This is a genomic window from Glutamicibacter mishrai (assembly GCF_012221945.1).
Lineage (GTDB): Bacteria > Actinomycetota > Actinomycetes > Actinomycetales > Micrococcaceae > Glutamicibacter > Glutamicibacter mishrai.
In genome coordinates, this window is sequence record NZ_CP032549.1 from 1,148,222 (window position 1) to 1,263,564 (window position 115,343).

102 protein-coding genes (2 of these 102 running past the window's edge) are annotated in these 115,343 nt (G+C 59.9%); 46 read left to right on the plus strand and 56 right to left on the minus strand.

Going from position 1 to position 115,343, the window contains the following annotated elements; all coding sequences use genetic code 11:
* The 3 genes in view from D3791_RS05450 to D3791_RS05460 are tightly spaced (at most 52 nt apart) and all read right to left on the minus strand, a layout consistent with a single transcriptional unit that may run on beyond the window.
* Nucleotides 1-472 carry the 5' portion of an ABC transporter permease gene (locus D3791_RS05450; RefSeq protein ID WP_022876152.1) on the minus strand. The gene continues 257 nt to the left of window position 1, outside the view, so only the first 472 of its 729 coding nucleotides appear in the window; the start codon lies at nucleotides 470-472; its stop codon lies beyond the left edge, outside the window.
* On the minus strand, nucleotides 469-1,671 hold the full coding sequence (locus D3791_RS05455) for an ABC transporter ATP-binding protein (protein WP_052165289.1): 1,203 nt from the start codon (nucleotides 1,669-1,671) through the stop codon (nucleotides 469-471). Before D3791_RS05455 ends, D3791_RS05450 begins: the two co-directional genes overlap by 4 nt.
* A gap of 52 nt (nucleotides 1,672-1,723) precedes the next feature.
* A complete protein-coding gene (locus D3791_RS05460; RefSeq protein ID WP_022876154.1) occupies nucleotides 1,724-2,365 on the minus strand; it encodes an ABC transporter permease in 642 nt (213 codons plus the stop codon).
* Nucleotides 2,366-2,580: 215 nt separating this feature from the next.
* On the opposite strand from D3791_RS05460, the gene D3791_RS05465 reads away from it, so the two are divergent.
* The 4 genes from D3791_RS05465 (at nucleotide 2,581) to D3791_RS05480 (ending at nucleotide 6,406) form a co-directional block, all read left to right on the plus strand.
* A complete protein-coding gene (locus D3791_RS05465; RefSeq protein ID WP_022876155.1) occupies nucleotides 2,581-3,438 on the plus strand; it encodes a fumarylacetoacetate hydrolase family protein in 858 nt (285 codons plus the stop codon).
* Between the two features lie 114 nt (nucleotides 3,439-3,552).
* Nucleotides 3,553-4,629 (plus strand): GTP-binding protein, encoded by a 1,077-nt coding sequence (locus D3791_RS05470; RefSeq protein WP_172511520.1) that lies wholly within the window; start codon nucleotides 3,553-3,555, stop codon nucleotides 4,627-4,629.
* A 1-nt stretch (nucleotide 4,630) separates the two neighbouring features.
* Nucleotides 4,631-4,753, plus strand: coding sequence for a type B 50S ribosomal protein L36 (gene ykgO / locus D3791_RS05475; RefSeq protein WP_022876157.1), 123 nt, complete (start codon nucleotides 4,631-4,633; stop codon nucleotides 4,751-4,753).
* A 177-nt stretch (nucleotides 4,754-4,930) separates the two neighbouring features.
* Nucleotides 4,931-6,406 carry an alanine/glycine:cation symporter family protein gene (locus tag D3791_RS05480; RefSeq protein WP_022876158.1) on the plus strand — a complete coding sequence of 492 codons (1,476 nt, stop codon included), beginning with the start codon at nucleotides 4,931-4,933 and terminating at the stop codon, nucleotides 6,404-6,406.
* A gap of 103 nt (nucleotides 6,407-6,509) precedes the next feature.
* Here the strand turns inward: D3791_RS05480 and D3791_RS05485 are convergent, their stop codons facing one another.
* A complete protein-coding gene (locus tag D3791_RS05485; protein WP_022876159.1) occupies nucleotides 6,510-7,355 on the minus strand; it encodes an HpcH/HpaI aldolase/citrate lyase family protein in 846 nt (281 codons plus the stop codon).
* 207 nt (nucleotides 7,356-7,562) lie between these two features.
* Between D3791_RS05485 and D3791_RS05490 the strand changes: the two genes are divergently transcribed.
* Complete coding sequence (locus D3791_RS05490) at nucleotides 7,563-9,038, plus strand: amino acid permease (RefSeq protein ID WP_022876160.1); 1,476 nt, start codon at nucleotides 7,563-7,565, stop codon at nucleotides 9,036-9,038.
* Nucleotides 9,039-9,119: 81 nt separating this feature from the next.
* On the opposite strand, the gene D3791_RS05495 is transcribed toward D3791_RS05490, so the two are convergent.
* From D3791_RS05495 to D3791_RS05505, 3 genes are all read right to left on the minus strand, one after another.
* Entirely contained in the window at nucleotides 9,120-9,575 is a 456-nt protein-coding gene (locus D3791_RS05495) for a DUF4262 domain-containing protein (RefSeq protein ID WP_172511521.1), read from the minus strand.
* Between the two features lie 12 nt (nucleotides 9,576-9,587).
* The gene (locus D3791_RS05500; RefSeq protein WP_172511522.1) at nucleotides 9,588-10,094 is read right to left on the minus strand and encodes a hypothetical protein; all 507 of its coding nucleotides are present in this window, start codon (nucleotides 10,092-10,094) and stop codon (nucleotides 9,588-9,590) included.
* A gap of 162 nt (nucleotides 10,095-10,256) precedes the next feature.
* Nucleotides 10,257-11,432, minus strand: a complete 1,176-nt coding sequence (locus D3791_RS05505) for an NAD(P)-dependent malic enzyme (RefSeq protein ID WP_022876163.1) — start codon at nucleotides 11,430-11,432, stop codon at nucleotides 10,257-10,259.
* Between the two features lie 380 nt (nucleotides 11,433-11,812).
* Here D3791_RS05505 and D3791_RS05510 point away from each other — a divergent pair, with 380 nt between their 5' ends.
* The 3 genes from D3791_RS05510 (at nucleotide 11,813) to D3791_RS05520 (ending at nucleotide 14,452) form a co-directional block, all read left to right on the plus strand.
* Nucleotides 11,813-12,199: a helix-turn-helix domain-containing protein gene (locus D3791_RS05510; RefSeq protein WP_022876164.1), complete on the plus strand. Its 387-nt coding sequence runs from the start codon at nucleotides 11,813-11,815 to the stop codon at nucleotides 12,197-12,199.
* A gap of 12 nt (nucleotides 12,200-12,211) precedes the next feature.
* On the plus strand, nucleotides 12,212-13,069 hold the full coding sequence (locus D3791_RS05515; protein WP_172511523.1) for a hypothetical protein: 858 nt from the start codon (nucleotides 12,212-12,214) through the stop codon (nucleotides 13,067-13,069).
* Between the two features lie 141 nt (nucleotides 13,070-13,210).
* A complete protein-coding gene (locus D3791_RS05520) occupies nucleotides 13,211-14,452 on the plus strand; it encodes an aminotransferase-like domain-containing protein (protein ID WP_172511524.1) in 1,242 nt (413 codons plus the stop codon).
* Nucleotides 14,453-14,467: 15 nt separating this feature from the next.
* On the opposite strand, the gene D3791_RS05525 is transcribed toward D3791_RS05520, so the two are convergent.
* From D3791_RS05525 to D3791_RS05535, 3 genes are read right to left on the minus strand one after another with little or no spacing between them, the layout of a single operon-like run.
* Nucleotides 14,468-15,238, minus strand: a complete 771-nt coding sequence (locus tag D3791_RS05525; RefSeq protein WP_022876167.1) for an IclR family transcriptional regulator domain-containing protein — start codon at nucleotides 15,236-15,238, stop codon at nucleotides 14,468-14,470.
* Nucleotides 15,239-15,255: 17 nt separating this feature from the next.
* Nucleotides 15,256-17,109, minus strand: coding sequence for a bifunctional sugar phosphate isomerase/epimerase/4-hydroxyphenylpyruvate dioxygenase family protein (locus tag D3791_RS05530; RefSeq protein WP_172511525.1), 1,854 nt, complete (start codon nucleotides 17,107-17,109; stop codon nucleotides 15,256-15,258).
* A complete protein-coding gene (locus D3791_RS05535; RefSeq protein WP_022876169.1) occupies nucleotides 17,109-17,981 on the minus strand; it encodes a shikimate dehydrogenase in 873 nt (290 codons plus the stop codon). Before D3791_RS05535 ends, D3791_RS05530 begins: the two co-directional genes overlap by 1 nt.
* A gap of 155 nt (nucleotides 17,982-18,136) precedes the next feature.
* Between D3791_RS05535 and D3791_RS05540 the strand changes: the two genes are divergently transcribed.
* Entirely contained in the window at nucleotides 18,137-19,477 is a 1,341-nt protein-coding gene (locus tag D3791_RS05540; RefSeq protein WP_022876170.1) for an MFS transporter, read from the plus strand.
* A gap of 83 nt (nucleotides 19,478-19,560) precedes the next feature.
* Here the strand turns inward: D3791_RS05540 and D3791_RS05545 are convergent, their stop codons facing one another.
* Nucleotides 19,561-20,481, minus strand: coding sequence for a LysR family transcriptional regulator (locus D3791_RS05545; protein ID WP_172511526.1), 921 nt, complete (start codon nucleotides 20,479-20,481; stop codon nucleotides 19,561-19,563).
* 72 nt (nucleotides 20,482-20,553) lie between these two features.
* Here D3791_RS05545 and D3791_RS05550 point away from each other — a divergent pair, with 72 nt between their 5' ends.
* The gene (locus D3791_RS05550; protein ID WP_172511527.1) at nucleotides 20,554-21,615 is read left to right on the plus strand and encodes a YeiH family protein; all 1,062 of its coding nucleotides are present in this window, start codon (nucleotides 20,554-20,556) and stop codon (nucleotides 21,613-21,615) included.
* Nucleotides 21,616-21,963: 348 nt separating this feature from the next.
* Here D3791_RS05550 and D3791_RS05555 read toward each other — a convergent pair whose 3' ends face one another.
* From D3791_RS05555 to D3791_RS05590, 8 genes are all read right to left on the minus strand, one after another.
* Nucleotides 21,964-22,188, minus strand: coding sequence for a hypothetical protein (locus tag D3791_RS05555; protein WP_131089201.1), 225 nt, complete (start codon nucleotides 22,186-22,188; stop codon nucleotides 21,964-21,966).
* 76 nt (nucleotides 22,189-22,264) lie between these two features.
* Nucleotides 22,265-23,269, minus strand: coding sequence for a sugar phosphate isomerase/epimerase family protein (locus tag D3791_RS05560; protein ID WP_172511528.1), 1,005 nt, complete (start codon nucleotides 23,267-23,269; stop codon nucleotides 22,265-22,267).
* A complete protein-coding gene (locus tag D3791_RS05565) occupies nucleotides 23,266-24,405 on the minus strand; it encodes a Gfo/Idh/MocA family protein (RefSeq protein ID WP_172511529.1) in 1,140 nt (379 codons plus the stop codon). Before D3791_RS05565 ends, D3791_RS05560 begins: the two co-directional genes overlap by 4 nt.
* 78 nt (nucleotides 24,406-24,483) lie before the next feature.
* Nucleotides 24,484-25,446: a 5-dehydro-2-deoxygluconokinase gene (gene iolC / locus D3791_RS05570; protein WP_172511530.1), complete on the minus strand. Its 963-nt coding sequence runs from the start codon at nucleotides 25,444-25,446 to the stop codon at nucleotides 24,484-24,486.
* 8 nt (nucleotides 25,447-25,454) lie between these two features.
* Nucleotides 25,455-26,366 (minus strand): hypothetical protein, encoded by a 912-nt coding sequence (locus D3791_RS05575; protein ID WP_172511531.1) that lies wholly within the window; start codon nucleotides 26,364-26,366, stop codon nucleotides 25,455-25,457.
* Nucleotides 26,363-27,331 (minus strand): cyclase family protein, encoded by a 969-nt coding sequence (locus D3791_RS05580; protein WP_172511532.1) that lies wholly within the window; start codon nucleotides 27,329-27,331, stop codon nucleotides 26,363-26,365. Before D3791_RS05580 ends, D3791_RS05575 begins: the two co-directional genes overlap by 4 nt.
* A 95-nt stretch (nucleotides 27,332-27,426) precedes the next feature.
* Complete coding sequence (locus D3791_RS05585) at nucleotides 27,427-28,302, minus strand: Gfo/Idh/MocA family protein (RefSeq protein WP_172511533.1); 876 nt, start codon at nucleotides 28,300-28,302, stop codon at nucleotides 27,427-27,429.
* Nucleotides 28,303-28,420: 118 nt separating this feature from the next.
* Nucleotides 28,421-29,890 carry an APC family permease gene (locus D3791_RS05590; protein ID WP_172511534.1) on the minus strand — a complete coding sequence of 490 codons (1,470 nt, stop codon included), beginning with the start codon at nucleotides 29,888-29,890 and terminating at the stop codon, nucleotides 28,421-28,423.
* A gap of 256 nt (nucleotides 29,891-30,146) precedes the next feature.
* Here D3791_RS05590 and D3791_RS05595 point away from each other — a divergent pair, with 256 nt between their 5' ends.
* The 5 genes from D3791_RS05595 (at nucleotide 30,147) to D3791_RS05615 (ending at nucleotide 36,127) form a co-directional block, all read left to right on the plus strand.
* Nucleotides 30,147-31,436: an FAD-dependent oxidoreductase gene (locus D3791_RS05595; RefSeq protein ID WP_172511535.1), complete on the plus strand. Its 1,290-nt coding sequence runs from the start codon at nucleotides 30,147-30,149 to the stop codon at nucleotides 31,434-31,436.
* Nucleotides 31,437-31,493: 57 nt separating this feature from the next.
* Nucleotides 31,494-33,152: a cytochrome P450 gene (locus D3791_RS05600; RefSeq protein ID WP_172511536.1), complete on the plus strand. Its 1,659-nt coding sequence runs from the start codon at nucleotides 31,494-31,496 to the stop codon at nucleotides 33,150-33,152.
* 265 nt (nucleotides 33,153-33,417) lie between these two features.
* Nucleotides 33,418-34,128, plus strand: coding sequence for a TetR/AcrR family transcriptional regulator (locus D3791_RS05605; RefSeq protein WP_172511537.1), 711 nt, complete (start codon nucleotides 33,418-33,420; stop codon nucleotides 34,126-34,128).
* 133 nt (nucleotides 34,129-34,261) lie between these two features.
* A complete protein-coding gene (locus tag D3791_RS05610) occupies nucleotides 34,262-34,780 on the plus strand; it encodes a VOC family protein (protein WP_172511538.1) in 519 nt (172 codons plus the stop codon).
* A gap of 192 nt (nucleotides 34,781-34,972) precedes the next feature.
* The gene (locus D3791_RS05615; protein ID WP_216847363.1) at nucleotides 34,973-36,127 is read left to right on the plus strand and encodes an MFS transporter; all 1,155 of its coding nucleotides are present in this window, start codon (nucleotides 34,973-34,975) and stop codon (nucleotides 36,125-36,127) included.
* A gap of 42 nt (nucleotides 36,128-36,169) precedes the next feature.
* Here the strand turns inward: D3791_RS05615 and D3791_RS05620 are convergent, their stop codons facing one another.
* Nucleotides 36,170-36,949: a 3-hydroxybutyrate dehydrogenase gene (locus D3791_RS05620; protein WP_172511540.1), complete on the minus strand. Its 780-nt coding sequence runs from the start codon at nucleotides 36,947-36,949 to the stop codon at nucleotides 36,170-36,172.
* A 257-nt stretch (nucleotides 36,950-37,206) separates the two neighbouring features.
* On the opposite strand from D3791_RS05620, the gene D3791_RS05625 reads away from it, so the two are divergent.
* The gene (locus D3791_RS05625; RefSeq protein WP_172511541.1) at nucleotides 37,207-37,914 is read left to right on the plus strand and encodes an NUDIX hydrolase; all 708 of its coding nucleotides are present in this window, start codon (nucleotides 37,207-37,209) and stop codon (nucleotides 37,912-37,914) included.
* Nucleotides 37,915-37,921: 7 nt separating this feature from the next.
* On the opposite strand, the gene D3791_RS05630 is transcribed toward D3791_RS05625, so the two are convergent.
* Both D3791_RS05630 and D3791_RS05635 read right to left on the minus strand, forming a co-directional pair.
* Nucleotides 37,922-39,058: an acyl-CoA dehydrogenase family protein gene (locus D3791_RS05630; RefSeq protein WP_022876175.1), complete on the minus strand. Its 1,137-nt coding sequence runs from the start codon at nucleotides 39,056-39,058 to the stop codon at nucleotides 37,922-37,924.
* A gap of 74 nt (nucleotides 39,059-39,132) precedes the next feature.
* The gene (locus D3791_RS05635; RefSeq protein ID WP_425483146.1) at nucleotides 39,133-39,459 is read right to left on the minus strand and encodes a winged helix-turn-helix transcriptional regulator; all 327 of its coding nucleotides are present in this window, start codon (nucleotides 39,457-39,459) and stop codon (nucleotides 39,133-39,135) included.
* Between D3791_RS05635 and D3791_RS16895 the strand changes: the two genes are divergently transcribed.
* The 6 genes from D3791_RS16895 to D3791_RS05665 all read left to right on the plus strand — a co-directional run bounded on the left by D3791_RS16895 (nucleotide 39,371) and on the right by D3791_RS05665 (nucleotide 45,326).
* The gene (locus D3791_RS16895; protein WP_349930584.1) at nucleotides 39,371-39,643 is read left to right on the plus strand and encodes a DUF3019 domain-containing protein; all 273 of its coding nucleotides are present in this window, start codon (nucleotides 39,371-39,373) and stop codon (nucleotides 39,641-39,643) included. The two genes, D3791_RS05635 and D3791_RS16895, sit on opposite strands and share 89 nt — an antisense overlap.
* The gene (locus D3791_RS05645; RefSeq protein ID WP_022876177.1) at nucleotides 39,600-40,208 is read left to right on the plus strand and encodes an NAD(P)-dependent oxidoreductase; all 609 of its coding nucleotides are present in this window, start codon (nucleotides 39,600-39,602) and stop codon (nucleotides 40,206-40,208) included. Before D3791_RS16895 ends, D3791_RS05645 begins: the two co-directional genes overlap by 44 nt.
* Nucleotides 40,209-40,339: 131 nt before the next feature.
* The gene (locus D3791_RS05650; RefSeq protein ID WP_172511542.1) at nucleotides 40,340-42,001 is read left to right on the plus strand and encodes an ABC transporter substrate-binding protein; all 1,662 of its coding nucleotides are present in this window, start codon (nucleotides 40,340-40,342) and stop codon (nucleotides 41,999-42,001) included.
* Between the two features lie 6 nt (nucleotides 42,002-42,007).
* A complete protein-coding gene (locus tag D3791_RS05655; protein ID WP_172511543.1) occupies nucleotides 42,008-42,940 on the plus strand; it encodes an ABC transporter permease in 933 nt (310 codons plus the stop codon).
* Nucleotides 42,937-43,734: an ABC transporter permease gene (locus D3791_RS05660; protein WP_022876180.1), complete on the plus strand. Its 798-nt coding sequence runs from the start codon at nucleotides 42,937-42,939 to the stop codon at nucleotides 43,732-43,734. Before D3791_RS05655 ends, D3791_RS05660 begins: the two co-directional genes overlap by 4 nt.
* Nucleotides 43,731-45,326 carry a dipeptide ABC transporter ATP-binding protein gene (locus D3791_RS05665; RefSeq protein WP_172511544.1) on the plus strand — a complete coding sequence of 532 codons (1,596 nt, stop codon included), beginning with the start codon at nucleotides 43,731-43,733 and terminating at the stop codon, nucleotides 45,324-45,326. The genes D3791_RS05660 and D3791_RS05665 overlap by 4 nt, the downstream gene beginning before the upstream one ends.
* A gap of 68 nt (nucleotides 45,327-45,394) precedes the next feature.
* Here the strand turns inward: D3791_RS05665 and D3791_RS16900 are convergent, their stop codons facing one another.
* Together D3791_RS16900 and D3791_RS05675 are read right to left on the minus strand one after the other, a co-directional pair.
* Complete coding sequence (locus D3791_RS16900) at nucleotides 45,395-45,712, minus strand: helix-turn-helix transcriptional regulator (protein ID WP_172511545.1); 318 nt, start codon at nucleotides 45,710-45,712, stop codon at nucleotides 45,395-45,397.
* 234 nt (nucleotides 45,713-45,946) lie between these two features.
* A complete protein-coding gene (locus D3791_RS05675) occupies nucleotides 45,947-47,635 on the minus strand; it encodes a long-chain-fatty-acid--CoA ligase (protein ID WP_022876183.1) in 1,689 nt (562 codons plus the stop codon).
* A 151-nt stretch (nucleotides 47,636-47,786) separates the two neighbouring features.
* Between D3791_RS05675 and D3791_RS05680 the strand changes: the two genes are divergently transcribed.
* Nucleotides 47,787-49,487: a nuclease-related domain-containing DEAD/DEAH box helicase gene (locus tag D3791_RS05680; protein WP_172511546.1), complete on the plus strand. Its 1,701-nt coding sequence runs from the start codon at nucleotides 47,787-47,789 to the stop codon at nucleotides 49,485-49,487.
* Here the strand turns inward: D3791_RS05680 and D3791_RS05685 are convergent.
* Both D3791_RS05685 and D3791_RS05690 read right to left on the minus strand, forming a co-directional pair.
* Nucleotides 49,484-50,584, minus strand: a complete 1,101-nt coding sequence (locus D3791_RS05685; protein WP_022876185.1) for an alanine racemase — start codon at nucleotides 50,582-50,584, stop codon at nucleotides 49,484-49,486. The two genes, D3791_RS05680 and D3791_RS05685, sit on opposite strands and share 4 nt — an antisense overlap.
* A gap of 107 nt (nucleotides 50,585-50,691) precedes the next feature.
* Nucleotides 50,692-51,483, minus strand: a complete 792-nt coding sequence (locus D3791_RS05690; RefSeq protein WP_172511547.1) for an IclR family transcriptional regulator — start codon at nucleotides 51,481-51,483, stop codon at nucleotides 50,692-50,694.
* Nucleotides 51,484-51,550: 67 nt separating this feature from the next.
* Here D3791_RS05690 and D3791_RS05695 point away from each other — a divergent pair, with 67 nt between their 5' ends.
* From D3791_RS05695 to D3791_RS05715, 5 genes are all read left to right on the plus strand, one after another.
* Nucleotides 51,551-52,006 carry a VOC family protein gene (locus D3791_RS05695; RefSeq protein WP_022876187.1) on the plus strand — a complete coding sequence of 152 codons (456 nt, stop codon included), beginning with the start codon at nucleotides 51,551-51,553 and terminating at the stop codon, nucleotides 52,004-52,006.
* A gap of 164 nt (nucleotides 52,007-52,170) precedes the next feature.
* Entirely contained in the window at nucleotides 52,171-52,875 is a 705-nt protein-coding gene (locus tag D3791_RS05700) for a CoA transferase subunit A (protein WP_172511548.1), read from the plus strand.
* Nucleotides 52,876-52,877: 2 nt separating this feature from the next.
* Nucleotides 52,878-53,528, plus strand: coding sequence for a CoA transferase subunit B (locus D3791_RS05705; protein WP_172511549.1), 651 nt, complete (start codon nucleotides 52,878-52,880; stop codon nucleotides 53,526-53,528).
* Nucleotides 53,525-54,694, plus strand: a complete 1,170-nt coding sequence (locus D3791_RS05710; protein WP_172511550.1) for an acetyl-CoA C-acyltransferase — start codon at nucleotides 53,525-53,527, stop codon at nucleotides 54,692-54,694. The genes D3791_RS05705 and D3791_RS05710 overlap by 4 nt, the downstream gene beginning before the upstream one ends.
* A gap of 344 nt (nucleotides 54,695-55,038) precedes the next feature.
* Nucleotides 55,039-57,471, plus strand: a complete 2,433-nt coding sequence (locus D3791_RS05715) for a hypothetical protein (protein WP_172511551.1) — start codon at nucleotides 55,039-55,041, stop codon at nucleotides 57,469-57,471.
* Between the two features lie 101 nt (nucleotides 57,472-57,572).
* On the opposite strand, the gene D3791_RS05720 is transcribed toward D3791_RS05715, so the two are convergent.
* Together D3791_RS05720 and D3791_RS05725 are read right to left on the minus strand one after the other, a co-directional pair.
* Entirely contained in the window at nucleotides 57,573-58,133 is a 561-nt protein-coding gene (locus D3791_RS05720; RefSeq protein WP_172511552.1) for a histidine phosphatase family protein, read from the minus strand.
* A gap of 67 nt (nucleotides 58,134-58,200) precedes the next feature.
* Nucleotides 58,201-59,031 carry a metallophosphoesterase gene (locus D3791_RS05725; protein WP_022876193.1) on the minus strand — a complete coding sequence of 277 codons (831 nt, stop codon included), beginning with the start codon at nucleotides 59,029-59,031 and terminating at the stop codon, nucleotides 58,201-58,203.
* A 248-nt stretch (nucleotides 59,032-59,279) separates the two neighbouring features.
* On the opposite strand from D3791_RS05725, the gene D3791_RS05730 reads away from it, so the two are divergent.
* The 8 genes from D3791_RS05730 to D3791_RS05765 all read left to right on the plus strand — a co-directional run bounded on the left by D3791_RS05730 (nucleotide 59,280) and on the right by D3791_RS05765 (nucleotide 66,926).
* Nucleotides 59,280-60,230 carry a beta-ketoacyl-ACP synthase III gene (locus tag D3791_RS05730; RefSeq protein ID WP_172511553.1) on the plus strand — a complete coding sequence of 317 codons (951 nt, stop codon included), beginning with the start codon at nucleotides 59,280-59,282 and terminating at the stop codon, nucleotides 60,228-60,230.
* Between the two features lie 138 nt (nucleotides 60,231-60,368).
* The gene (locus D3791_RS05735; RefSeq protein ID WP_172511554.1) at nucleotides 60,369-60,716 is read left to right on the plus strand and encodes an ArsR/SmtB family transcription factor; all 348 of its coding nucleotides are present in this window, start codon (nucleotides 60,369-60,371) and stop codon (nucleotides 60,714-60,716) included.
* Nucleotides 60,713-61,693: a TIGR03086 family metal-binding protein gene (locus D3791_RS05740; protein ID WP_172511555.1), complete on the plus strand. Its 981-nt coding sequence runs from the start codon at nucleotides 60,713-60,715 to the stop codon at nucleotides 61,691-61,693. Before D3791_RS05735 ends, D3791_RS05740 begins: the two co-directional genes overlap by 4 nt.
* Before the next feature lie 9 nt (nucleotides 61,694-61,702).
* The gene (locus D3791_RS05745) at nucleotides 61,703-62,140 is read left to right on the plus strand and encodes an SRPBCC family protein (RefSeq protein WP_022876195.1); all 438 of its coding nucleotides are present in this window, start codon (nucleotides 61,703-61,705) and stop codon (nucleotides 62,138-62,140) included.
* Between the two features lie 136 nt (nucleotides 62,141-62,276).
* A complete protein-coding gene (locus tag D3791_RS05750) occupies nucleotides 62,277-62,981 on the plus strand; it encodes a FadR/GntR family transcriptional regulator (protein WP_172511556.1) in 705 nt (234 codons plus the stop codon).
* Entirely contained in the window at nucleotides 62,978-63,973 is a 996-nt protein-coding gene (locus D3791_RS05755) for an asparaginase (protein WP_022876197.1), read from the plus strand. The genes D3791_RS05750 and D3791_RS05755 overlap by 4 nt, the downstream gene beginning before the upstream one ends.
* Before the next feature lie 44 nt (nucleotides 63,974-64,017).
* Nucleotides 64,018-65,433 (plus strand): aspartate ammonia-lyase, encoded by a 1,416-nt coding sequence (locus D3791_RS05760; RefSeq protein ID WP_022876198.1) that lies wholly within the window; start codon nucleotides 64,018-64,020, stop codon nucleotides 65,431-65,433.
* A 14-nt stretch (nucleotides 65,434-65,447) separates the two neighbouring features.
* On the plus strand, nucleotides 65,448-66,926 hold the full coding sequence (locus D3791_RS05765) for an amino acid permease (RefSeq protein WP_172511557.1): 1,479 nt from the start codon (nucleotides 65,448-65,450) through the stop codon (nucleotides 66,924-66,926).
* Nucleotides 66,927-67,502: 576 nt separating this feature from the next.
* Here D3791_RS05765 and D3791_RS05770 read toward each other — a convergent pair.
* Nucleotides 67,503-68,129, minus strand: coding sequence for a hypothetical protein (locus D3791_RS05770; RefSeq protein WP_172511558.1), 627 nt, complete (start codon nucleotides 68,127-68,129; stop codon nucleotides 67,503-67,505).
* A 424-nt stretch (nucleotides 68,130-68,553) separates the two neighbouring features.
* On the opposite strand from D3791_RS05770, the gene D3791_RS05775 reads away from it, so the two are divergent.
* Nucleotides 68,554-70,620: a S9 family peptidase gene (locus D3791_RS05775; protein WP_172511559.1), complete on the plus strand. Its 2,067-nt coding sequence runs from the start codon at nucleotides 68,554-68,556 to the stop codon at nucleotides 70,618-70,620.
* Nucleotides 70,621-70,647: 27 nt separating this feature from the next.
* Here the strand turns inward: D3791_RS05775 and D3791_RS05780 are convergent, their stop codons facing one another.
* The 8 genes from D3791_RS05780 to D3791_RS05815 all read right to left on the minus strand — a co-directional run bounded on the left by D3791_RS05780 (nucleotide 70,648) and on the right by D3791_RS05815 (nucleotide 81,081).
* Nucleotides 70,648-73,224 (minus strand): hypothetical protein, encoded by a 2,577-nt coding sequence (locus tag D3791_RS05780; RefSeq protein WP_172511560.1) that lies wholly within the window; start codon nucleotides 73,222-73,224, stop codon nucleotides 70,648-70,650.
* The gene (locus tag D3791_RS05785) at nucleotides 73,224-74,726 is read right to left on the minus strand and encodes a hypothetical protein (RefSeq protein ID WP_172511561.1); all 1,503 of its coding nucleotides are present in this window, start codon (nucleotides 74,724-74,726) and stop codon (nucleotides 73,224-73,226) included. The genes D3791_RS05780 and D3791_RS05785 overlap by 1 nt, the downstream gene beginning before the upstream one ends.
* 57 nt (nucleotides 74,727-74,783) lie before the next feature.
* Nucleotides 74,784-75,680, minus strand: coding sequence for a sigma factor-like helix-turn-helix DNA-binding protein (locus tag D3791_RS05790; protein WP_172511562.1), 897 nt, complete (start codon nucleotides 75,678-75,680; stop codon nucleotides 74,784-74,786).
* 29 nt (nucleotides 75,681-75,709) lie between these two features.
* Nucleotides 75,710-76,144, minus strand: a complete 435-nt coding sequence (locus D3791_RS05795; protein WP_246242355.1) for a carboxymuconolactone decarboxylase family protein — start codon at nucleotides 76,142-76,144, stop codon at nucleotides 75,710-75,712.
* A 142-nt stretch (nucleotides 76,145-76,286) separates the two neighbouring features.
* Nucleotides 76,287-77,702 (minus strand): dihydrolipoamide acetyltransferase family protein, encoded by a 1,416-nt coding sequence (locus tag D3791_RS05800; RefSeq protein WP_172511564.1) that lies wholly within the window; start codon nucleotides 77,700-77,702, stop codon nucleotides 76,287-76,289.
* Between the two features lie 21 nt (nucleotides 77,703-77,723).
* Nucleotides 77,724-78,701 carry an alpha-ketoacid dehydrogenase subunit beta gene (locus D3791_RS05805; RefSeq protein ID WP_172511565.1) on the minus strand — a complete coding sequence of 326 codons (978 nt, stop codon included), beginning with the start codon at nucleotides 78,699-78,701 and terminating at the stop codon, nucleotides 77,724-77,726.
* Nucleotides 78,702-79,844 carry a pyruvate dehydrogenase (acetyl-transferring) E1 component subunit alpha gene (gene pdhA / locus D3791_RS05810; protein ID WP_022876207.1) on the minus strand — a complete coding sequence of 381 codons (1,143 nt, stop codon included), beginning with the start codon at nucleotides 79,842-79,844 and terminating at the stop codon, nucleotides 78,702-78,704.
* Between the two features lie 121 nt (nucleotides 79,845-79,965).
* A complete protein-coding gene (locus D3791_RS05815; protein ID WP_052165285.1) occupies nucleotides 79,966-81,081 on the minus strand; it encodes a histidinol-phosphate transaminase in 1,116 nt (371 codons plus the stop codon).
* Between the two features lie 81 nt (nucleotides 81,082-81,162).
* Here D3791_RS05815 and D3791_RS05820 point away from each other — a divergent pair, with 81 nt between their 5' ends.
* Entirely contained in the window at nucleotides 81,163-81,549 is a 387-nt protein-coding gene (locus tag D3791_RS05820; protein WP_022876209.1) for a phage holin family protein, read from the plus strand.
* 73 nt (nucleotides 81,550-81,622) lie between these two features.
* Here D3791_RS05820 and D3791_RS05825 read toward each other — a convergent pair whose 3' ends face one another.
* On the minus strand, nucleotides 81,623-82,978 hold the full coding sequence (locus D3791_RS05825; protein ID WP_172511566.1) for a hypothetical protein: 1,356 nt from the start codon (nucleotides 82,976-82,978) through the stop codon (nucleotides 81,623-81,625).
* A 2-nt stretch (nucleotides 82,979-82,980) separates the two neighbouring features.
* Entirely contained in the window at nucleotides 82,981-83,253 is a 273-nt protein-coding gene (locus D3791_RS05830) for a hypothetical protein (protein WP_152485554.1), read from the minus strand.
* A 139-nt stretch (nucleotides 83,254-83,392) separates the two neighbouring features.
* Between D3791_RS05830 and purB the strand changes: the two genes are divergently transcribed.
* Nucleotides 83,393-84,802 carry an adenylosuccinate lyase gene (gene purB, locus D3791_RS05835; protein ID WP_022876212.1) on the plus strand — a complete coding sequence of 470 codons (1,410 nt, stop codon included), beginning with the start codon at nucleotides 83,393-83,395 and terminating at the stop codon, nucleotides 84,800-84,802.
* 185 nt (nucleotides 84,803-84,987) lie between these two features.
* On the opposite strand, the gene D3791_RS05840 is transcribed toward purB, so the two are convergent.
* From D3791_RS05840 to D3791_RS16730, 3 genes are read right to left on the minus strand one after another with little or no spacing between them, the layout of a single operon-like run.
* Entirely contained in the window at nucleotides 84,988-85,230 is a 243-nt protein-coding gene (locus D3791_RS05840) for a hypothetical protein (RefSeq protein WP_022876213.1), read from the minus strand.
* Between the two features lie 52 nt (nucleotides 85,231-85,282).
* Nucleotides 85,283-85,609, minus strand: a complete 327-nt coding sequence (locus D3791_RS05845; protein ID WP_172511567.1) for a hypothetical protein — start codon at nucleotides 85,607-85,609, stop codon at nucleotides 85,283-85,285.
* Nucleotides 85,609-86,004: a hypothetical protein gene (locus tag D3791_RS16730; protein WP_246242358.1), complete on the minus strand. Its 396-nt coding sequence runs from the start codon at nucleotides 86,002-86,004 to the stop codon at nucleotides 85,609-85,611. Before D3791_RS16730 ends, D3791_RS05845 begins: the two co-directional genes overlap by 1 nt.
* Before the next feature lie 36 nt (nucleotides 86,005-86,040).
* Here D3791_RS16730 and D3791_RS05850 point away from each other — a divergent pair, with 36 nt between their 5' ends.
* Entirely contained in the window at nucleotides 86,041-87,396 is a 1,356-nt protein-coding gene (locus D3791_RS05850) for an FtsK/SpoIIIE domain-containing protein (protein ID WP_022876216.1), read from the plus strand.
* 57 nt (nucleotides 87,397-87,453) lie between these two features.
* Here the strand turns inward: D3791_RS05850 and D3791_RS05855 are convergent, their stop codons facing one another.
* Together D3791_RS05855 and D3791_RS05860 are read right to left on the minus strand one after the other, a co-directional pair.
* Nucleotides 87,454-88,146 (minus strand): hypothetical protein, encoded by a 693-nt coding sequence (locus D3791_RS05855; protein WP_172511568.1) that lies wholly within the window; start codon nucleotides 88,144-88,146, stop codon nucleotides 87,454-87,456.
* A gap of 71 nt (nucleotides 88,147-88,217) precedes the next feature.
* Nucleotides 88,218-89,666 (minus strand): amino acid permease, encoded by a 1,449-nt coding sequence (locus tag D3791_RS05860; protein WP_172511569.1) that lies wholly within the window; start codon nucleotides 89,664-89,666, stop codon nucleotides 88,218-88,220.
* 129 nt (nucleotides 89,667-89,795) lie between these two features.
* Between D3791_RS05860 and mmuM the strand changes: the two genes are divergently transcribed.
* Nucleotides 89,796-90,752, plus strand: coding sequence for a homocysteine S-methyltransferase (gene mmuM, locus D3791_RS05865; protein WP_246242362.1), 957 nt, complete (start codon nucleotides 89,796-89,798; stop codon nucleotides 90,750-90,752).
* Here the strand turns inward: mmuM and xdhC are convergent, their stop codons facing one another.
* The 5 genes from xdhC to D3791_RS05890 all read right to left on the minus strand — a co-directional run bounded on the left by xdhC (nucleotide 90,753) and on the right by D3791_RS05890 (nucleotide 97,569).
* A complete protein-coding gene (xdhC, locus tag D3791_RS05870) occupies nucleotides 90,753-91,589 on the minus strand; it encodes a xanthine dehydrogenase accessory protein XdhC (RefSeq protein WP_172511571.1) in 837 nt (278 codons plus the stop codon).
* Between the two features lie 2 nt (nucleotides 91,590-91,591).
* The gene (gene xdhB, locus D3791_RS05875; protein ID WP_172511572.1) at nucleotides 91,592-93,919 is read right to left on the minus strand and encodes a xanthine dehydrogenase molybdopterin binding subunit; all 2,328 of its coding nucleotides are present in this window, start codon (nucleotides 93,917-93,919) and stop codon (nucleotides 91,592-91,594) included.
* A complete protein-coding gene (locus D3791_RS05880) occupies nucleotides 93,916-95,412 on the minus strand; it encodes a xanthine dehydrogenase small subunit (RefSeq protein ID WP_022876222.1) in 1,497 nt (498 codons plus the stop codon). The genes xdhB and D3791_RS05880 overlap by 4 nt, the downstream gene beginning before the upstream one ends.
* A 177-nt stretch (nucleotides 95,413-95,589) precedes the next feature.
* On the minus strand, nucleotides 95,590-97,074 hold the full coding sequence (locus tag D3791_RS05885) for an NCS2 family permease (protein ID WP_172511573.1): 1,485 nt from the start codon (nucleotides 97,072-97,074) through the stop codon (nucleotides 95,590-95,592).
* A gap of 9 nt (nucleotides 97,075-97,083) precedes the next feature.
* On the minus strand, nucleotides 97,084-97,569 hold the full coding sequence (locus D3791_RS05890) for a nucleoside deaminase (protein WP_022876225.1): 486 nt from the start codon (nucleotides 97,567-97,569) through the stop codon (nucleotides 97,084-97,086).
* 366 nt (nucleotides 97,570-97,935) lie between these two features.
* On the opposite strand from D3791_RS05890, the gene D3791_RS05895 reads away from it, so the two are divergent.
* From D3791_RS05895 to D3791_RS05905, 3 genes are read left to right on the plus strand one after another with little or no spacing between them, the layout of a single operon-like run.
* Nucleotides 97,936-99,318 carry an MFS transporter gene (locus D3791_RS05895; protein ID WP_172511574.1) on the plus strand — a complete coding sequence of 461 codons (1,383 nt, stop codon included), beginning with the start codon at nucleotides 97,936-97,938 and terminating at the stop codon, nucleotides 99,316-99,318.
* Between the two features lies 1 nt (nucleotide 99,319).
* Entirely contained in the window at nucleotides 99,320-101,434 is a 2,115-nt protein-coding gene (locus D3791_RS05900) for a molybdopterin oxidoreductase family protein (protein WP_172511575.1), read from the plus strand.
* Entirely contained in the window at nucleotides 101,431-102,897 is a 1,467-nt protein-coding gene (locus D3791_RS05905) for an FAD-dependent oxidoreductase (protein ID WP_172511576.1), read from the plus strand. The genes D3791_RS05900 and D3791_RS05905 overlap by 4 nt, the downstream gene beginning before the upstream one ends.
* Nucleotides 102,898-102,976: 79 nt before the next feature.
* On the opposite strand, the gene nirD is transcribed toward D3791_RS05905, so the two are convergent.
* A complete protein-coding gene (gene nirD, locus D3791_RS05910) occupies nucleotides 102,977-103,351 on the minus strand; it encodes a nitrite reductase small subunit NirD (protein ID WP_035762366.1) in 375 nt (124 codons plus the stop codon).
* A gap of 355 nt (nucleotides 103,352-103,706) precedes the next feature.
* Here nirD and nirB point away from each other — a divergent pair, with 355 nt between their 5' ends.
* Nucleotides 103,707-106,310, plus strand: coding sequence for a nitrite reductase large subunit NirB (gene nirB, locus D3791_RS05915; protein ID WP_172511577.1), 2,604 nt, complete (start codon nucleotides 103,707-103,709; stop codon nucleotides 106,308-106,310).
* 22 nt (nucleotides 106,311-106,332) lie between these two features.
* On the opposite strand, the gene D3791_RS05920 is transcribed toward nirB, so the two are convergent.
* Complete coding sequence (locus tag D3791_RS05920) at nucleotides 106,333-107,322, minus strand: aldo/keto reductase (RefSeq protein WP_172511578.1); 990 nt, start codon at nucleotides 107,320-107,322, stop codon at nucleotides 106,333-106,335.
* Between the two features lie 133 nt (nucleotides 107,323-107,455).
* On the opposite strand from D3791_RS05920, the gene D3791_RS05925 reads away from it, so the two are divergent.
* Nucleotides 107,456-108,337, plus strand: coding sequence for an SPFH domain-containing protein (locus D3791_RS05925; RefSeq protein WP_172511579.1), 882 nt, complete (start codon nucleotides 107,456-107,458; stop codon nucleotides 108,335-108,337).
* Between the two features lie 86 nt (nucleotides 108,338-108,423).
* Here D3791_RS05925 and D3791_RS05930 read toward each other — a convergent pair whose 3' ends face one another.
* The 5 genes from D3791_RS05930 to D3791_RS05950 all read right to left on the minus strand — a co-directional run.
* Nucleotides 108,424-109,899, minus strand: a complete 1,476-nt coding sequence (locus tag D3791_RS05930) for an HNH endonuclease (RefSeq protein WP_172511580.1) — start codon at nucleotides 109,897-109,899, stop codon at nucleotides 108,424-108,426.
* Between the two features lie 181 nt (nucleotides 109,900-110,080).
* On the minus strand, nucleotides 110,081-111,535 hold the full coding sequence (locus D3791_RS05935; protein WP_172511581.1) for a nucleobase:cation symporter-2 family protein: 1,455 nt from the start codon (nucleotides 111,533-111,535) through the stop codon (nucleotides 110,081-110,083).
* 69 nt (nucleotides 111,536-111,604) lie between these two features.
* Nucleotides 111,605-113,926 (minus strand): FdhF/YdeP family oxidoreductase, encoded by a 2,322-nt coding sequence (locus D3791_RS05940; RefSeq protein WP_172511582.1) that lies wholly within the window; start codon nucleotides 113,924-113,926, stop codon nucleotides 111,605-111,607.
* 57 nt (nucleotides 113,927-113,983) lie between these two features.
* Complete coding sequence (gene fdhD / locus D3791_RS05945) at nucleotides 113,984-114,811, minus strand: formate dehydrogenase accessory sulfurtransferase FdhD (protein ID WP_172511583.1); 828 nt, start codon at nucleotides 114,809-114,811, stop codon at nucleotides 113,984-113,986.
* A gap of 145 nt (nucleotides 114,812-114,956) precedes the next feature.
* Nucleotides 114,957-115,343, minus strand: partial view of a BCCT family transporter gene (locus tag D3791_RS05950; protein WP_246242366.1) — the 3' portion only. It continues 1,272 nt past the right edge of the window; the window shows 387 of its 1,659 coding nt (coding positions 1,273-1,659); its start codon lies off the right edge, out of view — the gene reads right to left on this strand; it ends in the stop codon at nucleotides 114,957-114,959.

Sequence of the window (115,343 nt, forward strand, 5' to 3'; positions counted from 1 at the left end):
AGAGCACGGCCATCAGGCTCATGCCGATGCCCCGCCCTGCTTCGACGATGCGCTGGTCAACCTGCTGCAAGCCCACGATGGTATTGGAAAGCACCGGAAGAATGGCATAGATGACCAAGGAGACAATCGCGGTTTTCGCTCCGAAGCCGAGCCAGAAGGCCAGCAGCACCACAACGCCGATGGCCGGTGCGGCCTGCCCGAAGTTGGCGATGGCACGCACCGCAGGGGCTGCGCGACGCAGGCTCGGACGGGTCAGCAAGATCCCCAACGGGATCGCGATGATCAATACGATCACCGTGGAAATCACGGTGAGCTTCAGGTGTTCCAAGGTGTAGCCCCAGATCGTGGCCGGGTCCAGGGTCTGGCGCTCGGTCTCGGTCAGGTCGGCGTTCAGCAGCCACACCATGAGCACCGCGAATGCCGCTAGGATGGCAACGATTTGCCAGATGAGGGTTCGTTTTTCTGTGCTCATACGGGTTCACCATCCGGCTTGGCGGCCTCGCCCTCAATGTCCACGACATTGATTGCTCCCGAGTTCAAACCAACCGGCGCCGAGTGGTCCCCGTCCTGGGCGCTGTTGGCTGCGGCGATGGCTTCCATAACGGTCTGGACTGTAATGGTGCCCAGCAGCACGTCGCGCCGGCCGGTCACCAAAGCTGATTCGGAGCTGGCAACCAGCATCGTATCCAGCGCATCGTTCAGCGTCGCCTGTTCGCCGACAACCGGCAAGTTCTGGTCGTAGGTGCCATCGATGATTTCCGCACGCGATAGCTGTCTGCGGTCCAAACGGCGCAGCGGGCGACCGCGCGAATCCAGGACCACCGCGTACTTGCGGCCCGCTCCCTGCACCTGCGAGAGCACATCGGAGGCGCGCTTTCCCGGAGTCGTGGTGATGGCTTCTTCGAGATCCACCTCGTTGACTCGGGTCAAGGTCAACTGCTTCAAGCCCGCGCCGGAGCCGATGAAGTTCTCGACGAACTCGCTGGCCGGGTTGGCCAGAATGCGTTCGGGCGAATCGTATTGTTCCAGCTGGGCGCCTTCATTGAAGATCGCGATCCAGTCCCCCAGCTTCACCGCTTCATCGAAGTCGTGGGTCACGCAGACAATGGTCTTCTGGACCTCGGACTGGATGTTCAGCAGCTCGTCCTGCAAGCGCTGGCGGGTGATCGGGTCGACTGCGCCGAAAGGCTCATCCATCAGCAGGACCGGTGGGTCGGCCGCCAAGGCGCGGGCCACGCCCACACGCTGCTGCTGGCCGCCGGAGAGCTCCTTCGGGAAGCGATCGCGGTACAGATCCGGATCCAGCGAGACGAGTTCGAGCAGTTCGTCCACGCGGGCCGCGATCTTTTCCTTGGACCAGCCCAGCATCTTGGGGACCATGGCGATGTTGGTCGCCACGGTCATATGAGGGAAGAGGCCGCCTGCCTGAATGACGTAGCCAATGCGTCGACGCAGTTCGTCGCCGTTCATGCCGGTGACGTCTTCTCCGTTGATCACGATTTTTCCACTGGTCGGCTCGATCAGGCGGTTGATCATCTTCAGGGTAGTCGTCTTGCCGCAACCCGATGGGCCAACAAACATCACGATGGATCCAGCTGGAATCTCCAAGGTGAGGCCGCCGACGGCGGATTTCTTTTGCCCCGGGTAGGTCTTGGTGACTTCTTCGAGCATGATTGACGCACCCGTGACATCCTGGGCGGTCAAAGTTTCGGAGTTCTTATTTTCAGACACGGATACCTCGCGGGGTAGTCAGTCGGCCGATGCCGAGCAGAATCAGGTCAAGAATGAGCGCCAGAATCACGACGCCGATGACGCCGGTAATGACAGATTCCAGAGAGTTAGCTCCGCCGAGGCGGGAGAGGCCTTGGAAGATGAAGCCGCCAAGGCCCGGGCCCAGCGCATAGGAGACCACAGCGGCCACGCCCATGACCATTTGGGCCGAGACGCGCACGCCGGTCAGGATGACGGGCCATGCGATGGGCAATTCGACGGAGATGAGCGTTTTCAGCCGGCTCATCCCAATGCCCTTGGCGGACTCCACAATGGACGGTTCAATGTTGTTCAAACCCACGATGGCGTTGCGCAGAATCGGCAGTGCGGCAAAGAAGGTCACCACGATCACCGCCGGTGCTACACCGAAGCCGAAGGGAACGATCAGCAAACCGATCAAGGCGAAGGACGGGATGGTCAGGCCAATCGCGCTCACAGAGTTGGCGATGCCAGAGAGGGACTTATTGCGATACACCAAAACGGCAATAAGCACAGAGATGATTGTTGCCAGTATCAGGCACTGAGCGACAAGCGAAAAGTGCTGCCACGAGGCGAAGAAAATATGGCGATATCGCTCGCCAAAATAGTCACCCACATTAAAACCTACTTCACTTTAGTTTCGTATCTAGACCGGTCTCAGGGCAGTAAAACTGCCTAGTTCTTACTTCGACCTTACCGTTCGTAACGCAGGTCACCAAGATTCACGGGCCGGAATAGCGCGCTTTTCGCCTTGTTTAGTCGGTGGCAAGAATGCTTGCGGGAAGCTGACATGAGGTGTGATTTCGAGGCGAAATGTAGTGAGATGGAGTTATGAAACTTGCTACGATCCGCCTCGCCAGCGAACCCGGCCACACCACGGCAGCCGTCATCGAAGATGGCAGGGTCTTCTACCTGGACAACCTCGACACCGTCCAGCGCTTTCTGCGCCTTGATCAGGAAACCCAGCAGGAAGTCATCGCCCGCGCCTTGGTTGGCGAGTCGATTGCAGAAGGCGAAGCCGACTACGCTCCGCTGATTCCGAACCCGTCGAAAATCTACTGCATCGGCTTGAACTACAAGTCCCATGCAGCTGAAGTCGGAGAAGAGCTGCCAAAGTACCCCACCGTTTTCGCCAAATTCGCCTCATCGCTGTGCGGCGCCAATGACGCGGTAGAAATCCCGGTTGAGGATCATCGTGTTGACTATGAAGCAGAACTGGCCATCATCATCGGTACGTCGGGACGTCGCATCAGCGAGGAAGTCGCCTCGGCGCATATTGCCGGATATGCCGTCTCCAGCGATGTATCCATGCGTGGATACCAGGGACGCACCCAGGAATGGCTGCAGGGGAAAATTTGGGATCATTCCACTCCCCTGGGCCCATGGCTGGTGACCCCGGACGAGATGGATCCGGCTGCAAAAATCACCAGCGCAGTCAACGGAACGGTGGTCCAGGAGGGCCAGATCGATGATTTGATCTTCTCCCCGCCCCAGTTGGTTTCCTACCTTTCAACTTTTAATGAGTTGCAGCCTGGCGATGTGATCCTCACAGGAACTCCCGCAGGTGTCGCATTGGGCCGCCGAGACGAAAACGGACGGCATCCTTGGCTCAAGCACGGTGATGTGCTGGAGACCCGAGTCGAGGGTCTTGGCGTTGCCAGGACAACATTCCACGCGCCGCAGAATTAGCAGATACTTCGCAACAGGCTCACCAGTTCATCGGTCGCTGGTGAGCCTGTTGCTTTTCGCATGCCCCTTCACATCGTTTGTTATTGAGAATGATTCTCATATAAGGTAACTGGTGTGAAAGTTATCGTTCTCTCTTCCCTTGATAGTTCCTGCCGCGACGCCGGACTCAAGCACCTGAATAGCCACCAGCCGGATGCCGTAGTTCTTTCCTACGATTTCATTGAAAGGAATCGTTTGGTCCGTACCGTTTCGGGGAATGCTCCCGCAGAATACGGCGAGGCAGTCCTTGAACATCCATGCATCGGCTGCGCGGTGAAATACGAGATCTTCCCTGCCATCCAACGGCTGGCCCCGCGTCGACCAGGCGCAACCTTGCTCCTCGGGCTTCCAGCCACATGGCACAGCGGATCCGTACTGGAGTCCCTCGCCGAGAAACTAGCGGCAGAGGAAATCAGCGTCAGCAGTAGCGTCCTTTCCTTTGATCCCACAGAAATGGAAGACCAGATGTGGGACCGGCATACCCTCTGGGAATCGGGTTTCAGTTCCATGGAACGGGATCAGCGAACCGCCGGAGAGTACTTCTTCACCGAGCTCATGCAGGCTGACACCCTGATTCCAGTCGAAGGGATGCAAACCCAGCTCCTTGAATCACAAGACAGCCCTCGTCGAGCCGGAGGCAAGGACTTCATGGCAGGGATAGCTTTCGCCCGGCACCTCGCCCCGCATGCCACGCTGTGCCACCACGGCAACGAGATCGGATCCTTCAACCACGAGGACGTTCAGCAACGAACCAGAGCCGGACATATCCCGGCGGTCCCCCGGCATGCACCCTCAGATAAGGCGCCGATCCACTTGTATGCTGAACGCCCCTTGCACCCGCAACGATTCCGCGAAGCCCTCTCCGAACTTGCCGTATCGTGCACCTGCCTGCGCGGACGACTTTGGGTAGCCAGCGCCCTCAGTGAGCGGGTGGCCATCGGCGGCGCCGGCCCACGCATTTGGATGGAAAACACCGGTTCTTGGTCAACCGAAATCGCCGCCTCCGAATTACTGCTCTACGGCTCGGAACATGAAGCCGAAGAGATCTCCAAGGTGTTCAAGGACTGCCAAGTCACCGAAGACGAATTTCAAGAACTGCTCACTGCCACGTCAACTTCAGCAAATAACTCTGATCACCGAGGAGGTGAATGAAATGAAGGTTCGCAATTCCCTGCGCGCCCTGAAAAACGCGCCAGGCTCCCAGGTAGTCCGGCGCCGCGGACGCGTTTATGTCATCAACAAGAAGAATCCCCGGCTCAAGGCCCGCCAGGGATAGCTGGTTGTCCTGCCGGCACCGTCTCGTAACAAGCTGGCAGGACTAGCCGTCTGACGCGTGAATCACTCCGCCCACCTGCGCATTCAGTGACATGGGTCGCACGGTGTCTTAGGATGTGACCTATGAAAGCTTAGGCTTTTGTGTCATCACTCACTCGCGCAAAGGAATTTTGGACTTATGGAAGCGCTGGGAACACTCTTCGGAGATATCTCCTCATTTATTTGGGGACCGTTTTGCCTCATCCCACTCTTGTTGGGCACCGGTCTGTACCTGACCATCCGGCTCGGCGGGCTGCAATTCGTCAAACTTGCCGCTTCTCTTCGTCTTGGACTGCTCAAGCGCAAGGACGACGGCGCCGAAGGCGACGTCTCCCAATTCCAGGCGCTAACCACCGCATTGGCAGCTACCGTGGGTACTGGCAACATCGTTGGTGTCGCCACTGCCATCGGCATCGGCGGCCCGGGCGCATTGTTCTGGATGTGGGTCACCGGCCTACTGGGCATGGCCTCAAAGTATTCAGAGGCCTTCCTCGGAGTCCGCTATCGCGGTACCGACTCTGCCGGTGAAAAATCCGGCGGCCCGCAGTACTACTTGCAACGAGGTATCCGCGGACCATTGGGCAAGTTTCTTGCCCTGTTCTTCGCTATCGCAGCCACCTTGGCCAGCTTCGGCATCGGCAACATGACCCAGGGCAACTCCATTGCAGCCAACTTGGATAACTCCTTCGGCGTCACTCCATGGGTTACCGGCGTCATCTTGACCGTCCTGTCACTGGCAGTGCTTGTCGGTGGCATCAAGTCCATCGGCAAGGTGACCGCCGGTTTCGTGCCAGTCATGATTGTCTTCTACGTCGCTGCATCCATCTATATCCTGATTGCCAACGTCGGCGGCATTCCGGCGGCCTTCGGCGAGATCTTCACCGATGCCTTCACCGGCACCTCTGCAGTGGGCGGCTTCACCGGCTCGGCGATCATCATCGCTGTTCAGTACGGTGTAGCTCGTGGCATCTTCTCCAACGAGTCGGGCATGGGTTCGGCTGCTATCGCAGCTGCCGCTGCACAGACGACCCATCCTGTTCGCCAGGGCCTGGTCTCGATGACCCAGACCTTCATTGACACCATCATCGTGGTCACCTGCACCGGTCTGGTCATCATCACCACCGGTACCTGGAACAAGATTGATGAAGCTACCGGCGAGCAGGTTTCTGCCGCGCTGATGACCGGCGAGGCCTTCACCCATGGCTTGCCTGGACAGTGGGGCCACTGGGTTGTCACCCTCGGTTTGGTGATGTTCGCCTTCTCGACCATCCTGGGCTGGTGCTACTACGGCGAGCGCAACATCGAACGCCTGATCGGCCGCAAGGCCGTTATGCCATTCCGCGTGCTGTTCTCGCTGATCGTCTACGTAGGCTGCACCACCGAGCTGACCGCAGTGTGGAACTTCTCCGACATGATGAATGGCCTGATGGCACTACCGAACTTGATTGGCTTGCTGATCATGTCCGGATTGATCGCACGCGAGACCCGTTGGTACCTGAAGAACGACCCGAAGCTGGAAGCCGGCAAGGCCCAGATCGAGGACTTCATGAAGGACCGCGATGGCTGGAGCCAGTGGAAGTCCGGCGACGTGATCGGCTCTTCCCACCAGCGATAAAGTAATAGCAGATCAACAAAAAGCTCATCTCGGCAAGGCCCTGATTCAGGGACTGCCGGGATGAGCTTTCTGTTTTACCTGCGAAGAATCTACTGCAGAACCATTACTCGTTCCACAGGCCATAGGAGTCGGCCAGGTCGGCGATCTTCTGCGCACGGGCCAAACGAGGCAAGTACGAGCCGTCACCCACCGAAGCACCAGCAGCATGTGCCTCCAGAAGCTCCATGGCCCACGACAGTTCGTCTTCGCTCGGAGCCAACGCCGCGTTGATGCCGTCAACGTGATCTGGTGACAGCGACAGCTTGCCGGTCATGCCCATGGAAGCGGTCACGCGGGTCTCTTCGGTCACCTTGGCGGCATCGGCCCCAGCCGGTGGCGGACCGTCGATGGCGCCTGGCAGCTTTCCGACACGGGAAGCGATAACCAGCTTGCCGCGGGCATAGGCCAAAGCCATCGGGTCATCGGAGACACCGGTATCCTTACGGAAATCGTTGACGCCGAAGGCCAGACGGAAGGTGCCTGGAGCCGAAGCAATAGCCGTTGCGTTCTCGATGCCCAGCGCGGTTTCGATCAGCGCCAAGACCGGGGTGCCCGCGCGCAGGCGCATAGCACTGTAGGTCACCTGCTCTGGCTGTTCGGTCATGGCGAGCATGATTCCGCGAAGGCCTGGTGCCTCGGAGAGAGCTGCAAGATCGTCAGCCCAGAAGTCGGTGTCAATGCCATTGACGCGCACCCATGCGGTCATGCCGTTGGACAGTGCGCGGACTACATTGTCGCGGGCTGCAAGCTTCTTGTCATCGGGGACGGCAGCTTCCATATCGAAGATGACCGAATCGGCTTCACATGCAAGAGCCGGAGCGAAGTCCTCCTCTTTAGCTGCGTTCACCAAAAGCCAGGAACGGGACAGTTTTGCTGGGAGAGCCGCTGCTCGACGATTTCGAAATGCCATAGTTCCCAGACTACTCACTCGTGCCATGGTGCTTCTACTAGGCATGTACACTATTTGCCTCAAATCGGCCTCTGACGCGCTCGTTGTGTGAGAGCAATTACAAGCTGGAAGAGAATTTCCGGTAATGTCACACGTTGGCGGTCTTTATATGACTTGCTGATTTCGAGTTTTACGCTTCAGTGGAAGCCGCACGACAAAGGACCCTGCGTGGCAAATAAAGAAACAACCAACCCCGCAGAGACTGGACCCGAGCTTAAAAGAGCGTTGTCCAACCGACACATTCAGCTCCTCGCCATCGGCGGTGCCATTGGCACCGGCCTGTTCATGGGCTCCGGAAAAACCATCTCTGTTGCAGGACCATCAGTCATCTTGGTCTACATGGTCATCGGGTTCATGCTCTACTTCGTAATGCGAGCTATGGGCGAATTGCTGCTCAGCCGCACCGACTACCGCAACTTCTCTGACTTCGCCGGGGACATCCTCGGCCCGTGGGCCGCCTTCTTCACCGGCTGGACCTACTGGTTCTGCTGGATTGTTACCGGCGTTGCCGACGTTATTGTTATCGCCTCGGTGTACGTCACTTACTGGCTACCGCTGATCCCCTTGTGGATCCCAGCCTTGGCAGTCATTGTTCTGCTGATCCTGTTGAATCTCCCGTCAGTACGCGGTTTTGGCGAGACCGAGTTCTGGTTCGCGCTCATCAAGATTGTCGCCATCGTGCTCTTGATAGTCATCGGCCTGATCATGATCTTCACTGGCTTTGAACACGACGGGGCCCAGGCTTCATTCCTGAACCTATTCAACATCGAGGGCGGCTTCTTCGGCGGCGGCGTCATGGGCTTTGTCATGGGCTTCCAGATTGCTGTTTTCGCTTTCGTCGGCATTGAGCTGGTCGGTACCGCCGCGGCCGAAACCAAGAACCCCGAGCACAACCTGCCGAAGGCCATCAACGCCATTCCGGTGCGTATCCTGCTGTTCTACGTCGGTTCATTGGTCATCCTGATGTCCGTCGTTCCATGGGATCGTTTCTCCGCGGATGAGTCGCCATTCGTGATGCTCTTCTCGCTGGCTGGGCTTGGAGCAGCCGCTCACTTGGTGAATGCTGTAGTACTCACCTCGGCTACTTCGTCGGCCAACTCGGGAATCTACTCGACTTCGCGCATGGTCTTCGGTCTTGCTACCGATGGCGATGCACCTAAGCTCTTCGCCAAGCTCACCAGCCGCCAGGTTCCGCGCAACGCGCTGTTCCTCTCCGGCGTGGTGCTGTTGAGCTCCATCGTCCTGCTGATCTTCGGTCTGGATAAGTCGACCGGCTTCTCGATTGTTACGACGATTTCGTCGCTGTGCTTCATGTTCGTGTGGACGATCATCCTGATCAGCTACCTGGTCTACCGCAAGCGTCGTCCGGAAGCTCATGATCTTTCGGTCTTCAAGATGCCTGGTGGCACGTTCATGCCTTACGTCGTCATGGCCTTCTTCGTGTTCTTGCTGTGGGCTTTCACCCGCGATGCGGACACTTTGGCTGGTTTGATTGCCACGCCGATTTGGTTCGTCGTGGTGGGTATTGGGTACGTGTTGCTGCGCAATAATCCTCAGCATCACAAGCTGCGCAAGGCTCATGAAGAACGTGTAGCCGAGGAGAAACGTCAGGCTGCTGCCTACGTGGCTTCCAAGCAAAGCTAAAGAGGACATTCAGTCCATCCGGAAAGCCGGAGCTATCGATCAACTCACCGATAGCTCCGGCTTTCTGCTTTCCGGATTCCCTCAATTGATTCTTCGCGACAGGCAGCTATAGGGCAGGTCCCTGCCCAGGAACAGGACTTCCAGAAGCCCCATGCTTTCCCGATAGCGGCTGTAGGCCCATGGAGCTTCGTGGCTGATGCGCGACGAGATCTTGGAGAAGTACAAGATCGTGTTCGCATCCCATCGGCAGGTCTGGCCGTGTACATACACTTCATTATGCTCAAGCACCGCGCCTGAAAGACCGTTGAGCATTTGCAGGCTGTCTTGATAGTCCAATCCCCTGACCAGCAATTCTGGATGCCCCACGAGGGTCAGGCCAATGGTGTAGGCGTAGGGCTGACTGAATCGGTCCGGTTCGACGAACAAGACCTGCCGCCCGTAATCACGGATGCATTGGTCCGTTCGCGCATCGGCTTCCTCGATGCTCATCCCATCACAGATGTCGCACATAGCATTGCTCCCCTTGTAGATTTCCAATCGCCAACGCATCTAGGCGGCTTTGAATTGGCATCGTTCATCCTCGGCGTGACTCGGGGCCAGTATTTTGGTCGGCAATGAGCAAACCAGCCAGCCAGGAAATGCACCTTCGTAGTCGTCATCGAAATCCTCAAACGGGTCCATGTCCTCAAATGGGTCGCTGTCCTCAAACGGGTCTAAGTCGAAATGTTCCTCACGGAAGACGAGCTCTCGGTAAATGCTCTTCCCGTAGGATCCCTCGGTGAGCTCTTTGCCGTGTTCCAGCACCTGCTCGGCCAGGTAGTGCAATACCCCGGATGCTTCCTCTTCCTTTTCTGGCTCGGTGGCGATGAAGATCTCGGGATGATTCACGTAGCCCAGGCCCAAAGTCGCAACGGCAATTCGCGACGACCGAGGGGCTCGGTAGGTCAGCACGCAATATCCGCGCAGTTTCAGCTCCTCCACCATAAGGATCGTTTCCTTTGTTTGCGCCGACAGGGTGCTGCGCACGGAATAGCGGCCGTATCTGAGATCTTCCACGGTGTTCCTCCTCGAGTGATTTGATGTAAATCAGCATCAGCTCGAGGAGGAAACCAGGGCTCAAGAAACAAACCGGATGTGGACAATAAAAGACGCTGCCTGCAATCAGTTGTGATTGTAGGCAGCGTCTTTGGCGCAGCGCCCTCTTAGGAGCTCAACACACTACTTGGCCGATTCAGCCTCGGCTGCCACCGCAGCGGCGACCGCTGGCATCACGCGCTCATCAAGAGCCGAAGGAACGATGTAATCCTCGGCAAGATCATCGCCGACCAGGTCGGCGATCGCGTGAGCTGCAGCGATCTTCATGCCTTCGGTGATCTTCTTGGCGCCTGAATCCAGCGCGCCACGGAAGATGCCCGGGAAGGCCAGAACGTTATTGATCTGGTTCGGGAAATCACTGCGGCCGGTAGCAACTACCGCTGCGAACTTCTTCGCATCCTCCGGCATGATTTCAGGAGTCGGGTTGGACAAAGCGAAGATGATGGCGTCCTTGTTCATCTTTGCTACGGCAGCCTCATCAAACTTCGACGAGGACAATCCAACCACCACGTCAGCCCCGTCCAGTGCTTCTGCCAGTCCACCCATGACATCTTCGCGGTTGGTCCGCCCGGCAAGTTCTGCCTTGATGGGATTCAAGTCATCGCGCTCGCGGTGGATGGTTCCCCGCGAGTCCAGCACGATCACATCGGCGACGCCGGCCTTGAGCAACAGGTTCGTTACTGCAACGCCAGCGGATCCTGCACCCGAGACAACAACCTTCAGCGAGCTGATATCACGCTGGGTCTGGCGAGCAGCGCCAATCAGCGCAGCCAGAACCACCACGGCGGTGCCGTGCTGGTCATCGTGCATCACAGGGATATCCAGTGCCTCGATCAGCTTCTTTTCGATTTCGAAGCATCGCGGTGCCGAGATGTCCTCCAGGTTGACCGCGCCGAAGCTTGGGCGCAGGCGGACGATCGTCTCAACAATTTCATCTACGTCAGTCGTGTCCAGCACCAGCGGAATGGAATCCAGCCCGCCAAACTCCTTGAACAGTGCGCTTTTGCCTTCCATCACCGGCAGCGACGCTGCTGCACCGATGTTGCCCAAGCCCAGGACTGCGGTTCCGTCTGAAACGACGGCGACCAGGCGTGATGCCCAGGTGTGGGTGGAGTGCTTGGTTGGATCATCGGCGATCGCTTGGGAAACCTTGGCTACTCCGGGAGTGTACGCAATCGACAGATCGCGTTTGGTGTTCAGGGGCATCTGCGACTGGATGGTGAGCTTGCCGCCGATGTGGGCGTCAAATACTTCTGCGTCGGTGATGGTGGACAGGTCTTTGGTGGATTCAACAGACATTGAATTGCTCTTCTTTCAAGAAAGTTCTGAATGACGTGAACGCAGTACCCACAAAGCTTGTGGCATAGCGTAGGAACGCGCATGACCATTCATCCGACCGCAACGGAGCTTGACCCACACGCAATTAAGGAGGGCATCAGGCTTCCATGTACACAGTTCCCAGATGGGCTCCGCCGGGTAAGGCTGAAGGCTCCCTCATGGTGTGCCGGAAGATGGCTGGTCAGTACTTTCTTTAGACCTACAATTTCCACCATACGGGAACCGTTTGTCGCAAATCAACCCCCTTTCACCGCTTCTCGCCAATATGACGTCCGGGAGCAATATCTCCGCGGTGCCGTCATTACGTGCAGATAATCTGCAACTCAGGCAAAATAAGTCCCATGGCATCACCAACTTCAGCTTTGGGCAGGGTCCGCACCTTCGAGGCACTCGACGATAAGACCACAGCACGGTTGCGACGCGCGTTGGATGAATCGAACGACACCACCGTCTTCGTCAACGGAACGGCGTTGCAGCTGCCCAAGGAAGCCCATCAAGCGTTGATCGAGGTGCTTTCACGCTTCGCCGATGGCGAGTCGGTCAGTATCGGCACCCCTGAATTGCTGCTTAACACCTCTCAGGCTGCGCAGATGGCTGGCATTTCCAATAGCTACCTGCGCAAGCTCGCCGATGCCGGAACCATTCCCGTGGAATACCGCGGAACGCACCGGCGCATCCGCCCCAGCGCCATTCAGGCGTGGCTCGATTCGCGAGCTGATACCAACTAAAGAGACAACACGATGAACGAGGCTGCTGGGGCGCCGCAGGAAATCGTTTGGTGGGACCGCTTGCTCATACGGTTCCCTGGCTACTCGCTGATTGCTTGGGCAGGATGCTACGGCTTCCACCAGCACGGACTGCCGATGAAGACAGCGGTGCTGGTTTTCTTCCTGGCCTGCGTCCCGCTACTGGGCGGCTGGCAAATCTTCCACGTCTGGCGCGCCCGCCAGCGCACGCGTGAGTGGCGCCAGCAACAGCAACTGACACAGGGCGAGCTAGGCGTGCCGAATGTGCCGCAGATCCGGCAGAAACTCGCTCACATTGCCGAAAAGAAAACTGATCGACCCGAGCCCCAGAAGCCGCGAATCAGCGCATGGGGAATCTTCCTGATCGCCATGGCCCTTGCAGCCGTTGCCATCGGTTTGGGGATCCTCCTAGCGAATTTGGGAGCACCGCGAATTGCCACCTTCGGCGTCATTACGCTGGTCTTAGGCGGACTGGCCCCGTTGCAATTCCTGGGTGTGCAAAATCGCGCCTACCGGGCCATCAAGACCATGCCCAAGAAACTGTCCAAGGTTCGAAACCTGGTATCCAAGGAACGCTACGCTCCGAGTTCCCAGCGTTCGACACAAGCAACGGACAGCACTTTGGATGCCGCCTTGCTCATCGTGGATCAAGCCTTGGATCTCTCCAGGGGCGGGCATCACCGGGCCGCGGTGGACTGCGTTGATCTCTTGGCCGCGCTGGCCAGGGACAGCTGGCCGGCATCATGCAAGCCGCGAGTTGTGGCAGAAAAACTTCAGCAGCGGATCAATGGCGCGTTGGCTCAGCTCAGTATCGAGGAGCGTAAAACGATGGATGGGCGCAAGAGTTTCTAGACCTAGGAAGACAAGTTCTTGCCAAGCCCTGATTTTCCTGTTGGAATACCAAAGTATTCTATTCGAAAACATGTCTTCGCGCGGAGCCAGCACGCGAGGAGCGCGCTTCGGCAATCCCCGGAGCCTTGGCCAAGGAGGACCATGACCGCCGCACCACAATCCCTCGCTACTGCCCATGAGGCGTTGCTCTCCGACCGCGCGGCCGGCATCAAGCAGTCGGCCGTCCGCGACGTCTTCGAACTGTCCCTTGACCCTTCCTTGGTGTCCCTGGCTGGCGGCAATCCTTTCCTGCAGTTACTGCCCTTGGAAAAGATCGCGCAGCTGACTTCTCGCATCATCACCGAGCAGGGTCCCGAAGCCCTGCAGTACGGTTCGGGCCTTGGCACCGCTGAACTGCGCGAGCAGATCATCGAGGTCATGGCCGCCGAAGGGATCACCAACGTCACTGTGGATGACGTAGTTGTCACCAATGGCTCCCAGTCCGCACAGGATATGGCATGCAAGGTGTTCTGCAACCCCGGAGACACCGTGCTTTGCGAAGACCCTACCTACGTTGGCGCACTGAACACCTTCGAGGCCTATCAGGTCGCCGCGCGCCCAGTGGGCACCGACGACAACGGACTCATTCCCGATGCCCTGCGCGAGCGCATCCGCGAATTGCGCGCGGCCGGCGAGCACATCAAATTCCTCTACACCATCCCGAACTTCAACAACCCCTCGGGCATCACGCTGGCAGCCGAGCGGCGCCAGGAAATCGTGGAGATCTGCCGCGAAGAAGGCATCCTCATCCTGGAGGACAATCCCTACGGAATGCTCCGCTACGAAGGCCAGGCCGCGCCGACCCTTCGCAGCCTGGATCCGGAGAACGTCATCTATATGGGCTCCTTCTCCAAGATCTTCGCCCCGGGCCTGCGCATCGGATGGGCGGCTGTCCCCACCCATCTCTTCCGCCGTTTCTACCTGGCAGGAGAAGCGGTGGCACTATGCCCGCCAACCCTGAACCAGATGATCATCAGCGCCTACCTCAATGAGCACGACTGGAAGGGCCAGATCACCAAATACAACGATCTCTACCGCTCCCGCCGTGACGCCATGCTCCAGGCCCTGGCCCAGTACCTGCCGGCGGAAGTCAGCTACACGCGTCCGGAAGGCGGATTCTTCATCTGGCTCACACTGCCACAGGGAATCGACACCTATGAGCTGCTGCAGCAGGGAGTGAAGGCAGGAGTCATCTTCATTCCCGGAGCTGCGTTCAGCCCGAGCGGCCAAGCGGATAACAAGCTGCGCCTGGCGTTCTGCTCGGTCGATGAGGCGACCATTGCCGAGGGTGTCCAGCGCTTGTCGGGATTGCTGTCCTCAGCCATCGAAGCCAATGGCCGGTAGTTTGCAGTCGGCTGCCTAGCCCAGGCGCCCGCCGAAGTCGTCAGCAATGTCGTTGGCGGCACGGCGAAGCCTGGGCAACAGCTGGTCCTGGATATATTCAGGGTTGTTCCGGCTGGTCTGCACCGAGATATTCAACGCGCCCAGCAGCTTTCCGCCGCGGATCACCGGAACGGCCAGGCCACGCAGCCCCTCATCCAGTTCTTGATTGACCAAGGACCATTCCTGCTCGCGAACCGTTGCCAGTTCCTTTTTCAAGTCCTTGATGCTCGCGACCGTGTGCTCGGTGTACTTCTGCAGCTCCACGCGCTGCAGGAATGCTTCCTGCTCCCCCGGCTCCAGATGGGCGATGAGCACACGGCCCATCGAAGTCACCCAGGCCGGCAGGCGATTGCCAATGGACACGTTCAATGCATGGAGCCGTGGTGCTGCGACGCGTTCTACATAGAGCACGTCCTGGCCTTCAAGGACACACAGAGAAGCGGTCTCCTCCAGCTCACGGGCCAGCGCCTGCAGATGGCCGACGGCGGCCTGGGGAAGGGTCAATCCGGAAAGATAAGCAGCGCCAATATCCAGAACGCGCGGGGTCATCTTAAAGGCATTGCCTTGGGCCTGCAGGTATCCAAGGTCAACCAGGGTCAGCAGGAATCGGCGGGCCGAGGCGCGGGTCTGGTCAGTAGCCGTGGCAACCTGGGAGACCGTCAGTTCAGAGTTGCCTGCCGAAAATGCCAGCAGCACGGCCAGGGTCTTTTCCGCTGACTTAACGAAATAATCCGGCCGCTCTGCCACTGTTTGGTCCCCCAGCTTTACAAGTTCCTGCTCCAGCGATTGCTCTCGAATTGAGAAGCAAGCCGGACCGGCGCATTTGGCGCTCCATACCCATCGTAGCTAGAACGCCGTTCAACTACCTCCAAGAACATGTTGCCAAGGGTCTTCGTGTAGAAGTGCAGGAATTCCCCGGCCTCATCGCGGTCATAGAGCAGGTGCAAATCCTTCAGGGTTTCCAGCAGTTGCGCATCCAGATCGAAGCGCGCGGCGAGGTCCTCGTAATAATTCGCTGGCACCTGCAAAAACTCCATGCCGCGGGCACGCGCGGTGCGGGCGACTTCGATGATGTCATCGGTGCGAAGGGCAACGTGTTCCGGGTATTCGTGGTTGCGTTCAATCACGCTTTCCAGGCCCTGCGGCACGATATTCAATGCCAGCCGGACGCTGGAATCGCCGGTCGCAAGAACCTGTGACCGCACCAGCCCCATGGGGCTTGGCACTTCCGTGCCCGGCCGCGCTTTCAGGTTCAGCACGCTGCTGTAGAACAGCACTGATTCGTCAAAGCATTGCCAAGGCTGGGCCAGGTTGATGTGGTCGATATTCAAGATGGGCCCAGTGGGCGCAGCGTTGGCCTCCGGTGCGGAATCCTCGAATTCCTGCACCCAGTTTTCGGTGTTGGCCAGCGAGCTGAAGAATACTTCGGTGCGATCCGGGGCGATGAACCCCGGCAGATCCTGCTCATTATGGGTTTGGTGGCGAGGAACCCGGGGCGCCAGCAGGGCGCCTCCGCGTTCGCCGCTGGCCACGGGGTCCGGCACCAGCACGCCGAAGCCCGAGACAGCTGCTTCCACCCCGCGGCTGCGCTGGGAATTGATGATGATCTTGGCTTCGCCCGAGCTCCAGAGCTGCACCGGCTTGCGCCGGTGCTGGCCGCGGAAGTTGAATCCGAGTTGCGAGAGCAGCCCTGCCACGCGTTCGGGGTCTTCAGTCCTGATCTCGGCGAAGTCGAATCCAGTGGCGTCTTGGATGCCGGGAAGCACCTCGAGCTCCAGCGCGTAGCTCTCCGAGTTCGAGTCCAGCAACTGGGCCGTCTTCGATCCCAACCACTGCAAGGAGCGAAGCCCATCGATGGCGGTACGCTCCACATTGGACTGGCGGAATACGTCATTGAAGATTTCCAGCGAAATGATGCCGTCGTATCCGGAGCGGACGAGCTCTGCCAGGAACTGGTCCAGCGCGAACCCGCCCTGTCCGGGGAAGAGCCGGTAGTGGCGGGACCACGAGAGGATGTCCATTGAGAGCACCGGTGCGTCGGCCAATTGCACGAAGAAGATCTTCTCGCCCGGAATGCTGGCGATGTCCGCCGGGTCATCGCCGCGCGAAAGAATATGGAAGCTGTCGATGCACAGCCCGACGTTGGCTCGATCCACGCGCTTCACGACCTCCCATGAGTGCTGGTAGGTGTCAACGTATTTGCCCCAGGCCAATGCCTCATAGGCGATGCGCACTTTGTATTTTTCAGCGAGATCGGAAAGCTGGCGGATCTGCTCGACAAACAGGTCATCGTCATTGATGGTGGCGGTGCCGACGTTGGAGCACAACAGCATCAGATCCATGCCCAGGCGTTGCATAAGCTGGAATTTCGCCTCGGCACGGTGCAGGTTGGCTTTGAGCGCCTCCTCGGTGACTCCTTCGAAGTCGCGGAAGGGCTGGAACAAGTCCAGGGTCAGTCCCAGACGGTGCGCCATGGCCTTAACTTCTTCTGGCGACATGGGGCTGACCAACAGATCCTGTTCAAAGATCTCGATTCCGTCGAACCCGGCTTTGGCGCAGGCCAGCAGCTTTTCTTCGAGGGTTCCTGAGAGGCATACCGTGGCGATCGAGGTGCGCATTACAGTCCTTTGTCCAGCAGTTCCAGCAGGTGGCTTCGGACCTGCTGCGTCTCCGGCCTGATGCCGGTGATGATTTCGAAGGCATCGACCGCTTGGCCCACGGCCATATATCCGCCATCCAGGACCTGGCATCCCAGGTCGCGGGCGGCGACAATGAGTTCGGTGTCCACCGGGCGGTAGATGCAGTCGGCAACCCAGTGGCGTTCTTCGAGCGCGGCGAGATCCAGGGGCAGCCCCGGGTGGTGGTGCATGCCGATCGGGGTCGCATTGAGCAATCCGTCCACCTGGCCCAGCAGCTGCGGGACCTGCTGCGGTGTTGCCGCATGGATTGCCGCGTGCGGGAAGTGCTTGCGCAGCTCGCGGACACGATGTTCAACGCGGTCCTCATCGAGGTCGACGATGTGCAGTTCCTCGGTGCCATCCTGCAGCAGTGCGTAGGCCACGGCCGCGCCGGCTCCGCCGGCTCCCAACTGCAGCACTTTGCGCTTTGCGACTCCGGGCAGCCCGTCGTTCAGGCCACGGATGAATCCGGAGGCATCGGTGTTATGCCCGATGAATTTGCCGTCCTGGATCACCACGGTATTGACCGCTCCGATGGCTCTGGCCGTAGGCGAGATGTCATCTAGGTGGTCGAGAACGAGTTGTTTGCAAGGATGGGTTACGTTGAAGGCGTTAAATCCCAGCTTGGCTCCCGCTTGGAGCAGCTCCCCGATATCGCTTGCCGGAAGATTGAGTTCGGTGAGGTCAATCGGCCGATACAGGTAATGCAGCCCATGGACCTGGGCAGCACGTTCGTGCATCGGTGGCGTCAGCGAAGGCATTACGCCGTCACCGATCAGACCGACCAGATAAGACTCAGCACGTGTACTCATGTTCTCCCGCAGCTCTTCTTGTTTACTTCAGGTATTGCCTGAGATGTGATTTACATCTACTGTAATCCAATGAACACATTCCGAACAAGTGTACGCATAGCGAACACTTAAAGACCATCTTCACCCTCTTTAGACACTCGACGAGGAGTCACCCGATGCCATCCCCACACGGACCCAACGCATCCGCCGACACCGGCAGCCCAGGAAGAACACCGGTCAAGGCGGCCATCGCCAGCTTCATGGGAAGCGCCGTTGAATACTACGACTTCTTCATCTTCGGCTCCGCGGCAGCTCTGATCTTCCCGCATATCTTCTTCCCTGACACCGACACCAACGCTGCGGTGATGTCGCTGGCCACCTTCGGCTTCGCCTATGTCGCACGCCCGGTGGGCGCCATCTTCGTGGGGCACTTCGGCGACCGCATCGGCCGGCAGAAAGTCCTGATGTTCACCCTGCTGCTCATGGGCGCTTCGACCTTCCTCATCGGCTGCCTGCCGACCTTCGAGCAGGTGGGCTGGCTCGCCCCGATCCTGCTGGTCTTCGCCCGGCTCTGCCAGGGGCTCTCGGCAGCTGGGGAACAGGCCGGCGCCTCATCGATGTCGCTGGAGCACGCGCCGGACCACCGCCGCAGCTTCTTCACCTCATGGACCCTCACCGGCACCCAGGGCGGCCAGATCCTCGCCGCGATGATCTTCATCCCGGTGGTCGCCCTTCCCGATGAGATCAAATTCGGCATCGGCTGGCGCATTCCGTTCTGGCTTTCGGCAGTCGTCGTGATCATCACCTTCTTCATCCGCCGCTCGCTGCATGAAACCCCGGAATTCGAAGAAGCCAAGAAGAACAACGACATCGCCAAGCTGCCTTTGGCCGTGCTGCTGCGCTTCCACTGGAAGGACGTGCTGCGCGTTGTGCTGTGCGCATTCATCGCCGCCGTGTCCACCGTGTATGGCACCCTGGCGATTTCCTACGGCAAGGTCATCGGCAATATGGACGAATCCATTACCCTGTGGCTTGTGGTCGCCGGCAATATCGGCGCGCTGATTTCGCAGCCGCTGTTCGGCATGCTGGCAGACAAGATCGGCCGCAAGCCGGTGTTCATCTACGGCGCACTGGGTTCGGCAGCCATCATGCCGTTCTACCTGCGGTCCATGGAGTCGAGCAACGCGCTGCTGCAGTTCACCCTTTCGGTGCTGGTGTTCTCCTGCGCCTATGCGGCGGCGAACGCGGTCTGGCCGAGCTTCTACGCAGAGATGTTCTCCTCGCAGGTGCGCTTCTCCGGGCTGGCTATCGGCACCCAGCTGGGCTTCCTGATGGCGGGCTTCGCGCCGTCCATCGTCGCCGCCCTGGGCGGGCTCGAAGCCAATGGCTGGGTCCAGATCAGCCTGTTCACCGCGGCGATCGCCGTCATATCCTCGCTCTCGGCGTTGACTGCACGCGAGACCTATCGGGTTCCCACCAAGCAGCTGGGCCACACCATAGAAAAGGTTGCTTCCTAGGCTCCCTCTGGTGCCCCGGATCGGACGTGGCTCCGCGCACCGCGGCCATGCTCGATCCGGGATGATGCCGTTAAGGGCCGTGTTCAGCGGGCGCTGATGGCGATCTCCAACAGGGTGCGCTCATTGGGATTCAAGACGCGTTCCTTGCGCCAAATGGCACATAATTTGCGCATCAAGGCCGGCCCGGCAAACGGAACTTCCACCAGGGTTCCCTGCTTGATCTGGCTTTCGACTGCCAGCTGGCTCAGCACCGCAGGCCCCATCCCGCCGGCCACCAGCTGGCCGATCGTGGCATTGCTGTTGAATTCCGCAATCGGCTTGGCACGTTCGGCTGTTGCCAGGGAATCCAGGAACGCCCTGGTGCCTGAACCTTCCTCGCGTTCAATCAGTGCTGTCTCTTGCAGCTCTTCGAGAGTTACCGGATGCTTCCGGGCGGCCCAAGGGTGGGAAGGGGCCACCACGATCAGCATTTCGTCGCGGAAGACTTCACGGCTTTGAAGCGCGGAGGGCAGATGGGGTGTTTCGACAAAGCCGAAGCCCAGCTGCTCCAGTTCAACCGCTTGGATCACGTCGTGGGAATTCATGATCCTCATCCGCGGGGTGACGCTGGGCAATTGCTCATGCAGCTGGCCGATCCACGAGGGCGCCAGGTACTCGGCCACGGTCATGCTGGCTGCGAATTCCAGTTCCGTCTGGCCGTGCTCGGCCAGGGAACGCACCCCGGCGGCAAAGGCATTGAGCCCGGCGAGCGCTTCACGCGCCCATTGGACGGTGAGCACGCCTTCTGCGGTCAGGGTGGACCCGCTGGTTTTCCTGGCCACCAGCGCATATCCCAGCCGGCGTTCTAGGGTTTTCAGCGCCCTGGAGGCGTTGGACTGCGCCATGCCGACCGCCCGAGCGCCGGCGCTCAGGCTCCCATGGTCCGCAATGCCCACCAGCAACTCCAATGAGGAAAGTTGCAGCCAATGGGCCATGCTCTGCCGTACCGGCACATCGCTATCCATATCATGATCATATGCCTGTGATGGCCAGAAGATGAATACCGCAGGATCGGCTTCTGGCGAAGAATAGCAGGCATGAACCCCGCCCCCGGCTCGACCAGCGCACACCCCGCTGCTGGTACCCGCCCCTCCGCCAGAATCACCGCAACCCGCCGGCTACTAGCAGGACCAGCCCCTGGAATCCTGCTCTGCCTGGTGGTCGGTGCGCTATGCATGCTGATCAGCCATTACCTCAGCTCGGTGAGCGCACTGTTGATCTCCATCGTGCTCGGTGCCCTGTGGCGCAACCTCGCGCCGGTGCCCCACGTGCTTGATGCCGGGGTGGGGCTTTCAGCGAAGAAGCTCTTGCGGATGGGCATCGTCCTCTTGGGATTCCAGCTGTCGCTGGGATCCATTCTCGCCCTGGGCCCCGGAGTGCTGCTGGTGGTACTCGCCTCGGTCACCATCACGTTTTTGCTCACCGCATGGATCGGCAAGCTGATGGGCCTGGATCTTGAACAACGGCTGTTGATCGCCATCGGTCTTTCCATTTGTGGTGCGGCTGCGGTGGCTGGCGCGGAAGGAACCATCAAAGCCAAGGAGCATCAGGTAGCCACGGCGGTAGGGCTTGTGGTGTTTTTTGGAACGCTGATGATTCCTGCGATGCCGGCACTTGGCCTGCTCTTGGGCCTGGATGATCGAGGCATCGGGATGCTCGTCGGGGCGTCCACCCACGAGGTAGCCCAGGTCGTGGCCGGTGCCGGATCGGTATCCGCCGCGGCGCTGGCTGTTGCCGTCACCGTAAAACTAGCGCGAGTCCTCTTGCTCGCCCCGGTCGTTGCCGGTGTGGGACTGTATCTGCGTCGCCAGCACAGCGTCCATGGCGATAAGAATCCGCCCTTGGTGCCGCTGTTCATCCTCGGGTTCCTGGCAACGATGCTCCTGCGAACCACCCTCGACCTGCCCGGAGCATTGCTCGACAGCGCCTCGATGGTGCAGACGCTGCTCCTATCGGCTTCGATGTTCGCACTCGGGCTCGGCGTGAACCTACGCAGCATCTTCACTACCGGGATCAAGGCGCTGCTTCTGGGCTTGATCGCAACGCTCATCATCATCATTATGGCAGCCAGCGGAACCGTGCTTTTCCCGCCGACCTAGTTTTGTAGCCAGCAGAGGACGTCGGCCACGCGAGACTTTCCTCGAAACGGGCCTTGGCCAAAAGCCAATATTGACGCGCTAGTTCTATTGGCAAATATTAAGCCAAGTTGTCTTTTAGGACCCTTCATCACGGATTGCGGGTCGCCTTCTGGGAGCGGCACGACTTTGCCTCTTGAAGTCCCCAGAGAATGCGGCAAAGGAACTTGCCTGAATTCAGAACTCGATCATCCGAAGCTCTGAATCCTGGACAAGTCCCTTTGCTGCGCACTTTAAGACCAAGGATCACGATGGCGCACCAAGCCGGTCCGCTGTAAACCTTTCCCACTAACCCTCTGGCTCCGTTGTCGTTTAGTCAGACGCTATCTCGCGATGTTGTCTCTTGAAGAACGACAAAATCCTTTCCGCAGGAGTGGCAAGGAATTCGAAATCTACATGATCTTCTCTCTCGACGACTTCTTCGTCATTTTGCCGGCTACGCCCCGCGGCTGGTATGCCTCGCTCGCCTGCAGCATTTACGCCTTGGGGATCCAAAGCACGTAATAGAGTATTGATGACTACATCTTCGTAAGCCATGGTGATGCCTCTTAACCCTTGCTCTTCAGGCACTATGAAATTACCGAACTGCCTTAAGAGACCGGAACATTAGTGATCAATTCTGGGAGAGTTCAGAATCGTAGTATTCGATTCCTTCACGAATTTCACGAATCGGATCAACAGACATATCGATTTCCGCTACACCCCAGCCAGACCACTGCTGTTCTTTCAGAGTCATGGTCCATTTGCGCCAATCAACAATTCCCTTTTCACCCATAACTCGGAACGATTTGATCATCACGTCATGTCGTTCCATCGGTGTTCCGCTCAATTTGTGCGGGGGTAAATGTGCTGCACAGTCTTTCCAATGAAGTATCGGCGCACGTAGAGCATGCTTGCGAACCACGCTCACCGCGTCGCTTCCGTCAAGAGCGATATGCCCCGCATCTATGCACAGCTTCACCAAATTCGGATCCGTAATGCTCATCAGGGTGTCTATATCCTCGACTCGTGATGCCAGTGAATAGGCGTCTGTATGAATCGCGAGATGCACTCCGCTCTCGGAAGCAATTTTCCCTGCGCCTTCCAGCACGTCAGCGATGGATCCCATAAGATCAGGATCGGCAGGCTTCGCGAATGAATCGGCCGATGCTTCGACTCCGGCCGTTTCCGAGAACTCTGCCCTGGGCACGGTGCTAGTAATCATCGTTTGGCATCCCACCTCACGAAGAAATTCGGCATGTTGCGCCGTCTCCTCATGAAGCCGGTTCAGGGCAACGGCCCTGCTCTTGGCGTCTGGGGCGTCCACGACTGCCTTGAGCGCTATCGGCAACACATAGCTCGATGAAAGTACGAGGCCGCGCCGGTCTAGCTCCTTCTTGAAAGCAGTAGCGGTCCCATAAGCACGCAACGCATTAACCCAACCACCGGGTGCTGGCGCTAATTCGATGCCGCTAAGTTGTGCTTCGGCAGCGCCGTCCAGCATTTTGTCAAAGAACCGATGAGGGTCCTCGTCAACTTTTCTTTCCCACTCGCTGTAGGCCTGCTCAGCGGGCATATCCCAATATTCAGGGTTGAAAAAAGTGACAATGTCAGTGCTCCATCTCAAGTCCAGGCTCATGCCGTCACCTCGTCTACCGCTACCCATTGGTGGTTATCAGCAGATTGCATTACAGCTTCAATGACGCGCTGAGTACGTGTCGCTTCCGCGAACCCTGGCGTACCCGGCCGTCCTTCGACGATGGCACGTACGAACTTTTGAAGCTGCAGGGATGCATCATCTGCATAACCCGTTCCCATACCGCCCAATGGGTACCAGTAATCCTGGTGATTTTCGTTCAACGTGATAGTCCGGAAGCCTTGCTTGTCTGGGTCATCGCTGACCAAGCTGAGCTTGATTTCGTCAGTGTGGTTCCAGTCAAATTCAACGGTGCCGCCCGTGCATTCAAGTTCAAAAAATAGCCGGTTCTTGCGCCCCGAGGCGTACACCGTCGCCGCGAATGAACCAATTGCGCCGTTTTCGAATTTGGTCATCCACAAAGCCGCGTCATCGAGATGGTCTCCGGCTTTCCTTTCTTCGTCCGAAAGCCAGGCAGTGTTACTTTTCGGATTCTTTGCGCCGACAATTGCGTTAACCGATTCAATGTCTCCAACGAGATACGAAGCCAAATCGATGATGTGAGAACCGATATCGCCTGTAACGCCAGATCCACCGGCAGACTTCTTGGCGCGCCACCCGCTCAAGACACGTCCGAGCGCTCCGACATCTTGCGTGTAGTGAGCACGGAATTGCAATGGATGGCCCAGGGTCCCGTCATCAAGCATGTTCTTGATCAAGGTAATTGCAGCTGCATGGCGATAGTTGAAGCCCACTTGGCTCACCGATGAGCTCTTTTCGGCCGCTGCTTGCATGATCTCTGCGTCCTGAAGCGTATTGCTGATGGGCTTCTCGACGAACACATGCTTACCGGCCTGCAGAGCTGCCACAGCGATTTCTGCATGCGACCCTGGAGGAGTCACAATATCGACAACATCAATGTCGTCCCTGGCGATAACAGCACGCCAGTCATCCGACCATTCTTCCCAATTTAGTCGTTGCGCTGCCGACTTTGCCCGTTCTTCATCGGCTTCAACAAGTACGGCCTTGCGAACGACTGCACCTGCATCGGCTGTGATGGGAGCCAATGCCCATCCAAGGCTGTGGGCATACCCCATGAAGCCACCACCACCGATAATTGCAACTCTAATCTCGTTCATTGTTTTTCCTTATGCTCGTTATTTCTGTTTTATGCAGATCAGATGGGAATGCACCTGGTAATCCTGCAGAGTCGTTCATCAGTTGGCTGGAATGCCGTGTGCCTGAACGGAAAACTCATGGAGCTCGTCCCAGCTCGGCATTGCCAATGAACATTGCGGTCTCGTCGCGACCAGAGCGCCTGCGGCATTAGCGAGGTCCAGTGTTTCCTGCAACGACATCCCTCTGAGCAGCGCATGGCACAATGCACCTCCGAATGCGTCACCTGCTCCCAGGCCGTTGATTACATCTACTGGAATCGGCTTGGACTCAACGCGTTGCGTACGGGTTCTTGCCATTACGCCTTCGGGGCCCATCTTGACGATCGCCAATTCCACGCCACGATCCAACAAGGCCTCTGTTGCCCGGTCCGGGTCAGTTTCCCCTACTGCAACTCGACACTCTTCGAGATTTCCAACTGTCACCGTGACATGGTCCAGCGCCGTGGAAACGGCTTGGTGCGCTTGGTCCTCGTCTTTCCAGAACATCGGACGATAATCCAGGTCCAAGATGGTGTTGGGCTTACGCCCGCGTTTTTCCCAGGCCATGATGTGGGCAGACTGCGTCGGTTCCTTAGACAAGCCCGTGGCGGTTGCCCAGAAAATAGGGCTCTTCGCAATGAGGTCCAAAGGCAGTTCGTCACCATTAATGTACATATCCGGAGCAGTAGGCTCGCGATAGATATACAGAGGGAAATTATCCGGTGGGAAGACTTCGCAAAAAGTCAGCACCGATTTCATTCCGGCTACGGCTGTTATCCCCGTGTTGTCTACACCAAGGCGGGCAATTTCATTTTTGGCATACTCCCCGAACGGGTCGTCACCGACGCGACTGATCAGCCGTACGGAATTTCCGAGCTGTGCTGCAGCTACCGCAACGTTCGTTGCGCTGCCTCCAATCGACTTGCTGAAGCTGGTGATTTCCTCAAGCCCGACTCCGAATTGTTCCGGATACAGGTCGATGCAAACTCGACCTATCACCACGACATCGGCTTTTTGGTCCATCCTGTTGTTCATCGTTCTTCTGTCTTTCGAATTCGCTCTGCTATTGATTGCAAGTTCTTTGGCGCATGAGAGCGCAGGTAATCGCCAGGATCTGCCGCCCTCGTTGCACGGCTCCAAACAGCCCGACCAGCCAGAAACCCGCTTGCTCCACCCGTCACTGCTGCCAAAACCGCTTCAGGAAATTCTTCGGCAGAAACGCCGGAGGAAAGAACAACCCAAGGGCAGTCAAGTTCGCGAGTGATTGATTTGGCTGTTGCTACTGCCAGTGCTCGATCTTGTTCGCCACCATAGAGGACCTCGGTCTTATATAGGTCTGGCTGCACCTTTGACAGGTCCGATGCGGCCATGATGAGCGCTTCCGAGAAGCCTTCGGCCGATTCCAGATGCCCCTCGCGTGGCCTGACAACGCCCTCGAGCACTCCCGGAATTCCAAACTCGCGGCACCGCTCCATGAAGGCATGAGCAAGCTCGACGGCTTCGGTTCTGCGGTTGGGCTGCCAGGGCAGTAGAAACTTCAAAGCCTTCGCGCCAAAAGCTTGAACAGTTTCGAGAGTCACAGAATCATCAAGTTGAGCGATGTCCATGGGATCACCAGGCTGGCTGGAGCTCAAGATATCGGCGGCCAGGATTACCGGGCACTGTGCGTTTCTCGCTGCTTCTAGCCCGTAATCTTGGTCAAGCAATAGGCCGCTTGCCTGGTCCCCGATAGCCAGAGCCAAGTCAGTCTTGAAACTGGACAATTCATCGTCCGCAATTGCAGCACCCTGCCGGCCTTCACTCAGCATGTGACGTAGCGAGCCTCGCTGATCTACTGCGACCATACTGAACATTCCGTACTCATCACGGAACACATCGATTGGGCCACGTGGGACAGGATCGACATTTGTCTCGTAGCTTGTTTCTTCGATATGAGCGCTCATCGGATCACCACCGGATTAACTGGGGCGCCGCTTGCGCCAACAATCTTGAGGGGCGCAGCAGTGTAGAGAAACTTCCACCGATTGTCTGCTGCACAGGCATCAGCCAACGAATCCAATTGGCACAGTTCAGTGAAGGCGACCCCGAGATTGCGCATCAAGGCGCAATGCAGCGGAAGCTGGAGTCCCCCGGGGTAGAAGCTCAATTCGTTCGCAATGGTGTCAGTAACCAAGTTCGGGATTTCCATTTCCTGGAACCAATCCACTAGTTCGGGACTGTAGATCAATCCTGGTTCGTTCCAATCGTCAAAGAACTCAGAGCTCTGGGTCCGATAGTACGAGCCAATCCAGCCGGTTCTAATCAGCAATATGTCGCGATTGGAAATTTCGATATTTTGAAGCTTGGCGACATCCAAAAGATCTTGCAGAGTGATGGTTTCACCGCGTTGAAGCGCATCTTTGCCGCGGGCACGCGCCACGTCGATCAGAACACCTCGGCCAACGACACCGCGTTCAGCAATTGGCAGTACCGATGCCTTGCTCAATTCGCCCACAGTGCTTTCCGCCGGATAACCATTCCAGACCTTGCCGTCGTACCAGTAGTGAGCTAGCGCGTCGTACTGCGTCGACCCCTGCGTGAACATTTCGATCTTGTCGTCCGCCCAATGATGGCCATCGGACGGTTCTTCTTCTTCACCCCTGATGAAATAACCTTCGTCCATGACTGGGGTACGTACTGCGGGCTCACGGCCGGGCCACACCGGATCAGGAAGGTCGGGGTCACCGATGGGTACCTGAAGCGTATGAACCTCACCGGACTGGACTGATGCAATTCCTTTCAGAATTTGGGCTGCATCCAAGTAATTGAGGCTGCCGACCTCATCTTGCTCGCCCCACTTGCCCCAATTCTTCGGCGCGTTCGGGCCAAGCAGTTCGTTGATAGTAGTGGCAATGACGTTCTGAGACATGTGTCCACCTTTCAAATTTGAGTGGCCATCAAGGGCCCGCGTCCAATTTTGTAAATCTTCGGATACCGCCTATGGCGCCAGGCAATCCGAATTACCTAGTTGGCGGTCTTTGCTTGTTCAAGCAATCGCTGGATATAGAGGGCTCGATTCACGTCAATCTCGTGAGAATTGCCAGACCTTACGACTTCGGCGAATTCTCGGCGAATAACGTGAGGCGTCTCAGGGTCACCGTCTTTGCCCACGAATTCGCATTCGAGTTCGCCGTCTTCGGTATACACCTTGACGCCGGCTACGTCAGCGACGACGGGGCTAGTGAGCGACAATGCGGCCTGGCTCAACACCCCGTTCTCGTGAGTAACCGACAAGATGTACCAGCGCTGCGGGTCGCCTTCACCGCGAACTTGGGTAATAGGCCCAACTGCCGCGTCCAAGGTGTCCAAAACGTGCGGCCCAAGATCGAGGAGGCCGCCTTTTTCAATTCGCCAAGGAGTTGCAAAAGTGCCACCTGGAAGTGCTGCCTGGTTGATGTAGCTTCCAACAGCGCCAATCGGCTTCTGTTTCCGCGCATCAGCCAAGAATTCACGAATGCGTGGGCTGAACCGGTTAGTGAACATGACCTGCGTAGCTACGTTGGCTTCATTCAAGGTGCGCGCTAATTGCTCAGCCTGTTCAAGATCCACACCAAGTGGTTTTTCCAACAGCATCGGTTTGCCGGCCGGTGCGGCCCTTGCCGCCAGCTCCGCCTGAATGAATGGCGGGACGGCGAAGACAATTGCATCTACGGACTCAACCAAGTCTTCGAAGGAGCCGGCGACTACGCCTCCGAACTCATCAACGATTTCCTGGGCAGCTTCTTGTCGACGAGCCCAGACAGCCGTAAGCTCCGCTTCGGGGCCTCCGGTGATCATTGGCGCATGAAAAATCTTTGCCCACGGGCCAGCACCAACGAGTCCAATTTTTACTGCAGACATTTAGTCCTACTTTCTTTTGTTGTTTCTGTTCATTGCGGAGACAGTCGACATCTTCCGCAATGCAATGAATTCCATGAACGTTTCAGCCCACTTCAAATTTCCGAGCTTGAAAGCTCCGCTAGGATCGGTCACCTTCTGCACGGCCAAGGCAGCCATACAAATTGGGATGCATACGTTTCATCCGAATCGCAACCAGACAGCCCGCGCTGATGAACAGGATCGGGATCAGCAGGAGCCAAAGCCGTTCTCCTGGCTCTCCGCCGACGAGAAGATCGAATCGAACAAGGGCAAACACCACGACTGCACAAAGAATGAATGCGGCGATCAGAGGCGCAGTTTTCACCCGCCACACTGATTCACCAGCCGGAAGGCCAGCAATAGCGAAGTATCGGACTACTGCAAAACTCACCAAGGCCATCAGGGACAAGACCCCTGCCGTTCCCAAGCCACTGCCAGTTCCGATAACTAGGTCCTCGTCGTGAATGATGAGCCCACCAAGAATGAGAAGTACGCCGACCAGAACAGAGTTTGTTACCGACGCTTTGTATGGCGACTTGTGAACCGGGTGTACAGCAGCCAAGAAGCTCGGAAGAGCATGATCTGCACCGAGGTTCTGAAGGTATCGTGCAACCACATTGTGTGTAGATAGCACTGATGCCAGCGCTGAAGTTGCTACCAAAACCAGCGTCACTGTGGCCAAGCTGCTGCTGACGTAAGTTGCCATCGCTGAATCAAACATCGTTGTTGGGTCATCAACCGCATGCGAGACCGCGCTTGGTCCATAGGCGGTAATCATTGAGTACGCAGAAATCGCGTAGAACCCGCCGATGAGGAAGACAGCCATATACGTTGCCCGAGGAATCGTCTTTCCTGGATTTCGAACTTCGTCTCGATACAGGGCAGTTGCTTCAAATCCGACGAAATTTCCGAAGGCAAACAACAATGCCATACCCGTACCGGCATTCAAGAACTTGGCTGGGTTCAGGGGCTCAACTGACAGCCCACTTTCACCGCCCTTGCTGAGAACGACGACGTTGAAAATTGCTACCAAGATAATCTCCAGGACCATGACGATGCCCAGTACCTTGGCGGAAAGTTCAATTTGGAAGTGGCCAAGGACGGTGATGACAATCCAACTGGCTGCAGTGCACACGTACCACGGGATAATTGGTCCACCTAGGGCTTCTACAGCGGAAGAAACCATTGTCCCGGTAAATGTGTAGATGCCAACCGTAATCAGCATGTAGGAAACTGTTGCTAGGTATGCTCCGCCAAGTCCAAGCGTCTTCCCGAGCCCCAGTGAAATGTAGGCGTAGAAAGCTCCTGGGCGTTTGATGTGCTTAGTCATGGTGGTATAGCCAACCGCAAAGATCGCTAGACCGATAGTCGCCACAACCCAGGCCAGAGGCGCCGTTTCGCCTACAAAGCCAATTGCGAAGGCGATATAGCCCGAAACGGTCACAATGGGAGCGGAAAAGGCGAGGACGCTCAGAACTAGCGACGTTGCCCCTAGGTTTCCTGACAATCGAGTATTTGATGACGGGAGTTGTGAAGACAACGCCGCTACATCCTTGGATGTTTTAGTCATGGTGGGTTCCTTGGAGAGAGGGAGGAAACGAACCGCACTTGCCGGTCGTGTGATGCGAAGCACCGGTGCGATGGCCACCACACTACCTAACGACCGTAAGTTAGGGAAGAGGTTGTTTGTTTTTGTTTACAAGACGTTTACGAGCCCCGAAAAATTCACCCTAGACATCCTAACGAACGTTAGGTAGCGTTGTGGTAATCAAGAATCATGTTCTACATAGATGCAAGAATTACCTGTAGTTTCATTAGGAGATATTATGTCCATTTATACAAATTATTTGTCAGGCGTCAGGCCGGACGGTGGACATCATGATGAAAAAATTTCAGCCCATGTTGCGATTGTTGGATCCGGCCCAACCGGATGTTTCGCCGCACTTGCGATGCTCAAATGTGTCCCCGAAGTACGAATTACAGTCTTCGAAGCCAGACCTACTCCATACGGACTTTTACGCTACGGAGTGGCTCCTGACCATCAAGGAATGAAAAACGTGACTCGGCAGTTTGAGCGGTTATTCGGATCGAACCAAGTCGAATTCGTAGGCAACGTTCGAATCGGGCAAGATCTCCCTTTTGAGGTCCTCCAGGAAAACTTTGATTTTGTAGTCATAGCGACAGGGCTTCCTTCTGAACGGGCACTTCCCGTGCCGGTCCACCCCGGTGCCAAGGTTTGGGGCGCCAGCCAGCTGCTTCGCTACCTCAACGCCGATCCAGACAGTGACCTGCGCACAAGAGAAACTGTGGAATTAGGCGATTCTGTTCTCATCATCGGCTCAGGAAATGTCGCAATGGATGTAGCGAGATTACTCGCCAAGTCCGATGAAGGTTTTGACGGATCGGATGTCGATGACGCGGCTCGAGAAGCGTTAGCACCGTCGAAAATTACTCGCATCACGTTGCTCTCCCGAAGCCCCTACGAACAAGTTCGTTGGGATCCGTCGATGTTCAAGGAGCTGTGCTCCATCCCCGGTGTTGAGGTCTATCTGGACGGAAGACGCTCCACGGAAGAGACTGACACATCCTCGGGGCCAACGCGCCATCAACCACTTCGCGTCGAAGTTTTTTTCAACCAGAAACTGCGCGAAATCGACCTCCAGGAAGACAATGCCTATGACAATCAACTAATTGTCAGAACGCAAAATGGAACATCTGACGCTCACCTGTCCGCCGAGTCTCCCAAAACGTCCTTTCGGGCATCGGCTGTCATTGCAGCGATTGGCTTCGAAGAGCGTCGTATCGGTTTTGGCGAAGTTCCTGCCGACAATGTACTTCGCACCGGCGGGTGTGCTACCGGCCGGCTAGGAAACCTCGCCGAAAACCGAGCGCTTGCAAAACAGACTGCGCAACTGGTCGCCGCAAAGGTGGGAAAACAATCCGAACTCACGGGTTTGGCCGGGGTTGCACCATTCCTGACTCAAACTCCGGTTTCATTTTCTGATTGGAAAGCCATTGATGAAGCTGAAATAACTAGGGCACGGCCCGGTCGCATCAGGCAAAAGTTCACATCATGGTCCGAAATGAGCGACGTAGTCGCACAGACGCGCAGCTAATAACTCTTTGCTTCACCGTACAAATCAACCGACACCTAATCACAAAAGGAAACACCGATGACTCAAGTCAACGTTTGGTATGGAACAGAATCCGGAAACGCAGAAATGGTGGGAGATGAGATCGCCGCAGCACTTTCCTCCACGAGGTTCACGAGCAATTTAAGCGAATTACCCGAGATCAGTGTTTCAGACGTTTCCAACGCAGAACTCACCATTTTCGTTACTTCCACCTACGGCGAGGGCGGGCTGCCGGCAACGACAGAACCTTTCTACGACGCGCTGTCGGCTGAACGCCCAGATCTAAGCGGGCTCAAGTTCGCCGCTTTCGGATTGGGAGATCGCACCTACGAAAACTACAACAATGCGGTAGCAACAGTATCTACGCTCTTGGTCGACCTAGGAGCTGAACAAATCGGGCCAACCGGAACGCATGACGCAGTGACCGGACTCGATCCCGCACAGGTTGCCCAAGAATGGCTCACGAACGAGATCCTGCCCATCCTCGATGCCGAAGGCGAGACCGAACAAGTGGAAAAAAGCTCACACTCTTCTGACCTGTTCCCATGGAGCAACGAAGACTTCCAGAAAAATCCTCATCCCTGGTACGACGCAGCTCGCGAACTGGGTCCCGTTCATCAGACTGACGACAGGACATTCGTCGTTCTTGGCTACGATGAGGCGATGAAATTCGTCAAAGAACCAAGCATGAGCATCCGTGAACCAGATTGGATTCAAGAAAATCCATGGAAGGCTTTTGGAAATACCGTTCTCTCTCTTGACCCGCCTAATCACACAAAGGCACGTCGATTGTTTTCTCGCTGGTTCACCCCGAAGCTGATCAAGCAGTGGGTCGGGGCGACAAAGACTTCTATGGAGGGAATTCTCGCTGGGTACAAGCCCGGACAGGTAATCGACGGCCACTTTGATTTGGGCGTTGTTCCGACTCATACAACTATGGCGCAAGTACTGGGATTCCCGGACGGCGAAGTAGAGCCTCTGTTCTGGGCGCTGTGGAATGCAATGCTGATTCAGGCAACTGATCCGGCCCCAGAAACGCGCGAACAATCCATCGAAAGCTTGGACTACATGTTCAACACTACCGCGAAGCTGCTCAAGGAAAAGGAAGAGAATCCAGGCAACGGTCTGGCAGATGAGCTCCTAGCGGCAAGCAAACGGGGTGAAATCACCGAACGAGAAGTCCTGGAAAATATGGTCCTTTTCTACATGTCAGGCGCACCGAATCCAGCGTATCTAGTGGGAGCCGGACTTGAGATCTTCGCCGAGCATCCAGAAGTCCTTCGAGAGTACCGGGATAATCCAGGAGCCCGCGAACAGATTGTCAACGAGATCGCTCGGCTAAATCCCGTCGAACTCCTGCTTACCCGATTCCCGACCCAGGATATCGAAATTGCGGGCGTCTCCATTCCGGCTGGTTCAATGGTCAAATTCCCTATCGGGGCCGTGAACCGCGATCCGAAAATTTTTGACAACCCGCACGAGTTTGATTTCACACGGCCGATCGATGCGAGCCGAAACCTTACCTTCGGTTTGGGTACACATAGTTGTGCAGGTCAGTTGATTGCCCGTGCTGAAATTGACATCATCTTCACAATGATTGCGGAGCGATTTACCGAAGTCACGATTGCTCAGGAGCCAATCCGCGTCATCACGGACCGACTAGTCGCATATGACAAGATGCCTGTCACGCTGTCGTAGCAACCCGCTTTGCTTGGTGGAGAGCTCCGCAAAGCTCTCCACCAAGCGATCTCCTCGGTCGCACCAACGCAAACTCGTCAGCTTTTGCCTCAATGAAGGTCGGATGATTTGTTCGAACTGGACTCGACTTTTGCGTAGGAAAGATCAGTGCGTCGAAAACTCGCAATCTCGTATTGAACAGCACATTCGAGCAGCAAAATCAACAGTTTTAACAGTGGAGCAGGCGAACTGCGAGCAAGTCAGGTTTGCAGGATAAACAGATAAGATGATGGTTATGACCGCTAATGGAGCAACGACAAAAAAGAAAAAGACATCGTCAGCGCCTATGGCATTACCTTTTCGCCAGCTAGCGTTGGATGAATTCGCGCGTCAGTTCGATACTGCTCATATAGAGGACATGTCTCCTGCTAAGCGTCGTGTCGTCGAAGCATTCCTAAGGCTGTGCGTAGTACACGGGATGCAGTCCGTTAGCATGCGTACGCTGGCAAAAGAACTTGATATCAAGGCACCTACAATTTATTCGCATTTCCCAGGTGGTCGGGACGAAATCATCGCAGAATCCCTGCGCTGGCACTTCCATCATTTTTGCAGCGCCCTTGTTGATGCAGTTCGCCCCGCGAAGGACGCTTCGTCCTTTCTCGACGCGATGATCCGGCTCCACTTCGTACGCCAGGTTCAATTGCCCGAAAGCAATTTGTGGGATTTGATTGTTGGTATAGACCGATCAGTGCAAATCCTTCCTGTGGACCTCAGCGTGCAAGTGGCGCATTGGGTCGATCTATACGAATCGCTGTACATTGCGGTTGCTCGTGACCTCGGACTCGAAGATGTCACGATCAAGGTGAAAATGGTCAACACACTGCTGGAGGGTTCAACCAGATGGTTCGAACCGACAAAGACAGCCAAGGGCCTGTCTCGAGGCGCTGATCAAGCCGTGGCCATTTCCCGTCAAATTCTCGGAATGGCCGCTTCCTAACTAGCCTGATCACCATCAGAACCAACGCTTAGTTGCTTTGTCCAAATCTCAACACAAATTCTTATATACACACCCGCCTACCGACCGTTAGTTAGCAGAAGATGCTTTTGCATCCGTAGACATCGAGAGACAAATGATCACAGTTAAGAGAGCATTCGACCATATCGGCATGTCTGTCCCCGATCTTGAGGAAGCAGTCGACTTTTTTGTCGATGCCCTAGGGTTCGAAGTGGTTATCAAAGCAGGGCCGTTTGATGATTTTGGATATGTCTGGCCTGGTGAGCTGGGACCCGAGCCAGGAACACTGCGACAAGCGAACCTAGTACTGGGTGATTCATTCAATATCGAGCTGCTTGAGTACACGAATCGAACTGCCGCCATTCCTGATGCAGCGCCTCGACCTGCGGATCCAGGCGGCTGGCACCTATGCCTGCATGTCGACGACATTGATAAGGCAAGCGACGAATTAGCAAGTCGTCTAGACACCACTAAGATTTCGGACATCATCCAGGAAGAACAGGATATGGAAGGACTGAGGTGGGCCTATTTCAGAACCACATGGGGGTTAGTGCTCGAACTCATTCAGTGGTCTCCTGGAATGCCTTACGAATCAACGACGCAGGCACGAATGGCATTGCCCCGCTGGGCTTGATTACCTCGAAACTGAAAACTGCTGATACTTTCCGCTGAAGGCGTCCGGTAGTTTCCGAGTTCACTGATCCACTCCCCTATAAGTTCTCAAGCGTTATGCCACACCCGGCTTCCACAATCTTCAAAGGTTAAACTTGCAATGGAAATTTCGAATTCCCCGGCACGAGGCGAACTGACTCGACGTCGGCGCGCCGTGTTCGCGGCATTTGTCGCTTTCGGTCTGGTTCTGGGGTCGTGGGCAGCTCACCTGCCAATTTTGAAATCAAATTTGCACGCAAGTACATCCGAACTAGGGATTATCCTGCTCATACTGGGCGGTGGCGCATTTTTCGGAATGCAGGCCAGCGGATATGCCGCCAACAAATTCGGGAGCGGGAAAGTCGCAGCCATCGGCTCATTGGCGCTCTCGGTAACCACCGTTCCTCCACTTTTCTGCTCGACCTGGGCATCTGCAGCGATAGCTTCTCTGGCGATGGGCATTAGCGTGGGGATCATTGAAGTAGGCGCTAATGCCGCCGCCGTAGAAGTTGAACGCGAGTACCAACGGCCCATCATGTCTTCTTTCCACGGCATGTTCTCCGTAGGCAGTGTGCTGGGTTCAGTGATCGGAGCCGGCGCATTTGCTCTCAATATCAGTTATCGGTTCACGTTGCCTACCGTTGCCTTGATGGTGCTCATTTTGCTTGTGGTCTCAGCAAAAACACTGATGACAATTCAGACAGACCCGACTCCACAGGTCGTAACCGGCTCAACTGCTACCTCAAGCAGGGTTCAACGAAGCAATCGCCAAACGATGCAGCTCATCGCTTACGGATGCTTGGCATTCCTGCTGTTACTGACCGAAGGGTCTGCCATGGATTGGAGCAGCCTTCACGCCCAGGAGCACTTGGACGCGACATCCAGCGGTGCGGCGTTGGCCTTGGCGTGTTTCGTGAGCGCAATGACAATTGGACGATTCACAATCGACCGTCTCGCGGAACGAATCGGTCCCGCGCGAATTCTCCGTTATGGCTCTGCCCTGTCGATCGCCGGACTCATAGCCGTCTTTTGCTCTCCAGTCCTTCCGCTTGCGTGCATTGGCTGGGCTGCTATGGGGCTAGGCCTCTCCGGCTGTGTCCCGCAGGTATTTACCGCAACAGGAAATCTTTCTGGTTCAAATGCCAAAGAACTAGCCCGCGTCGTAGGCGCTGGATATATTGCGGTGCTCGCCGGTCCCGCGATCATCGGTTGGCTAGCCGACCAGTTTGGAATCAACAACGCCTTCATCCTGCCAATCATTGGCATGGTCATCTGTCTGGTATCCGCCAACATACTGGAACCGAAGAAAGAGCCAGTAGCTACCCACTAAGCAAGTACGCACGGTCCTGCTTCGAGAAAGCGGCCGCTGAATCTACCGCGCGCTCCACCCGCCGTCCATGGTGTAGGAGGCACCGGTAACCATGCCTGCCATATCGGAGCTGAGCCAAGCAGCCAGGGAAGCGACTTCATCAGGCTCGACGAGCCTCTTGATTGCGGACTCGGTGAGCATGATTTTCTGGACCACTTCCGACTCCGGAATCTGATGCAGCTTGGCCTGGTCTGCGATCTGCTTTTCCACCAGGGCCGTACGGACATAGCCCGGGTTGATGCAGTTGCTGGTGATCCCGTGCTCCGCGCCTTCCAGCGCAGTGACCTTGGACAACCCTTCCAGACCGTGCTTGGCCGAAACATAGGCGCTCTTGAAAGCGCTGGCGCGCAGGCCATGAATCGATGAGATGTTGATGATCCGCCCGAAGCCGCGCTCGCGCATTCCGGGAAGCGCTGCGCGGATCAGCAGGAAGGGTGCTTCCAGCATCAGCCGGTGGATCAGCCGCCAGGCTTCGGGTTCGAATTCGTGGATCGCGGCCACTTTCTGGATGCCGGCGTTGTTGATCAAGATGTCGGTATCAATGCTGAGCTGCTCCAGTGCCGCGGTATCCGAAAGATCCACTGCCCACGCTGTTCCGCCGATCTTGCTCGCTGCCTCTTGGGCTGCTTCCTCGTTCAGGTCAGCGATTGCCACCTTGGCACTGGCTTGGGCCAAGGCCTGGGCGCAGGCGAAACCGATTCCCGAGGCTCCCCCGGTGACCAATGCGCGCCGGCCGTTCAATCCGCCCGTGGTGCTCGTTGGCAGTTCTGATTCTTGAGTCATGGCCGGTGATATCCCTTCATGCGCACCATTGCGGCAGGCACCCGAACCTCGGGTGTTTACTGCAAAGTTATGGCCAGTTCCCGACACGGGTCAACGATTCACACTGTGCAGATTCCGCAGGTCAATGTGCGTTCATGCACAAGGAAGGATCCGAGGCAGCACACAGCGGTCAACCTCCGGAGGATATGCTGAAACAAGATCACCTGCCCCTGCCTCACAAGTCAGGGCCGTACATCATTCAAAGGAATCGGCAGCCAATGACGACTTTACCGACCAACGATCCAGCGCCTGCGGTTCCAATCCGGCGCGCAGCCAGTGTCCTGATACTGCGCGAAGGCGCTGAAGGCTTTGAGGTTTTTGTCCAGCATCGCGAAGCCACCATGGATTTTGCCGCTGGCATGGTGGTTTATCCCGGGGGCAGGGTTGATCCCAAGGACAGCGAAACGGCCGGCAGCGGCCAGCTGGATCCGATGATCACCAGGACTCACGCCGAACGCTGGGCGCGTACCTCCGTGTGGGATCAGGGCGAAGCCAGCGCCCAGCAGAAGGCCGGAGAAATCCTGGCCGCCGCCCTGCGCGAGGTGTTCGAGGAAACCGGATTGGTCCTCGACCCCGGCCAGCTCTTCCCGTGGGCCAATTGGGTGACTCCCGAAGGCTTCCCGCGCCGGTTCGATACCTACTTTTTTGTCGCGGCGCTGGCTGCGGATCAGGAACCTGTGCACCAGACCACCGAAGCCGTGCGCTCTGACTGGGCCAAGCCGCAAGAGCTCTTTGCGGCGCTTGAACGCGGCGAGCTGAAGATGATGCGCCCAACCCAGCGGACCCTGCTTGATGCCATGGAGCTGGGAACAGTGCAGGCCATTATCGCCAATGATGCGGTGATCACCGCGGTGCATCCAGACCCCCGCGATTCCCATTCCGCGCACCCGGTGCGCGCCAGCGAAATCGGCACACCAGGTTCCTGATTCCTGCTCAGTTATCGAGCAGGCTGCGCCCGACAATCAGGGACATGATCTCGTTGGTTCCTTCCAGGATCTGGTGCACTCGCAGATCACGGAAGATCTTCTCCATGCCGTAGTCCGCAAGGTACCCATAGCCTCCGTGCAATTGGATGGCGCTATTGGCCACGTTGAATCCGGCATCGGTGGCAACCTTCTTGGCCATGGCGCACAGGCGGACCATATCGGGGCTTTTGGCATCCAATGCGCTGGCCGCGCGACGCAGCAGTGACCGCGCCGCTTCGAGTTCCATATCCATGTCGGCGAGCTTGAAGACCAGCGCTTCCTGCTTGGCCAGCGGGCCGCCGAAAGCCTGGCGTTCCTTGAGGTACGCGGCCGATTTTTCCAGTGCCAGCTGGCCGCCGCCCAGTGAGCAGGCGGCGATATTCAATCGCCCGCCGTTCAGGGCTTTCATGGCCATGGAGAATCCTTGGCCTTCCTCGCCCAGCAGGTTTTCGGCGGGAATGCGCACGCCTTCCATGATGACCTGGCGCGTGGGCTGCGCCTTCCAGCCCATCTTCTTCTCATTTGCACCGAAGCTCAGTCCCGGCAGATCCGCTGGAACCAGGAAGGCGCTGATGCCACGGGCGCCGGTATCCGCGGTGCGGGCCATGACGATGTAGAGTCCGGAACTTCCGGCTCCCGAGATGAATTGCTTAACACCGCTGAGCACGTATTCGTTGCCGTCTTTGCGGGCGCGGGTGCTCAGGGCCGCGGCGTCGGAGCCGATCCCCGGTTCGGTCAGGCAGTAGGAGCCGAGCTGTTCCATGCTGATCAAGTCCGGCAGCCATTTTGCGCGCTGTTCATCGTTGCCGAAGCTATCGACCATCCACACCACCATGTTGTGGATGGAAATGTAGGCGGCCAAGGTGGGGTCTGCCTTGGCCAGTTCCTCGAAGACCAGGACCGCGTCGCTGCGGGTGAGCGCCGAGCCTCCGTGCTCCTCCGAGGCATAAATGCCGCCCATGCCCAGTTGCCCGGCCTGGGCGAGGACGTCGATGGGGAAATGCTGCTCTTCATCCCATTTTTGGGCCATCGGTGCGATCTTGGTTTCCGCGAAATCATGGACCATGCCGATCAGCGATTTCTGGTCGTCGCTTATTTCAAACACCACCGGCTCCTTTGCCCGTTATTGCTCTATGTGAGCACAGTCTATGTGACTTGGACGACAACTCAAGGACGAGGTCAGCTACGGATCAGATCATCGCGGGCATCGAACTCGTCTCGCGCTTGGAGCACCTTGGATGCGTGGCTCTCGGACCACTTGCGCAGTATTTCCATCGGGCCCAAGAGGCTGTGGCCGATGTCGGTGAGCTCGTAGTCCACGCGGACCGGGACCTGCGCGTACACGGTGCGTTGCACCAGCCCGTCACGTTCAAGGGTGCGCAGGGTGCTGGTGAGCACTTTCGGGGTGACACTGCCGATGAGCTGGCGTAACCCGGAGAAACGTAACGGCCCGTCAGCTAGGGTCAGAAGCACCAGCGGTGTCCATTTATCCCCTAAGCGCTGCATAATTTCACGTGAAGGACAGTTTTGCACGAAGACGTTGAAAGTCTCATGGCTATCCATTAGGAAACCTAGTTTCGTTGTAGTAGTCAGTATCCAAAGGATATCATCGTCCTGTACGCCCACCAATCAACAGGAGAATCACCATGAAGATCGCAGTTTACGGAGCCACCGGCATGGTCGGCACTGAAGTTGTTGCAGAAGCCATTTCCCGCGGACACGAAGTCACTTCGGTAACCCGTTCGGGCACCGAGGTCGCCGGCACCACGGCCGTCAAAGCCGAACTGAATGACGCCGCGACCTACCGCGACCTGGGCAAGAACAATGACGTCATCGTCATCTCCGTTCCACCATCGCGCACCGGTGGCGACCACCAGGAATACCTGGACGCCTTCGAAGAGATCACCGAAACCCTCACCCCTGCCCGCCTGATCGTTATCGGCGGCGCCGGCGCTACCGAAGTCAACGGCGTTCGCCTGCTCGACGCCCCTGGCTTCCCAGATGCGTACCGCGCGGAAGCTGAAACCGCTGCGGCCGTCTACGACATGTTCACCTCGGTCTCCGGAATCACCTGGACCGTCGTCGCACCGGCACCGGAGATTGCACCGGGCCGCCGCACCGGAAGCTACACCCAGGGCACCGATTCGCCAGCCGGCGACTTCGTTTCCAGCCAGGACTTCGCCGTAGCGATCCTCGACGAAATCGAGACCCCGGCCCACGAAAACCGTCGCCTGACTGTAGCCAGCGAAAAGTAGAAACCCGCCGCCTGCCACAGTGCAATGCATTCGCCAGATCCGCGCCCCACGGCGCCGATCTGACGAATGCACTGTACATGGCTAAAGTTGGAGTGGTCATTCCACTAGCACACCGAGGTAAGTTACTTCCCATGCAACGCAACTCGCGCTCTTCGCGTATCCTGGCCGGCGCTCTCGCCTTGCCGATCATCGGCGCACTGATTGCCGGCTGCTCCTCAACCGGCAGCACCGATTCCACCGCGCAAAGCAAAGAACCGGTCACCGGCGGAACCATGGTCTATGCCTCGGGAGATGCTGAACCCAGCTGCCTGGACCCGCATGTGGGCGGCAACTACCCGCAAGCTCTGGTAGCCAGCCAGTACTTGGAATCGCTATTCACCAAGGATGCCAACGGTCAGATCATCCCTTGGCTGGCTGAGAGCACCGAGGTCTCCAAGGATGGGCTGACCCGCACCATCAAGCTGCGTGATGGCATCACCTTCACCGATGGCACCAAGCTCACCGCTGAAGCCATCAAGGCGAATATCAAGCACCTCAAGGATCCGAACACCGCGTCCTCCACCGGCTACCTCGCCGTAGGCAAGGTCGTGAGCATCGATGTCAAAGACGAGCTCACCGCCGTCCTGAAGCTTTCGGCTCCAGATAACGCGCTGCTCGAATCGCTGTCCATGCCATGGACCGCCATCGAATCCCCCAAGGCCCTGGAACGCGACCAGGCCACAAACTGCGCCGGCCCGGTGGGCACCGGCCCTTTTAAGGTCAAGTCGTGGGAGCACCAGAAGGCCGTGAACCTGGTACGCAACGAAGACTACGTCTTGCCGGTCGCCAATGGCGAACGCGCCAGCAGCACCGCCTACCTTGATGGCATCACCTGGCGATTCATCCCCGAAGCCGCCACCCGCTATGCAGCCCTGCAGTCCGGCGAAGTCGATGTCATCGACAACGCCCAGCCGGACACCATCTCATCGGCTGCCAACGCCGGACTGGGACACCTCGATGCCCCGCGTCCAGGCTCCTCGAACCGCATTGAGCTCAACAGCTCCAAGGTGCCGTTCAACGATGTGAAGGTGCGTGAAGCCTTCATCCGCGCTGTCGACGCCAATACCGGCGTATCCGCGCTGTTCTTCGGCACCGCCAAGCGCAGCAACTCGCTGCTCTCGTCGGTGGAGCCACTGGCCTACTCGGATGAATCGCTGTTCACCACCGACACCGCCAAGGCCAACCAGCTGCTTGATGAAGCCGGCTGGAGCGAACGCGATGCCGAGGGCTACCGCGTGAAGGACGGCAAGCGCCTGAGCCTGCGCTTCCCGGTCTCCACCAACCAGTCGGTTCCGGCTGAGCAATCGCTCTTCGAGCAGTTCCAGGCCCAAGCCAAGGCCGTAGGCTTTGAAGTGAAGATCGACCTGCTGGATCTCTCCAGCTGGTACGGCGCGCTGGCCAAGCACGAGTACAACCTGGTTTCCGCGCCATACACCAAGGTCGGGCCTTCGGTGCTGCGCGTGCTCTACCACTCCGACTCCACGGTTCCTGCACCTTCGGGCTACTTTGCCAACAACGCCCAGGTGAAGAACGAGAAGCTCGACAAGTTGCTCACCGAAGCCGAAGAGACCGAAGACGAGGCACAGCGCGCCTCGCTCTACGAGCAGGCGCAGAAGATCGTGCTGGAAGGCTACTACGTGCTGCCGCTGTACGATCAGCAGAACCACTTCCTGTACGGCAAGAATGTGCACGGCATCGGCACCACCACCGCGGTTTCCTCCCCGGTTTATTTCGATACCTTCCTGGATCAGTAGCCTTTGATGTGCACAATCGCTTGGGCTGGGCGCAAGGTCGGTGGAGCACTGGTGGTGTTATGGCTGGTGGCAACCGCCATCTTCATCGCCATCCGGCTGATTCCCGGTGACCCAGCCGAAGCGATCATGGGCGGCCCGGGCTCGCAGGCATCCGCCGAAGCCCTGGCCGCCGCCCGTGCCGAGTATGCTCTGGACCAGCCGGTCCTCGCCCAGTACGTGTTGTATCTGGGCAAGCTGATCACACTGGATTTCGGAACCTCTTATTCCCTGAAGCAGCCGGTCACCCAGGTCATGGGCGAGGTCCTGCCCAATACCTTGTGGCTCTCGCTGCTGGCTTTGGCTGCTGCCTGGCTGATGGCGCTGTGCTTTGCTGCCGCTGCCACCCGTTCCAACCGCTTTGGCAGCTGGCTGGGCAATCTCTTGGAAATCATCGCCGCCGCTGTCCCGCATTTCTGGCTCGGAGCGGTGCTGATCATGCTCTTCTCCTCGGCGCTGGGCTGGCTGCCTGCGGTAGACAACGGCTCCGCCCAAGGCTTGGTCCTTCCGGTCTTGACCCTGGCCTTGCCGCTGGCGGGATTCCTCACCCAGCTGATGCGCGATTCCCTCGCCGAGGCAATGGGAAGCCAGTTCGCCCTGGCTGCCCGGGCCCGCGGCGAGAGCCGGCTCAAGCTCTTCTGGCGCCACGGGCTGCGCCACGCGGCGCTGCCTGCCCTGAGCCTGACCGGGTGGGCCTTCTCCTCACTCCTATCCGGAGCAGTGGTCGTTGAAGCGATCTTCGCCCGCCCCGGCCTTGGCCGGTCCCTGCTCTCCGCAGTCCTGGCCCGCGACATCCCGATGGTTACCGGCATCGCCCTGTTCTCCGCACTGGTCTACATCCTGGTGATGGCCCTGGCTGAGGGGCTGGAGCGGATCATCAACCCGGCAGGTGATCAGCGATGAGCCGCACCGCAAAGATCCTCTCTGTCCTCGTGGTCGCACTGTGGCTGCTGATGGCCGTGGCTCCTTCGCTTCTGGCTCCCTCGGATCCGCTAGCCATCAATCCCACCCAGGCCTTCCAGAAGCCTGGTCTGGCGCACTTCTTCGGAACCGATGAGTCGGGGCGGGATATCTACACCCGCGTCATCCACGGCGCCGGGGACTCGTTGTCCATCGGCCTGGCCGCCACCGCCCTGGGCATGGGTCTGGCCATCATCTTGGGCACGATTGCCGCACTATCTCCCCGGTGGCTCGATGAGATCATCCTTCGCGTGCTCGAAGCGCTCTACGCGATTCCTTCGCTGCTGATGGCCTTGCTGATCATCGCTTTCACCGGTCCAGGCGTTGGCCCGGCCATTGTCGCAGTGGGGCTCTCCACGGCCCCCGGGTACGCGCGACTGGTGCGCAGCCAAATCCGCAGCCTGAAGAATTCCGAGATGCTGGAAGCTGCCACGGTGCTTGGGCGCGGCACCTGGCTCAAGGTAAAGAACCACTTGATTCCCAATGCGCTCAAGCCGCTGCTGGCACTGGTCACGTTAGGCATCGGGCAAGCCGTGATCTGGGCTGCCGCATTATCCTTCCTCGGGTTGGGAACTCCACCTCCGGCTCCGGAATGGGGTGCGATGCTCTCGGCTGGGCGCACCTACCTGCATCTGGCATGGTGGATGAGCCTGTTCCCTGGTTTGGCCATCGTGGCTGTCGCAGTCTCTGCCACCGTGATCGGCCGTGCCCTGGGCGGAAAGGTGAAGTCGCTATGAGCGAGAAGACGCTCATTACCGTTAAGGATCTTTCGGTGAGCTTCGAAGGATCGCCAGCGGTCAAGAACATTTCATTCACGCTCAGCGCCGGCCGCGTTCTGGCATTGGTGGGCGAATCCGGGTCAGGGAAATCCGTGACCGCTCGCAGCCTCCTGGGCCTGTCCGGCGGAACTGTCAACGCCAGCGAACTGGGCATTTGCGGCCAGGATGCGTTGGGCTTCAATGACCGGGCGTGGCAGAAGATCCGCGGCAATTCTATTTCCATGATTTTGCAGGATGCCTTGATGGCCCTGGATCCCCTGCGCCCGGTGGGACGAGAAATCGCTGACGGGCTCAAAGAACATAGCTTACTGTCCCGATCAGAGCGCAAGCAGCGCGTCCACGAAGTTTTGGAATCGGTGCGCATGCCCCACCCCGAACTGCGCGCCAAGCAGCGTTCCACCGAGCTGTCCGGCGGCATGCGCCAACGCGCGCTCATCGCCCAGGCCCTGGCCGGCAACCCCCAAGTGGTAATTGCCGACGAAGCGACCACGGCCTTGGACTCGCAACTCACCGCACTGGTTCTCTCGCAGCTGCGGGAGTTGAAGGATCAAGGCCGGGGCGTGCTGATGATCAGCCACGATCTGGCGCAGGTAGCCCACCTTGCCGATGACATCGCGGTAATGCGCCAGGGCGAAATCGTTGAGGCAGGTCCCGCTGCACAAGTCCTGAACCACCCGCAGCATGACTACACCCGCAAGCTCCTGAGGGCGGTGCCATCCGGCGTCCCTCGCTTTACGTCGCTCTCGGCAACGAGCTCGCCGCTGCCAGCAGCTCCAGTAACGGATCTCCCCACTGCTCCCCTGGCTCTGTCGGCTACTGGCCTGTCGAAAAGCTTCGGCAAACAGATGGCTGTGGACACGGTGAGTTTCGAGTTGCCGCAGGGAAAAACCCTGGGCATCGTGGGTGAATCCGGTTCCGGGAAGACCACTACAGCGCGCATGGTGCTCGGTTTGCAGAAACCGGATTCGGGAACCGTTGACCTGCTCGGCGAGTGCTTTACGCCCACGACCGAATCGGAGCGCCGAAAGCTGCGCGAGCAGATGGGTGCGATCTACCAGAACCCGTTGGGCTCCTTTGATCCGCGCTATTCTGTGGGACAGCTGCTGGCCGATGCCCTGAGCCGCGGCAAAACGAAGCGAGTAGAGAGTTACCGCCAGGAGGTGACGCAACTGCAGGAACAAGTGGAGCTTTCCAGTGATCTGCTTTCGTGTTCCCCGCGTGAGCTCTCTGGCGGCCAACGGCAGCGCTTGGCCATTGCACGTGCTTTGGCGCCGAAGCCTTCGGTGCTGGTTCTCGATGAGCCGGTGTCTGCTTTGGACGTCTCCATCCAGGCCACCGTGCTGGATCTCCTAGACCGGATTCAGCTGGAGACCGGCACCAGCTATCTGTTCATCAGCCATGATCTTTCGGTCATCGAGCACATGAGTGACTCCGTAGCGGTCATGCATCAGGGCAAGATCATCGAGCAGGGCGATACGGCCACTATTTTCACAGCACCCCAGCAGGAATACACGCAGCAGCTGCTCTCGGCAATGCCCAGATTGCGTTAGGTCCTGAAGTTCCAGCAGGGGCAGCTGACAATATTTGCGCGTTTCATGGGTTTGAATCACCATCGCGTTCATGGGGCAGTTGTGGCTTCATGCTGATTTTCATGCCACTCATCAATGGTCACTCTGGATTCAATTCGCGCCCCAACGGCATTGGCATACCGTCTGATCGTTTCTATTCGCGGATTTGAATCGTACTGTTCCATCCTGGACACCCGTTGGCGTGTCACTCCAAGCATTAGGGCGACATCCTCCTGCGTCATGCCACGCTCAATACGGATGCCAACCAGATCAGAAATCATCTGCCTATGAGACTGGGACAAGCTCTTCGCACGTTGTCGGATCGTTTCGGAAGTCGACAAGTGAGGCCAGCTGGTTTTGGTTGCCATGGCTGAAATGATAATTCCACTCCTTGATCTACGCAACTTTTAAGTTGCTTCTTCAGGCGAACCGGTATCTTGAGATCGCAAATTCTATTTGCTCGTCTTGATCCCGACGTGAGCCTGCCTGCGATGCATTCCCGTCGTGCCAGGTCCAAGACCGGCGGCTGAAAAAGCAACTGCCCCGACACCCTGCACAAGTTGTGCAGAATATCGGGGCTGGTGACCGGGAGGGCCTAGAGCCTAGATCTTTTCGATCAGCTCATCTTTGACCTGCTTGCGCAGGATCTTGCCGAGCAATGAACGCGGCAGTTCCTCCACCTGCACCACGCGCTTGGGCACCTTGTAGGCGGCCAGCAGTTCTCGGCAATGGGCACGCAGACCGTCTTCATTAAGCTGGACACCTGGCTCAAGCTGCACCGCGGCAACTACCATTTCGCCACCGCGGGCCAATGGCTTGCCGAAAACAGCGGCATCAACCACATCAGCATGCTGGCGCAAGGCAATTTCCACTTCGGTCGGCGAGACGTTGAAACCGCCGGTGATAATCAGTTCCTTGGCGCGATCCACCACCTGGGTGAATCCGTCTTCATCCACGGTGACCACATCGCCTGAGCGCAACCAGCCATCTTCGGTCTTGGTCTTGGCGGTCTCCTCCGGGTTGTTCCAATAGCCTTGGAACACCTGCGGGCCCTTGATCAGCAGTTCCCCGGCTTCGCCCGGCGCTACTTCCTTGGATGGGTCGTCCACCTCGACAACTTTCATCAATGTGGACGGGAAGGGAACGCCGATGGTCCCGGTGCGGCGGCTGGGATGGAATGGATTGCCCAAAGCCACTGGCGATGATTCGGTCATCCCGTAGCCTTCGACCAGCAGTCCGCCGGACATGGATTCCCACAGTTCCACGACGTGGTCCGGAAGGTTCATGGCGCCGGAAATGCAGTACTTGGCGCTCTTCAGCGACATGCCGCGTTCCTTGGCTGCCAGCGCGGTGCGTTCGTAGATCGGTGGCACGGCGCAGTACACCGTGGCCGGCGACTTCTTCCAGGCATCGAGGATCATCTCGGCATCGAATTTCGGGAAGAGCACCAGTAGCCCCTGCTTCTTCACGCCGAAAGTCAGGTACAGGGTCATGCCGAAGGCATGGAACATCGGCAGGATCGCGTAGAGGATCTCCTCGCGCTCCTTGGCGCCCAGCATCCATGCCTCGCCCTGCAACGCGTTGGAATACAGGTTGAAGTGGGTGAGCATCGCACCCTTGGGGTGGCCAGTGGTGCCCGAGGTGTACTGGATGACAGCCAGGTCATTGACTTCAGGGTGCGGGTGGCTTGCATCCAGCCGGCCGCCGGCAAGCAGTTCTTTCCACGAGGTGGTTCCCGAGGTGCGGGCGGTCAGCGAAGCCTTGGTGTCGCGCAGCTTCTTCACCGGCAGGTTCAGCGCCAGCTTTTTCAGCGGCGGGAAGGCGTCGAGCAGGTTCACCGCGACGACCTCATCGAGCTGCACGTCCTTGGGGAACTCCTGGAGCGTTCCCACGACCTTGTCCCATACGATGGCGACTCGTGCCTGGTGGTCTTCGAACTGATGGCGCAGCTCGCGGGCGGTGTACAGCGGATTGTGCTCCACCACCACGGCCCCCAGTCGCAAGACAGCGTAGAACGCTACGACATGTTGCGGGCAGTTCGGCAGGATCAGGGCCACGCGATCCCCGGCGCGCACGCCGAGCTTGCGCAGGCCTTCGGCCGCCTGCTCCACTTGCTCGCCGAGCTGCGCGTAGCTGGTGCGCCGCCCGAAGAATTCCGTGGCAGGGCTCTGGCCGGCTTCGGCCACCGAGCGGTCGAACATGCGGCTCAGTGGTTCGGTGGGCAGATTAATTTCAGCAGGGACACCTGGCTGGTAATTAGCCACCCATGCGGGCGCAGCGCTTTTCTCCATAGCTCCCATCATGCCCTACGCGCTGGTGGCAACGCGATTTTTGGTGGTCTGCTTCGACTCGCCTCGCACAGTGGCCAACGAATTGTCTGCGCCACAAACTAGACTGCGAACTAAGTAGAGTAGCGCTTGCGCCCAGGCCCCGGAGGCAACCATGGCACGCTGTTATCCGCAAGACCCAGAATTCACCGAAAAGACTGCCGCCGAGCAAAAGGTTTTCGAGATTCTCCGTCGGACCTTGCCCGAGGATGTCCTGCTCTTCCATTCGGTTCAACTGCGTAATCAGCGTGCCGAACACGAAATTGATCTTTTGGTGTTGTGGCCTCAAGTGGGTGTTGCTGTCATCGAGGTCAAAGGCGGACGGCTCACCGTCGAAGACGGTACCTGGTACCAATCCGACAGCAAGGGTAAGCACAAGATCCAAAGCCCCATGGCTCAGGTGCAAAGCGCCGCGCATGCGCTCAAGAGCGTGTTGTTCCCGCTCATGGGCACCCCGATCACCAGTCGGCTGGCCGACGTCGTGTGCTTCCCGTACACCGACTGGCCCGACCACTACAGCTCCGTCGGTGTTCCACGAGAACTCATCATCGACCGCGCCCAACTGGAAGACCTCTCACCTCTGCTTCGCAGCGCCATTGAAGAACAAGGTGGAGGCCTAGCTGGACTGAGCCCTGAGTTTGCCCAACGCATGGTCAAGCATCTCACCGGGGATACTGGGCCAATTGGCGAATCAGATGAAGCGCTTGGCACCAGCGAAGCGCTATCAAATGAGGATGTGCAGGAGACTCTCACCAGCAGGCAAACGATCTTGCTTTCCGCCACTCGCTCATTGAACCGGGTGAGTTTCATCGGTGGCGCCGGCAGCGGGAAGACTTGGATGGCTCTGGAAAAGGCGCGTCAGCTAGCAAAGGAAGGGCTCCGCGTCGGCTTGTTTTGCTACAACAAGGGACTGGGCCATTACCTTAAAGCGCAGGTAGGCCTATGGCGGCAGAACAAGCCGGGCCACACCGGTGAATTCCACGAGTTCGCGCGTTCGGTCGGTGTTCCCGATGGCAGTGGCCAAGAGTACTTCGATATCACCATGCCTCAGCTGCTGAGCGAGCTGGGCCCTTGCCTGCCTCAAGCGCAGAAGTTCGATGCCGTCATCGTTGACGAGGCCCAGGACTTTGCACCGGGCTGGTGGGAAGCATTGCTCGCGTGCACCAAGGATCCACTGAATGGAATGGTCTATGCATTTCTGGATAACCGACAAGATGTCTATCAACGCTGGAGTGGCGAAAACATCGGGGAAGGCAGCCCTCTGGTACCCATTCACGTCGATGACAATCTGCGCAACACCAAGAGGATTGCCCGCACGTTCAAAGAAATCATCGGCAACAATGTGAAGCTGCGAGGCGGAGAAGGACTACCCGTTCGTTTCGTCCAATGTTCCACGGAAGACGCCGTCGATGTCGCTTCCGATTGCGTGGATCGATTGATCGATGAAGGATGGGCCAATAATCAGATCGCTTTGCTGACAACTAACCGACGGCACCCAATCCATTTAGACCACTTTGAGAACGGCACCATCGATTCAGAGTACTGGCCAGCGTTCCATGCCCGCGAGGAAGAATTCTACGGTCACGTTCTAGGGTTCAAGGGACTAGAGCGAAGCGTGGTCATCCTTTGCGTCAACGGATTCAAGGACATGGAACGGGCCACCGAGCAGCTATATGTCGGTTTCTCCCGGGCACGCAGCCTCCTTGTGGTGGTCGGCGACCGGGAACTGATTGCTGAGGCCAGTGGTGCCAACCGGCAGATTTCGTTGCACGGCGCGACCGCTTGGAACCCAACCAACACTCAATTCAGCAGCTAGTAATTCAAACCGCGCGCAGCGACATCCCACAGCTCAGAAGTTCCATCAGCATGGACCGCAAGCACAGAATCCACCAGATTCACCGCCTGGCACACGTGATTCGGGATCACCTGAAGCTGCTGGCCGTAGTCCGGCAGGTCGAGGTTTTCCGGCCACAGCACGGTGGCATGGTGCTCCGAGAGCGCGCTGATCCGGGCATCCGGGCATTCGGCGATCCGGCCATAGCCAGTCGCCCAGCTCGGGCGGTCGCTGCCAAGGATCTTGCTCCCGGCATCCACAACGATCCGTCGGGGAATCTGCTCATCGCCTTCGTGGCGGCTGACCACTGTCGCGGCCACGGTCAAGGCAATCTCGTCAAAGCCGGTGCGTCCGAGTTCGAACTGCTGCGCGTCGCCGAAAACATACACGCCAGGGCGCACCTCGGTCAGCACCGAGTTATCGCTCAACGCAGCGGTGGGAGTCGAGCCCCCGCTGATGCGCTTGATGGCGAATCCTGCCTCGCGCAAGATCCTGGTCGCTTCGGCCAGCGCCTTGTGCTCATCATTGACTGCGCAATCGATCCCATCAGGGTTGTAGCTATGGCCCGGGAAGGTGAATACGCCGTTGACCCGCATCCCCGCGTCCCGCGCCGCCTCGGCGATGTCCAAGGCATCGCGCGGGCTGACGCCGCTGCGATGATGTCCGCTGTCGATTTCGATCATGAGGCGGATCTTCGATGCCTGTTCGCCGAGCATCCGCGCCATCTGTTCCACGGCCTGCACCGAGTCCGTTCCGATGCTCAGCTTGGCCCGCTTGATCAGTTCCAGGATCCGTTCGGCTTGGGACTGGTTGACCCACAGCGGGTAGGCGATGAAGATCTTGGCCACTCCCTGCAGGGCGAAGCTCAGCGCCTCGCCCACGGTGGCAACGGTCAGTCCCACGGCCCCGGCGTCCAGCTGCCGGCTGGCGACCTCCAGCATTTTGTGGGTCTTGGCGTGGGGACGCAATTTCAGGCCTTGGCTGGCGACCCGCTGGGCCATTTTGTCGATGTTCTTCTCCAGTTGCGCCACGTCGATGATGATCTGCGGCGTGCTGGTTCCAGCGGGGATAAGGGCCACGTCTGCCGTTCCTTAAAGCTCGTTGTGCGTCGCGGTGACGGTCCTGCCTGTGGTTAAATCCGCCGAACAGAGAGACTACCGCAGGTTCCTATCAACACGCCAAGCGCTTACTGGCGCTGGGCTGGAACCGAGCGCGAAGCGAGCTTGGTCGACAGTTCATGTGCGTGGTGCAGCAGCAGTTCTCCCAGCTCTTTTCTGCGCCCTTCTTCGAAGCGGGTATGGATGCCGGTCAGGCTCAAAGCCCAGGCCGGTTGCCCCGAACTGTCGAAGACCGCCGCGCCCATCCCCCAGCTGCCCTCCACAATGAGCCCCGGGTTCACCGAGTACCCGAGCTTTCTGGTTTCGGCGACTTTCTTGCGCAATTCCTTGGCGCTGTGGGCAGGCCCGTATTCCGCCTCCAGCGAGCTGCTGGCCAGATAGCGCTTCATGCTTTCTTCTGGCAGGAAGGCCAGGATGGCCATTCCTGCCGAGGCCACGCCGAGCGGGAAGCGTCGGCCTTCGTACAGCACAAAGGAACGGATCGGGAAGGCTCCGTCCTGCCGAAGCAGGCAGACGGTTTCATCCGAGCGCCGCGCGGAGAGGAAGGCACTCTCCCCCGTGGCTTCAGCCAACGCCGCGACGTGTTCACGGGCGAGTTCGCTGATGTCGTAGCGCTCGGCTGCCACGGCGCCCATCAGATACAGCTCAGGACCCAGAAGCCATTTGCCGGTGCGATGCTCATGGTCGCAGAATCCCTCGGTGACCAATGCCGAAAGCAGCCGATGCACCGTGGGCCTGGCCAGCGAGGTCGCGCGGGCCACCTCGGTGGTCGTGATGCCCTCGGGCATGGAAGTGCTCACAGTGCGCAGGACTGCGGCCAAGCGGCCAACAACCTGTGCTCCGGCCGGTAAATTGCTCATGGCCATATTATGGACGATGTTTGTCCATGGACCCTATATGTCGGCGCGTAGGCGCATACTGTGTGGCATGGAGAATTCATGGCAATTGGTCATCGACTGCGCCGATCCGCAAAGGATGGTGGAGTTCTGGTCCCAGGCGATGCACTACATTCCAGAGCCTCCCCCGGCCCCGCACGCAACGTGGCGCGAGCACTGGCAAGCCATGGGAGTGCCGGAAGATGAACTGGGCCCCGGCGTCGGAGACCTACCCGAATCCCTTGTCGACCCGCAAGGGCACGGGCCGCGCTGGTGGTTCCAGCAGGTTCCGGAAGCCAAAAGCATCAAGAACCGCCTGCATGTCGACCTGCTTGTCGGAGGCGGACGCAGTGTCGAATTCGAGGTGCGCAGGCAACGGGTGGACCAGGAGGCCCAACGTCTGGTTGCACTTGGCGCAACGATCCGCCAGGTCATGGACCTGCCCGAGATGGACCATTTTGCGGTGTGCATGGCTGATCCGGAAGGCAACGAATTCGATGTTGTCTGATGGGAAAATCATGCGTTCATATTATGGACATGAAGGTCTTCTTTCCTCACCATCCGACCAATAGGCAGGCAAAATCCTGATCGCTATTGAATGCTCATCTGCGACTACGTAACTTTGAAGTTAGGCACAACCGCACTCCACATAGTGGACGCAAGGGGATATCGATGACAACGAAGTTTCGAGATGACGCGGCGGCAGAACTAGCTGCAGTCGTCAAAGATGGCATGACCATCGCCGTGGGAGGCTTTGGCCTCTCAGGCATTCCCAACAGGCTGATCACGGCCTTGAGGGATTCCAAAGCAACCAACCTGACCATCGTGTCCAACAATATGGGCGTCGACGGAAAAGGGCTGGGGATCCTCTTGGAAAACCGCCAGGTCTCCAAGGTCCTGGCCTCCTATGTTGGTGAGAACAAGCTCTTCGCCCAGCAGTTCCTCGACGGGGATCTGGACGTGGAATTCTGCCCGCAGGGCACCCTCGCTGAACGCTTGCGCGCCGGCGGAGTAGGCATCCCGGCCTTCTTCACCCCGACAGGCGTCGGCACGCCGGTGGCCGAGGGCAAAGAGGTCATGGAGTTCAACGGCAAGCCAGCCATCCTGGAGCGTGGAATCTTCGCGGACATCGCACTGGTCAAGGCCTACCAAGCCGACACCGAAGGCAACCTTCGGTATCGCATGACATCCAAGAACTTCAACCCGCTGGTGGCCATGTCCGGCCGCCACACCTTCGCTGAAGCCGAGCACATCCTCGATGACTACCTGGATCCTTCGCTCGTGGAGACCCCGGGCATCTTCGTGCAGACCCTGGTGCAGGCCGATGAGGTCAAGGACATCGAACAGCGCACCCTACGCAGCCGGCAGGAGGCCTGAGCATGTGGACTCGTGATGAAATGGCGTCCATCGCCGCCAGCGAATTGACCGATGGGCAGTATGTGAATCTCGGCATCGGGATCCCGACCTTGGTAGCGAACCACTTGCCCGAGGGCGTCTCGGTGAAGCTCCAGAGCGAAAACGGACTGCTGGGCATGGGCCCCTTCCCCTATGAAGGCGAAGAGGACGCGGACCTCATCAATGCCGGCAAGCAAACGGTCACCATCCTTCCCGGCGGCAGCTTCTTCGACTCGGCTACCTCCTTTGGCATGATCCGGGGCGGGCACGTGCAAACAGCCATCCTCGGCGCGCTGCAGGTTGCCGCCAACGGCGACCTGGCCAACTGGACTATCCCCGGCAAGCTCGTCAAAGGCATGGGCGGCGCCATGGACCTGGTCGCCGGCACACCCCGTGTCATCGTCCTGACCGACCACACCGCCAAAGACGGAACCAGCAAAATCGTTGAATCCTGCGACTTGCCGCTCACCGGTGTCGGCGTTGTTGACCGCATCATTACCGACCGTGCGGTATTCGACATCGAGCAGGGGCAATTGACCTTGCGCGCCGTGGCACCGGGTGAAAGCGTAGAAACCATTAAAGAGATCACGGCAGCCGAATTCGCCGTCGACATCCTGGAGGACCTGAAAGCATGAGCGTCAAGATCGTGGGTTACGCCCGCACCCCATTCGTAAAATTCAACGGCGTCTTCGCCAGCGTTCCGGCCACCGAGCTGGGAGCGCATGCCGCCAAGGCCGCCCTGGAAAATGCAGGCGTTGCCCCCAGCGAGGTGCAGCAGGTCATTGTCGGACAAGTGCTCCAGGGCGGCGCAGGCCAGAACCCTGCCCGCCAGTCGGCCGTCGGAGCCGGAGTCCCGCTGAACGTTCCAGCCATCGCGGTCAATGCGGTGTGCCTCTCCGGTGCCGAAGCAGTGGTGGCAGGCACCCGCCTGATCAATGCCGGTGAAGCCGACATCGTTTTGGCCATCGGCCAGGAGTCGATGTCCTTGGCTCCTCACGTCCAACGCGCTCGCGCCGGAACGAAGTACGGTGCCATCGAACTGATCGATACCCTGGAATATGACGGCCTGACCGATGCCGCCGAAAAGCGATCCATGGGTGCTTCCACCGAAGAGCACAATGTCAAGCTGTCACTGACCCGCGAGGAGCAGGATCAGGTAGCAGCGGCTTCGCACCAGCGCGCAGCAGCATCGCGTGACTTCACGGCCGGGGAGATTGCCCCGTTCACCATCACCACTCGCAAGGGCGAGACGACTTATTCGGAAGATGATGGCATCCGCGACTCGACCACCGTCGAGACCCTGTCGGGTTTGCGCCCTGCCTTCTCGAAGGACGGCAGCATTACCGCTGGCAACTCATCGCAGATCACCGACGGTGCAGCTGCGCTGGTGCTTGCCAGCGATGCCGCCATCGAGCGTCTGGGCCTGAAGGCCATGGCCGAGGTTGTTTCCCATGCGTTCGTGGCAGGGCCCGACCGCACCTTGCATGAGCAGCCATCGAATGCCATCGCGGCCGCGCTGCAAAAGGCCGGAGCGAAGGCCGAAGACCTGAAAGCTGTTGAGATCAACGAAGCGTTTGCCGCAGTGGTGGTCCAGTCTTCGAAGGTCCTGGGGCTGGACGCAAAAATCGTGAACCCGCGTGGCGGCGCCACCGCATTGGGACACCCCATCGGCGCTTCCGGTGCCCGCATCATCGGCACCCTGGCCCGTCAGATGCAGGAACTGCCAGCAGGTTCGCTGGGTGCCATCGGCATCTGTGGTGGTGGGGGCCAGGGCACGTCCGTGGTGCTGCGCTCACTGTAAACACAGCATCCGGCTTATTCACCGGGATCAGTGAAGATCGTCCTTCACTGATCCCGGTTTTCTCTGTCTGTGCTGTTGCACGTAATGATTGTCATTTCACGGTCGCAGCTGGCGTCATAGTGCCTATACGGAGCTAATTTGTCCATTTTCTGTGGTATGAAATTGGTAGGCAAAAATTCAACTTGTTCGACTTTAAATAGCCAAGTTCAACGTTTCGCCTTCATCATCGCACCACGTCAGGACCTCTCTTGGATAATTTGCAACAACCAGAAGAATCAAAGGCGTCTCAAACGCCCGCGAATCTCCCGCCGGCACCATTGCCGCCGTCAGGACAGAATCCCCAGATGAAAAAGATCAAGGACGCCGTTCTTGAACTGAAATCGCGAGCCAGCCTCAAGCTGCTCGGATTCCAAGCCGGCGCCATTGCAGCCATCGGCATCGTGTTGGCGCTTTGCTACCTGATCCCGCTGGCCAGCGCAGCGAACGAATCAGGAGCCAGCGACTATTCCGATTATTCAGAAGCCGGCATGGCATCCCAGCTGAATTCGTTCAAGGCCTTTATCATGCTCTTTGGCGCGATGCTCGGCGGCGGCCTGAAAATCTCTGGTTCCGGCGGTGGCTTCGGAGTCTCTGGCGAAGCTCATCTTGCGCTTTCATTGGTTTCGATCACTGCGATCCTGGCCATCTGCGCAGTGAATTACTTCCTTGTTCAAAAACTGAACCGAGGCGTACGCAAAGGTGGTTGGAAGAGCGCAGCATTAACTTCCGGCCTGCACGCATTGGTGCTGTCCTTGCTCTTCTTGATTGTTTCCCTCTTTGGCAAGCTATCCATGGAAGCCATGGGATTCTTGACCGCGACGATCTCGCCACGGTATGCCGGTGTCTTCTTCACCATTTTGCTGACCGTTTTCTTCTCCCAATTCCTAGCCACCGCTCCAGCCCGCGGTCAGTCGGGAACCCCTTTGATGAACGGTGTCCGCGAGGCAATTACCCTGCTTGTAGCGGTATTGGTGGTCTTTGCAGTGGTTGGCATCATCGTTGCCCTCGTCAGCAAGGACGAAGACATGCCTTGGAGCACGTCTCTGCTCTTGATTCCACTGCTTGGAACTCTCGGTTCCTATCTCGGTGCCTTGGGCTTCCTAGGTGCGCTAGCTCCGAACATTTCTGGCGTGGCTTCAGCGCTGGAGGATTTCACCGGAAATGACATCCCGACATCAGTCCTCCGCATCTGGGATATTGCCGATGGAAAAGGTGCTTGGCTGATCGCGCTGACCGTCATCCTAGTTGTCGCAGTCGCTATCCGGGTGGGCGTACAGCGTACCCGTACCGCTGGAATCGACTGGCAACGAGTCTGGCAGCTGCCTGTCATATCCTTGGTTTTGTGGATGCTTCTCGCTTGGCTCACGAGCATTTCTATTGGCGGCAAAATCAGCGCAGAAGAAATGGGCGAAATGTCGGCCGATATTTCGTTTGGCATTACCTGGTACTCGGTGATTTTCCTGGCCATCGGTGCAGCTATTGTTTCGATCCTGGCCGAGCTGTTGCCGCTCCAGGTATACCGATTCGCGCCAGGCCTGCTGGGATTGCTAGCTGGCAAGGCCGCCGTGGACCGTTGGATCTCCGGCCAATCGCAGGCACCTGCGTCATCCAATCCAGCCGCCCCGGCGGCAGCTACGCCAACAACCGCAATGCCGGTAACGACTGCCGAGCCGGCCACGACCGCATTTGCTGCCGCTCCTGCTTCCGCTGCACCGGCTGCATCCGAAGCGCCTGCACTCCAGCCAGCGTCAGAATCATCCAAGAAGAAGGCCAAAGCTGTTGGCTTCAGCGTTCTCGGTGTAGCTGTTCTTGTCGGGCTCGGATTTGGCGCCGTGGCTTATCTGAATTCCCAGCGGAAGCCTGAGGCGCAAGTCCAGCAGTACCTCCAGCTACTTGCCGACGGCAAGGCAGAAAAAGCCGCAGAGATGGTTGATCCGGGCATCGATAATTCTTCGCGTGTATTGCTCACCGATGAAGCGCTGGCCAGCGCCAAGCAGCGTTTGGAAGTTGTCGACGTAAAGCAAGAGTCGAAAGGCGAGAGCAGCGCATCCATCCGGGCCACGTACTCCATCAATGGCGAACAGCACGAAAGGGTCTTCACCGTCGACCGCGGGGACAAAGAATATGGCTTGCTTGATACTTGGGACCTCAATGATCCCCTCCTGGTGCCGGTGAAAATCAGCACCGATCAGATCTCCAAGGTCACGGTCGGAAAGGCGCCTGTTGAATTGCAGCAGGATGATTCCTACTTCGGTGAATCGACGGCTGCATACAGCGGCAACTTCTACGTCTACCCGGGCATCTACAACGTCACCGCGCCAAACACCGACTACTTGCAGGTCGATGCCCAGGAACTGCGCGCCAACCATCCTGATGATCTCGAAGCGGCAGTTACGCTCAATACCCAGGTGACCGATCAGCTCAGTGATCTGGCACTCGACGCCGTGCATAAGTTCGCCACCGCCTGCGTCACGGTGCCAACAAATCTGAACGAAGGTTGCCCCAGCGAGCTGCAGGACAAGGAACTGAAGTCCTTCTCCGTCAAGACCCAAGCCGACGGGGTGACGATGGAAGGAATGGAATCGTTCAGCAGCAGCGAGACGACATTCAAATATCAGCGCAATAAGACCGAGTACATGGAATACGACGAGCAGGAGATCGACCGCAGCTTCAATGGAACCATTGAATGGATTGACGGCCAGCCGAAGGTGACCGTGACTGGATCGAGCTGGTGGTAAACCCGTGTTGAAAACACGTCGCTAGTTTCCCGATGCACGAACGAACCCGTTGCCACCCGCTTCTAACGTGGGTGGCAACGGGTTCGTGCGTTATCGGATCTCTAGTGCCACAGTGGCTCACGGGACACGTAGTTCTTCAGCAACTGAGAGTCCAGTTCCCGGTACGTGCCGTTGGCCACCCGTGGGTCTGCCTCGCCCGTCAAGGCGCTGAGCACGGAGCTGATCAATGCGCCGTGGCTGACTACCAGGACATTTTCTCCCGGGTGCTGCTGGCAGATCTTAAACAGAGCGTTGACCGCGCGCTCGACTAGATGCTGTTCGGTTTCGCCGGTGCCGATATTCAATTGGCGCTGTTCATCGGCCGGGTGCCCAACGAGCTTGCCCTCCCAGTCCCCGAAGTCCTGTTCCATGAGTTCCGGGTTCTCGTACAGGGCTCGGGTGCCAATGCCGTTGGCGATAATTTGCGCCGTCTGCAGCGCGCGGAACAGCGGGGATGAATATACCGCTGCCCAAGGGCCCTGCATGGACAGGTCCATGGCCAGTTGCTGCGCTTGGCGCACACCGGTGTCGTTCATCGGCAGGTCACTGCGCCCGTGCAGTCGGCCTGCCTTGTTCCATTCAGTCTGGCCGTGCCGGATCAATACGATTTTCTGTTCACTCATCATCTTCTTCTTTCTTGCGTGCACTCCCGGATCCTTTGCTTGTTCCGTGGTGCGAAGTTCTTCGCTCTCAGTTGGCAGCCAAGTGGCCTTCAACTGATGTTCTTTGAGCCGCATCCTGCGGTTTTGTCGTCCGTTGGTCGCTGGAGGCAGCAAACCAGTTCACTGCGTCGTTCCCCAGTTGGAGTACCGCGAATCCTGGGCCGGATTCTGCAAGTATTTCGTGAGGAGCAAACGGGTTCATGTTGTAGGAAACCGCCGGGGCCATCAACACCGGAATATTGATCAGCTGGCTTGTGGCGGCCTGGTGATAGTGCCCGCAGAGTATGGCTCGAACGTCAGTGCCAGCGGTGATGGCTGCCAGGGCCATCGGATCCTTCAACCCGCGTCCTGCTCGTACCTTGCTTGTGGCTTCCACTGGCGGGTGGTGCAACAGCAACAGCGAACCCAGTGGCGCTGGTACCGCCAGCAATGACTGCAGCCACGATAATTGCGCTTGATCCAACTCGCCTTGAGCCAGCTGGAATCCACCGCTGTCCAGCCCGATGATACGCAGTCCCAGAACTTCATGCACGGTATTTGCCTGATAGGGTCCAATCGATAACCGCTGGGTATTAAATTCCGGGCCGACGCTTCCTGCGGGGTCGTGATTACCGGGAATGGTAATCACTGGACAGCCAAATTCTTCTTGGATGTCATTGAACATGGCCGCGGCCATCGGATGGATTGGCGCACCCCGATCCGCAATATCCCCGGTCACGACAATGGCGTCGGGCGAAAAGTGTTCCGAGGCCCGCAATACCTGCCGGGTGTGTTGCCACGAATCGATGCTTCCGTGAAGCAGCTGGCCTTCAGGGCACAGATGGGTGTCGCTCAGATGAATGATTGTCAGTGGCTTCATCGATCCCTCCCCCGCGTCCTGCTGCTGTTCATTCCATTGAACTTTTCGGTTCCAACGATTAGGTGAACAAGGAGCCGACGAGAAGTGAAGTCCTAAAGAATCTCCGATTCTCGATTACCGAACGAAAATCGACGATCTCACGGGAGATTGACCGCAATACATGCATTCTGCGGTATATGAACAGCGAGTAGCACACAAAACGACTACCCTTAGAAGAGCAGATTTGAATCCACCGAGGAGTTATATCCATGACGGGCAGCAAAGTCGTCGCCTTTGGCCACTTCCAGCCAGAGCGCATCGTCCCGAATACCGAGCTGGAAAAGCTGGTGGAAACCAGCGACGAGTGGATTACCCGCCGCGTCGGCATCGAAGAACGCCGCTGGGGCACCGGTGTTGAAACCGTCGACTCCATGGCCATCAAGGCCGCAGAGATGGCTTTCGGCAATTCGGCAGACATCAAGGCAGCAGATATCGATTTGATTGTTGTCGCGACCTGCACCGCCACCGACCGCTCGCCGAATATGGCGGCCCGCGTTGCCGATGCACTGAACATGGAGCAGGGCCCTGCCACCATGGATGTCAATGTGGCCTGCTCTGGCTTCGCCCATGCAGTTGGCATCGCCCAGGGTGCCATCGCGGCAGGTTCCGCGAAAAACGCTCTGGTTATCGGCTCCGAAATGCTCACCGATTACACCGATTTCACCGATCGCACCACCTGCGTGCTCACCGCCGATGGCGCTGGCGCCTTCGTGATCACCGCTTCGGAAGACAATGGCATTTCGCCAGTCGTCTGGGGTTCGGTCCCGTCGCTGTCCGATGCCGTGCGCATCGAGGCCGAGAACGACATGAAGTTCGCGCAGAACGGCCAGAGCGTATACCGCTGGACCGTGACCCAGCTGCCGAAGATCGCTTCGCAGATTATCGAGCGTGCGGGCATGAAGCCGGAAGAGCTGGATGCCATCGTTCTGCACCAGGCCAACCTGCGCATTATCGAGCCGCTGGCTGAGAAGATTGGTGCTCCGAACGCACGCGTGGCCACCGACGTGGTCTACTCGGGCAACACTTCGGCCGCTTCGGTTCCATTGGCCCTGTCCAAGATGATGGCTTCGGATGAGCCATTGCCGTCGGGTTCCAAGGCATTGCTCTTTGCCTTTGGTGGCGGCTTGGCTTACGCCGGTCAGATCATCACGATCCCGTAAGTATTTTCACCTCTAGTGGGCGTTTTGGCATTTTGCCGGGGCGCCCACTAGTGCTTTAACAGCACTTCGTATTCCGCCACAAATTACCTCCAAGCTCCCTCTTGCCTTAATTCGTTAGCGACCGCTAACGTATCTTTCATGTTTGATCTACTGGAAGTCGCATCGGAACCAACGCGCAGGCGTTTGATTCAGTTGCTGGGTTCCGGAGAACGTACGGTGACGGAACTCGCGGCGAACTTCACGGTGAGCCGCTCCGCCATCTCACAACACCTGCTGCTGTTGACTGATGCAGGACTGCTGCAAGCGCGCAAGGATGGGCGCAGCCGTTACTACTCGCTGAAACCAGCAGGCATCGCGAAGCTCAAGGCCCTCCTTGACTCGTTTTGGAACACCGAACTCGATCTGCTCGTCGCCGAAGCCACCGAACTGGCCTCGCTCGACGCTCCCCCACACTCGCCGCAAAATCCATCAGGAGAAAAGCCATGAGCTTTGAACGAACAGTCTTGCTCCCCGTAGACGCCGACACCGCTTTCAACCTGCTTACCAATCCAGAGCGCCTGCGCCGCTGGCAGACCGTCGCCGGCCGCGTCGACTTGCAGGCCGGCGGAAGCTACCGCTTCACGATGGCGCCAGGCCATCAGGCCTCCGGCACTTTCACTGAAATCGACCCGGGCAAGCGCTTGGTCTTCACTTGGGGCTGGGAAGGTTCCGAGGCAGTTCCGCCGGGCGATTCAACCGTTTACATCACCCTGGAGCCTTGGGATGAAGGCACCGCAGTCACCTTGCGCCACGAAGGCCTGAACCCGGGGCAGTCTTCCGGCCACGCGGATGGCTGGAACCACTTCCTCGATCGACTGAAGAACTTCGCCGAGTCCGGACAAGCAGTCATCGACGAGTGGAATGCGGTTCCACAGCCCGAGGACGCGATTGTTTCCGCCGAGGGGTCTTTGGCTGCGCTTCAGTTTGTGCTCAATAACGTCTCTGCGACAGAGCTGCGTCAGGCAACGCCTTGCGCGGAGTTCACCGTCAGCCAGCTGCTGGATCACCTGGCAGGCAGTATCTCGGCGATTGGCAAGGGCCTGGGTGTCACGGTTTCCGACGACCCGGCACTGGCGCCAGAAGTTCGCATCGCCAACATCGCACAGCCAACCTTGGAGGCCTTCGCCGCCCATGGCTTGGTCGGCGAAATCGACCTCGGCTTCGCGGTCATGCCAGCGAAGGTTGTCGCCAGCATCCTGAATCTCGAATTGATGGTACACGGGTGGGACTTCGCCCAGGCTACCGGCCAGGACTTCGAAATCCACCCAGGTCATGCCGAGTACGTACTTGGCTTGGCCCGCAAGACCGTGGGACCGGAGCAGCGCGCTTCAGGTTCCTTCGCCGAGGAAACTGTCATCGCAGAATCCGCCAGTAGCCTGGATCGCTTGATCGCCTTCACCGGTCGCGTTCCGGCGGGAGCCTGAGGAATTCCCATGGTTGATGTTTCCACCAGCATCGTGATTGACCGACCGCTATCCATGGTGGCCGGTTACACGATGAACCCACTGAATGCACCGGCGTGGTATCAGAATATCCGCTCGGTGCGACGGCTGGACCAGGAGGATTTCGGGCTCGGCTCCCGCACCGCGTTTGAGGCCCGCTTCCTCGGACGGGACCTTTCCTACACCTATGAGGTCACCACGCTGCTGGAGGACAAGGAGCTGGTCATGGCCACAGCACAAGGCCCCTTTCCAATGCGCACCACCTATAAATTCGAGTCGGTAAGCCCTACAGCCACCCGGGTCGAATTGCGCAACGACGGCGAGCCACACGGCTTCAGCAAATTGCTCGCCCCGCTCATTCAAACCATGATGCGTCGCGCCAATATGGCCGATCTTCGAGCGCTGAAGAAGACCTTGGAGAACCAATAGGCGGACATTCAACCGCCGTGGCCACCGTGCTTATCGCATCGTGGCCACGGCAGTTGTGGTCTACTGACCTGCGTGTTCCCACTCACGTCAAATTTCGACTTGACGTTGGGTGCATCACACCCGCACACTGGTACACGTGAACCTGTCAGACAGCTGGACACCCGGACAGCGGCCGATCGAGCGACGCTCCGCTGCCGAGGCCGTATTCCACGCACTCCGCCTCGCCATTGAAGCCCAGGAAATCCCGCTCGGGAGCAAGCTGGGCTCCGAGGCGGCCCTCGCCGCCGACTACCAGGTCAGCCGCTCGGTCATCCGCGAAGCGCTGCGCTCCTGCGCCGCTTTGGGATTGACCCGCACCGAAACCGGGCGCGGCACCTTTGTCATCTCCCACCGGCCCACCCGCGAGCTCAAGCTCGGCTCTTTCTCCTCCGATGACCTGCTCGAAGCCCGCCCGCATATTGAAATTCCCGCAGCAACACTCGCTGCCACCCGGCGTACCACCGAAGACCTGGAACGCATCAGCGGCCTGATCGAGCAAATGGATCAGGAAGACGACGCAGCAGCCTGGGTTGAACTGGACGCCGCCTTCCACGCAGCCATTGCCCAAGCCAGCGGCAACTCCGTGTTCACCAAGGTAGTGGCCGATATCCGCGAAGCCATGGCCCGCCAGTCCGAAACCGTGAACCTCGTGGCCGGACGCCGCAATCCCTCCAAGGATGAGCACCTGGCCATCTTCCGGGCCATCGAAGCCCAAGATCCCCAGGCCGCCAACCAGGCCATGAACGATCACCTTTCCGCAGTACAACAAGCCGTGTCCACCATCGTCAGGAGCAATAAGTGATCCCCGCCCACCCGCAGTCGCAGACCGACCCGCTGGCCAACCCAGTATTGCCGCAGCACGCACCACTGGTTGCCGCCACCCGCGGCGACGCCGTGGAATCCATCCACTACGGCTCGGCCGTGCTGCTGGATGCACAGGGTGAAACCATCGTCGCCGTGGGCGAACCGCAGGCCGCCTACTACCCGCGCTCGGCACTGAAGCCGCTGTTTGCCGTGGGCATGTTGCGCGCCGGATTGCAGCTGACCGATGAGCAGCTGGCCTTGGCCTCGGCCAGCCACTCGGGCGCCCCGATCCACCAGCAGGTCGCCAGCTCAACCCTGGCCGCGGCCAACCTGGATGAAACCGCGCTGCGCAACTCCACCGATCTGCCCTACGGCGTGGCCGAACGCTCCGACTACTTGGCCCAGGGCGGCACAGCCACGCAGCTGGCACAGAACTGCTCGGGCAAACATGCCGCCCTGGCTGCGCTGAGCGAACTGAAGGGCTGGGACACCGCCAACTACCTGCAGGACGAGAACCTGCTGCAGCTGCTGGCCGACACCGTGGAAGAACTCACCGGCGAAAAGATCAGCGGCGTAAGCACCGACGGCTGCGGCACCCCGGTCTACCTGATCAGCCTGATTGGCCTGGCCCGCGGCTTCGCCCGTCTGGCCACCGCCGAAGCCGGAACCCCCGAGGCCCGCGTGGCCGCAGCCATGTCCAGCTACCCTGAACTGGTAGCTGGCGAGGGCCGCGACGTCACCGCTCTGATGCGCGCTATCCCGGGCGCCGTGGCCAAGGACGGCTTCGAAGGCATCCAGGCTGTCGCACTGCCCGATGGCACGGCACTGGCAGTGAAGATCGCCGATGGCGGGGACCGCGCCCGCATGCCGATCACCGTCAAGCTGCTCGCCAAACACCTGGGCGATACCGCTGGCGCAGCCCTGGCCGAATTGGCTTCCAGCCCTGCCTTGGGCGGTGGCGCCCCGGTGGGTGTGCTGGCAGCACTCTAGATTTCTCTTTTTCGCATAACTACCTTTTTGGAGATACATCCACCATGTCTGAAACCTTGCTCAGCGGCGAAACGCGTAGCGAGCATGATCTGATTGGCGACCTCGACATCCCTGTGGAGGCCTACTGGGGCGTGCACACCCTGCGCGCCAAGAACAACTTCAACATCACCGGCACCACCCTGGCTGGCAACCCGCACCTGATCCGCGCACTGGCGCGCGTGAAGCAGTCCGCGGCCCGCGCCAACCACGAGCTGGGACTGCTGGACGCCGACCGCGCCCGGGCCATCGACCAGGCCTGCGAGTCCATCGCCCACGGCTCGCTGCACGACCAGTTCATCCTGGATCCGATCCAGGGCGGCGCCGGCACCAGCACCAACATGAACGCCAACGAGGTCATCGCCAACCTGGCCCTGGAAATCCTGGGCCACCAAAAGGGCGAGTACCAGTACCTGCACCCGAACGACCACGTGAACCTGTCGCAGTCCACCAACGACGCGTACCCGACCGCGGTCAACATCGCCACCCACTTCGCCACCCAGCCGCTGTTGGAAGCGATGAAGACGCTGGAAGATTCCTGCAATGCCAAGGCCTCAGAATTCCGCACCGTGGTGAAGATGGGCCGCACCCAGCTGCAGGATGCCGTGCCGATGACCGTGGGCCAGGAGTTCCGCGGCTGGGCCGTGACCCTGGGCGAGGACCGGGCCCGCCTGGCCGAGTCGCTGTCCCTAGTCACCGAGATCAACTTGGGCGCTACCGCCATCGGCACCGGCTTGAACGCGCCGGCTGGCTACGCCGAGGCAGCCTGCCGCCACCTGCGCGAGCTGACCGGGCTGCCGCTGACCACCAGCCCGGACCTGATCGAAGCGACGTCCGATGTGGGCGCCTTTGTGCACCTCTCCGGCGTGCTCAAGCGCGTGGCCTTGAAGATCTCGAAGATCTGCAACGACCTGCGCCTGCTCTCCTCCGGTCCGCGCGCGGGCCTGAACGATATCCACCTGCCTGCCGTGCAGTCCGGTTCATCGATCATGCCCGGCAAGGTCAACCCGGTGATCCCGGAAGTCGTCAACCAGATCGCCTACCAGGTAGTCGGCCATGATCTGACCGTGACCATGGCAGCCGAAGGCGGCCAGCTGCAGCTGAACGCCTTCGAACCAGTAATCGTCCACTCGATCGGCCTCTCGCTCAAGCACCTGACCAATGGCTGCTTGACCCTGGCCAAAAAGTGCATCGACGGCATCACCGTTGATGAACAAGCGCTACGCCGCGAGGTGGAGAACTCCATCGGCTTGGTGACCGCGCTGAACCCACGTTTGGGCTACGCAGCCAGCACCTCGGTGGCTTTGGAAGCGTTGCACACTGGACGCGGCGTGGCAGAGCTGGTGCTCGAACGCGGGCTGCTCTCTGCACAAGACCTTAATGAGCTGCTCTCCCCAGAGCGCCTCGCAAACCTCTCCGACTAGCTTCAAGGATCCTCATGGACTCATCCACCCCGCACGCCACAGCGGCACATGTGCCTGACGCAGCGCTGACCGCCGGCGACAATGATTACCACAAGGGCCTTTCCTCCCGACAAATGCAGATGATCGCGATCGGCGGCGCCATCGGCACCGGCCTGTTCATGGGCGCCGGCGGCCGACTGGCCGATGCCGGTCCTGGCATTGTCATCAGCTACGCAGTCTGCGGCTTCTTCGCCTTCCTGATCCTGCGTGCCCTGGGTGAGCTGGTCATGCATCGCCCATCCACCGGCTCCTTCGTCTCCTACGCTCGCGAGTTCTACGGAGAGAAGGCTGCCTTCGCCACCGGTTGGCTGTACTGGCTGAACTGGGTGATGACCGCCATCGTGGACATCACTGCGGTGGCCCTGTACATGGGCTTCTTCGGCAAGTACGTGGCCTGGATCAACGCTGTGCCGCAGTGGGTCTGGGCGCTGCTGGCACTGGCCGTGGTGCTGACCATGAACCTGATTTCGGTCAAGGCCTTCGGCGAGATGGAATTCTGGTTCGCGCTGATCAAGGTGGTGGCGCTGGTCGCCTTCCTGATCATCGGCTGCTACTTTGTCATCTTCGGCACCCCGGTGGAGGGCCACGAAGTCGGCTTCTCATTGATCACCGATAACGGCGGCCTGCTGCCCAACGGCTTGATGCCGGTGCTGGTATTGATGCAGGGCGTGGTCTTCTCCTACGCTTCGATCGAGCTGATCGGCACCGCCGCAGGCGAGGCCAAGAACCCCGAGAAGGTCATGCCCAAGGCCATCAACACCGTGATCATCCGCATCGCCGTGTTCTATGTCGGTTCCCTGGTCCTGCTCTCGCTGCTGCTTCCATACAGCGCCTACAGCTCGGGCGAATCCCCGTTCGTGACCTTCTTCGGTTCCATCGGCGTGCAGGGCATGGATGTCATCATGAACCTGGTGGTGCTCACCGCGGCGCTGTCCTCGCTGAATGCAGGCCTGTACTCCACCGGCCGCATTATGCGTTCGATGTCCCTGAACGGTTCAGCTCCACGCTTTGCCGGACGCATGAACAAGGCTGGCGTGCCATACGGCGGCATTGTGATCACCGCCGTGGTGGCAGTGCTCGGTGTTGTCCTGAATGCCATCGTTCCCGCTGCGGCCTTCGAGATCGTGCTGAACTTCGCCGCCATCGGCATCATCGCTTCCTGGGGCATGATCGTGTTGTGCCAGATGGCCCTGGTGAAGTCGGCCAAGCGTGGCGAACAGGATCGTCCAAGCTTCCGCATGCCACTGGCGCCGATTTCCGGCTGGGTCACCCTGGCCTTCCTGGTCATGGTGCTGGTCATGATGGCCTTCGATAACCCGGTAGGCACCTGGACTGTCGCCTCGCTGGTCATCATCATCCCGATGATCATCGGCGGCTGGTACCTGTGCCGCGGCCGGATCAACGAACTGGCCAAGGCCCGCATGAACGCCAAGGCGCCGGCGAACGAGGTCTAAGCGACTTCGCTTTTACCGCGTAAAGAGCGGCCCGGAAAACACAGCTTCAAGCTGATTTCCCGGGCCGCTGTTTTGTTTTGAAAGACCCGCCAAGGTACTGACTCCGATAATTGCTGGTCTTGTTTTAAGCGTTGAATCCCGCGACGCATAACCCCGACTTACTGGTGCAATCGGCACAAGATGATGTTGCGCTTTGCGAAGCTATTCGAAGCGCCGCTGGTCCTCAGAGCGTTCATCGCAAGTCCAGATTTTCTTGGAACCGCTGGTCTACCAGAAGCTAGTTCGCTCCACCTGTCTGGCAAGGTCACTTGGCAGGGAAAAATTCGCTGGCTACCTATCGAAGAAGGCTGGTGTTACTTCGTCGAAAACTTCGCCATCCTTCTTCAACAGAACCTATTGCGTGGTCCTACTCCTGGCGCTGTGAATCGCGGTCCAGATGAGACGTTTCTCGAGCTGAAAAACCCACCAAAAATTGTCGAACCAAAAAGACAACGAACGTCACGATAGCAATAGCGATTATTGCAACGACAATCTGCCACGGTTGCATTTCAAATACTCTCTTTCAATATGCTTCGATCATGAACCGAACGATGAGGTGGAGCCACCACCAGTATTGACGTTTAGGATCACTCCTACATCGCGACTAGTTGGTATTCCTGCAATTTTCACGGTTTGTCGGGCCTTCAACTGAGCTTTGGCCGTCTGACTTGAGTATGCAGAGCGCTTGATGTAGCTCAACGAGCCTTTTCCCATCCCGATTCCGCCTGTTTTGGGGTTGCTAATACTTTTGATGTAATGACCGTTGCTCAGACTATAACGGAAGCTGGCCGTAAAACCTGCTGACCAAGTTACTGCTTGGTGCCACACCTGGCAACTGCTTTTATGCGTCATACCTACTTCGTACTTGGTTGTGCATCCCTTGACGCAAGCAGGCAATGCTAGCGGGAAACCACCCATTGAAGCAGCGGCAGAATTGTCAGGAAATACGGTTTCACTGATCGCCGAACCATCCTCCCAAGATTTGGTAACGGTTTGCGAACCATCAGGATTTAGTGCCTTGGTGACATTCACAGGCGATTTCATCGTCTCAGAATCCAATTTCCTTCCTGATGAAATTTTTTCGAGAAGAGCACTTTGTTTAGCAACAGGGATATTCAGCTTTTCGAATGATTTCTCGATATATTCTAGGTCGTCCGCGCCCAAGAGCGATTCCGCATCAGAGTTCCTTGTCTGCGATGACTGGACTGTTGAGGTGGCTGCCTAGGCCGGTGACATGCTGACAGCGAGACCCGCTGTTAATGCGCAACGAGCAACGGCAACTGACACTTTTTTGACTGAAATTCTCACTTATCCTCGAACTAGATTTTCTGGATACTGTAAAAATTACCGGCGGACAGCCTGGTTCCATCTGTACAAAAGTACAGAAGCCGAGAAGTTCTTAACTGTAGGTTCCTGGCCACAGGTTCTGGACAGAAATCGGGAGGTCAAGATCATTTACTCAACAACATCGGGGCAAGGCGTGGGTTACGTGAATCGTCCAGAAATCCTTCGCCTCAATCGGCTGGCACATTATCGGTTTAGCGTAACTTTGCCCCGACAGTAGTTTAGGGCTCTTATCAGTGGCAAGATGAGTGAGGTGGAACACTCTAAGCATTCATTTCATAATTTAGACAGCTACATCGGACTAGCCCGCGTCGGCGGATTGACGCTCTCCCCCGACGGAACACAATTGGTCACCACCATGAGCACTCTGTCCGAGGATGAAACTAGCTACGACAGTGCACTGTGGTCTATCGACCCCAAAGGCCAGTTGCCAGCGCGCCGGCTCACCTTCGGCGAACACGGCGAATCCCAACCTCAGTTCACCGCTAACGGCGACCTACTATTCGTGGCCAAACGTTCCAGCAAGGACGACGCCAAACCTGAAGGATGGCTACTACCAGCGGCAGGTGGTGAAGCCCGTCCGGTCATTTCTCACCCGGCCGGCGTGCAATCACTAAGCGTCTGCAGTAAGTCACCGCAAACCATCGTGTTAAAAAGCAGCGGCCACAGCCGCGCCAAAGACCTTGAAGCCGAAGAAAAACTGCGCACGGACCGCAAAGACAAAAAGGTCTCCGCCATTTTGCACACCGGATACCCGGTGCGTTACTGGGACCATGATCTGGGTCCAGCAACTGCCCACTTCTATTCGGGCAACCTTCCTGAAGTCCAAGATTCTAAGCGCGCAGAACTCACCGATCTGACACCAGGCATCGGTGCCAACCTGCAAGAAACAGCCTTCGATGTTGCCTCGAACGGTGATTTTTTGATCACCGAATGGCAAGTTCCTGAAGGTCGAGCTTCCAGTGCCCCGGGTCTGATGCGTATCGATCTACATACCGGCGCACAAGAAATGTTGTTGAGCCCGGATGACACCTACGAATACACCATTGGCAAGATCAGCCCAGACTCCAAGGAGCTGGCCTACGCACGCTGGCACCGTTCCACTGCGCAGACCGCCCCGGTCTTCGAACTGTGGCTGATGCATTTGGCCGATGGTTCAACCCACCAGATCGCCGATGGCTGGGACCGCTGGGTCAACGACATCCAGTGGGTGCCCAATGGGCGTTCGCTGCTGCTCACCGCGGATGACAACGGGCACAGCCCGATCTTCCACCTGAGCCTGTACAACGACAAGATCACCCGGCTCACCGATGACGGCAGCTTCACCGACGTCACCATCAGCAGCGATTCACGCACCGCCTACGCGCTGCGTTCCAGCTACCTCTACCCGGCAGAGCCGGTGGCCGTGGACCTGACCCACGTCCACGAGCTCGAAGCCGGCGACTTCGCCGAAGCCACGCTACTGAACTCCCCCGCCGAGCGCCCCGCGCTTCCCGGCACCCTGACCGAGGTCAGCACCACGGCCGAGGATGGTTCCACCGTCCGCGCCTGGCTGGCCCTGCCGGAGACGGCCTCGGCACAGAACAAGGCGCCACTGCTGCTCTGGATCCACGGCGGTCCGCTGGGTTCGTGGAATGCTTGGAGCTGGCGTTGGAGCCCCTGGCTGCTGGTGGCCCAAGGCTACGCGGTATTGCTGCCGGACCCCGCCCTGTCCACCGGCTACGGCCAGGACTTCATCCAGCGCGGCTGGGGTCGCTGGGGCCAGGAGCCCTTCACGGATCTCATGGCCATCACCGATGCGACCGAAGCCCGCGAGGATATCGACGAAACGCGCACCTCCGCAATGGGCGGATCCTTCGGCGGCTACATGGCCAACTGGGTGGCCGGGCATACCGACCGCTTCAAGGCCATCGTCACCCACGCCAGCCTGTGGGCCTTGGAAGGCTTCGGCAAGACCACCGATGCGGCCTTCTACTGGACCCGCGAGATGAGCCCGGAAATGCGCGAGCAGAATTCTCCGCATCATTCGATCGGCAATATCGTCACCCCGATGCTGGTCATCCACGGCGACAAGGACTACCGGGTGCCCATCGGCGAGGGCTTGCGCCTGTGGTACGAGCTGCTGGCCGATTCGGGTTTGCCGCAGAAGGAAGACGGAAGCACCGAGCACCAGTTCCTGTACTTCCCGGACGAGAACCACTGGATCCTCAGCCCGCAGCACGCGAAGATCTGGTACGAAGTGGTTACCGAGTTCCTCTCCCAGAAGGTCTTGGGCAACGCCCCTGGCGAGCTGCCTGAACTCTTGGGCTAAGGCATGCCGGTTTTGCCGGGGCGGGCGCTATGCTTGCCCCGGCAAAACCACCTTCTGCGGCTCATCGCCGCCGGCACCTCGGCTAGCCAGCACCAGATCGCGGGCGCGCTTGGCCACGTCGGCATCACGCTCATCAAGCAGTGCCACCAGGCGCTGCAGGTGCTCGGCCCGTGTCCCGAAGCTGGAGCCAAGACGTTCGGACAGGCTCATGGTGGACAGCTCTTCTGCCTCGCGCCAGGCCATCATCAATGCGCGTTCGAATAGCCGCTGCCCAGCCTCATCCGCCCGGCCGGACTCTGAGGAACCCAATACGGCCACCGCATTGATCTGCGAATCCTCCAGCCCCAAAGCCAGCTGCTCCAAACGCCTGCGGGTCTGCTCCAACGCTCGTGAACCGCGCGAGAACCGGTTGATCCGCGACGTCGCACCCAGCAGGTAGGCAACCAGTTGGATCAGGTTGAGCACGGTGAAGAAGAACATGAACGCGAGGATCCAGAACAGCAAGGCCGCGTTGTAGTCAGGCTCTTCGTATCCTGCCTGCTTGAGCACCGTCGCGAAGTCCTCCGCGGCGTGGGCCACTTCCATGGACGGGTATTGGGATTCATGGATGCTCCCATACTCCCACCCGATCGTGGATCCCCACGAGGCGGTCCCGCTGATCACTGCACCTGAGATCAGGCCGGGCATGATGCCCTTGCCTTCATCGGTGATCAGCAAGGGAATAATGGTCAGGTCTTCAGGCAATTCCTGATCGACCGGATCCATGCGGTCCTTGTACTCGTGCTTGATCCGCCAGATCGCCTGCTGCACGCTGCGCGGTGTTGACTCACGGTATTCAGAGCCTTCCCTGGCATGCAATTCCAAATAGGATTCAGCATCACGCACCGCCACCAAGAGGTGCTGTTCTACCTCGAAGTCCTCTTCCATGTACTTGCGGATCTCGGATTCATCAACCAGGCCGTTCTTGTCATCGATTTCCAGCACCATGCCCTGGCCCGAGCCCTCATAGGTGGCCCGAGGTTTTTTGGTGACGTTGTACACGATGATTCCCGCGGCAATCAGGCTTGCGCACAACAGCACCGCAAGCAGTCCGATGACCTTGGCACGGCCGAGTTTGCCCGGTTCATCCTTGCCGCCAAGGCGCACCGCAGAAAATTTTTCCAGCAACGCTGCTTGCCACGAGGTGCGCTTGGTTTCGGTCTTCCGGCCGTGGTCGGTGCTCAGCGTATCGCCGAGAATTGATCGAGCCACGCTATTGGCCACATGCAATTGATGCAAGGCGCCTTGCTGCGAGACCGGCGCCAGACCCAGGGTGGAGCGCAACTGGTTATGCTCCGCGGGCACTTCGGGGATGGGCGGGCGCTTCCCATGCGGATAACGGCGCAGTTTGCGGATGAGGCGCCCGGCAATCTGCGACAATTCTTCTTCGGCGCTCGCCCAGGCTTGCACCGCGTTGTTCTGTTTCGCGTCGCCTTGTGCTGCATCCAGCAAGGTTCCCAGAGCTTCGCGAAGCGCCGCCAGGTCGGCGCCGGCCACCATTTTTCCGGGGGCGTTTTCCAGGCGGATCAGCAGTTCTGTGGCGGCATCGTTGATCGGGCTGCTGAGCTGATCGAAGGTGGACCCGGTGCCGGCCAGGCGCGCATGGACCGATCCGGCACCCATGAGGCTGTCGGCCAGGGTGGTGAGCTTGCGGGTGGTGGCTTCAAATCCGACGAGCTGTTCGCCGGTCTTCTTGGCCAGGCATTGTTCGCCATCGAAGATCGCTGCAACCAGCGGATCTTCATTGCGAGCCGCATTCAGGGACAGCTTCTGCAGCTGGTTCCAGGCTTTGGTGAACCCTTGCGGACGCTTCGACTCATCGGTAGCGACATAGGTGGCTTCCAGGGCTTCCAAGTCCAGTACCACGCGGGCCAGCTTGCGTTGGGCTACGGCCAGCCGACGGTGCCGGGACTCCCACCGCGAACGGAAACGCAACGCCGGAACGAGGAACGCGGCCGTGAGCATTGCGCTCAGACCCACCACCGAGAACCAGAACATGACCGAACTTGTCGGGGATTGATCCAGCACCACCGAAGCGGTATGCGCCGCAGCTACCACGGCTTTGACGCCGTGGCCTACGGAGACGTTCTTGGTGAAGGCATTCTCGATGTCGTAGCGGGCGTCGGTCCGCTCTTCCTTGCTGCCCGTGAGATTCTCGGCCAGCGCCACCCCGCTGAAACGCTCATCAACATCCGAGTTCTTGGGATCCAGGTCCTCCAGCTTGGACGAGATGATGATCTGGCCATCAGGCACTTGGCCACGGAGAGTTTCATCGCCGGTCAGCCAGCGGTCCGCCAGGATCACGGTCAGCGGTTGCGAGGAACGCACCGGGTGCTCGGCCAGTTCAGCGTTGACCCGCTCCTGGCTGATATTAAAATCTTGCTTTCCCTGGACCTGCACGGTGACTTCATACGGCAGCGGGACACTGGCCGCGTGGAGTGCGAACGCCGCACGGACACCGAGCATGGCAGTGACCAGCGCAAGGAAGAGCGCAACAAATGCCGTCCAATGATAAGGCCGGCGCAAGCGGCGCCCCATGGAATCGTGCATCAACCGGGCGGCCATTATTTCTGCCCGCCAACGGGTGCAAATACGCGGAGCACCGAAATCGGGTCATTGGGTTTGGCTCCCTCACGCGGCAAGAAGGCGAACAGTTGCTCCTCAAGCTTCGCATCGACTTTAATCTGGGCCGCCTCGGCTTGGGACAGCGCCAGGTCAATCAGGGAATCCAGCTCATCACGGAGCACCCACAAGTCTTCCAGCAGCTGCGCTGCCGCCTGAAGCCCTGGCTTGGCCTTGGCCCGTTCATGCATCTGGTCAAGGGCATCGGTGTGGGTGACGATCGCGGTGCGAATCTGCGGCACCACCTGCAGCCCGGCAGCCCCGTCGTGGTCGATCAGTTGAACCAGCAGCTGCAGTCCCCCGCGATGCTGTTCGATGATCTGGTTCCACGACTTCACCGAATTGCCGGCGGTGCCGGTGAGGCTGCGGGCCAGCTCCACCGCGCGGCGCAGCAGGCCCAGGTGCTCGGCTTGCCCTTCGAGCTGCCGGGCCTGCTTTTCGGAGATGTTCCCTTCGACAATGGCGTCTTGCACGTCAGCGCCCACGGCCCCGTTCTCGGCGAGGGCGAGCTCGCGCTGCACTTGGATCTCTTTGAGCGTCCGGGTACTGCGGTTCGAAGCCTGCGTATCTACGGCGGTCGTCGGAGTACGCCGCAGCGCATTCAGATCCTTCTGGATCGAAGCTTCCCAGCCTTCAGCTTGCTTGAGGCGCTTCTTGGCTGCGGCCTGCACGTCCTTGCGGCGTTTCTGGCGCAGTCCGACAAAGACGAGAACCGCGACAATCAGCAAGAGCACGCCGAAAACAATGCCCATGGCGATTTTCTTGTCCAGCGGAGCCCGGAGATTCTCGGTGGTGGAGATGGCGACTGCGCTGATTCCAGCGGTGTAGTCGCCAGCTTCGAAATGCTTGGTGCCGGCATCTAGGATCTTGTCTTTGCTTCCGGTTTCGGTTTCCCTCACATTGCGCCCGGGATCAACGAAGACTTCGACCTGGCCGTCGGGTGATTCGGGGAGCATCACGCCTACAGCAATCCAGCCCTCCCCCACGTAGCCTTTGGTTTTGCCGTTCTCCAGCCAGTCATCGCTCAAGGCATCGCTGTCGCCGAACATCAGCATGCCTCGCACCAGTTGGCTGGCGCCTTTGAGATTATTGGGTTTTTTATCTACGCCCAACAAGATTTTGGCGTTCTGACCGTCGACTGCTTCACGGACCGCATCCATGATTTTCTGCGAATCAACGTCATCGATCGCGGTATCGGTGACGGCAAGATACATCTTGCCTTCTTGGGAAGTCACCGACGGAATGAGGATGGTGTCATCATCCTCTGATTCGCTGTTTGGCGAGGCGGAGGGGTACACGGGTTCCGAAGATTCCGCGGTGGTACTCGCTGTTGCACCCTGTGCGGGAATGCTGGGCGCGCTCAGGCCTAGAATGCTTGCCAGAGCCACCGTGCAGGCAACTAAAACTGTTCGACGCAGTGACTTTTCTAGGCTGGTGCGAGTCATGAAAACTACTGTATCAACAGGGCGTTGACTAACTATTGCAGCATGTCGTCGCCGCAACTACGTCGCGAGCGCATCCCAGTTCGCACCGACGAGACCTAATTTGTCGGGGTTCGAGACCTGCAGTATCTGCTGAACCGACCCGGAAACCACGTCGATGACCAGCACGTCTTCCCGGCCTTCAATGGCAAACCGCAAGGCCGGTTCGCCATTGACCCTGCCGGTGGATATCTGGCGTCCCGGGTTCTTCCGCTCTATCCCGATCATGAAACGAGCAATCCGCTGTGCTCCAACAACCGGGTTGCGCGCTGCCCGGACTTTTCCTCCGCCGTCGGAGTACAGCACTGCGTCATGGGCCAGAAGCTTGATTACCCCCTCGGTGTCAGCACGATGGATGGCCTGGACAATCTCGGTCAGGACCGACGAGACACTGGAGACATCGTGTTGCGCAGTCCTGGCTTGCTCCAGCTTCTTGGCCGCCCGGCTCAGCATCTGACGTACGGCCGCCGGCGAGCTTTCAAGCACTGGCGCGATGTCGGCGGCTGAATACCCCAAAGCATGGTGGAGCACATAGGCGGCCCTGGCCTGCGGGGAAAGTTCCTCGAGCAGCAGCAGGATCCCGAGCCGCAGCATCGAATCATTGATCGCGGCCTCTTCGGGCAGCATCTGCTGGTCGATAGGCTCCGGAAGCCAGGAGCCGACATAGTCCGTGCGCTGGTGCTGGGCCGAGCGCAAGACGTCGATGGATCGGCGGGTGGTCAACGTCGTGAGGAATGCCGGCCAGTTCTGCACCGAAGCCGCCTGGCCAGGCTCAAGCTTGAAGACCTGTTCGCCCACTGCGGCAACCACGTCTTCAGCCTGAGCCCAGACACCGAGCATGTTGTAGACCAGCACCGTGAACCGGGGCTTGGACTCGTGCCAATGCTCCAGCGCGGCGGTCGCTTCGGGTTGTTCCACGCGCCCGATCGTATCAGCAGCTTTGGGCATTAACCGCGTACGGGTGGTTCGAGCTGGGTGGTGATTGCGATGCGATTCCAGACATTGATCGTGGCAATAGCCAGGATCAGATTCCCAACTTCTTCGTCGCTGAATTCTTCGGCGGCGTCATTCCAGACTTCGTCACTGACTCCGCGCGAGGAATCCAGACGCGTGACCTCATCGGTCAGGCGCAGGGCCGCGCGTTCTGCATCGCTGAACAGCGGCGAATCGTTGTATGCAGCCACTGCGAAGAGCTTCGCTGCCGGGATGCCCATGGCCATCGCGTCATGCGAATGCATGTCCGTGCAGAATGAGCATCCGTTGAGGATCGAAGCGCGCAGCTTGACCAGTTCGTAGAGTTCCTTCGGCACCGACGAGCTGGCATAGGATTCCAATCCCAAGACAGCTGCGTAGCCCTTCTTATGGGTTTTGCTCAAGTTCATGCGCATGGCGCTGCTCCCCTTCAATCGATGTCGGAGGCATTGTTTGTGCCTTCACTACATACGTCGAAACAGGGAGCTTAACTGTGACACCCCCGAGGAAGAACTTTTCAAAGTCCTCCTCGGGGGTGCCAACCAGGTCATGCTAGTCCAGCAACATGGCGGGTTCCTGCAGGATGGAAGCCACATCAGCCATGAAGCGAGCCGAGAGGTCACCGTCAACAACGCGGTGGTCGAAGGACCCGCCCAGAGTGGTGATCCAGCGTGGAACGACTTCGCCGTCGACAACCCATGGCTTCTGGCGGATGGTGCCGAAGGCAACGATCGCGACTTCACCCGGGTTGATGATCGGGGTACCGGTATCAATGCCCAGCGCACCGATATTGGTGATGCTCAGCGAGCCATCACGCATGTCCTCTGGACGGGTCTTGCCGGCACGAGCGGTGGTGGCCAGCTCGTTCAGGGCAATAGCCAGTTCCTTCATGTTCAGGTTCTGGGCATCCTTGATATTCGGTACCAGCAGGCCACGCGGGGTGGCTGCGGCGATGCCCAGGTTCATGAAGCGCTTCTGGTGGATTTCCGCTCCGTTTTCGGTTTCCACCCAGCTGGCATTGACCGAAGGGTTGCGGGCCGCAGCCCAGATGACGGCGCGGGCCAGCACCAGCAGCGGGGAGACCTTGATGCCTTCGAAGTCGCGGGACTTCTTCAGCCGCTGCACGTACTCCATGGTGCGGCTGGCATCCACGTCAACGAAGATCGAGACATGCGGCGCGGTGAAGGCCGAGTCCACCATGGCCTTGGCGGTTGCCTTGCGTACGCCGCGCACCGGGGTGCGTTCCACACGGGCATCTGCCAGCTGGCCGTGGGCCCAGTAGGTTGGCGCTGCGGCGTGCTCGGCTTCGCGCTGTGCCTGGTAGCTGTTCACGTCTTCGCGCGTGATTTCGCCCTGGGTTCCGGTGCCGACAACATCGTTGATATCGATGCCCAGTTCCTTGGCCAGGCGGCGTACCGGCGGTTTGGCCAATACCCGGTCTACGAAGCTGGCCACGGCAGGCTTGCGGCGATCGACTTCTTCGCGCACGACGCTGCCCAGCGACTGGGCGCGACGCGAAATGGTGTCAGCCAGTGCCGCGCCGGAGTTCCGCACTGCCGCAGTGCGGGCGCCGGTGGCCGATGGGGCTGGGCGGCTGGTGCGCTGGCGGCGTACCGAGGAGTCAGCGGTTGGGCCGGAGCCGACCAGCGGGCCGGGTTCTTCCGAGGCCTGCGGGGCCGCGGTATTCAGTGCTTCCACCGGTTCTGGTACGCCTGTTGGAGGTGCGGCGTTGCCGTCTTGGTCAATGCTGATCAGCGGGTGGTCCACCAATACGGTGTCGCCTTCGGCGGCGTGCAGTTCGGTGACAACGCCGGCGAATGGGCAGGGCAGTTCAACAAGCGACTTCGCGGTTTCGATCTCGACGAAGATCTGGTTGACCTCGACGGTGTCGCCCACCTGGACTTTCCACGAGGCGATATCTGCTTCGGTCAGGCCTTCGCCCACATCGGGGAGGTTAAAAACAGTCATTTCTACTCCTTGGGTTCCGCTTTAGTAAGCGAATGACCGGTCGAGGGCTTCAAGCAACTTGTCGATATCCGGCAGGTACTGGGACTCCACCTTGGATACCGGATATGGCATGTGGAATCCGCCGACGCGCAGCACCGGTGCTTCCAGGGAAAGGAAAGCGCGCTCGGTGATTCGGGCCGCGATCTCGCCGCCGATGCCGCCGAAGGTCGGTGCCTCGTGGGTGACGATCAGCCGTCCGGTCTTCTGCACCGACTCGGTGATGGTGTCGAAGTCGATCGGGGAAATCGAACGCAGGTCGATCACCTCGATGCTCCGCCCGTCTTCCAGCGCGGCATCAGCGGTAGCCAGTGCGATCGGAACCAGCGGGCCGTAGGCGACGATGGTTGCGTCGGTGCCGGGACGGACCACCTGGGCTTTGAAGGCGTCCAAAGCCGGGGTTTCGGTGTCGACTTCGCCTTTGAGCCAGTAGCGGCGCTTCGGCTCGAAAACGATGACCGGATCCTGGCAGTCGGCGGCCTGCTGGATCATCCAGTAGGCGTCGTGCGCGTTGGATGGGGTGATGATGCGCAGTCCTGCGGTGTGGGCAAACAGCGCTTCGGGTGACTCCGAGTGGTGCTCGATGGAGCCGATGCCGCCGCCATATGGAATGCGGATAACCACTGGAGCGGTCAGGCGTCCTTCGGAGCGGGCATGCATTTTGGCCAGCTGCGTGGTGATCTGGTTGAAGGCGGGGAAAACGAAACCGTCAAACTGGATCTCGACGATCGGGCTGAAGCCGCGCAGAGCCATTCCGACGGCGGTGCCGACGATGCCGGCTTCACCCAATGGCGAGTCGATTACCCGGTGGGAACCGTACTTGTCGATCAGTCCATCGGTGACGCGGTAGACGCCGCCGAGGCGTCCGATGTCCTCGCCCATGAGCAACGATTTGTCGTTGGTATCAAGAATCTTGTCCAGGCCCGAGGTGATGGCCTTGGCCAGGGTCATTGTTGTGGTCATTTACTGCTCTCCCTCGGCCGCGTCAGCGAATCCAGCTTCGTATTCCATGTGCCAGGCAAGTTCTTCCTGGATCAGCGGATGTGCTTCTGCGTAGACCTGTTCAAAGGACTTGGCCAATGGCGGAACAGGGAAGGCCATTGCGTCTTCGCGCACCTTGGCCGCCATGGCATCGGCGTCTGCGGCTAGCTGCTCGAAGAATGCGTCATCGACGAGGTTGTTTTCGCGGAGGTAGGTTTCAAGGCGAACCAGTGGGTCCTTGGGAGCCCACTGCTTTTCCTCTTCGCTCATGCGGTACTTGGTGGGATCGTCGGCGGTGGTGTGCGCGCCGAGTCGGTATGTCACAGCTTCGATGAAGACCGGACCTTTGCCGCTGCGTGCATGCTCAAGGGCCCAGCGGGTCACTGCAAGAACAGCCAAGACGTCATTGCCATCGACGCGGATGCCCGGCATGCCGTAGCCGGCAGCGCGGTTGACCAACGGAACCTTGGACTGCACTTCGAACGGCACGGAGATGGCGTACTGGTTGTTCTGGCAGAAGTACACCACTGGAGCGTTGAACGAGTTGGCGAAGACCATCGACTCGTGGGTCTCGCCCTCAGTGGATGAGCCATCCCCGAAGTACGCCACCACCGCGTTGCCTTCGGCAGCGCGGCGTTCTTCATCCCAGCCGTGCTGTTCCATGTTCAAGGCCATGGCGTAGCCGGCCGCATGAGGCATCTGCGCCGCGAGGACCATGGTGTACATGTGGAAGTTGTTTTCCCTCGGATCCCAACCGCCACCGGAGATTCCGCGGAAGAGTCGCAGCATTTCCGAGAAGGAAACATTGCGGGTCAGGGCCACGCCGTGTTCGCGGTAGGTAGGGAAGATATAGTCGTTCGGCCGGGTAGCGCGGCCTGAACCGATCTGGGCTGCTTCTTGTCCGCGCAGTGGGACCCAGAGGGCCAGCTGGCCCTGACGCTGCAGTGCCGTGGCTTCCTGGTCGAAACGGCGGGTCATTGCCATATCGCGGTAGAAACCACGCAGCATTTGATCATCAACGTCACCCAGATACGCATCATACGTTTCGTGGGAGTGACGCTGGCCGTCCGGGGTCAAGATCTGAATCAGATCCGACTCCGTCGCCTGAGTCGCAGCACGCGTCATATATCTTCCTTTGATCATGAATATGCCCCACACGGAATACATTCCGCATGGGACATATACGGCTTGTCTAACTCCTAAGCCTATAGCCATTGACCGCTAAAACGCGAGACAACAGCACCAATCAGCTATGCGCCAAATACAGTGATTCCTTGCACAGTTCAATGAATCGATCATTAGCTTCCACTTCGCCGATCGATACCCGCACGCCTTCATTGGCGAAACCACGCACCGAAAGCGCGACAGCATTTGCCCGCTCCACGAACTCCGAAGTCTTTTCACCCAAGGGCAACCAGACGAAGTTCGCTTGGGTCGAAGGGATCTTCCAGCCCTGATCCTTCAACGCCACCACCACGCGCTCGCGTTCCTGAACCAACGAGTCGACGCGTTCAAGCACACGGTCAATTTGCGACAACGAAGCGACAGCGGCATCTTCAGCAACGCTTGATACCGCAAACGGCGTAGCCATCACGCGGATGTTATTGGTGATATCCGGGTGGGCGACAGAATAGCCAACCCGCAAATTCGCCAGGCCATGAGCCTTCGAGAAAGTACGCAGCAGGACAACGTTCTCGTGTTCGTTGTAGGTATGGAGCCCATCTACCGACTTCTCATCGCGAACGAACTCGATGTAGGCCTCGTCCAGAACCACCAGGACGTTCTTGGGAACTCGGGCCAAGAAGTCATCGACTTCGGCCTGGGTCAGGATTGGCCCCGTCGGATTATTAGGCGTGCACAGCAAGATCACCGACGTGTTCTCATTGACGGCAGCGATCATGGCTTCAAGATCGTGACGTCCGTCTTCCAGCAACGGAATCTCCACCGGAAGCGCACCTGCGGTCTGAACGAGAATCGGGTAAGCCTCGAAGGATCGCCAAGCGTAAATTACCTCGTCCTGGATTCCATCTTCGTTCTGTCCCGCGAAGGTGCTCAGAATTTGAGTCAGCGCACCGAGGGATCCGGCACCGGTGACGATATCTTCAGCTGGCACATCCAGGTACTCAGACAGCGCTTCACGCAGCTTGGTCGACAGTGGATCTGGATAGCGGTTCAAGCTGCTTTGCTCGATCACGGCTTGGTGCACAGTATCCAATGGGCCGAATGGAATCTCGTTCGATGACAGTTTGTAGGCAGTGATGCCTTCTACAGGTGCTGGCGGCTTGCCTGCAGCGTATTTTGGGAGACGTGCAACGACGGGGCGTGGCTGCACCTGGTCTTGGGTCACCGGATTTTCAGTCATAGCTAAAGCCTATCCCTCATTTAAGGGCTGATTACATCCGTTCCACATACCCAGCCCAGCTTTTTATGACAGAGTTAAAGCATGAGCTTCCTCATTCGAGTCATCATTAATGCTTTGGCCCTCGCGGCCGCCGTTTGGATTGTCCCCGGCTTGCAGATTCACGCTGTCGGCGACGGAGCAGCAAGTACCGCAATCGCCTACCTCGTTGTCGCCGTCATCTTCGGCTTGGTTAACGCCCTGGTACGTCCTATCGTCAAGTTCTTCTCCTTGCCGATCACCTGCCTGACGTTGGGCTTGTTCACTATCGTGATCAATGCGCTGATGCTGTTGCTCACTTCGTGGCTGACCAGCTTCACACCCATCGAGCTCTACATTGAGTCCTTCTGGTGGGACGCCATTGCCGGAACGATCATCATTGCGATCGTCTCCGCTGTCCTAGGACTGTTCGTCAAGAGCGACAGAGACTGACTCCGGCTCTGCGTTCATAGCGTATAAAAGTGGTTTCCCGGCGGAAACCACTTTTTTACTGCCTCCACCCGCATCAGTGGGGAAGGCTCATATTCTTGAGCCTCTGTTCGTTTTCTCTGCGTTGTTTCTCTGTCATCCTGCGAGGCACGCGCTCAATCTTGAACTTCCGAATTTTCATCGGAGTTTTCGGCAAGTGGAAGTGCCTGAGGTGCTCGCGGATTTCAGGTTTCGGTTTCTCACCCAACTCGCGCAAGTGATCCCCATAGTTCTTGAGCTGGTGCGGCGCTCCGAACAAGGAATGCTCATCAAGCAGTGGTTTGATCTTCTCGCGTGGCCCGTCAAAGATTGTCGTGTAATGGTTCCGGCCCCGATTCTTGTTCGGCGTTCCATCGGTTCCCGGGACCATATCCTTGTCATCTTCAACTGACAGGCTGCGCACGCGATCTGGGATTTCGATTCCGCCGATGGGTGAGCCCAGAGTGATCATCTTGTTCATCGTGTACTTGCGATTCAAGAACTTGTTCTTGATCAGCTGCGCCACATGAATCCCGCCTTGAGAGTATCCGGACAAGATGATCTCGTCTCCCTCCTTGGCACCGCTGGCTTCAATGGCATCAGCGATGGCATCCACATAGTTCTCTGATTCAAGCCCTAGGCCATCAACAATTCCCCAATCATCCCAAGGATTTTTACCTCCATTCCTTTCTTGCGTACCGGGGAGAATCACCGCATAAGTATTCTCATCGATTTCTACCACCATGAACTTTCCGTTACCCTCAGGTCCCTGGTCCTCGAGCATGCTGTGGAGTTCGTAGAAGCTTTCCGGTCCACCATTCACCTGGACTTCTTGCGGTGGGTCCTGCTGGGTAATGACAATTTCGGCATCACGACGTGAATCAAAGTGTCGCATCAGCTCGGTCAACTCCTTGGTTTGGATTTCAACCTGATCACCGAAGCTCTTGTCCCGGTCCAACATGAAATCCGGGCGCAGCAGCATCAACATGCGCAGGATTGTCTCCATGTGTCCAGTGGGTGGACGCATGTTGTTGTTCTTGATGTTTTGAATGACGTCGCCAAGCTTCTGCATGAAACTCTCGGACAGAATTTGGTGCTCCACCCGGTTCTCGGTGGCTTCGTAATTTCGGCCGGCCTGCCCAATGGCGGAACTCAATCGTCTGCTCTCAGAACCCGACGACTCGGCGTGGAACACCGATGCACGCAGCCGCCAAATAAGAGTGTCCAGGCTGGGGCTACGCGCAGCCACGCAAGCACCGATAGCCGCTGCAGCAATGTCATCTTGGCATCGGACCGCGGTACGCTGAACAGCGACCACCCGGTCTCGAACTTCGGCAAGTTCTTGCGAGACCCTCAGGCAGATCCCATACGCTTGCGCGTAATCAGCTTCGTTGTAATTGACGTCATACCCCATGATCAGAACGCCATCTTCTGCTTCACGATCTGCGACTCCAGTTCCTGGATCTCACGAATGGCAGCACTGAGATAAGCCTCGGATTCCGACAGCTCCTGGTTCAGCCGTTCCAACCAGGAGCTCAGCTCCAACACCCGTTCGTAGAAAGCACGTCCAGCAGCAGATTTCCAAGTCAACGGACCAATAGAATCAAGCTGAGTAATAGCGAAACGCGTGGTTTTCTGGGCGTCATCCAGCTGAAAAGCCATCGAGTCCAACGTTGCTGAGAACATCATTTTCCTGCTCCTCATCATTCGAATTCTGTTCCTCATCATGTGCGTGTGCTCGATGCGCCTGTGCAGGAATGTTGCTCGATGTGGAAACCTGCATGAAGTAAAAGATGTGATGGCGCGCCAGTGATGGAAGAATATGAGTATGGCTGAGATTGCGCGCACTTCCCTTGCTAATGAACCACTGGCTTTGACTGCCCTCGACGGACGCTACCGCAGCGCCGTGGCACCGCTGGTTGACTACCTTTCCGAAGCGGCTCTAAACCGCGATCGCGTTCACGTTGAAGTTGAATGGCTGATCCACTTGACCGACAACTCCGTTCTTCCAGGCACTGCCCCGCTGACTGATGATCAGAAGGCTGCCCTGCGAAAGATCGTCACCGACTTCAACGCAGATTCCGTGAAGGAACTGGCAGAGATTGAAGCAGTGACCGTTCACGACGTGAAGGCTGTCGAGTACTACATCGCCAACCGCCTCGAAGCTATCGGCATTGGCAACCTCAAGCCGCTGGTCCACTTCGGCTGCACCTCCGAAGACATCAACAACCTCTCCTACGCCCTGGGCGTTCAGGGCGGCGTGAACAATGTCTGGCTGCCAGCAGCTCGCGATCTTGTCGCACAGCTGGCCAAGATGGCTGAAGACTCCCGCGAAGTTCCAATGCTCTCGCGCACCCACGGCCAGCCAGCCACCCCAACCACCCTGGGCAAGGAACTGGCCGTCTTGGCATGGCGCCTGACCCGCCAGCTGGACCGCATCGAAAAGACCGAGTACCTCGGCAAGATCAACGGCGCCACCGGCACCTACGCTGCCCACTACGCTTCGGTGCCAAGCGCCGACTGGCAGCAGGTTTCCAAGAGCTTCGTTGAGCACCTGGGCCTGACCTGGAACCCGCTGACCACCCAGATCGAGTCCCACGACTGGCAGGCAGAGGTCTACTCAGACATCGCCCGCTTCAACAGCATCCTGCACAACCTGTGCACCGATGTCTGGAGCTACATCTCCATCGGCTACTTCGTGCAGATCCCTGTCGCTGGTGCCACCGGCTCGTCGACCATGCCGCACAAGGTGAACCCAATTCGCTTCGAAAATGCCGAAGCCAACTTGGAAATCTCCAATGGCCTGCTCAACACCCTGGGTTCAACCCTGGTGACCAGCCGCTGGCAGCGCGACCTGACCGACTCCTCCTCGCAGCGCAACATCGGCACCGCCATCGGCCACTCGGTTCTGGCGATCTCCAATGTTGCCAAGGGTCTGGACCGTCTGGACGTTGCCGAAGCTGTATTGGCTGACGACCTGGACCACAACTGGGAAGTTCTTGCCGAGGCCATCCAGATGGTCATGCGCGCTGAAGCTATCGCCGGAGTTGAAGGCATGGACAACCCATACGAGCGCCTGAAGGACCTGACCCGCGGACACCGCGTGGATGCAACGCGCCTGAAGGAATTCGTTGGCGAGCTCGGCTTGTCGGCAGAGGCCGAGCAGCGTCTGCAGTCACTGACCCCGGGCACCTACAACGGCATCGCTTCGCAGCTGGTTGACCACCTGAAGAAGTAGGGAGCTAACCGGCAGCAAGCAAGAAGCCCAGTTCATAATGAACTGGGCTTCTTGCTTTAATATTCAAAACTAGACTTTCAGCAGATCCTATAGGCGATCTTGCATTGCTGTTCGCACTGCCTTTTCACGTCTTGGCGTTCCGCAGAATTTGCCTTGAATCTGCTCTATCGTGCCGTATCAATCGGCTATGTTTGTTTCCACTTTTTCTCGTGATTGACCACGACCTTGCGCCGACTAAATTGATCTAAAACAGCTTGATAGTTTTTTGCGTAGTCCCTGGCCGGATAACGCAAGAGACTGACCTTGAACTGTGATTCACCAGTTCCGATGTCCGCCGACGTCGAATTGCTCGCGTTGCCAACTTTGACAAGCAACGCACGATGAAGCTCCGATTTGTCCCAAAGCAACTGGATCTTCGCTTCATTCACATATTCAATACTGGTAACTTCCTTGATCGTTGCCCAAGGCAGTAGCCGTCCGTCACGAATAGTCAGTCAGTCCGTCCTGATCAACGACCAAGTCCGTTGCCGCTGATCCTGACCGAGCAAATCCTATGAGCGCGCTTACCAGACCGACTACGCCAAAGATCAAGGCGAGGACGCCGAGTACAAGCGGGATCAACTGCACAGTTAGTTGAGCTCTACGAACAGAGTAGTCCGGCAGGCCATTGGTGATTAGAAACGTTCCCACGCCCGCTAAGATCACCCCTCCGCCAAGCAGGAAAAGACTTCTGCGAATTCTCGGACGATGATGTCCTGATTCGGAGATGAATCGAATAGCGTTTGAATCGGAATTGTTTTTAGCCATCAGTCATTCTCTCGATCGTCGTCATCTACAAACGATACAGACGCAAAAAAATCCACCATGGGCTCCCTCATGAAACCGAGAACGGCAAGGTCCGCGTCGAGGACCTGCGCTTTGGCGGTACCCGGGTCTGGGAGCAGCCCGAAGCCGAGGGCGCCGCTCTGGAGGAGAACTCCGGTCCCAACGACCAGAAGCGCCTGGTCACCAGCTTCATTTCCGCCTCCCATGCCGCCGGGATTCCAGCTCCGCGCCGTCCCTGGCTTGATGATCTTTCGGCCACCATCGACCTGCGCGACCTGGCCCCGGACAGCGACAGCAAGATCCCGCTGGCCCTGGCTGACATCCCCGAGCACCAGGCGCAGCAGACCGCCTGGTTCGAGCCGGATTCCGATGGACATCTGCTGATCTACGGCACCTCGGGCGCAGGCAAGTCGGTGGCGCTGCGCAGCATTGCCATGGCAGCCGGAGCAAATCCGGGCGCCGGCGCAGCGGCCGTTTATGCGCTGGAGTTCGGTGCCAGCTCATTGCGCTCCCTTGAAGCATTGCCGCATATCGGCGCGGTGATCGGCGGCGATGACACCGAGCGCATCCAGCGGCTCTTCCGCACCTTGGCTGAACACCTCGATGACCGTTCCGACCGCTACGCAGCGGTGAATGCCGCGTCACTGAGCGAGTACAGGCAGGTCACCGGGAATCTGGATGAACCGCGCATTATCGTGCTGATCGACGGCTTCGGCCAGTTCCGCAGCGACTGGGAACTGGGCCATGGCCGCGGGGAGTTCTACCAGATCTTCATGCGGATCGTCGGCGAGGGCCGCCCCTTGGGCGTGCACGTAGTTGCTACTGCCGACCGGTTCGGTGCCGTGCCCACCGCGATCAGCGCAAATATCACCCAGCGGGTGGTCTTGCGCATGGCTGACGAGCAGGCCTACAACGTCCTGGGCGTGGCCCGCGATGTGCTCAGCGAACGCAGCGCCCCGGGACGTGCGATCATCAAGGGCCACGAAGCCCAGATCGCGGTGCTCGGCGGTACCGCCAACGTGGCCGAGCAGACTGCCCTGGCCACGAGCTGGGCTGAAGAGCTGCGGGCATCCGGCGCTCCTCAGGCCGCCTCTATCAGATCGCTGCCGCAGGTTCTGGATGAGGCTGAACTGCCCGATGCCTTCAACGGCCAGCCGGTCATCGGCCTATCCGATGCCACCCTGGGACCATGCGGTTTCGAGCCGGTGGGCACTTTCGTAGTGGCTGGTCCCCCGCAAAGCGGCAAGACCACGGCGCTGCGTTCCATGGTCAATTCGCTGCATCGCGCCAACCCAGCAACCCAGTTCTTCCACATCGGCGGCCGCCGAGCCGAACTGCGCGGCTGGCGGACCTGGAGCGGCATTGCCAATGGCCCGACCGAGGCCCGCCAGTTCGCCAAGGACATGCTGGATCTGGTCGCCGACGATTCCATGCCCGGCAAGATGGTCTTCGTCATCGAGAACTTCGCCGAGTTCGCCGACTCCGATGCGGAACGACCGCTGAAGGAACTGCTCAAGGCCATCAACCGATCCGACCATTTCCTGATCGCCGATGGGGATATCAACTCCCTGTCCTCCAGCTTCGGCCTGCTCGGCGAGCTGAAGGCCAGCCGCCATGGCCTGGCGCTGAAGCCCGACGCCTACGACGGGGACTCGCTGTTCAAGGTGCCGTTCCCCCGGGTCAAGCGCCATGAGTTCCCTCCGGGACGCGGTTTCATGGTCCAGAACGGCCAGCGGGCCCTGGTCCACCTGCCGCTGGTGGAGCAGTAGCACAACAGAAATGCCGCTAGCAGGTTGATCACCTGCTAGCGGCATTCGGGTTTCACGCTAGAATTCGAAGTCGCCGAAATCCCCGCCGGCTCCGCCAAGGAAATCGCCGAAGAGCCCGTCGCCGGCCGCGGAGATCTGGTCCCCGGCACCGGAGACGGTATCGCCCAGGCCCTCGGCCATGGACCCGAATTCCTCGCCGATCCCGGCGAAGCCCTCCAGCAAAGGGCCGGCGATCGCGGTGCCGATGAACGCGCCAGCCACGCCGCCGAGCAAGCCTACGCCCAGCCCGCCGGCACCGGCGGCCAGGCCGCCTGCCATGCGCGAGCGTCCGGAGCCTGAACCCAGGATCTTTTCCATGAATCCGGGACGGGAAACCTCGGCACGCGTTGCGGCCCGCGCCAAATCCTGGGGCTGATCGCTGGCCGGGCGTTCTGCTGCCGGCAACTGCTCGGAGAGCTCAGCCTGCAACAGCGCGCGCTGCTGCGGGGTCAAACGGGCAAAGGCCTCGGCGTGGGCGCGTTCCATGTCCTGGGGCGGTGCGGTGCGCAGCATGTACTTGTACTTCTCGATCGCCGCCTGGTCCTCGCGCGAGACGCCGGATGCCGGACGCTGGTTGTTGTAGTTCGGACGCTGCTGCTGCGAATAGCTGGGAGTTGTACCGCGCGATTTCTGCGAACTGCGCTCGTTGAGCTGCTCGCGCACGTACTCGCCGGCCATCTGCTTGCCCTTGCGGATCAATTTGTTGAACATGGACACGACTATCACTCCTGGTTGAAGGGGTTAACGGCACGCTCTGCGAGCGCATCTACCCTCTTTAACTCCTAGGCCGCGCGATCAGTTCCCGAGCTTGCTGCCTCACGCTGTGGGCTGAAAACCCCAGCGCCGTGGCGCCACCGGTAATAGCCCAAGCAGGCCAGGGTGAAGGGGACGCCGTAATACAAGGCCGGGCGCTGCACCGGATCAAATCCCACGCCAATCAGCGAGGCAGCCAGCAGCACCAAGGCGATGATCGGCAGAACCGGGAACAATGGCGCCTTGTAAGGCAGGGAGTCGGTGGATCCGTGCACGGCGACATAGTGGCGGCGGAAGGACAGATGCGATGCGCAAATCACGATCCACACGGCCACCACCGCGAACCCTGCGATGGACACCAGCGCGAGGAACAAGGATTCCGCGGCGATGAAGCTGGAGAACAGGGATACCAGCCCGCCAAGCATGGACAGGCTCAGTGCCAGCATCGGGATGCCGCGGCTATTGGTCTTGGACAGCGCCTTGGGTGCCTGTCCTGCCGCGCCCATGGAATGCAGCATGCGGGCGCAGGAGTACAGCCCGGAGTTGCCGGCCGAGAGCAGGGCCGTGATGATCACGAAGTTCATGATGTCGGCGCCCGCTGGCAGGCCGGCGGCATCCAGGACGGTCACGAACGGGCTCTCATTGGCGCCCGCTTCAGAGAAGGGAATGATCGCCGCAATCACCACGATGGCGCCGATGAAGAATACTGTCAGGCGCACTACGGCGGTGCGGATGGCCCGCGGGATGCTCAGCTGCGGATTCTTCGCCTCGCCGGCGGCAACACCGATCAGCTCGGTGCCGCTGAAGGCGTAGAACACCGACAGGATGGTCACCAGCACGCCGGTGATCCCGGTCGGGAACAAGCCATCCTCGGTCTGGAAGTTCGAGAAGCCGATGGCCCCGGCCTCGCTGGCCGGGTTGATGCCGATGATCGTGGCGACGCCGACGACGATGACCAGCAGCACCGCGGCCACCTTGATCAGTGCGAACCAGAATTCGGTTTCGCCGAAGACCCGCGAGGAAATCGCGTTGAGGGCGAAGAGCAGCGCGGCGAAGATCAGCGAGAAGACCCATACCGATACCGAGGGGAACCAGCGCTGCATCAGCAATCCGGCCGCGGTGAACTCGCTGGCCAGGGCTACTGCCCAGCACAGCCAGTACAGCCATGCCGTGGCGAATCCCCAGGCCGGGCCCAAATCGCGGGTGGCGTGGGCGTGGAAGCCGCCGGCCACCGGATGTTTTGCAGAAAGCTCGCCCAGCCCGCTCATCACCATGTAGGCCACCAGGGCGCCCACCGCGTAGGCCAGCACGGCTCCCAGCGGCCCGGCCTGGGAAATGGTGTAGCCGGAGGAGACGAACAGTCCCGATCCGATCACCCCGCCTAGGGCGATCATGACCAGGTGTCGCGAGGTCATGGTTCTGCGCAGCCCGGACTCGGTTTCTGTGCTCTCGCGGGTGCTTGTGGTGCTCTCAGCCATGGGGCTCCTTCTAAAATGAATGCGCTCAAGAATATCGAGATTCCTGCAACCGATAGGGCGGGCCCGTCATGTGCAGTCACATCGCGTCAAGATCGGTCATCTCGGCCCTCTGCGTGTACCCTCGATGACGTGCTTACCGCAAAACACCCCAGCAATTTCCGTGACGCTCTGAACGCCGAAGGAACCGGCCCGATCATCCTCGACGGGGGCCTTGGCACCCATCTAGCCGATCGCGGCAATGACGTCACCGGGGAACTGTGGTCTGCACAGATCCTGATGGATCGCCCCGATGAGGTCCGCGCGGCGCACCAGGACTTTTTTGCCGCCGGCGCCCAGGTCGCCACCACCTGCTCCTACCAGATCAGCCGTGACGGCTTGGAACAGGCAGGCTCCGCCGGCCAGTTCGAAACCATGCTGCGCACCAGCGTTGCGCTGGCGAAGGAAGCCGCCACCGATAATGCCCAGGATTCCGCGCGTTGGGTCGCCGCGTCGGTAGGGCCCTACGGCGCAGGTCCGGGTGCTGGCACCGAATACGACGGCGCCTACGATCTGGACGCTGCCGAACTGGCGCAATGGCACCGCGAACGCCTGGCCATTCTGGCGGGCACCGGAGCCGATGTCATCATCTTCGAGACCGTGCCAAGCATGGCCGAGGTCGAAGCGCTGACCTTGCTGGCCAAGGACCTTGAGCTGCCGGCCATTCTCAGCGTGAATGTCCGCGCCGATGAGCGCGGGCAGATCGTCTTGGGTGATGGCACGGATCTGCGGGTTGCCGCGAAGCTTGTTGCCGAATCCGGTGTCTGGGCCGGTGTGGGCGTGAACTGCTGCCCAGTACCGCAAGCAGTCGCCGCTCTGCGCATCCTTGGCGAAGAAACCGGCCTGCCGTTATCCGCCTACCCGAACAGCGGCGAAACCTGGGACCACGAGGCCCGCGTCTGGGTTCCCGGTACCGAGGGCAACGACCTGCCTTCGGCGGTTCCTGAACTCATCGCTGCCGGTGCACGACTGATCGGCGGCTGCTGCCAGGTCAGCCCCGAGCAGATCACCCGGGTGCGCGAGGCTGCCCGGGCGGTTGCCGGTAACTAGCTAGGCCCGTAGCTCTAAAACATTCGGCGAGCGCTTGGCCGCAGGCGGCTCCGCCAGCAGGCCCATGAGCTGGGCTGCCACGCTGATGGCGATCACCGCCGGCTGCTTGCCGGACACCTGGGGAATCCCGATGGGGCACTGGATCCGTGAGATCTGCTGTTCGGTGTGTCCGCTGTTGGTCAGGTTCTTGCGGAAACGAACCCACTTGGCCTTGGATCCGATCAACCCGATGGATCCCAGCGAAGGATGGCGCAAGGCGGCATCACTGAGGTGGAAGTCCTCGGCATGATCATGGGTCATGATCAACACATGGCTGCCTTCGGGAAGCGTGCTGAGCACCTGCTCCCCCATGACTGCAACCTGGGCTTGGATCGAAGCAACGCTGGGCTGCAACAATCTCGCGGCGTCGACCGTATCGGGTCGCGAGTCCGTGAGATACAGGTCGATAGGGTGGCGGGAGAGGATGCGAGCCAGCTCCATTCCCACATGTCCCAACCCAAAAATTGCCACCGTTTTTGGCACCGGCAACGGTTCGAGCAAGAGCTTCACCTCCCCGCCGCAGCACTGACGGCCATAGGTAGCCGGGGCCTTGTCGTTCAACCTCAGTTCCATGGTTTCCGGGCTTGTTGTCCCCTGGCTGATCAGCTCGCGGGCCCGGGTGATAGCCACCATTTCCAGGTTTCCGCCACCGACCGACCCGAAGGTTTCATCTGCGGCGATGACCATTTTGGCTCCGGCTTCACGTGGAGCATGTCCGCGCACCGCGGTGACGGTCAGCAGTACCGCTGCGCGCCGCTGAGCGCGCAGGGTGCTGACCGCATCAATCCACGATTCCATGATTACCCACGCACCGAGTCGATAGCCCAGAACACCGCTTCAGGAGTTGCAGGTGAAGCTAATTGGACCGATGAACCTTCCGGGCCAAAAGCAGCGACCGCTTGGCGCAATGCTTCACGCACCGAGAAGGCCAGCATCAGCGGCGGTTCGCCGACCGCTTTGGAGCCGTACACCACGCCTTCTTCATGAGCCTTGTCCAGCAGGGCAACGTTGAAGACTTCTGGCATTTCAGAGAAGCTCGGGATCTTGTAGGTGCTGGCCGCCTGGGTAGCCACCCGTCCGCGGCCCGGGCCATCGGAGGTATCCCAGCGCAGGTCTTCCAGTGTCAACCAGCCAGTGCCCTGGACAAAACCGCCTTCGATCTGTCCCAGGTCGATCATTGGCGAGAGGGAATCGCCCACGTCATGAACGATATCCACCCGGCGCAAGACATAGGAGCCGTCAAAGCTGCTGACTTCCACCTCACTGGCGGCCACCCCATAGGAGAAGTACTTGAACGGGCTTCCGGTCATGCGCGACAGATCCCAATGCAATCCTTCGGTCCGGTAGTATCCCGCGGCCGAGAGTTGGATGCGCTGCATGTAGGCATCGCGGACCACGTCGTTCCATTCGAGTTCTTCGGTTTTGCCCAATGCGGTGATCTTGCCGTGGGCAAAGCGGATATCCGCGGCCGGGACTCCGAATTTGCCGGCAGCTACCTGGGACAGCCGGGCCTGGATCTGCTCGCACGCATCTTTGACCGCCCCGCCGTTCAAGTCGCTGCCCGAACTGGCGGCGGTGGCCGAGGTATTGGGCACCTTGTCGGTGCGCGTTGGGGCAATGCGCACGCTGGATAATGGCACTCCCAGACTGGTTGCCGCCACCTGCAGCATTTTGGTGTGCAGGCCCTGGCCCATTTCGGTGCCACCGTGGTTCACCAGTACCGAACCGTCTTTATAGACCAATACCAGCGCCCCGCCCTGGTTGAAGGCGGTGAGGTTGAAGGAGATGCCGAACTTCACCGGAGTGATCGCCAGCGCTCGCTTGCTGTAGGGATTGTTCTTGTTGAACTCGGCAATTTCTGCTTCGCGCGCTGCCACGTCCGCTGAGTCGAGGACCTGCTGCCAGGCTGCGTCGATGCGCTCGGGATGGCGCACCGGCTGGTAGTACGGGGTGTCCTGGCCTTCGGTGTAGAAGTTGAGCCGGCGCAGTTCGCGGGCCTCGATTCCCAGCTGCGGTGCGACCCGGCCCAAGATATCTTCCATCACCAACATGCCCTGCGGACCGCCGAACCCGCGGAAGGCGGTCTGCGAGGTCTTATGGCATTTGGCCACCCGCCCGGAGACCCGGACATTCGGAATCCAGTAGGAATTGTCGATATGGCACATGGCACGGGTGAGAACCGGTTCAGAAAGATCCAGGCTCCAACCGCCATCGGCAGTCAGCTGGGCATCCAGGGCAAGGATCCGCCCCTGTTCATCAAAGCCGATTTTCCAGGTGGCGTAGAAGCCGTGGCGCTTACCGGTCATGGTGATATCCAAGGTGCGATCCAGGCGCACCCGCACCGGCCGTCCGGTCAGCTTGGCGCCCAGGGCAGCCACGGCTGCATAACCGTGCGGCTGCATTTCCTTGCCGCCGAAGCCGCCGCCCATGCGCAAGACCTGCACGGAGATTTCGTGCGCCGGCACGCCGAGCACGTGGGAGACGATGTCCTGGGTTTCGGTAGGGTGCTGGGTTGAGCAGTGGATCAGGATCTGTCCGCTCTCATCAACGAGCGCCAGCGAATTCTGCGTTTCCAGGTAGAAGTGCTCCTGCCCGGCGAAGTCGAAGTCGCCCTCGAAAACGTGGGCGGCCTGCTCGAACCCGGCGTCCCAATCGCCCTTCTGGATCACCGGCTGGATGCCGTGGAAGCTATTGGCTTTGATGGCATCTTGCACGGTGATCAAGGATTCCAGCGGCTCGTAGTCCACCGAGACCGCTTTGGCTCCAGCCTTGGCGGCTTCCAGATCTTCGCCGAGGACCCAGGCCACCGGCTGGCCATAGAACATGACTTCATCCACCGGAAGCAGGGGCTCATCATGCTTGGCACCCTGGTCGTTGACTCCCGGGATATCGGCGGCGGTGATGACCTGGATGACTCCCGGGATTCCCAGCGCTGGCGCGGTATCAAGGCCCAGGATTTTTGCGTGGGCAACCGTTGATTGCACCGGGTACGCGTGCAGAACTCCAGCAAGCCGATGGGCCAGATCATCGGTGTACAGGGCGGTGCCGGTAACGTGGGCCGCCGCCGATTCATGGCGGTGGCGCTGGCCGACAATCGCTGCTTCGGGGCGTTGGGATAGCTGGCTCATGGCTGCACCTCCTTGTTCGGGGCTGGCACCGCTAGTTGTTGTGCATAAAAACGTTCCAGGGACGAGGCAAGCATGGCTTTGCGGTACTTCGCGCTGGCTCGGTGGTCATCCATCGGTGTGCCTTCGGACGCCATCACGGTGGCCGCGGCACGAATCGTCTCAAGCGTCCACGGCTTGCCTTCCAGCATGGCTTCGGTGGCCACGGCGCGCAGCGGGGTGGCGGCCACACCGCCCAGGCCGATGCGTGCGGAAGTGATCACCCCATCCACCACGTTCAGCGCGTAGCCCACGGCGACCGAGGAAATATCGTCGAAGCGGCGCTTGGAGATCTTCTGGAAGCTGGTATGGGTTGCCAACGGCAAAGGAACGCGGATCGCGGTGATCAGCTCGCCGGCGTCACGCACGGTCTGCCGGTACCCGGTGAAATACTCAGAGAGTTCCACCACGCGCGGGCCTTGAACGCTGGTGAGCACCAGCTGCGCGTTCAAAGCCAGCAAGGCCGGCGGGGTGTCGCCGATCGGAGATCCGGTGCCGAGGTTGCCTCCCATGGTGGCCGAGTTGCGGATCAGCCGGGACGCGAACTGTCCGAAAAGCTGGCCCAACAGCGGCACGTCTCCTGCCAGTTGGCGTTCGATCTCGCTGAGGGTCAGGCTCGCGCCGATCTCCAGGAAGTCCTTTTCCCAGCGCAGCTGGCGCAGTTCTTCGAGCCGGTCGATGGCCAGCACGCTGCGAGCTCGGGCGCCCTTGATGTTGACATCCACTCCCCAATCGGTACTGCCTGCCACGACGGTGGTCTCCGGTTCGTCGGCCAGGATCTGCAGGGCTTCGCCCAAACTGGCCGGGCGGCGGAAGCGTCCGAGCTGCCCGGTGGGGGTATCGGCGGCCAAAAGGTCGGTGGCCACCGGTGCCGGAGCGCCCTGGGCCTGGCGGGCCGCCAAGGGATCGTCCGCGGCGGGATCGCCCAGCGCATAGGCGGCGTCGCGAATCGGACGATAGCCGGTGCAGCGGCACAGGTTCCCGGACAGCGAATGCAGGTCGAATCCGTTCGGGCCGCATTCATGGTCCGCCGGATGCCCGCCGCGGTGCTGTTCGGCGCGTTCTGGCCGGTAGTATTCGGCGGCCATGGAGCAGATGAAGCCCGGGGTGCAGTATCCGCACTGGGATCCGCCGCGATCGGCCATTTCCTGCTGGACCGGGTGCAGCTGATCCACGCTGCCCAGGCCTTCGGCGGTGACCACTTCCTGCCCGTCGAGCGCCGCGGCGGGCACCAGGCAGGCATTCACCGAGGTCCACCGGCTGCCGTCGGCATCGCTGCGGGCCACCAGGATGGCGCAGGCACCGCATTCGCCTTCGGCGCAGCCTTCCTTGCTGCCTACCAGGCCCTGGTTGCGCAGGAAGTCCAGCGCGTTGCTGTGCGGTGGACCGGCGAAGTCCAGTTCGTTGCCGTTGACGGTGATCCGGCAACCGGTTTTCAGGGAATTTTCGGCACTCATGCCGTTGACACCTCCTGCACCCGTTCAACGGGCGCACCATGAATGATTTGGATACTGTGCGGGAAAAACCGCGCTTAGTGTCCGTGCGCGATCTGGCCCTTGGACCAGGCGATGCTTTCACCCATGATCAGCTTCTCCTTCATTCCCGTGCTGGACTCAAATATAACCCGGATCACATCAACCCATCAGCAGGGTCAGCGGTCCTCGTGCGAAGTACACCAGGAAGCCGGCGGCCACGATCCACATCAGCGGGTGCACCTTCTTATGCCGCCCGGCCGCGGTATTGACCACCACCCAGGCGATGAAGCCTGCGCCGATGCCGTTGGCGATCGAATAGGTCAGCGGCATGGTGATCAGGGTCAGGAAGGCCGGCATGGCCGAAGAGAAGCGCTTGAAGTTGATCTCGCGGATCTGCGCGCACATCATGGTGCCCACCAGAACCAGCGCCGCCGCGGCCACTTCCATCGGCACCACCGACGTCAGCGGCGTGAAGAACATGGAGCCCAGGAACAACAGCCCGGTAATGACCGAGGCGAGCCCGGTGCGCGCCCCTTCCCCGATCCCGGCAGCCGAATCCACATAGACCGTATTCGACGAGCTGGATCCGGCACCGCCGGCCACCGCGCCCAGGCCTTCGATCACGAAGGCGGCCTTGAGCCGCGGGAAGGTCCCGTCCTTGCTGGCCAGCCCGGCGTTCTTGGCCAGGCCGGTCATGGTGCCCATGGCGTCAAAGAAGTTCGTGAACACCAGGGTGAAGACCAGCATGGTCGCGGCCAGCACGCCGATCCGGCTGAAGGAGCCGAACAGGTCGAACTCCCCGGCCAGCGACAGGTCCGGCAGCGAGACGATATTGCCCTGCAGCACCGGCATATTCAGGTGCCAGCCGTGCGGGTTGGTGTCGCTGTTCGGCCCGATCTTGAACACCTGCTCGGCGATCACCGCCAGCACCGTGGAGATGACGATGCCGATCAGGATCCCGCCCTGCACCCCGCGGGCTACCAGCCCGCCCATGATCAGCAGGCCCAGCACGAAGATCATGGTCGGGATCGAGACGATCGATCCGCCATCGCCCAGCTGCACCGGCGGGCCGGCTTCGGTACGCGTGACAAAGCCGGAGTCCACAAAGCCGATGAAGGTGATGAACAGGCCGATGCCCACGGTGATGGCGGCCTTCAGGTCCTTCGGGATGGCCCGGAAGATCGCGGTGCGGATGCCGGTCATCCCGAAGAGGACGATCAGCACGCCGTTGATCACTACCAGCCCCATGGCTTCGGGCCAGGTCACTTCCTGCACTACCGAGACAGCCAGGAAGGAGTTCATTCCCAGTCCGGCGGCCAGGGCGAAGGGCAGGTTGGCGATCAAGCCGAAGAGGATGGTCATCACCGCAGCGGTCAGCGAGGTCATCGCCCCGACCTGGGCGGCCGGCAACCAGTTGCCGGCCACGTCCACCGGCGCGGCTTCGGGGCTGAAGCCGCCGATGATCAGCGGGTTCAGGATGACGATGTAGGCCATCGTGAAGAAGGTGACCAGCCCGCCGCGTACTTCGCGGCCCAGGGTGGAACCGCGTTGGCTTATGCTGAACAGCGAGTCCAGCAGTTTCCTGGCTCCACCCGGTTGCGGCGCGTAGTTGGCAACGTCGTGCTTTTCGCTGAGCGTCGTCATGGCCGGCGCCTAGTAATCGGTGCGGGATTCCAGCGAGTCCCAAGCGTCAAATGGCTTGAGGTGTTCAACGGCGTCATCCTCGAAGTGCTGCACCGGCATCAGGGCGTGGTCCGAGCCTGCTTCGAAGTATTCGTAGAACACGGCATCGTCAAAGCCTGCCTTGGCGGCGTCGTGGCGGTCGGCGGCGAAGTAGACCTTGGAGATGCGGGCCCAGAGCGAGGTGGCCAGGCACATCGGGCATGGTTCGCAGCTGGTGTAGAGAACGCAGCCGCTCAGATCGAAGTTCTCCAGCGCGGCGGCAGCGGTGCGGATGGCGACCACTTCTGCGTGGGCGGAGGGATCATTGCTGGCAGTGACCCGGTTGACGCCTTCGAAAACCTGTCCATCGGGGGTGACGACCACGGCGCCAAAGGGGCCTCCGGCATTGTGGACGTTCTGGGTGGCAAGGTTGATGGCCATCGAAAGATAGTCTTGGCCAGTGGTGTTAACGCTCATCGCGTGTCTCCTCATGCTGTAGACAAGCACGACGCATCATCCGGTGACCCGTGGTGATCCGGCCGTACTCGGCTGCTGAATTTATCAGTTGCACGCCCGGTAGATAGCGACCCTGTGAGGGTGCCCGCCATAGACACGTATGAGAGTATCAGCGTGATCTAGGCCTCGCAATGTTTTTTGAGATTGTTTTTTCACATTATGAATAATTAGCGATTTTTTGCGTTTCCAACGCATTACAAATCTCTATCGGCCCCAAAAGCGCATCCGTGATTTTAAATTCCCTTCGGTGCAACAACCATTGCACCTTCGTGAAATACCGCTTTGCCATGCTCTAAGCATCAGTTACCTGCGAAGGGAAAGAATGCCGTGAGCTCACAAGTAGACCCGGGAACGCAACTGCGTACCGACACCGCACCATCCCTGGATATCCGTCCCGGACGATGGATCAACAACTGGACCCCCGAAGACCCGGCCTTCTGGAACAGAATCGGCCAAAGCACCGCCGGCCGCAACCTGAAGTGGTCGATCTTCGCCGAATTCCTCGGCTTCAGCATCTGGCAGCTCTTTGCCATCGTGGTCGTCTACCTCCCCACCGCCGGCTTCGAATACAGCACCTCCCAGTTGTTCTGGCTGATCTCCATGCCGAGCCTGGTCGGCGCCACGCTGCGCATCCCCTACACCTTCATGGTCGCCCGCTTCGGCGGACGCAACTGGACCATCGTCTCCGCCCTGCTGCTGCTGATCCCGGCGGTCGGACTGAGCTTCGCGCTGGCCAACACCAGCACCCCCTTCGGCGTGATGCTGATGCTGGCAGCGCTGACCGGCTTCGGCGGCGGAAACTTCGCCTCCTCGATGGCCAACATCACCCACTTCTACCCCGCCGCGCAAAAGGGCTGGGCCCTGGGCCTGAACGCCGCCGGCGGCAACCTCGGTGCCGCCGTGGCCCAGCTGCTGGTCCCGATCGCCATCACGATCTTCGCCGCCGGCTCGCTGCAGCTGCCCCTGGCCGGAGTCATCTGGATCCCGCTGATCCTCATCTCGGCCTTCGGCGCATGGCGCTACATGAACAACCTGACCTCAGCCAAGTCCGATGTGCGCGGGGCAATCGCCTGCCTGAAGGAAAAGCACCTGTGGATCATCGCCTGCCTGTACGTGGGAACCTTCGGCTCGTTCATCGGATTTGCCGCAGTCTTCCCCAAGCTGATCGTTGATACCTTCCCTGACTTCTCTCGCATCCCGCTGGGCACCGCTACCCTGACCCTGGCCTTCCTCGGCCCACTGGTCGGCTCACTCTCCCGCCCTTACGGCGGCAAAATGGCTGACCGCCACGGCGGCGCAAAAATCACCGTGCTCTCGCTGGCCGTCATGGCGCTGATCACCGCACTGGTCGTCGTGACCCTGCCGCTGGCCAACTTCTGGCTCTTCCTGGTCCTCTTCCTGATGCTCTTCGCCGCCACCGGCATCGGCAACGGCTCCACCTACCGGATGATCCCGGCGGTCTTCGCCCTGGGCGTGGGCTCCAAGGGCGCCGAGGCATCACGCAAGTCAGCGGCCGCGCTGGGATTGATCTCCGCGATCGGCGCCTACGGCGGATTCCTGATCCCGCAGGCACTGGGGCTGTCCATGTCCAGCGCCGGCTCCTACACCCCTGCATTCATCGTCTTCATCGCCGCCTACCTCGGGCTGATGCTGATGACCTGGTTCAACTACGCTCGCCGCGGGACCCGTTTCGCCCAGCATGGAGTCTAAAATGACCGCCACCCACTGCCCCTACTGCGCCCTGCAGTGCGGCATCACCCTTCAAGGCCCGGCCGGCGCCACCACCCTGGGCGGCCGGGACTTCGAAACCAATGGCGGGGCCCTATGCCGCAAAGGCTTCAGCGCCGCCAAGCTGCTGGCCCACCCCGACCGCATCACCTCCCCGATGCTGCGCCAAGCCGATGGCAGTTTCGCCGCCATCGACTGGGACACCGCGCTGGATCTGGTGGCCGGCAAGGCCCGCGGCATCCGCGAAGAATCCGGGGCCGACGCGGTCGCGATGTTCGGCTCCGGCTCGCTGACCAACGAAAAGGCCTACCAGATGGGCAAGTTCGCCCGCCTCGCCCTGGGCACCTCGCGAATCGATTACAACGGCCGATTCTGCATGTCCTCCGCGGCCGCCGGCACCAACAAGGCCTTCGGGCTGGACCGCGGGCTGCCCTTCCCGCTGGCCGACCTGGATAAGGCCGGCATGATCCTGATGCTCGGCTCCAATGTCGCCGACACCATGCCGCCCTTCGTCCGGCACCTGCAAACCGTGCGGGAACGCGGCGGCCTGGTCGTGGTTGATCCCCGCCGATCGGCCACCGCCAAGCTCAGCGCCGAGGGCGCCGGCTGGCACCTGCAGCCCACCCCGGCCACCGACCTGCAGCTGCTGCTGGGCCTGGCCCACGTGGTTATCGCCGAATCGCTGATGGACACCGAGTACCTCGCCGAACGCACCACCGGGCTGGCGGAACTGCGCTCATCGGTGTCCGCCTGGTGGCCAGAGCGCACCGCCAAAATCACCGGCGTGCCCGCCGATCAGATCCGCCGCACCGCCCGCGCCCTGGCCGCCGCCGCCCGCGAAGCCAAGAATGGCGGCCACCCGGTGTACATCCTTACCGGCCGCGGCATCGAACAGCATTCCAACGGCACCGACACCGTCACCGCCGCCATCAACCTCGCCCTGCTATTGGGCCTGCCCGGAACCCTGGCCGGGGGCTATGGCACCATCACAGGCCAGGGCAATGGCCAGGGCGGCCGCGAACACGGCCAGAAATGCGACCAGCTGCCCGGCTACCGCAAGATCGCCGACCCGGAACACCGCGCCCACGTGGCCAAGGCCTGGGGCGTTGACCCCGAGATGATTCCCGGCCCCGGCATCCCGGCAGTGCAGCTGCTCAATTCCCTGGGCGCCGAGGGCGGGCCGCGCATGCTCATGGTCCACGGCGCCAACCCCGTGGTCTCCGCCCCGGACGCCAACCAGATCTTCGCCGCGCTGCGCCGCCTGGACTTCCTGGTAGTCGCCGACTTCTTCCTCTCCGAAACCGCCGCCGAAGCCCACCTGGTGCTCCCGGTCCTGCAGTGGGCCGAAGAGGAAGGCACCATGACCAACCTGGAGGGCCGGATCCTGCGCCGCCGCGCCGCGATCGACGCACCAGGCGAGGCCAAAAGCGAATTGTGGATCTTCTCCCAACTGGCCCAACGGCTGCAGGCCCCGGGCAACTTCTCCCCCAACGCCGTCGAGGTTTTCGAGGAGCTCAAGCTCGCCTCGGCCGGCGGGATCGCCGACTACTCCGGCGTGAGCTGGCAGGATGTGGACCAGGGCGCGGCGATCTACTGGCCCTGCCCCGAAGGCAACGCCATCAGCACCGAACCTGGTGCCCGCAATGGCACCCCGCGGCTGTTCCTCGACCGCTTTGCGCACCCGGATGGCAAGGCGAAAATCATCGCGGTCTACGCCCCGAATACCGTGCCGGCCAAGCAGATCTCGCTGGTCACCGGCCGCCTGTTGGAGCACTACCAGTCCGGCGCGCAGACCCGCCGCGTAGACGAGCTGGCCGCCGCCGCACCGGAAGCGGCCCTGGAAATCCACCCGAGCACCGCGCTGGCCCACGGCATCAGCGACGGCCAAATGGTTCAGGTATCCAACCAGCGCGGCACCACGATCGCGCGCGCAAAGCTCACCGCTGACATGCGGCTGGACACCGTTTTCCTGCCCTTCCACTATCCCCGGGACGGCACCGCCAACCTGCTGACCAGCCCGAGCGTGGACCCGTTCAGCTCGATGCCCGAATTTAAGCATGCCCATGTGTCTCTGAACCCGATCGAGGGAGAATCATGAAGCGTCCTGAACAGATTGTGATCATCGGCTTCGGCCCGGTGGCCGCTTCCCTGATCGAAGGCCTGCTGCCTTCGGCGGCCGCCGGCGACTGCGAACTGACCGTGATCAGCGCCGAAGAGCACCTGGCCTACAACCGGGTCATGCTCGCCGAACTGGCGATCGGCGCTGCACAGTTCGAGCACCTGCTCATGGTCGATGCCCCGCGCCTGGTCAACGCCGGAGTGAAGCTTCGCCTCGGCGCCCAGGCCACCGGCGTGGACCGGGCACGACGCCGGGTGCTGATCCGCGGCCAGGAACCGGTGTCCTATGACCGGCTGGTGTTCGCCACCGGCGCCCGCGCCATGATCCCCACCCTGAACGGGCTGAACTTCGACCCGCATGCCGATGCCGAACTGCCCGAGGGCGTTTTTGCCCTGCGCACCATGCACGACGCTCAGAAATTGCGCAGCGCCCTGGCCGCCGAACGCCGGGTGCTCATTCTCGGCGGCGGCATTCTGGGCATCGAGGCCGCCCTGGCGATCGCCGCCGCGGGCGGTTCGCCCACCCTGATCCACCATGGTGCCGCCCCGCTGGGCCGCGTGGTGGATGCCGACGGCGGAGCCCTGCTCACCCGCTGCCTGAAACAGGCCGGCGTGGAAGTGATTTCCGAAGTCAAGGCCACCGGAATCACCAAGGACGAGCACGGCTTCAACGCCCTGGCCACCTCCACCCACGGGCAGATCCCCGGCGGCGCCCTGCTGATTTCCACCGGCGTCCGCGCCCGCACCGAGCTCGCCGAAGGCTGCGGCCTGGCCGTGGGCCGTGGCATCAAAACCAACCAGTTCCTCTGCGCCGATACCGAACAGCGCATCTACGCGCTCGGCGATTGCGCCGAGGTCGACGGCCAGCCGCCGGTCGGCCTGCTCGCCCCGGGCTGGGCCCAGGCCAGTTGGCTGGCGCAGCACCTGTCCACCGATGCCGAGCTCCCGGCCCCGGATTTCTCCGCCTCCGACGTGCTCATGCTCAAGGGCCAGGGCATCGAGGTGGCCGCCGCCGGCGATATCAGCGCCGGCTTCTGGGACAGTCCGGAATTGCAGGCAACGATGTTCGCCGACCCGGCCACCGGCCGATACCTGAAGATCGTCACCGACAACGATGTGGTCACCGGATTCCTGTCCATCGGACTGCCGCAGACCAGCGCGGAGCTGATCCTCGCCTACGAACGCGGCTCGGCACTGCCCCAGGACCGCTCCACCCTATTGCGCCTTGATGATCCAGCCGTCGATCCGGCCTCCTCGGTCCCGAGCGACGAGGACCAATTGTGCCGCTGCTCCGGAGCCACCTACGGGCAGGTCACGCATTCCGTCTCCGAAGGCTGCACCACCGTGGCCCAGGTGGGCGAGTCCTGCCGCGCCGGCACCGGGTGCGGCGGCTGCAAGTCTAAGATCGAGGAACTGCTGAAAAAAGCGCCCGCCCTGGCCTAGGGCAATAAGCGGCAATAAAGAACACCGGGAGGATTTCTCGTCCCGGTGTTCTTTGTTGTTTTCGAGTTTGCTGTGAGTGCTAGATCTGTTCCAACCACAATTGCCCGTCGCCCTCGATAAGCTGATGCAGCGGCAGGGCTGGCGAATCCGCGTTCAGGCAGGCACCGGTATCCAAGCGGTATACCTCTTTATGCAGCGGGCAGGCGATGGTCGCTACAAGCTGGCCGTCCACCACGGTGCTGCCAAGGATGCCGCGGGCCATGACCTTGGCGCCGGTGGTCGGGCAGTGGTGCGAGGACGCGTAGAAAGCGTTGGCATCGGTGCGGAACAGTGCCAGCTGGGCGCCTTTGAGCAGCAGGGCTTCGCCCCAGCCTGGCTCAAGTTCTTCGCTGCGGCATACTGGGGCGAAGGCCGGCATCGTATCCATGGTCTTTTCTGCGAAGTTCAGGCTCATGACCATCGTCCTTAGGTAGTTGTTCGCTGATATAACGAGCCTAGAAGTCCCATGTTTCACCCAAGGCCGTGGGCAGTTGCTAGTCGGTAAACCCTGGCTAACAGCCGCAGCATCCATAGTGAGATCCCAAATCGCCCGGAAATCCGGGGTTTTTCGACCATTGACCCGGCCAGCGATTCACGCGGCCGAAATCTATGATTCCACCATGTTTCGTAGGTTTAACCGGGCGCCCGATGGTTGGGGAAGAGATTTACATCTGCCGAAACACAAGAGAAATTGCACGGCAAAAACGGCTTTCTACGCTGTAACCAAGAACCTGTTACATCCCGTTTCCCAGCGAAAGTCGAAATAGATCATGGGTACAACGAACACTGAACGTCGCATCTTGGTTATCGGCGGCGGCCCGGCAGCACATCGCTTCACCGAATCGCTGGCCAGCCGCGCCCCGCAGAACCTGAACATCACCGTGCTGACCGAAGAAGTCCACCTACCCTACGACCGCGTTGCCCTCTCCAAGGCGCTGACTGATCGCGAAATCGACCTGACCCTGGGCGACACCGCCCTCTGGGAAGCCGACCATGTCACTCTGGAAACCGGGGCCAAGGCCGTCGCCATCGACAGCGAGCAGCGCATCGTCACTACCGAGGATGGCCGCACCTTCAGCTACGACGAGCTGGTGCTGGCCACCGGTTCGGATGCCGCGACTCTGAGCATCCCGGGCCACGAGCACAGCTTCGTCTACCGCACCCTCGAAGATGTCTGGTCGATCGCGGAAAAGATCGAAGAATTGAAAACCACGCTGGGCCGCACCCCGGTAGTCGCCACCGTGGGTGGCGGCCTGCTCGGTTTGGAAGCGGCCGCCGGCGCACAGGCCCTGGGCGCGCAGGCCGTGGTAATCAACAGCGGCAAGTGGCTGATGAACGCCCAGCTGGATGAAGGCGCCGGGCAGGCCATGGGCCGATTGATCAACGAAACCGGATTCACGATCCACGCCGGCTACCGACCCAAGGAAATCATCACCGAGTCCGGCAATGTCACCGGCGTCATCCTGGCCAACGACCAGGTGGTCGAGGCCGATATGGTCGTCGTATCCATCGGCCTGACCCCACGCGACGAGCTCGCCCGCCGCTACAACCAGGAGCTTGACCTCTCCGGCAGCGATGCCCCGCGTTTCACCCTGGGCCAGCGCGGCGGTGTTGTCATCAACGCCAACTGCGCCACCGACATCGAGCACATCTGGGCTGTTGGCGAGGTCGCGAACTTCGACGGCATGTGCGTGGGCCTGGTCGCCCCGGCGAACTCCATGGCGGAAATCGTCGCCGAACAGCTCGCCGGCGGCCAAGCCGAATTTGCCGGCTTCGACACCGCCACCAAGCTCAAGCTTTCCGGCGTTGATGTCGCCAGCTTCGGCGATGCCTTCGCCCAGACCGACGGCGCGCTGGAAGTGGTCTACGCCGACGCCCCGCGCGGCCTGTACCAGAAGCTCGTCGTTTCCGCCGATGCCAAGACCCTGCTCGGCGGCATCTTTGTCGGCGATGCCAGCCCGTACCAGTCGCTGCGCCCGATGCTGGGCCGCGAGCTTCCCGGCGAACCCGGCGCGTACCTCAGCGCGATCGGCGGCGAAGCGCCTGAGGGCGAACTGCCCGATGACGCGGTGCTGTGCTCCTGCAACAACGTGTTGGCCGGGGACATCCGCGATGCCGTCTCCGGTTGCGGCAGTTGCGCAGGCAACGATCCGGTCACCACGGTGGCTGGCCTGAAGGGCTGCACCCGCGCCGGCACCCAATGCGGTTCTTGCGTGCCAATGCTCAAGAAGCTGATGGAATCACAGATGAAAAAGGACGGTGCCGAAGTCTCCACCGCCCTGTGCGAACACATCTCCTTCTCGCGTCCCGAGCTCTTTGAAGCGATCCGCGTCGCCGGCGCCACCACCTTCGGCGAGGTCATGGAACGCTTCGGTTCCGGAGCAGGATGCGATATCTGCAAGCCGGTCATCGCCAACATCCTCTCTTCGCAGACCTCGGTGCACCCGATGGATGCCGGCCTGGCCGGGGCCCAGGACACCAACGACCGCGTGCTGGCCAATATGCAAAAGGACGGCACCTACTCGGTGGTTCCGCGCATCCCAGGTGGTGAAATCACCCCGGAGAAGCTCGGCGTGATCGCCGCCGTCGCGCAGAAGTACGGCTTGTACACCAAGCTCACCGGTGGCCTGCGCATCGACATGTTCGGTGCCCGGCTGGAGCAGCTGCCTGAAATCTGGCGTGAACTGGTGGACGCCGGGTTCGAATCCGGCCAGGCCTACGGCAAGTCCCTGCGCAATGTGAAAACCTGCGTTGGTTCCTCCTGGTGCCGCTACGGCATGCTCGACTCCACCGCGATGGGCATCAAGATGGAGCTGCGCTACCGCGGACTGCGTGCCCCGCATAAGTTCAAGATGGGTGTCTCCGGCTGCGCCCGCGAATGCGCCGAGGCCCGCGCCAAGGACATCGGCGTGATCGCCACGACCGATGGCTGGAACCTCTACGTCGGCGGCAATGGCGGTGCCAATCCGGCTCACGCACAGCTGCTGGCTGGCGGCTTGGATGATGAGACGCTGCTGAAGTACATCGACCGCTACCTGATGTACTACATCCGCACCGCCGACAAGCTGCAGCGCACCGCGCACTGGCTCCAGGACCTCGACGGCGGGCTGGAACGCGCCAAGCAGATCGTCGTCGACGATTCCCTGGGCCTGGCGCAGGAGCTGGAAGAGGCCATGGAAGCCCATGTGGCCAACTACGAAGATGAGTGGGCCGCCACCCTGGCCGACCCGGTCAAGCTCAAGCGCTTCCGCTCCTTCGTGAACACCGCGCAGCCGGATACCGATCTGGAATACGTGTCCGAGCGCGGCCAGCGACGCCCCGCCGAGCCGGTGTCACTTGGAACCAGCATTCCGGTCGGAGCGCCGCAGCGCTAAATCGCCTGATCCACCCGCGTTGTTACCAGCGCGGGTGGATTTGCGCGCGCAGCTTCGTATCGTAGAGATCGCGCACCGAGACATTGAAGCCCTCGGAGATTTCCAGCGATCCGGCGGCGGCGTTGGCTCGGGCCTGTTCCGGGTTGCGCGCGCCGGGAATGATGGTGCTGATCCCGTCCTGCGCAGCCAGCCAGGCCAGAGCCACCTGTGCGCTGGTTGCCTCCGGGGCTTCTGCCGCTGCCAGCTGGGCGAACTCTCCCGCCGCTGCAACACCGGTCGCGTAGTCCACGCCCGAGAAAGTCTCCCCTACGTCGAAAGCTGAACCGTCACGGTTGTAGTTGCGGTGATCGTCCTTCGCGAATTCGGTCTGCAGGGTGTACCGGTTGGTCAGCAGTCCGCTGGCCAGCGGAACGCGCGCAATAATCCCGACGCCCGCCTCGCGCGCTGCTGGCAGAACAACCTCCAGCGGCTTGTGGCGGAAGGCGTTGATGATGATCTGCACGGTGGCGATATTCGGCCGGGCGATGGCGGCCAGGGCTTCCTCGACGGTTTCCACCGAAACGCCGTAGTTGGCCATGCGCCCTTCTTCCACCATCAGATCCAACGCATCATAGGTGGCTTCGGTGGTGTAGACCGAGGTTGGCGGGCAGTGCAGCTGCACCAGATCGAGGGTGTCCACGCCGAGGTTCGCGCGCGAGCGATCGTTCCATGCGCGGAACGCGTCGAGGTTGTAGTTTTCTGGAATCTGATCCACCCGGCGCCCCATTTTGGTGGCGACCGTGACGTTGGCTTCCGGATTGTTCTTCAGCCACGTGCCGATCAATTGTTCACTGCGGCCATCTCCATACACGTCGGCGGTGTCGAAGAAGTTCACTCCGGCTGCGAAGGCGGAATCCAGTACTGCCAGAGCATCCGATTCCTCGACCGATCCCCAGTCAGCCCCCAGCTGCCAGGTTCCCAAACCGATGACCGATACGTTGCGTTGTGTTCGTCCAAGTTCTCGTTGTTGCATGGTTTCGAGTGTAGTGCGTCACCTTGATCGGAGGCGATGCGCTTGACCTTTCCCGACACAGTCGGCGTTGCAGCCATGATCTTTCTGATCCATTCGATAGAATATTCAGTGTCATCACAACACTGAGGAGATCATGTTTCCCACCATTTTTGCGCTCTTCTGCACCTTCATCGGCCTGATCGTCATGCTTGTCGGCAAGTCAATGAAACCCGAAAACAAGAACCGCAGCGCCACCCGCGCGAGCGGTGTTGGCATCTTCGTAGTCTCGCTGATCGTTGTGGCTATCATGTCCACCACCATCGTCCAGCCTCGCACCGTTGGCGTGAAGGTTGCTCTGGGCAAGCCGACTTCTGTAGTGAGCAACGGCTTCCACTTGAAGTGGCCATGGGAAAAGGTCGAGAAGCTGGACGGTTCCGTGCAGAACGACGTCTATTCCGGCGATAGCGGCATTCCCGTTCGCTTGGGCAACAACGGCCGCGCCAATGTTGATGCTTCGATTCAGTGGCAGTTGAAGACCGATGACGCGATGGACGTCTTCTTGGATTACCGCACTTTTGAAGGCATCCAGTCGAACCTGGTGGATCGAAACTTCCGCGCGACCTTGAACGAAGTCATGGCGACTTACGATCCGCTGGCTTACACCGAACCATCCAAGGGCGGACAGGATCTTGAGGGCTTGGCTAAGGCCGTGCAGGAAAAGATGCAGGCCAAGGTCAAGACGCAGATCGAGATTCGCTCCGTTACTTTGCCGATCATCAACTTCGATGAGCCAACCCAGAACCGCATTAATGAGCTTCAGGCAGAAGCAGCCAAAACGCGCGTTGCTGAACAGCGCAAGCAGACCAGTACTGCTGAAGCCGAAGCCAACAAGATTCTGGAGCGGTCTTTGACCCCTGAGACTCTGACTTCCAAGTGCTTGGATATCGTTGCTGAATCCAACCAGAGTCCAATTGGATGTTTCCCGAATTCTGGAGTTCAGCCAATTACAATGACCGGCGACAAGAACGATAAGTAGTTTTTACCGTTTGGTCTCAATCGCCCCAGTGTTTTCTGGGGCGATTGGTGTATCCAACAGGTAATCAACGACTCTTCCATCCCCCGTCAGGCGGGGATGTCCTCGATGCCGGGCGGACTGCTGCCAGTATCTGTTGGCCGGTTCAGCCATTCTTCGAAAGATCGCACCCAATCAGCTTCACTCATGCACTGCGGGTACGGCTTATGCGCGAAGCCCGTCGCAGGCGGCGCAGTGGAATGATAGGTCGGGCCCATTCCGGTCGCGATCTTCACCTCATGCGGGCCGGACGCAATCACGATTTCCTGCCATCCCGGGGTTTCCTTGGCCTGGTTGCAGAACTTGCACCGTCCGTCGGAGTTGATCACACAGGTATGCCCACCGAGATAGACCTGGGTGACATGGTCGTATTCTTCGATCATCCCGTCACAGAACGGGGTGCGGCACCCGCGGTCGCGCATCTTGATGAACTTCTTCATTTTCTCCGGGAAAATCCGCGCTTTGGAATCCATCGCGATCAGATCTTTATCCCCTGGAGCGGTATAGAGGCGGATGAGTTCCACCGTGGCTTCCATTTGTTCAATGAAGGCCGGAGACCGGGTTTTCGCCATTTCAGCCAGGGTCATGTTGTTGCTGATCTCCTGGCCCGCGACCAGCTCCCGCGCGTACTGCGGTGCGATCACGCCGTACCCTTCGAGGTAGGCGGGCTGCCGGCCGCCGAGGAACAGGGTTTTGTCGGTCATGATCAGCCCGATGTTCAGGTTCACGGGGACTTTGGCGTCGGGGTTGGTGCAGAAGCTGGCGAGGTAGTCTGCTTCGATCTGGGCGCGGGTGCGTTCATCGCCTGCGGCTTTGAGGCTTTGGGATTTGGCTTTGATCTCGTTTTTCATGGCGATGCCGGCGGCCAGTGGCAGGTGCGCGTGCAGGGTCATCGTGCCGGTGGCTGGGTGGGCGGTGAATTTCACGTGGCGTTGCTCGTCGGCGGCTTTTTGCTCTTTGCACTGGTCGTCACTGCCGTAGGCGAGGGTGAAGTCCTTGACGGTGTCGCCGATTTTCCGGTTGCCCAGGTTGTGGAACATGGCCGGGTTCAGAGCGTAGAAGTCATCGAATTCCTTGCGCCGCTCTGCTTTGACTCCGCGCAGCGGGGTGAGGATGGCGCGCATCTGTGTTTCGGTGTATTCGCCGCGGCTGTAGGCTGCGGCCAGGTGCGGGGTGTCGTTGAAGAGGATGCGGCAGTTTTCCAGGTAGGCGCCGTAGCCGTGGGGGTCTGCTTTGCGGGCCAGGGCGACGCTGGCGGCGGCTCCGCGGTTCAGCTGGGTGAATGTGCCTTTTTGGGTGTTGTTGCGGGTGATGTTGATTTCAGCTTGGTGGCTCAACGCGGCTTTGTGGTAATCCGCGGAGGAGGTGAGGGTTTCGAGCAGGGAGATGGCTTCGAGGCATTCTTCGGTGGTGCCGTGTTCTTCGATCCGGGCCAGGTCGGCTTCCAGCCCGAGGACCATGGCGGTGTAGTTGCCGTGGTTCTCTGGGTTGGGGGTACCCGTGCGGGGGATCGTTGTTTCGGACATATTCTTATTTTACGCCTGTTGTTCGAATATGTCTTCGAGTATTTGGTTGCGGGTGGATAACTTTTAGAACATGGTAAAGTCGCATGTCAGACGAGGGTTTGACGGATGATCAAGGCAGGAAAAGCGGTGTCGAGCGGGCGCAATCGAGGTTGTGGTGCTCGAATGCGCCCGCGGCCGGGAGCTAGCCTTGGGGCATCGGCCGATCCCCGGCTTGGCCCGGCTGTTCGGCAATGATCTGCACTTCCAGTCCCTGCTGGTCGTAGAGCTTGCCGTCAACGAGTCGATCGCCGTCTTCGAGGCCGGCCAGCTGGTACTTGTAGATGCTGCGCTGCGAGGTTTCCTTCTTGCCCCAGGACAGTTCGTTGAAGATGATGTTCAACAGCACGGCCATGATTGTCGCCGAGGAAATGCTCGACTGGAAGATGGTGCCGACCCAGGTGGGGAACGCGGCGTAGAAGTCGGGCTTGACCATCGGGATGCAGCCAAAGGCCAGCGAAGTCGCGATGATCAGCATGTTCATATTGTCATCCTTGGCCTTGGCCAGGGTGCGGATGCCCGCAGCTGCGACCGAGCCGAAGAGCACCACGCCGGCGCCGCCGAGCACCGGCTGCGGGATCGAAGCGATGACACGGCCGAGCACCGGCAGCAGGCCCAGGACCACCAGGATGCCGCCGCCGGCAGCGACGACGAAGCGGCTCTTGACCCCGGTGATCGCGACCAGTCCGACGTTCTGCGCGAAGGCCGACTGGGTGAAGGTGTTGAAGACCGGCGCCACCGTGGAGGAGAGCATATCGGCGCGCAGGCCGTTGGCGATGCGCCGGGCGTCGACCTTGGAGCCGGTGACTTCGGCAACCGCGAGCATGTCGGCGGTGGTTTCGGTGTAGGTCACCAGGATGACGATCATCATCGAGATGATGGCGCTGATCTCGAAGACCGGGGCGCCGAAGGCGAACGGGGTAGGCACCGCGAAGATGTCGCCGGTGAGCACCTGGGAGAAGTCGGTCATGCCCATGAAGACCGCCACGATCGTGCCCAGCACGATGGAGAGCAGGATCGACAGGCGAGAGAGGGCCGCGACGCCGGACTTGGACAGGGCCAGCAGGATCACCAGGGTGATGACCGCCAGGGTGATGTTCTTCATCGAGCCGTAGCTCTCGCCGGCCGCCGAGCCGCCCATGGCCCAATCCGCGGTGACCGGGAAGAGCGAGACGCCGATGATGGTGATGACCACGCCGGTGACCACCGGCGGAAAGAAGCGCAGGAGCTTGGCGAAGAACGGGGCGATCACGATGCCGATCGCGCCGGCGGCGAGCACCGCGCCGAACACCGCGGGCATGCCACCGCCGCCGTTCAGGATCGCGATCATGGTGGCCACTCCGGAGAAGGAAGTGCCCTGCACCAGCGGCAGCTGCGCGCCGAAGAACGGAACGCCCAGGGTTTGCAGGATGGTGGCCAGGCCGCCGATGAACAGGCAGCAGGCCACCAGCACGCCCATCTGCGCGGTGTCCATGCCGGCAGCCCCGCCCATGACCAGTGGCGGGGCGATGATGCCGCCGTACATGGTCAGCACGTGTTGGAAGCCGTAAGCCACCGTGCGGCCAGGGCTTAATCGTTCGTCTTCGGGTCTAGCACTCATGGTTTCCTCTTCGGTGGGGTTGCGGTTAATTCTGTCGCATCGCCGCCACCGAGGCCGGGAACCGGGGATTTATGAATCCAATGTTGCGCCCGGCTGTTGGGTATGCTCGACGAACCGCACCATCATGGCCTTGAAACCGGGGGTGTTGGATTCGCGGGCCACCAGGTCGCGGTGCACCAGCGCGTTGGCCTCCGGATAGTAGGCGGCCACGCAACCCTTTGCGGTCGGGTAGGAAACCAAGCGGAAGCGGTTGGCGCGGCGTTCGGTGCCGGCGAAGGTGGAGATCACGTCGACCAGATCGCGATCGGCAAAGCCGGTGGCCTCCAGGTCTTCCGGGTTGATCAGGATGACGCGGCGGCCGTCCTTGATGCCGCGGTAGCGGTCATCGAGCCCGTAGAAGGTGGTGTTGTACTGGTCGTGGCTGCGCATGGTCTGCAGGATCAGGTGGCCTTCGGGGGCTTCGAGCGCCTCGAAGTCCGAGACGGTGAAGCGGCCCTTGCCGATGTCGGTGGCGAAGGAGCGGGTATCGCGCGGCGGGTTGGGCAGCACAAAGCCGTTCTTGTCGCGCACACGTGCGTTGAAGTCCTCGAACCCGGGCAGCACCTTTTCGATGTGGTCGCGGATCGTATCGTAATCCTCGGCCATGGCACGCCAGTTGATCGGGTGGTCCTCGCCCAGGATCGCTTGGGCCATGCGGGCGACGATCACCGGTTCGGCCAGCAGGTGGTCGGAGACCGGGGTGAGCCGGCCGCGCGTGGATTTGATGACCGACATGGAGTCCTCCACCGACAGGAACTGCGCGCCGCCGGGGTGCTTGTCGTCCTTGTCGGTGCGGCCCAGGGTGGGCAGGATCAGCGAGGTCTTGCCATGCACCACATGCGAGCGGTTGGGCTTGGTGGAGATGTGCACGGTCAGCTTGGCCCGCTGCATGCCCGCCTCCAGCGCTTCGGTGTCCGAGTTGGCCAGCGCGAAGTTGCCGCCCATGGAGACGAATACGTCAACCTCGTCCTTTTCGAAGGCGTGCAGGGTTTCGGTGGAGTCGTAGCCGTGGGCGCGCGGGGAGCTGATGCCGAATTCCTGGTCGATCGCGGCCAGCAGCTTTTCGGTCGGCTTCTCCCAGATGCCCATGGTGCGATCACCCTGGACGTTGGAGTGTCCGCGCACCGGGCAGGCGCCAGCGCCTGGCTTGCCGAAGTTGCCCTGGAGCAGCAGCAGGTTGATGATTTCCTTCAGCGTCGGCACCGAGTGCGGCTGCTGGGTCAGCCCCAGCGCCCAGCAGATGATGCTCGCCTTGGAGGTGATCAGCAGCTGCGCGATCTCGGTGATCTGCTCCCGGCTCAGGCCGGTGGCCTTCTCGGTGGCCTCCCAGTCCAGGGTGGCGCGGGCTTCGCGGTAGGCGTCGAAACCGTCGGTGGCCTGGCTGATGAACTCGTGGTCCACCACGCTGCCCGGGTTCTTCGCCTCTTCCTCAAGCAACAGGTGGCCGAAGGCCTGGAAGAGGGCCAGGTCGCCGCCGACCTTGATCTGCAGGAAGTCGCTGGCCACCGGTTCGGCCTTGCCGAGCATGCCGCCCACGGTCTGCGGGTCCTTGAAGCCGAAGAAGCCGGCTTCCGGCAGCGGGTTGATCGCGACCACGCGGGCGCCGCGCTTGCGGGCGTCGGACAGGGCCGAAAGCATGCGGGGGTGGTTGGTGCCCGGGTTCTGGCCCACCACAAAAATCAGTTCGGTGTGCTCGAAGTCCTCCAGGGAGACGGTGCCCTTGCCGATGCCGATCGTCGGGTTCAGCGCGGTGCCCGAGGATTCGTGGCACATATTCGAGCAGTCCGGCAGGTTGTTGGTACCCAGCGAGCGGGCGAGCAGCTGGTACATGAACGCGGTCTCGTTGGCGGTGCGCCCGGAGGTGTAGAACACGCACTTATCCGCGGTGGTGGCGTGCACGTGGTCGGCGATGGTGGAGAAGGCGTCGGCCCAACTGATCGGCTGGTAGTGGCTTTCGCCCTCGTGGATGATCATCGGGGTGGTGATCCGCCCCTGGGAGCCCAGCCAGTATTCGGTTTTGTCCTTCAGGACCTCGATGGGGTGCTGGGCGAACCATTCGGGGGTGACGGTGCGGGCGCTGGCTTCTTCGGCAATGGCCTTGGCGCCGTTTTCGCAGAATTCGGCCGGCTTGCGGCGTTCGGTGATGGATTCGGGCCAGGCGCAGCCCGGGCAGTCGAAGCCATTGTGCTGGTTCACGCGCAGCATCGAGCGCAGGGTGCGGGCAGGGCCGGCCTGGCTGAAGCCGCGCTCCATGGAGACCATGACCGCTTTGAGGCCCGCGGCGGCATGGGCAGGTTCGCTGACTTTCAGATCATCCTCGTTGATGTCTTTTTTGGGTGCCGAACGATGCATGAGACCCTCCTGGTGGTAGCGCGGCCGGTGCTGATATCCAGCTCACATATTACAAGGCTACGCTGTGATCACCCGATGCGCATGTGTATAAATATTCACGCTGCGTCCGCGGGAGAACGCAGCGAGCGTCAGGCCTGATTCCTCGGCCAGATCCGCGGCCAGCGACGAGGGCGCGCTGACCGCCGCCAGCACCGGAATTCCGGCCATCGCGGCCTTCTGCACCAGCTCGAAGGAGGCGCGTCCGGAAACCTGCAGTACGGCGTCACCCAGCGGCAGCAACCCCTCGCGCAGGGCAGCCCCGATGACCTTGTCCACCGCATTATGACGCCCTACGTCCTCGCGCAGGATCAGCAGCTCCCCGGAGGCGGAGAACAACCCGGCCGCGTGCACTCCCCCGGTGGCGGAGAACAGCTGCTGCGATTCGCGCAGGGTGTCGGGCAGGCCCAGCAGGGTTTCCAGCTCCACCTGCCCGGCGTCCGGAGCCGGCGCGAAGGCGGCTTTCTTGCGCACCTCGTCGATGGAATTGGTCCCGCAGATCCCGCAGGCGGAACTGGTGACCACATTGCGGGCGGCCAGCAGATCGGGATGCTTTGCTCCCGGACCCAGCTGCACCTCGATGACGTTGTAGGTCTGGTTGCCCGCTTCGTCGGTGCCGGCGCAATAGCGCAGGGAAACCAGGTGCTCGGGGGCGGAAATGATGCCCTCGCCCACCAAGAAGCCGGTGACCATATCGAAGTCGTCGCCCGGCGTGCGCATGGAGGTGGTGTAGGAGGTGTGGCCGAAGCGGATCTCCAGCGGCTCCTCGCCGGCCAGCTTCTCCTCGCGCACGCGCGAGCCCTCCAGCGTTGCCCTGACGATGCGGCGGCGCGCGATCTTGCGGCCCATTAAACGCTCCTTGTGCTACTTCGTGCGGCTGGTACCGCTTGCTGCTTGAGCACACTCTACGTTTGCGGACCCCGGCTATGCCAGCCACCGTGACTGATTACGGCCACCTCCAAGGCTCAACCGGGGCTGCACGCCACTGTGCCGCCTAGTCTGCTGCGTTGCTGCTGCGAATTGGCGCTGCGGCTTCCAGCAAAGGTGCCGGCAGGCGCGTGTCGCAGCGCAACTCCTTCATCAGCGACATCCCCAGCAGCGTCACAATCGCTGTGAACGGCACCGCGGAGAGGATGGCCGCCTGTTGAAGCGCTTCGAGCCCACCCACGAGCAGCAGCACGATCGCGCAGACGCCGGTGAGCAGTCCCCAGACCACCAGGACCGGGCGCTTGGGGTACATGTTTCCGCCGGAGGTCAGCGTGCCCAGCACATAGGTATTGGAATCAGCACCGGTGATGAAGAACAGCACCACGAGGATTACCGTGAAGGCCGAGGTCACTTCTGGTATCGGCAACTCGGCCAGCATGGCGAAGAAAGTGCT

Coding starts and splice junctions, on each gene's coding strand:
- D3791_RS05455 (WP_052165289.1), bottom strand. CDS start 1,671: ATGCTCGAAGAAGTCACCAAGACCTACCCGGGGCAAAAGAAATCCGCC.
- D3791_RS05465 (WP_022876155.1), top strand. CDS start 2,581: ATGAAACTTGCTACGATCCGCCTCGCCAGCGAACCCGGCCACACCACG.
- ykgO (WP_022876157.1), top strand. CDS start 4,631: ATGAAGGTTCGCAATTCCCTGCGCGCCCTGAAAAACGCGCCAGGCTCC.
- D3791_RS05480 (WP_022876158.1), top strand. CDS start 4,931: ATGGAAGCGCTGGGAACACTCTTCGGAGATATCTCCTCATTTATTTGG.
- D3791_RS05485 (WP_022876159.1), bottom strand. CDS start 7,355: ATGGCATTTCGAAATCGTCGAGCAGCGGCTCTCCCAGCAAAACTGTCC.
- D3791_RS05505 (WP_022876163.1), bottom strand. CDS start 11,432: ATGTCTGTTGAATCCACCAAAGACCTGTCCACCATCACCGACGCAGAA.
- D3791_RS05510 (WP_022876164.1), top strand. CDS start 11,813: ATGGCATCACCAACTTCAGCTTTGGGCAGGGTCCGCACCTTCGAGGCA.
- D3791_RS05515 (WP_172511523.1), top strand. CDS start 12,212: ATGAACGAGGCTGCTGGGGCGCCGCAGGAAATCGTTTGGTGGGACCGC.
- D3791_RS05520 (WP_172511524.1), top strand. CDS start 13,211: ATGACCGCCGCACCACAATCCCTCGCTACTGCCCATGAGGCGTTGCTC.
- D3791_RS05530 (WP_172511525.1), bottom strand. CDS start 17,109: ATGCGCACCTCGATCGCCACGGTATGCCTCTCAGGAACCCTCGAAGAA.
- D3791_RS05535 (WP_022876169.1), bottom strand. CDS start 17,981: ATGAGTACACGTGCTGAGTCTTATCTGGTCGGTCTGATCGGTGACGGC.
- D3791_RS05540 (WP_022876170.1), top strand. CDS start 18,137: ATGCCATCCCCACACGGACCCAACGCATCCGCCGACACCGGCAGCCCA.
- D3791_RS05545 (WP_172511526.1), bottom strand. CDS start 20,481: ATGGATAGCGATGTGCCGGTACGGCAGAGCATGGCCCATTGGCTGCAA.
- D3791_RS05550 (WP_172511527.1), top strand. CDS start 20,554: ATGAACCCCGCCCCCGGCTCGACCAGCGCACACCCCGCTGCTGGTACC.
- D3791_RS05555 (WP_131089201.1), bottom strand. CDS start 22,188: ATGGCTTACGAAGATGTAGTCATCAATACTCTATTACGTGCTTTGGAT.
- D3791_RS05560 (WP_172511528.1), bottom strand. CDS start 23,269: ATGAGCCTGGACTTGAGATGGAGCACTGACATTGTCACTTTTTTCAAC.
- D3791_RS05565 (WP_172511529.1), bottom strand. CDS start 24,405: ATGAACGAGATTAGAGTTGCAATTATCGGTGGTGGTGGCTTCATGGGG.
- iolC (WP_172511530.1), bottom strand. CDS start 25,446: ATGGACCAAAAAGCCGATGTCGTGGTGATAGGTCGAGTTTGCATCGAC.
- D3791_RS05575 (WP_172511531.1), bottom strand. CDS start 26,366: ATGAGCGCTCATATCGAAGAAACAAGCTACGAGACAAATGTCGATCCT.
- D3791_RS05580 (WP_172511532.1), bottom strand. CDS start 27,331: ATGTCTCAGAACGTCATTGCCACTACTATCAACGAACTGCTTGGCCCG.
- D3791_RS05585 (WP_172511533.1), bottom strand. CDS start 28,302: ATGTCTGCAGTAAAAATTGGACTCGTTGGTGCTGGCCCGTGGGCAAAG.
- D3791_RS05590 (WP_172511534.1), bottom strand. CDS start 29,890: ATGACTAAAACATCCAAGGATGTAGCGGCGTTGTCTTCACAACTCCCG.
- D3791_RS05595 (WP_172511535.1), top strand. CDS start 30,147: ATGTCCATTTATACAAATTATTTGTCAGGCGTCAGGCCGGACGGTGGA.
- D3791_RS05600 (WP_172511536.1), top strand. CDS start 31,494: ATGACTCAAGTCAACGTTTGGTATGGAACAGAATCCGGAAACGCAGAA.
- D3791_RS05605 (WP_172511537.1), top strand. CDS start 33,418: ATGATGGTTATGACCGCTAATGGAGCAACGACAAAAAAGAAAAAGACA.
- D3791_RS05610 (WP_172511538.1), top strand. CDS start 34,262: ATGATCACAGTTAAGAGAGCATTCGACCATATCGGCATGTCTGTCCCC.
- D3791_RS05620 (WP_172511540.1), bottom strand. CDS start 36,949: ATGACTCAAGAATCAGAACTGCCAACGAGCACCACGGGCGGATTGAAC.
- D3791_RS05625 (WP_172511541.1), top strand. CDS start 37,207: ATGACGACTTTACCGACCAACGATCCAGCGCCTGCGGTTCCAATCCGG.
- D3791_RS16895 (WP_349930584.1), top strand. CDS start 39,371: ATGAGCTGGCGTAACCCGGAGAAACGTAACGGCCCGTCAGCTAGGGTC.
- D3791_RS05635 (WP_425483146.1), bottom strand. CDS start 39,459: ATGCAGCGCTTAGGGGATAAATGGACACCGCTGGTGCTTCTGACCCTA.
- D3791_RS05645 (WP_022876177.1), top strand. CDS start 39,600: ATGAAGATCGCAGTTTACGGAGCCACCGGCATGGTCGGCACTGAAGTT.
- D3791_RS05650 (WP_172511542.1), top strand. CDS start 40,340: ATGCAACGCAACTCGCGCTCTTCGCGTATCCTGGCCGGCGCTCTCGCC.
- D3791_RS05655 (WP_172511543.1), top strand. CDS start 42,008: ATGTGCACAATCGCTTGGGCTGGGCGCAAGGTCGGTGGAGCACTGGTG.
- D3791_RS05660 (WP_022876180.1), top strand. CDS start 42,937: ATGAGCCGCACCGCAAAGATCCTCTCTGTCCTCGTGGTCGCACTGTGG.
- D3791_RS05665 (WP_172511544.1), top strand. CDS start 43,731: ATGAGCGAGAAGACGCTCATTACCGTTAAGGATCTTTCGGTGAGCTTC.
- D3791_RS16900 (WP_172511545.1), bottom strand. CDS start 45,712: ATGGCAACCAAAACCAGCTGGCCTCACTTGTCGACTTCCGAAACGATC.
- D3791_RS05675 (WP_022876183.1), bottom strand. CDS start 47,635: ATGGAGAAAAGCGCTGCGCCCGCATGGGTGGCTAATTACCAGCCAGGT.
- D3791_RS05680 (WP_172511546.1), top strand. CDS start 47,787: ATGGCACGCTGTTATCCGCAAGACCCAGAATTCACCGAAAAGACTGCC.
- D3791_RS05690 (WP_172511547.1), bottom strand. CDS start 51,483: ATGAGCAATTTACCGGCCGGAGCACAGGTTGTTGGCCGCTTGGCCGCA.
- D3791_RS05695 (WP_022876187.1), top strand. CDS start 51,551: ATGGAGAATTCATGGCAATTGGTCATCGACTGCGCCGATCCGCAAAGG.
- D3791_RS05700 (WP_172511548.1), top strand. CDS start 52,171: ATGACAACGAAGTTTCGAGATGACGCGGCGGCAGAACTAGCTGCAGTC.
- D3791_RS05705 (WP_172511549.1), top strand. CDS start 52,878: ATGTGGACTCGTGATGAAATGGCGTCCATCGCCGCCAGCGAATTGACC.
- D3791_RS05710 (WP_172511550.1), top strand. CDS start 53,525: ATGAGCGTCAAGATCGTGGGTTACGCCCGCACCCCATTCGTAAAATTC.
- D3791_RS05715 (WP_172511551.1), top strand. CDS start 55,039: ATGAAAAAGATCAAGGACGCCGTTCTTGAACTGAAATCGCGAGCCAGC.
- D3791_RS05720 (WP_172511552.1), bottom strand. CDS start 58,133: ATGAGTGAACAGAAAATCGTATTGATCCGGCACGGCCAGACTGAATGG.
- D3791_RS05725 (WP_022876193.1), bottom strand. CDS start 59,031: ATGAAGCCACTGACAATCATTCATCTGAGCGACACCCATCTGTGCCCT.
- D3791_RS05730 (WP_172511553.1), top strand. CDS start 59,280: ATGACGGGCAGCAAAGTCGTCGCCTTTGGCCACTTCCAGCCAGAGCGC.
- D3791_RS05735 (WP_172511554.1), top strand. CDS start 60,369: ATGTTTGATCTACTGGAAGTCGCATCGGAACCAACGCGCAGGCGTTTG.
- D3791_RS05740 (WP_172511555.1), top strand. CDS start 60,713: ATGAGCTTTGAACGAACAGTCTTGCTCCCCGTAGACGCCGACACCGCT.
- D3791_RS05745 (WP_022876195.1), top strand. CDS start 61,703: ATGGTTGATGTTTCCACCAGCATCGTGATTGACCGACCGCTATCCATG.
- D3791_RS05760 (WP_022876198.1), top strand. CDS start 64,018: ATGTCTGAAACCTTGCTCAGCGGCGAAACGCGTAGCGAGCATGATCTG.
- D3791_RS05765 (WP_172511557.1), top strand. CDS start 65,448: ATGGACTCATCCACCCCGCACGCCACAGCGGCACATGTGCCTGACGCA.
- D3791_RS05775 (WP_172511559.1), top strand. CDS start 68,554: ATGAGTGAGGTGGAACACTCTAAGCATTCATTTCATAATTTAGACAGC.
- D3791_RS05780 (WP_172511560.1), bottom strand. CDS start 73,224: ATGGCCGCCCGGTTGATGCACGATTCCATGGGGCGCCGCTTGCGCCGG.
- D3791_RS05785 (WP_172511561.1), bottom strand. CDS start 74,726: ATGACTCGCACCAGCCTAGAAAAGTCACTGCGTCGAACAGTTTTAGTT.
- D3791_RS05795 (WP_246242355.1), bottom strand. CDS start 76,144: ATGAACTTGAGCAAAACCCATAAGAAGGGCTACGCAGCTGTCTTGGGA.
- D3791_RS05800 (WP_172511564.1), bottom strand. CDS start 77,702: ATGACTGTTTTTAACCTCCCCGATGTGGGCGAAGGCCTGACCGAAGCA.
- D3791_RS05805 (WP_172511565.1), bottom strand. CDS start 78,701: ATGACCACAACAATGACCCTGGCCAAGGCCATCACCTCGGGCCTGGAC.
- pdhA (WP_022876207.1), bottom strand. CDS start 79,844: ATGACGCGTGCTGCGACTCAGGCGACGGAGTCGGATCTGATTCAGATC.
- D3791_RS05815 (WP_052165285.1), bottom strand. CDS start 81,081: ATGACTGAAAATCCGGTGACCCAAGACCAGGTGCAGCCACGCCCCGTC.
- D3791_RS05820 (WP_022876209.1), top strand. CDS start 81,163: ATGAGCTTCCTCATTCGAGTCATCATTAATGCTTTGGCCCTCGCGGCC.
- D3791_RS05825 (WP_172511566.1), bottom strand. CDS start 82,978: ATGGGGTATGACGTCAATTACAACGAAGCTGATTACGCGCAAGCGTAT.
- D3791_RS05830 (WP_152485554.1), bottom strand. CDS start 83,253: ATGATGTTCTCAGCAACGTTGGACTCGATGGCTTTTCAGCTGGATGAC.
- purB (WP_022876212.1), top strand. CDS start 83,393: ATGGCTGAGATTGCGCGCACTTCCCTTGCTAATGAACCACTGGCTTTG.
- D3791_RS05845 (WP_172511567.1), bottom strand. CDS start 85,609: ATGGCTAAAAACAATTCCGATTCAAACGCTATTCGATTCATCTCCGAA.
- D3791_RS16730 (WP_246242358.1), bottom strand. CDS start 86,004: ATGTCCATCGGAATCCGGCTCGAACCAGGCGGTCTGCTGCGCCTGGTG.
- D3791_RS05855 (WP_172511568.1), bottom strand. CDS start 88,146: ATGTTCAACAAATTGATCCGCAAGGGCAAGCAGATGGCCGGCGAGTAC.
- D3791_RS05860 (WP_172511569.1), bottom strand. CDS start 89,666: ATGGCTGAGAGCACCACAAGCACCCGCGAGAGCACAGAAACCGAGTCC.
- xdhC (WP_172511571.1), bottom strand. CDS start 91,589: ATGGAATCGTGGATTGATGCGGTCAGCACCCTGCGCGCTCAGCGGCGC.
- xdhB (WP_172511572.1), bottom strand. CDS start 93,919: ATGAGCCAGCTATCCCAACGCCCCGAAGCAGCGATTGTCGGCCAGCGC.
- D3791_RS05880 (WP_022876222.1), bottom strand. CDS start 95,412: ATGAGTGCCGAAAATTCCCTGAAAACCGGTTGCCGGATCACCGTCAAC.
- D3791_RS05885 (WP_172511573.1), bottom strand. CDS start 97,074: ATGACGACGCTCAGCGAAAAGCACGACGTTGCCAACTACGCGCCGCAA.
- D3791_RS05890 (WP_022876225.1), bottom strand. CDS start 97,569: ATGAGCGTTAACACCACTGGCCAAGACTATCTTTCGATGGCCATCAAC.
- D3791_RS05900 (WP_172511575.1), top strand. CDS start 99,320: ATGACCGCCACCCACTGCCCCTACTGCGCCCTGCAGTGCGGCATCACC.
- D3791_RS05905 (WP_172511576.1), top strand. CDS start 101,431: ATGAAGCGTCCTGAACAGATTGTGATCATCGGCTTCGGCCCGGTGGCC.
- nirD (WP_035762366.1), bottom strand. CDS start 103,351: ATGAGCCTGAACTTCGCAGAAAAGACCATGGATACGATGCCGGCCTTC.
- nirB (WP_172511577.1), top strand. CDS start 103,707: ATGGGTACAACGAACACTGAACGTCGCATCTTGGTTATCGGCGGCGGC.
- D3791_RS05920 (WP_172511578.1), bottom strand. CDS start 107,322: ATGCAACAACGAGAACTTGGACGAACACAACGCAACGTATCGGTCATC.
- D3791_RS05925 (WP_172511579.1), top strand. CDS start 107,456: ATGTTTCCCACCATTTTTGCGCTCTTCTGCACCTTCATCGGCCTGATC.
- D3791_RS05930 (WP_172511580.1), bottom strand. CDS start 109,899: ATGTCCGAAACAACGATCCCCCGCACGGGTACCCCCAACCCAGAGAAC.
- D3791_RS05935 (WP_172511581.1), bottom strand. CDS start 111,535: ATGAGTGCTAGACCCGAAGACGAACGATTAAGCCCTGGCCGCACGGTG.
- D3791_RS05940 (WP_172511582.1), bottom strand. CDS start 113,926: ATGCATCGTTCGGCACCCAAAAAAGACATCAACGAGGATGATCTGAAA.
- fdhD (WP_172511583.1), bottom strand. CDS start 114,811: ATGGGCCGCAAGATCGCGCGCCGCCGCATCGTCAGGGCAACGCTGGAG.